The sequence below is a fragment of the Rossellomorea arthrocnemi genome, assembly GCF_904424705.1.
GTDB classification, from domain to species: Bacteria; Bacillota; Bacilli; order Bacillales; family Bacillaceae_B; genus Rossellomorea; species Rossellomorea arthrocnemi.
The window spans coordinates 1-101145 of record NZ_CAJGBF010000015.1 but is presented as its reverse complement, the minus strand read 5'-3'; the positions used below and the strand labels follow the sequence as shown (position 1 = coordinate 101145).

The 101145-nt window shown below is 43.3% G+C and carries 94 protein-coding genes, 1 pseudogene and 4 riboswitches; of the genes and pseudogenes, 15 read left to right on the top strand and 80 right to left on the bottom strand.

All coding sequences use genetic code 11. The features are described from left to right. Positions 1 to 97 (top strand): IS3 family transposase (locus BAA9072_RS17800; protein WP_201714309.1); only part of this gene is annotated, 97 nt, incomplete at its 5' end. Between the two features lie 63 nt (positions 98 to 160). Here BAA9072_RS17800 and BAA9072_RS17795 read toward each other — a convergent pair. From BAA9072_RS17795 to BAA9072_RS17770, 6 genes are all read right to left on the bottom strand, one after another. Next, positions 161 to 391, bottom strand: coding sequence for a CsbA family protein (locus BAA9072_RS17795; protein WP_034764322.1), 231 nt, complete (start codon positions 389 to 391; stop codon positions 161 to 163). Between the two features lie 72 nt (positions 392 to 463). Further along, positions 464 to 1105: an HD domain-containing protein gene (locus tag BAA9072_RS17790; protein WP_201716031.1), complete on the bottom strand. Its 642-nt coding sequence runs from the start codon at positions 1103 to 1105 to the stop codon at positions 464 to 466. Positions 1106 to 1320: 215 nt separating this feature from the next. After that, positions 1321 to 2496, bottom strand: coding sequence for a phosphoglycerate dehydrogenase (locus BAA9072_RS17785; RefSeq protein ID WP_201716030.1), 1176 nt, complete (start codon positions 2494 to 2496; stop codon positions 1321 to 1323). Further along, the gene (gene serC, locus BAA9072_RS17780) at positions 2496 to 3578 is read right to left on the bottom strand and encodes a 3-phosphoserine/phosphohydroxythreonine transaminase (protein WP_201716029.1); all 1083 of its coding nucleotides are present in this window, start codon (positions 3576 to 3578) and stop codon (positions 2496 to 2498) included. The genes BAA9072_RS17785 and serC overlap by 1 nt, the downstream gene beginning before the upstream one ends. 207 nt (positions 3579 to 3785) lie before the next feature. Then, on the bottom strand, positions 3786 to 5108 hold the full coding sequence (locus BAA9072_RS17775) for a TrkH family potassium uptake protein (RefSeq protein ID WP_201716028.1): 1323 nt from the start codon (positions 5106 to 5108) through the stop codon (positions 3786 to 3788). 2 nt (positions 5109 to 5110) lie between these two features. Then, on the bottom strand, positions 5111 to 5767 hold the full coding sequence (locus BAA9072_RS17770) for a potassium channel family protein (protein ID WP_201716027.1): 657 nt from the start codon (positions 5765 to 5767) through the stop codon (positions 5111 to 5113). A gap of 127 nt (positions 5768 to 5894) precedes the next feature. Then, positions 5895 to 6034, bottom strand: a riboswitch (cyclic di-AMP (ydaO/yuaA leader). A gap of 202 nt (positions 6035 to 6236) precedes the next feature. On the opposite strand from BAA9072_RS17770, the gene BAA9072_RS17765 reads away from it, so the two are divergent. Further along, a complete protein-coding gene (locus BAA9072_RS17765; RefSeq protein WP_201716026.1) occupies positions 6237 to 7100 on the top strand; it encodes a DUF1206 domain-containing protein in 864 nt (287 codons plus the stop codon). Between the two features lie 205 nt (positions 7101 to 7305). Then, positions 7306 to 8541, top strand: a complete 1236-nt coding sequence (locus BAA9072_RS17760; RefSeq protein ID WP_201716025.1) for a dicarboxylate/amino acid:cation symporter — start codon at positions 7306 to 7308, stop codon at positions 8539 to 8541. A 122-nt stretch (positions 8542 to 8663) separates the two neighbouring features. Here BAA9072_RS17760 and BAA9072_RS17755 read toward each other — a convergent pair whose 3' ends face one another. From BAA9072_RS17755 to flaG, 41 genes are all read right to left on the bottom strand, one after another. Continuing rightward, positions 8664 to 9197 carry a chromate transporter gene (locus tag BAA9072_RS17755; protein WP_201716024.1) on the bottom strand — a complete coding sequence of 178 codons (534 nt, stop codon included), beginning with the start codon at positions 9195 to 9197 and terminating at the stop codon, positions 8664 to 8666. Next, a complete protein-coding gene (locus BAA9072_RS17750; RefSeq protein ID WP_201716023.1) occupies positions 9194 to 9754 on the bottom strand; it encodes a chromate transporter in 561 nt (186 codons plus the stop codon). The genes BAA9072_RS17755 and BAA9072_RS17750 overlap by 4 nt, the downstream gene beginning before the upstream one ends. Positions 9755 to 9792: 38 nt before the next feature. Further along, complete coding sequence (locus tag BAA9072_RS17745) at positions 9793 to 11406, bottom strand: gamma-glutamyltransferase family protein (protein ID WP_201716022.1); 1614 nt, start codon at positions 11404 to 11406, stop codon at positions 9793 to 9795. Beyond that, positions 11403 to 12410, bottom strand: a complete 1008-nt coding sequence (locus BAA9072_RS17740; RefSeq protein ID WP_201716021.1) for an ABC transporter ATP-binding protein — start codon at positions 12408 to 12410, stop codon at positions 11403 to 11405. The genes BAA9072_RS17745 and BAA9072_RS17740 overlap by 4 nt, the downstream gene beginning before the upstream one ends. Then, positions 12370 to 13377 carry an ABC transporter ATP-binding protein gene (locus BAA9072_RS17735; protein ID WP_201716020.1) on the bottom strand — a complete coding sequence of 336 codons (1008 nt, stop codon included), beginning with the start codon at positions 13375 to 13377 and terminating at the stop codon, positions 12370 to 12372. Before BAA9072_RS17735 ends, BAA9072_RS17740 begins: the two co-directional genes overlap by 41 nt. 8 nt (positions 13378 to 13385) lie before the next feature. Continuing rightward, positions 13386 to 14918 carry a glutathione ABC transporter substrate-binding protein gene (locus tag BAA9072_RS17730; RefSeq protein ID WP_201716019.1) on the bottom strand — a complete coding sequence of 511 codons (1533 nt, stop codon included), beginning with the start codon at positions 14916 to 14918 and terminating at the stop codon, positions 13386 to 13388. Positions 14919 to 14938: 20 nt separating this feature from the next. Beyond that, on the bottom strand, positions 14939 to 15844 hold the full coding sequence (locus tag BAA9072_RS17725) for an ABC transporter permease (protein WP_201716018.1): 906 nt from the start codon (positions 15842 to 15844) through the stop codon (positions 14939 to 14941). A 23-nt stretch (positions 15845 to 15867) separates the two neighbouring features. Further along, on the bottom strand, positions 15868 to 16809 hold the full coding sequence (gene nikB / locus BAA9072_RS17720) for a nickel ABC transporter permease (protein WP_201716017.1): 942 nt from the start codon (positions 16807 to 16809) through the stop codon (positions 15868 to 15870). 251 nt (positions 16810 to 17060) lie between these two features. Further along, the gene (locus BAA9072_RS17715; RefSeq protein WP_201716016.1) at positions 17061 to 17510 is read right to left on the bottom strand and encodes an Lrp/AsnC family transcriptional regulator; all 450 of its coding nucleotides are present in this window, start codon (positions 17508 to 17510) and stop codon (positions 17061 to 17063) included. 504 nt (positions 17511 to 18014) lie between these two features. After that, on the bottom strand, positions 18015 to 19211 hold the full coding sequence (locus BAA9072_RS17710) for a PDZ domain-containing protein (protein WP_201716015.1): 1197 nt from the start codon (positions 19209 to 19211) through the stop codon (positions 18015 to 18017). Between the two features lie 330 nt (positions 19212 to 19541). Continuing rightward, entirely contained in the window at positions 19542 to 20570 is a 1029-nt protein-coding gene (locus BAA9072_RS17705) for an alpha/beta fold hydrolase (RefSeq protein ID WP_201716014.1), read from the bottom strand. A gap of 17 nt (positions 20571 to 20587) precedes the next feature. Beyond that, the gene (locus BAA9072_RS17700; RefSeq protein WP_201716013.1) at positions 20588 to 20782 is read right to left on the bottom strand and encodes a hypothetical protein; all 195 of its coding nucleotides are present in this window, start codon (positions 20780 to 20782) and stop codon (positions 20588 to 20590) included. Positions 20783 to 20794: 12 nt separating this feature from the next. Next, on the bottom strand, positions 20795 to 21556 hold the full coding sequence (locus BAA9072_RS17695; protein WP_201716012.1) for a glucose 1-dehydrogenase: 762 nt from the start codon (positions 21554 to 21556) through the stop codon (positions 20795 to 20797). 149 nt (positions 21557 to 21705) lie between these two features. After that, positions 21706 to 23157, bottom strand: coding sequence for a S41 family peptidase (locus BAA9072_RS17690; RefSeq protein WP_201716011.1), 1452 nt, complete (start codon positions 23155 to 23157; stop codon positions 21706 to 21708). 174 nt (positions 23158 to 23331) lie between these two features. Next, complete coding sequence (metX, locus tag BAA9072_RS17685; protein ID WP_201716010.1) at positions 23332 to 24405, bottom strand: homoserine O-acetyltransferase MetX; 1074 nt, start codon at positions 24403 to 24405, stop codon at positions 23332 to 23334. A gap of 275 nt (positions 24406 to 24680) precedes the next feature. Beyond that, positions 24681 to 25976: an O-acetylhomoserine aminocarboxypropyltransferase/cysteine synthase family protein gene (locus BAA9072_RS17680; protein ID WP_201716009.1), complete on the bottom strand. Its 1296-nt coding sequence runs from the start codon at positions 25974 to 25976 to the stop codon at positions 24681 to 24683. 181 nt (positions 25977 to 26157) lie between these two features. Next, positions 26158 to 26277, bottom strand: a riboswitch (SAM riboswitch). 88 nt (positions 26278 to 26365) lie between these two features. Then, a complete protein-coding gene (locus BAA9072_RS17675) occupies positions 26366 to 27505 on the bottom strand; it encodes a trans-sulfuration enzyme family protein (protein WP_201716008.1) in 1140 nt (379 codons plus the stop codon). 128 nt (positions 27506 to 27633) lie between these two features. Next, positions 27634 to 28014 carry a DUF302 domain-containing protein gene (locus tag BAA9072_RS17670; protein WP_201716007.1) on the bottom strand — a complete coding sequence of 127 codons (381 nt, stop codon included), beginning with the start codon at positions 28012 to 28014 and terminating at the stop codon, positions 27634 to 27636. A gap of 84 nt (positions 28015 to 28098) precedes the next feature. Next, positions 28099 to 28680: a peroxiredoxin family protein gene (locus tag BAA9072_RS17665; RefSeq protein WP_201716006.1), complete on the bottom strand. Its 582-nt coding sequence runs from the start codon at positions 28678 to 28680 to the stop codon at positions 28099 to 28101. Then, positions 28673 to 29287: a hypothetical protein gene (locus BAA9072_RS17660; RefSeq protein WP_201716005.1), complete on the bottom strand. Its 615-nt coding sequence runs from the start codon at positions 29285 to 29287 to the stop codon at positions 28673 to 28675. Before BAA9072_RS17660 ends, BAA9072_RS17665 begins: the two co-directional genes overlap by 8 nt. Next, positions 29284 to 29466: a hypothetical protein gene (locus BAA9072_RS17655; protein ID WP_201716004.1), complete on the bottom strand. Its 183-nt coding sequence runs from the start codon at positions 29464 to 29466 to the stop codon at positions 29284 to 29286. Before BAA9072_RS17655 ends, BAA9072_RS17660 begins: the two co-directional genes overlap by 4 nt. Positions 29467 to 29709: 243 nt before the next feature. Further along, positions 29710 to 29946, bottom strand: a complete 237-nt coding sequence (locus tag BAA9072_RS17650) for a hypothetical protein (RefSeq protein ID WP_201716003.1) — start codon at positions 29944 to 29946, stop codon at positions 29710 to 29712. A gap of 128 nt (positions 29947 to 30074) precedes the next feature. After that, a riboswitch (cyclic di-GMP riboswitch) is annotated at positions 30075 to 30163 on the bottom strand. 128 nt (positions 30164 to 30291) lie between these two features. Continuing rightward, a complete protein-coding gene (locus BAA9072_RS17645) occupies positions 30292 to 31644 on the bottom strand; it encodes a murein hydrolase activator EnvC family protein (RefSeq protein WP_201716002.1) in 1353 nt (450 codons plus the stop codon). Between the two features lie 39 nt (positions 31645 to 31683). Continuing rightward, entirely contained in the window at positions 31684 to 32568 is an 885-nt protein-coding gene (gene ftsX, locus BAA9072_RS17640; protein ID WP_201716001.1) for a permease-like cell division protein FtsX, read from the bottom strand. Next, positions 32558 to 33244 carry a cell division ATP-binding protein FtsE gene (gene ftsE / locus BAA9072_RS17635; protein WP_201716000.1) on the bottom strand — a complete coding sequence of 229 codons (687 nt, stop codon included), beginning with the start codon at positions 33242 to 33244 and terminating at the stop codon, positions 32558 to 32560. The genes ftsX and ftsE overlap by 11 nt, the downstream gene beginning before the upstream one ends. A 545-nt stretch (positions 33245 to 33789) precedes the next feature. Beyond that, a complete protein-coding gene (cccB, locus tag BAA9072_RS17630; RefSeq protein ID WP_201715999.1) occupies positions 33790 to 34104 on the bottom strand; it encodes a cytochrome c551 in 315 nt (104 codons plus the stop codon). A gap of 74 nt (positions 34105 to 34178) precedes the next feature. Then, on the bottom strand, positions 34179 to 35051 hold the full coding sequence (locus tag BAA9072_RS17625) for a YitT family protein (protein WP_201715998.1): 873 nt from the start codon (positions 35049 to 35051) through the stop codon (positions 34179 to 34181). Between the two features lie 439 nt (positions 35052 to 35490). After that, a protein-coding gene (prfB, locus tag BAA9072_RS17620) for a peptide chain release factor 2 (RefSeq protein ID WP_201715997.1) occupies positions 35491 to 36592 on the bottom strand; the annotation gives its coding sequence in 2 pieces (ribosomal slippage) (positions 35491 to 36519 and positions 36521 to 36592; 1101 coding nt in all). A 281-nt stretch (positions 36593 to 36873) separates the two neighbouring features. Next, positions 36874 to 39384, bottom strand: coding sequence for a preprotein translocase subunit SecA (gene secA, locus BAA9072_RS17615; protein ID WP_201715996.1), 2511 nt, complete (start codon positions 39382 to 39384; stop codon positions 36874 to 36876). A 381-nt stretch (positions 39385 to 39765) separates the two neighbouring features. Then, complete coding sequence (locus BAA9072_RS17610; RefSeq protein WP_201715995.1) at positions 39766 to 40896, bottom strand: YecA family protein; 1131 nt, start codon at positions 40894 to 40896, stop codon at positions 39766 to 39768. Positions 40897 to 41026: 130 nt separating this feature from the next. Further along, the gene (locus BAA9072_RS17605) at positions 41027 to 41863 is read right to left on the bottom strand and encodes a DUF1028 domain-containing protein (RefSeq protein ID WP_201715994.1); all 837 of its coding nucleotides are present in this window, start codon (positions 41861 to 41863) and stop codon (positions 41027 to 41029) included. 14 nt (positions 41864 to 41877) lie between these two features. Continuing rightward, positions 41878 to 42987: an aminopeptidase gene (locus tag BAA9072_RS17600; RefSeq protein WP_201715993.1), complete on the bottom strand. Its 1110-nt coding sequence runs from the start codon at positions 42985 to 42987 to the stop codon at positions 41878 to 41880. A gap of 115 nt (positions 42988 to 43102) precedes the next feature. Next, positions 43103 to 43681: a ribosome hibernation-promoting factor, HPF/YfiA family gene (gene hpf / locus BAA9072_RS17595; RefSeq protein WP_224944921.1), complete on the bottom strand. Its 579-nt coding sequence runs from the start codon at positions 43679 to 43681 to the stop codon at positions 43103 to 43105. Positions 43682 to 44146: 465 nt separating this feature from the next. Further along, the gene (locus tag BAA9072_RS17590; protein ID WP_201715992.1) at positions 44147 to 44710 is read right to left on the bottom strand and encodes an REP-associated tyrosine transposase; all 564 of its coding nucleotides are present in this window, start codon (positions 44708 to 44710) and stop codon (positions 44147 to 44149) included. A gap of 261 nt (positions 44711 to 44971) precedes the next feature. Further along, positions 44972 to 45727: an ABC transporter permease gene (locus BAA9072_RS17585; RefSeq protein ID WP_201715991.1), complete on the bottom strand. Its 756-nt coding sequence runs from the start codon at positions 45725 to 45727 to the stop codon at positions 44972 to 44974. 6 nt (positions 45728 to 45733) lie between these two features. After that, complete coding sequence (locus tag BAA9072_RS17580; RefSeq protein ID WP_201715990.1) at positions 45734 to 46066, bottom strand: MmcQ/YjbR family DNA-binding protein; 333 nt, start codon at positions 46064 to 46066, stop codon at positions 45734 to 45736. Then, on the bottom strand, positions 46063 to 46533 hold the full coding sequence (locus BAA9072_RS17575; protein ID WP_201715989.1) for a hypothetical protein: 471 nt from the start codon (positions 46531 to 46533) through the stop codon (positions 46063 to 46065). Before BAA9072_RS17575 ends, BAA9072_RS17580 begins: the two co-directional genes overlap by 4 nt. A gap of 8 nt (positions 46534 to 46541) precedes the next feature. Next, positions 46542 to 46889: a flagellar protein FliT gene (locus tag BAA9072_RS17570; RefSeq protein ID WP_201715988.1), complete on the bottom strand. Its 348-nt coding sequence runs from the start codon at positions 46887 to 46889 to the stop codon at positions 46542 to 46544. Further along, complete coding sequence (fliS, locus tag BAA9072_RS17565; RefSeq protein WP_201715987.1) at positions 46889 to 47293, bottom strand: flagellar export chaperone FliS; 405 nt, start codon at positions 47291 to 47293, stop codon at positions 46889 to 46891. The genes BAA9072_RS17570 and fliS overlap by 1 nt, the downstream gene beginning before the upstream one ends. A gap of 22 nt (positions 47294 to 47315) precedes the next feature. Then, positions 47316 to 48818: a flagellar hook-associated protein 2 gene (locus BAA9072_RS17560; protein WP_201715986.1), complete on the bottom strand. Its 1503-nt coding sequence runs from the start codon at positions 48816 to 48818 to the stop codon at positions 47316 to 47318. Between the two features lie 15 nt (positions 48819 to 48833). Next, positions 48834 to 49193: a flagellar protein FlaG gene (flaG, locus tag BAA9072_RS17555; protein ID WP_201715985.1), complete on the bottom strand. Its 360-nt coding sequence runs from the start codon at positions 49191 to 49193 to the stop codon at positions 48834 to 48836. A gap of 158 nt (positions 49194 to 49351) precedes the next feature. On the opposite strand from flaG, the gene BAA9072_RS17550 reads away from it, so the two are divergent. Beyond that, positions 49352 to 50287: an endonuclease gene (locus BAA9072_RS17550; RefSeq protein WP_201715984.1), complete on the top strand. Its 936-nt coding sequence runs from the start codon at positions 49352 to 49354 to the stop codon at positions 50285 to 50287. Positions 50288 to 50332: 45 nt separating this feature from the next. Here the strand turns inward: BAA9072_RS17550 and BAA9072_RS17545 are convergent. The 15 genes and pseudogenes from BAA9072_RS17545 to BAA9072_RS17475 all read right to left on the bottom strand — a co-directional run. After that, positions 50333 to 50449, bottom strand: a pseudogene (locus BAA9072_RS17545) (flagellin); the annotation flags it as partial. Between the two features lie 341 nt (positions 50450 to 50790). Then, positions 50791 to 51939: a flagellin N-terminal helical domain-containing protein gene (locus tag BAA9072_RS17540; protein WP_201715983.1), complete on the bottom strand. Its 1149-nt coding sequence runs from the start codon at positions 51937 to 51939 to the stop codon at positions 50791 to 50793. Positions 51940 to 52094: 155 nt separating this feature from the next. After that, complete coding sequence (gene csrA / locus BAA9072_RS17535; protein ID WP_034764426.1) at positions 52095 to 52316, bottom strand: carbon storage regulator CsrA; 222 nt, start codon at positions 52314 to 52316, stop codon at positions 52095 to 52097. Between the two features lie 4 nt (positions 52317 to 52320). Then, entirely contained in the window at positions 52321 to 52764 is a 444-nt protein-coding gene (fliW, locus tag BAA9072_RS17530) for a flagellar assembly protein FliW (RefSeq protein WP_201715982.1), read from the bottom strand. Between the two features lie 18 nt (positions 52765 to 52782). After that, on the bottom strand, positions 52783 to 53373 hold the full coding sequence (locus BAA9072_RS17525; RefSeq protein ID WP_201715981.1) for a DUF6470 family protein: 591 nt from the start codon (positions 53371 to 53373) through the stop codon (positions 52783 to 52785). A gap of 74 nt (positions 53374 to 53447) precedes the next feature. Beyond that, a complete protein-coding gene (gene flgL, locus BAA9072_RS17520; RefSeq protein WP_201715980.1) occupies positions 53448 to 54353 on the bottom strand; it encodes a flagellar hook-associated protein FlgL in 906 nt (301 codons plus the stop codon). A gap of 14 nt (positions 54354 to 54367) precedes the next feature. After that, positions 54368 to 55945 (bottom strand): flagellar hook-associated protein FlgK, encoded by a 1578-nt coding sequence (flgK, locus tag BAA9072_RS17515; RefSeq protein WP_201715979.1) that lies wholly within the window; start codon positions 55943 to 55945, stop codon positions 54368 to 54370. A 29-nt stretch (positions 55946 to 55974) separates the two neighbouring features. Continuing rightward, positions 55975 to 56469: a flagellar protein FlgN gene (locus tag BAA9072_RS17510; RefSeq protein ID WP_201715978.1), complete on the bottom strand. Its 495-nt coding sequence runs from the start codon at positions 56467 to 56469 to the stop codon at positions 55975 to 55977. A 17-nt stretch (positions 56470 to 56486) separates the two neighbouring features. Next, on the bottom strand, positions 56487 to 56756 hold the full coding sequence (gene flgM, locus BAA9072_RS17505) for a flagellar biosynthesis anti-sigma factor FlgM (protein ID WP_330999309.1): 270 nt from the start codon (positions 56754 to 56756) through the stop codon (positions 56487 to 56489). A gap of 116 nt (positions 56757 to 56872) precedes the next feature. Beyond that, complete coding sequence (locus BAA9072_RS17500; protein WP_201715977.1) at positions 56873 to 57283, bottom strand: TIGR03826 family flagellar region protein; 411 nt, start codon at positions 57281 to 57283, stop codon at positions 56873 to 56875. Positions 57284 to 57343: 60 nt separating this feature from the next. Continuing rightward, positions 57344 to 58045, bottom strand: a complete 702-nt coding sequence (locus BAA9072_RS17495; protein WP_201715976.1) for a ComF family protein — start codon at positions 58043 to 58045, stop codon at positions 57344 to 57346. Beyond that, positions 58035 to 59525 carry a DEAD/DEAH box helicase gene (locus BAA9072_RS17490; RefSeq protein WP_230980926.1) on the bottom strand — a complete coding sequence of 497 codons (1491 nt, stop codon included), beginning with the start codon at positions 59523 to 59525 and terminating at the stop codon, positions 58035 to 58037. Before BAA9072_RS17490 ends, BAA9072_RS17495 begins: the two co-directional genes overlap by 11 nt. Positions 59526 to 59667: 142 nt before the next feature. Then, positions 59668 to 60519 (bottom strand): DegV family protein, encoded by an 852-nt coding sequence (locus BAA9072_RS17485; RefSeq protein WP_201715975.1) that lies wholly within the window; start codon positions 60517 to 60519, stop codon positions 59668 to 59670. Positions 60520 to 60750: 231 nt separating this feature from the next. Beyond that, complete coding sequence (locus BAA9072_RS17480) at positions 60751 to 61113, bottom strand: PilZ domain-containing protein (RefSeq protein ID WP_201715974.1); 363 nt, start codon at positions 61111 to 61113, stop codon at positions 60751 to 60753. A gap of 195 nt (positions 61114 to 61308) precedes the next feature. Next, on the bottom strand, positions 61309 to 62211 hold the full coding sequence (locus BAA9072_RS17475; RefSeq protein ID WP_201715973.1) for a DMT family transporter: 903 nt from the start codon (positions 62209 to 62211) through the stop codon (positions 61309 to 61311). 248 nt (positions 62212 to 62459) lie between these two features. On the opposite strand from BAA9072_RS17475, the gene BAA9072_RS17470 reads away from it, so the two are divergent. Further along, positions 62460 to 64529, top strand: coding sequence for a bifunctional 2',3'-cyclic-nucleotide 2'-phosphodiesterase/3'-nucleotidase (locus BAA9072_RS17470; protein WP_201715972.1), 2070 nt, complete (start codon positions 62460 to 62462; stop codon positions 64527 to 64529). Positions 64530 to 64715: 186 nt separating this feature from the next. Continuing rightward, positions 64716 to 65636: a UDP-N-acetylmuramate dehydrogenase gene (gene murB, locus BAA9072_RS17465; protein ID WP_201715971.1), complete on the top strand. Its 921-nt coding sequence runs from the start codon at positions 64716 to 64718 to the stop codon at positions 65634 to 65636. 359 nt (positions 65637 to 65995) lie between these two features. On the opposite strand, the gene BAA9072_RS17460 is transcribed toward murB, so the two are convergent. The 5 genes from BAA9072_RS17460 to BAA9072_RS17440 form a co-directional block, all read right to left on the bottom strand. Then, positions 65996 to 66457: a hypothetical protein gene (locus BAA9072_RS17460; RefSeq protein WP_201715970.1), complete on the bottom strand. Its 462-nt coding sequence runs from the start codon at positions 66455 to 66457 to the stop codon at positions 65996 to 65998. 114 nt (positions 66458 to 66571) lie between these two features. Then, on the bottom strand, positions 66572 to 67465 hold the full coding sequence (locus BAA9072_RS17455; protein ID WP_201715969.1) for a helix-turn-helix domain-containing protein: 894 nt from the start codon (positions 67463 to 67465) through the stop codon (positions 66572 to 66574). A 175-nt stretch (positions 67466 to 67640) separates the two neighbouring features. Further along, a complete protein-coding gene (locus BAA9072_RS17450; RefSeq protein WP_201715968.1) occupies positions 67641 to 68558 on the bottom strand; it encodes a tetratricopeptide repeat protein in 918 nt (305 codons plus the stop codon). Between the two features lie 220 nt (positions 68559 to 68778). Next, on the bottom strand, positions 68779 to 69165 hold the full coding sequence (gloA2, locus tag BAA9072_RS17445) for an SMU1112c/YaeR family gloxylase I-like metalloprotein (RefSeq protein ID WP_201715967.1): 387 nt from the start codon (positions 69163 to 69165) through the stop codon (positions 68779 to 68781). Positions 69166 to 69251: 86 nt separating this feature from the next. Then, positions 69252 to 70181, bottom strand: coding sequence for a manganese-dependent inorganic pyrophosphatase (locus tag BAA9072_RS17440; protein WP_201715966.1), 930 nt, complete (start codon positions 70179 to 70181; stop codon positions 69252 to 69254). Positions 70182 to 70358: 177 nt separating this feature from the next. Between BAA9072_RS17440 and BAA9072_RS17435 the strand changes: the two genes are divergently transcribed. Next, positions 70359 to 70661 carry a hypothetical protein gene (locus BAA9072_RS17435; protein ID WP_201715965.1) on the top strand — a complete coding sequence of 101 codons (303 nt, stop codon included), beginning with the start codon at positions 70359 to 70361 and terminating at the stop codon, positions 70659 to 70661. Positions 70662 to 70778: 117 nt separating this feature from the next. Here the strand turns inward: BAA9072_RS17435 and BAA9072_RS17430 are convergent, their stop codons facing one another. Further along, positions 70779 to 71834: a DctP family TRAP transporter solute-binding subunit gene (locus tag BAA9072_RS17430; RefSeq protein ID WP_201715964.1), complete on the bottom strand. Its 1056-nt coding sequence runs from the start codon at positions 71832 to 71834 to the stop codon at positions 70779 to 70781. Between the two features lie 75 nt (positions 71835 to 71909). On the opposite strand from BAA9072_RS17430, the gene BAA9072_RS17425 reads away from it, so the two are divergent. The 6 genes from BAA9072_RS17425 to BAA9072_RS17400 all read left to right on the top strand — a co-directional run bounded on the left by BAA9072_RS17425 (position 71910) and on the right by BAA9072_RS17400 (position 78834). Beyond that, positions 71910 to 73535 carry an ATP-binding protein gene (locus tag BAA9072_RS17425; protein ID WP_201715963.1) on the top strand — a complete coding sequence of 542 codons (1626 nt, stop codon included), beginning with the start codon at positions 71910 to 71912 and terminating at the stop codon, positions 73533 to 73535. Next, entirely contained in the window at positions 73504 to 74199 is a 696-nt protein-coding gene (locus BAA9072_RS17420; protein WP_201715962.1) for a response regulator, read from the top strand. The genes BAA9072_RS17425 and BAA9072_RS17420 overlap by 32 nt, the downstream gene beginning before the upstream one ends. 133 nt (positions 74200 to 74332) lie before the next feature. Next, positions 74333 to 75334 carry a TAXI family TRAP transporter solute-binding subunit gene (locus BAA9072_RS17415; RefSeq protein WP_201715961.1) on the top strand — a complete coding sequence of 334 codons (1002 nt, stop codon included), beginning with the start codon at positions 74333 to 74335 and terminating at the stop codon, positions 75332 to 75334. Positions 75335 to 75376: 42 nt separating this feature from the next. Then, positions 75377 to 75850 (top strand): DUF1850 domain-containing protein, encoded by a 474-nt coding sequence (locus BAA9072_RS17410; RefSeq protein ID WP_201715960.1) that lies wholly within the window; start codon positions 75377 to 75379, stop codon positions 75848 to 75850. A 12-nt stretch (positions 75851 to 75862) separates the two neighbouring features. Next, positions 75863 to 78028 (top strand): TRAP transporter permease, encoded by a 2166-nt coding sequence (locus tag BAA9072_RS17405; RefSeq protein WP_230980925.1) that lies wholly within the window; start codon positions 75863 to 75865, stop codon positions 78026 to 78028. 14 nt (positions 78029 to 78042) lie between these two features. Further along, on the top strand, positions 78043 to 78834 hold the full coding sequence (locus tag BAA9072_RS17400; protein ID WP_201715959.1) for an SDR family oxidoreductase: 792 nt from the start codon (positions 78043 to 78045) through the stop codon (positions 78832 to 78834). 334 nt (positions 78835 to 79168) lie between these two features. On the opposite strand, the gene BAA9072_RS17395 is transcribed toward BAA9072_RS17400, so the two are convergent. The 7 genes from BAA9072_RS17395 to BAA9072_RS17365 all read right to left on the bottom strand — a co-directional run bounded on the left by BAA9072_RS17395 (position 79169) and on the right by BAA9072_RS17365 (position 89329). Further along, positions 79169 to 80239 carry an SDR family oxidoreductase gene (locus BAA9072_RS17395; protein ID WP_201715958.1) on the bottom strand — a complete coding sequence of 357 codons (1071 nt, stop codon included), beginning with the start codon at positions 80237 to 80239 and terminating at the stop codon, positions 79169 to 79171. 136 nt (positions 80240 to 80375) lie between these two features. Next, positions 80376 to 82382, bottom strand: a complete 2007-nt coding sequence (locus BAA9072_RS17390; RefSeq protein ID WP_201715957.1) for a penicillin-binding transpeptidase domain-containing protein — start codon at positions 82380 to 82382, stop codon at positions 80376 to 80378. Positions 82383 to 82554: 172 nt separating this feature from the next. Next, on the bottom strand, positions 82555 to 84084 hold the full coding sequence (locus BAA9072_RS17385) for an AbgT family transporter (protein WP_201715956.1): 1530 nt from the start codon (positions 84082 to 84084) through the stop codon (positions 82555 to 82557). A gap of 186 nt (positions 84085 to 84270) precedes the next feature. Next, on the bottom strand, positions 84271 to 85578 hold the full coding sequence (locus tag BAA9072_RS17380; protein WP_201715955.1) for a hypothetical protein: 1308 nt from the start codon (positions 85576 to 85578) through the stop codon (positions 84271 to 84273). Between the two features lie 3 nt (positions 85579 to 85581). Beyond that, positions 85582 to 86814 (bottom strand): M20 family metallo-hydrolase, encoded by a 1233-nt coding sequence (locus BAA9072_RS17375; protein ID WP_201715954.1) that lies wholly within the window; start codon positions 86812 to 86814, stop codon positions 85582 to 85584. After that, positions 86811 to 88130 carry an amidohydrolase gene (locus BAA9072_RS17370; protein WP_201715953.1) on the bottom strand — a complete coding sequence of 440 codons (1320 nt, stop codon included), beginning with the start codon at positions 88128 to 88130 and terminating at the stop codon, positions 86811 to 86813. The genes BAA9072_RS17375 and BAA9072_RS17370 overlap by 4 nt, the downstream gene beginning before the upstream one ends. Further along, positions 88127 to 89329 carry a M20 metallopeptidase family protein gene (locus BAA9072_RS17365; RefSeq protein ID WP_201715952.1) on the bottom strand — a complete coding sequence of 401 codons (1203 nt, stop codon included), beginning with the start codon at positions 89327 to 89329 and terminating at the stop codon, positions 88127 to 88129. Before BAA9072_RS17365 ends, BAA9072_RS17370 begins: the two co-directional genes overlap by 4 nt. Positions 89330 to 89674: 345 nt before the next feature. On the opposite strand from BAA9072_RS17365, the gene trhO reads away from it, so the two are divergent. Next, positions 89675 to 90640, top strand: a complete 966-nt coding sequence (gene trhO / locus BAA9072_RS17360; RefSeq protein ID WP_201715951.1) for an oxygen-dependent tRNA uridine(34) hydroxylase TrhO — start codon at positions 89675 to 89677, stop codon at positions 90638 to 90640. A 70-nt stretch (positions 90641 to 90710) separates the two neighbouring features. Here trhO and BAA9072_RS17355 read toward each other — a convergent pair whose 3' ends face one another. Then, positions 90711 to 95960: a 5'-nucleotidase C-terminal domain-containing protein gene (locus tag BAA9072_RS17355; protein WP_230980928.1), complete on the bottom strand. Its 5250-nt coding sequence runs from the start codon at positions 95958 to 95960 to the stop codon at positions 90711 to 90713. A gap of 656 nt (positions 95961 to 96616) precedes the next feature. Between BAA9072_RS17355 and BAA9072_RS24725 the strand changes: the two genes are divergently transcribed. Next, a complete protein-coding gene (locus BAA9072_RS24725; RefSeq protein ID WP_408015247.1) occupies positions 96617 to 97795 on the top strand; it encodes an SEC-C metal-binding domain-containing protein in 1179 nt (392 codons plus the stop codon). A gap of 118 nt (positions 97796 to 97913) precedes the next feature. On the opposite strand, the gene BAA9072_RS17345 is transcribed toward BAA9072_RS24725, so the two are convergent. The 4 genes from BAA9072_RS17345 to BAA9072_RS24720 form a co-directional block, all read right to left on the bottom strand. Beyond that, positions 97914 to 98735, bottom strand: coding sequence for a MetQ/NlpA family ABC transporter substrate-binding protein (locus BAA9072_RS17345; protein WP_230980924.1), 822 nt, complete (start codon positions 98733 to 98735; stop codon positions 97914 to 97916). 21 nt (positions 98736 to 98756) lie between these two features. Beyond that, a complete protein-coding gene (locus tag BAA9072_RS17340; protein ID WP_201715949.1) occupies positions 98757 to 99422 on the bottom strand; it encodes a methionine ABC transporter permease in 666 nt (221 codons plus the stop codon). Then, positions 99412 to 100425 (bottom strand): methionine ABC transporter ATP-binding protein, encoded by a 1014-nt coding sequence (locus BAA9072_RS17335; RefSeq protein ID WP_201715948.1) that lies wholly within the window; start codon positions 100423 to 100425, stop codon positions 99412 to 99414. Before BAA9072_RS17335 ends, BAA9072_RS17340 begins: the two co-directional genes overlap by 11 nt. Positions 100426 to 100494: 69 nt before the next feature. Continuing rightward, positions 100495 to 100600, bottom strand: a riboswitch (SAM riboswitch). 459 nt (positions 100601 to 101059) lie between these two features. Beyond that, positions 101060 to 101140, bottom strand: a complete 81-nt coding sequence (locus BAA9072_RS24720) for a hypothetical protein (protein ID WP_408015236.1) — start codon at positions 101138 to 101140, stop codon at positions 101060 to 101062. Positions 101141 to 101145 lie beyond the last annotated feature (5 nt).

Below are 101145 nucleotides of genomic sequence, written 5' to 3'. Positions count from 1 at the left end.
ATATATCCACTGGTACAATCATGAACGTTCAAAAGAAAAATTGGATGGACTAAGTCCAGTCGAATACCGAACTCAGTCCATCCAATCAGCTGCATAACAAAACTCTAACTTTTGGGGTTAGCCACCGGGAGGGCCTTCTTTATTGAAGTGCCTTCATTCGTTATGCACTTCTCTTAGCTTTTTTCATCATCCGGTCACTATACCAGAATCCGGCGGTCAACGATGCCGCGTCTATGACTATGAGTAACCACGAATCCGTATATCCCTTTGACACCGAAGCCGCAATAAGGGCAACGGTCAAGATCAAACCGACATAATGATTATACGTCACCCTTGTGAACAAAACGACAAGCAATCCTGGTAAAAATAAGCCTAATATAATTTTGGACACGTTCAACTCTCCTCGAAAATAAGGGAATACCACATATTCTACCGAAGTTTCCCCATTCTGGAAAGGGGGGTCTTATTCGTCACCCTCCCGGATCAGTTTCCGGGTCCGTTCTTTCAGCTCGCTGTGGGGGATGAATTTTTCGGACAGCATATCGGGAAGGACGTATTCGAGGAAATATTGTACACATTCCAGATCTTTATACTGCACGATTGTAGACAGGGCCTCCTGATATATTTCAATAAACAACGGTTCAGGATTTCCTTTTTGAATTTCCCCGAAGGATTCGTACAAAAGGTCAATTTTATCTGCCACGGATAAAATCCTTCCTTCAAGGGTCTCGTCCTTTCCTTCTTTGAAACGTTCACGGTATACTTCCTGGAATTGGGGTGGAAATTCCGTTGAGATGAATTTATTCACCATCTGATCTTCCACCTGGCTGAAGAGTTCCCGCAGCTTTCCTGAAGCATATTTCACAGGCGTTTTGATATCACCTGTAAACAGTTCTGCATAATCATGGTTCAATGCTTTTTCGTAGAGCGCCTTCCAATCGAGTTCTTTCCCGTTCTGTTCTTCCACTGTACCAAGAAATTGAGCGATTTTCGTTACTTTAAACGAATGACTTGCCACATTGTGTTCATGGTATTTGAATCGACCCGGACAACGGATGAGGGTCTCAAGATCTGATAAACTTTTGAAATAATGATGAATTCCCATGGTATTCTCCTCTCACTGATTATCTTTATTTTATGAAAATAGTATCAAGGAGAGTCGGCCGATGCAAAGATTCGTGGCTTATCCTTTTCTACTTCTCTATACTAATATGGTATTTTACGGGGGAATGATACGTGACGATAGCCTGTCCATATTTTTTCAGGATAGCAAGTAGTGATAAAAACACTCCCTCATCAAATAAGGGAGTGTTTGTCACATTATATAAGACGTACAGAGACGACGCCGGTAATCTTTTTCAATTTTTGTTTGACATCCACTTGTTCATCTTCCGTTACCTTTTGATCAAGATCGATCATCGTGTAGGCCCACGTATGCTTACTGCGATTGATCATATCAGCGATGTTGACGGCATATCCGGAAAGGACCGTGGCGATCTGTCCCACCATGTTTGGGATATTTTGATGCATGACCGTTACTCTCATTTTCCCACTGTACGGCAGCTCTACGTCCGGGAGGTTGACAGCATGCTTGATATTCCCTGTTTCAAGATACGTCTTCAGCTGCTTGGTAGCCATGATGGCGCAGTTTTCTTCCGATTCGACCGTAGAAGCACCAAGATGGGGAACAGGCACGACGTTCTTCATGGCAAGGACCTTTTGATTCGGGAAGTCCGTTACATATTTTCGAACAACACCTGAGTCCAATGCACCGGCCATGGCATCTTCTTCTACAAGCTCACCTCTTGAAAAATTCAAGATGGTCATTCCTTTTTTCATTTTCTTAAAGGCCTCTCCGCTTACGAAGCTTGCTGTTTTATCTGTCAGCGGGATGTGCAAAGTGACAAAATCACACTCTGCCCACACTTCTTCGATCTGATGGGCACGCTTCACATCCTGGGATAAACGCCATGCAGCGTCGACGGAGATAAATGGGTCGTATGCCACCACATCCATCCCAAGGGCAAGTGCATCGTTGGCAACCAGGACACCGATCGCACCTAAACCTACGACACCAAGCTTCTTCCCTTTGATTTCACTTCCTACGAACTCCTTTTTCTTCGCTTCCACAACACCGGGAACATCCTCTTCCGACTCCTTTAACGAGTTTGTCCAGCCAACGGCAGAGTACAGGTTACGGGAGGAGGCAATCAAATTGGCGAGGACCAGCTCCTTTACAGCGTTAGCATTGGCTCCAGGTGTATTAAAGACGACAATCCCCTTTTCCGTGCAGAGGTCGATGGGAATATTATTGACTCCCGCCCCTGCACGTGCAATAGCTTTAACGGAAGCCGGGAAATCATAATCGTGTAAATTCTTAGATCTGACGAGAATTCCATCGGGATCTCCATTCCCATTCAAATGGTAGTTGATGTCATCCTCGATGAGGGATAAACCGCTTTGACTGATGGCATTGTACGTATTGATTGAAATCATTATGATACTCCTCCTTGATCAGCTTCAAATGTTTTCATGAAATCGACAAGTGCTTCTACGCCTTCTCGGGGCATGGCATTGTACAGACTTGCCCTCATTCCACCTACGGAACGATGACCTTTCAGAAACTCAAACCCTTTCAATTTGGCTTCTTTTAAAAATTGAGCATTAAGATCTTCATTGTCCGTCGAGAAAGGAATGTTCATCAGGGAACGATTTTTTTCAGGAACAGGATTATGAAATAACGATGATTCATCGATACAATTGTAAAGAAGAGCCGCTTTTTCCTCATTACGCGCCTGCATCCCTTCCACTCCACCGTTCTTCTTCACCCATTCCAATACAAGCTTCAAGACATAGATGGAAAAGGTCGGTGGCGTATTGAAGAGGGATTCATGCTTCACATACGTTTCGTAATTCAGCATGGTCGGGCAGTGATCCGATGCCCGACCGACCAGACTGTCGTGAATGATGGCAACCGTCACCCCGGATGGACCTAAATTCTTTTGGGCGCCGGCATAAATGAGACCGAAAGAAGAAACATCCATTTTCTCAGAAAGGATTTGAGATGACATGTCTGCTACAAGAGGAATTCCGCCTGTATCAGGATACTCATGGTATCGGGTTCCCTCGATCGTATTATTGGATGTGATATGTACATAACTCGATTGCGGTGAAAAATCTTCTGGTGTGTAGACAGGAATTTCAAATTTCTCATGAGGTGATACCGTCCGAACCTTACCTACCCTCTCTGCTTCTTTAACAGCTTTCTTTGACCAGCTTCCTGTCAGAATATAGTCGGCTTCCTGTCCCTCACCAAGAAGATTAAGGGGAATCATGGAAAATTGCAGGGAAGCTCCCCCCTGCAGGAAGATCACTTGATAGTCATCAGGTATCGAAAGCAATTCACGCAATATGCTTCGAGCTTCTTCTATTATATTTTGGAATGGGACAGACCGGTGACTTAATTCCATCACCGACATACCCGTATCCCCATAATCCAATAACTCTTCCTGAACCTTCCTCAACACAGGTTCAGGTAACACAGCAGGACCAGCAGAAAAATTATACACACGCTTCAACAACAGCACCACCAAAAGTTCAGAATTTTTCAACAGTATAATCCCGGTCAAGGCTTTAGTCAATATCAAAAACCTGTGATGAAAACGCTTAACAATCGTGTTTTTAGACTTATGCGAGGTCATGAGTTGATTCTTGCTTGATTTATAAAAAAATCGACTTCCCCGCTCACCCGGGAAAGGCAAGCACGAAAGCCGATTTCATTCCTATTAACCTGTTAATATGTCTTCTTTAGGATAACGGATCTTCTCTTTATCAGGACGGGATAAAGAGAACGCCAGTGTGAGAGGCCCGAGTTTCCCTACAAACATCACAACGATAATGATCCATTTTCCTATTACAGAAAGAGACCCCGTGATCCCCATGGACAGTCCTACCGTCCCAAATGCCGATACCACTTCGAAAACGAGAGACAGGAATGAAACGTCCTTTTCCGTCATTTCCAGGAAAAAAAGAGCCGTAAAAACAAGAAGCACACTGATCATGGATACAGCCAATGCTTTAAAGATATAGGTTTGATCAATGGTACGCCTGAAAATACGAATGTCTTTCTTCTCTTTTAAAAATGCAAACACACTCAAAGAAATGACAACAAAAGTGGTCAACTTTATCCCTCCACCCGTGGAAGCACTTCCTGCTCCGATAAACATAAGGAGAATCGTCAGGAGCAGGGTGGACCTTTCCATACTTCCGTAATCAAGGGAGTTAAACCCTGCCGTACGGGGGGTGACTGCTTGAAAATAGGAAGCGAATAGTTTATCAAGAAAGGGCAATTGAGCCAGTGTATTGGGATTATTATATTCCAGGATAAAAATCATCAAAAACGCAAAGACGTTGATGATAAAGGTTCCCAACACCATGATTTTCGTATGGAGAGACAGTTTCCGGATGGTTTTCGACTTCCAGAGATCCACCAGGACGGTGAACCCGATTCCTCCCAGGATGAAGAGAAAGGAAATGGTTAAATTAACGACAGGACTTCCCACGTAGCCCATCAAACTGTCTGACCAGAGGGAGAATCCTGCATTGTTAAAAGCAGAAATCGAATGAAATAAACTGACGTACAACCCTCTCCTCCAACCATACTCAGGTACCCATTCCGCCGCCAACAGGATGACGGCGATACCCTCCACTATAAAGGAAAAAACAAATAAATATTTCACAAGCTTGATGACACCGCCAACAGAGGTTTGATTCAGTGCCTGTTGCAGGAGCAATCGTTCTTTAAATCCGATTTTCTTCCCAAGCATCATAAAGATCAAGACGGCGAAGGACATGATGCCCAGTCCCCCGATCTGGATCAAGCTCATGACGACAATCTCTCCAAATAGAGTGTAGACGCTCCCTGTATCGACGACAGCAAGACCTGTAACCGTCATGGCCGACGTAGTCGTGAACAAGGCATCCAGCCAGGAGATATGTTCAGTGGTGGCAAATGGAAACTTCAACAGCCCCATTCCCAAAATGATAAAAAATAGAAAGGTCACAACCAGCAGTTGAGGCGGACTTAAGTGAATGACCTTTTGTTTCATCCTTATACACCTTCTTTTTCAAATCGGTTGATATCCCGATTATGTCCTATGACGATCAGAAGATCCTCTATTTCTACCACTTCATCGGCAGAAGGAGATACAATGACTTCTTCCCCCCGATGGATGGCGATGATATTACAGCCGAATTTGGCCCGGACATCGAGATCATTCAAGGTTTTATTGGCTACTTTCTTAGACGCATATACCTCTACAATGCTGTGCTCTTTCGACAGCTCGATATAATCGATGATCTTTTCAGACGTGATATGATGGGCGATCCTTCTTGCCATATCCCGTTCCGGATGAATGACTTTATCCGCCCCGATCCGGTCCAGTACCTTCTGATGATATGAATTTGATGCTTTCACCCACACTTCCTTCACACCTAATTCCTTAAGGAGGAGCGTCGTGAGTATACTTGCTTCTATATTATCCCCGAAGGAAACAATGACGTGATCAAAATTTCGTAAACCAAGTGACTTCAAAACCGACTCATCCATGGCATTCGCCTGCACAGCATGGGTGGCAATATCGATATATTTCTGTACCACATCATGATGAATATCAATGGCTAACACTTCAACATCCAAATCGGCCAGCTCTTGAACCAAATTCCCCCCAAATCTTCCTAATCCAATAACGGCAAACTGCTTTTTCATGATGAAATCCTCCAAAACCTTTTTTATAGCTTAACCATTTACTGATTGTTCATGTTCACAAATAGACAACGCAAAAAGACCACCAGGAACTAAGCCTGTGGTCATTATCCATAATAGATCACAAGTATCATCCTCTCCCACTACGCTTACGAGGTTAGCTGCCGGATTCGGGACATGGAAGTAGCCCTACCTTTCATGAGAAAGGATTCACCCCTATAGTACTAATGGTTCCCCCGCTTCAAATAATGAATTAAGCGATAAAGAATATTCATTTGATGATAGATATATTACTCCTCTCCACAAGGGTTGTAAATAGCTTATTTACAAAAAAAAATGTTAAAGAAAAACAGGCAAATTCATCTCAATTACTCCAACATTTACTGTTCGTTAAATAGGTTTGTTTTTTCGTTATCCAGGGAATAGCATACATTAGTCATACGAAAATGGAATTAGAAAGGAAGAAACGTTTATGGCAGGGATTTCATCCATTACGCCCTCAAGTGACAGCACGGGGCATTCAACCGTTTCATCTAATGATATAAAACCTTGGATTAAAGGATTTGCACGAATCGGTTATATCTCCAGAGGAATCGTTTATATGTTGATCGGAGCACTAGCCTTTATGGCTGCCTTTGGAATAGGGGGGAGTATGTCAGACTCGAGTGGAGCTTTTGCTGCTGTGGCAAGCAAACCGTTCGGTGAAGTCCTTCTTTGGCTCCTCGGAATAGGGCTGACCGGAATCGTCCTATGGTGCCTCATTCTAGTGATCAATGATCCAGAACACGTGAAAAACGGCGGCAAATCCATGTTCAGAAGACTGGCTAATCTGATTACCGGACTTGCTTATGGTTCCTTGACGTATAACGCAATCGCCATAGCCATGCACGCTAAAGGCTCAGGATCCGGTTCAGGTTCCAAGCAGACCCTGTCAGCCAAACTGTTGGCACAGCCTTTCGGTCAATGGATCGTCGGAATTGTCGGAATAGCCATTATCGGGTTCGCCCTCTATGAGATTCATCAAGCTTATTCAGAGAAATACACCAACCAATTTAAACGCCATGAAATGACAAATAAAGAATGGGAACTTGGAAGGAAAACAGGGAAACTCGGTCTGTATTCACGTGGGATTGTCTTTTTACTGATCGGGTATTTCTTTATTCAAACGGCCATTACGGCAGATCCCGATAAGACGAAAGGACTGGATGGAGCATTATCCAAAATCGCACAGCAGCCTTTCGGACAGTGGCTGCTCGGAATCGTCGCAGTCGGCTTGTTTTTATATGGAGTTTTCCAAATACTACAAGGAAAGAACCGTCATATGTCGATTTATTAAAATTGAAAGGAGCTGTCGAATTGGCAGCTCCTTCTTTCTATCTTTTTCTTGGATACAGACACGAATCCATGAAAGGCACGTATTTTGACACTTCCTCTGATCTGTTGTATCTTATGACAATGAATCCTCACTAAACCTATCAGATTTATATAATTGTTATGTATTCGCTTTGGGGGGAAATCTATTATTAAGGAGGGCGTAAAACATGAAATCTCTGTGGAGAGGTTATCTTAATACATCCCTAATTATGAAAATAACCGTGGCTCTCGTACTGGGGATCGCTGTTGGGTTGATTTTCGGAAAGGATGCATCCGTGCTTTCACCGCTGGGCGATATCTTGATCCGATTGCTCAAGTTCCTGATCATCCCTCTTATCCTGTTTACACTTATAGTAGGAGTGAACCAGACGAATATAAGTAAACTCGGCCGAATGGGTGGAAAGACGTTCTTATATTATTCATTCTCATCCGCTTTAGCCATTATTGTCGGGATTGCCGTTGCAAGTATCTTTAAACCGGGAACAGGGATGACACTTGATACGACGGAGAAATTCAAGGTGCCGGAGAATCCTGGTGTCACGAATGTCCTCCTGAATATCATACCGGATAATATTGTTTCGGCATTCACAGATATGAACCTGCTCGGGATCATCTTTACTGCCATCGTGTTCGGGATTGCGATTTCGTATTTACGATCTACAACGGAATATCATGAACTTGGTGAACATGTATATAAAGTCGTGAGCGGCTTAAGCGAAGCCACCATGATGATTATGAAGGTGATCCTACAGTACGTTCCGATCGGTATTTTTGCCATCATGGCAAATACGGTGGGGAATCAGGGAATAGACACTTTATTATCTCTAGGGAATATGATTCTCGTTCTTTACATTGCTCTGTTTGTCCAGCTTGCCCTATATATGATAGCCCTCGTTGGATTTAAAATTAATGCCGGCAAGTTCTTTGCTCAGGTTCGTACTCCTATGGTTACAGCATTTGTGACCCAAAGCAGCTCGGGAACACTGCCTTTGACCTTGAATGCAGCGAAAAACCTCGATATGCCGAAAAGTTTATACGGCTTCAGCCTTCCACTCGGTGCCACGATCAATATGGATGGTGCTGCCATTCGAATCGCAGTATCCGCAGTGTTTGCTGCCAACGTCGTTGGCAATCCATTAAGTCTGACTGACATGCTGGTCGTCGTTCTCGTGGGGACGCTTGCTTCCATTGGAACCGCTGGCGTTCCAGGAGCAGGGATCATCATGATTGCAACGGTATTCGCACAAATTGGCCTGCCAATGGAAACCGTTGCACTATTAACAGCGATCGATGCTCTTGTCGGCATGGGGTGCACCGCCCTGAATGTGACAGGGGATTTGGTCGGTACGGCGATTATTCATAAAACGGAGAAGGATGGCGAGACCACTTCCGATGCCTTATAATAAAAAAAACAAGCCTCGAGTCTATCTTAAGGCTTGTTTTTTTAAACATTTTTATGGACATATTTGTAGTTCTCCATAGACCTACTCTTGACAGGATACTTCCTTGTGCGGTGCGGTAAGTTCTAAACACCTAGGAAGCATGCCCCGTATAGTAAGGCTCCTCCTATTACGTAAGCAGGACTCACTTTCATTCTTTGCAGCAGAATGTAACTGCAGACTGCAATCAAACTGGTTTGCACAATTCCAATCCCCTCATATGCATTCATAAAAAATCCAAGCGTCATGATCCCTAACAAAACGGCAATCGTTGGGCGAACTAAACTTGTCATCCGTTTTACCTTTGGTGAATCCTTGTATTTCATTAATAATCCAAGAAGCATGATCATTAATATCAAGGATGGGGCAACAGTCGCAAACACCCCGATACCTGCGCCAAGAATCCCCCCTTGCTGATAGCCGATATATCCGGCCATTTTAGTGGCTATAGGTCCAGGCAGTGCATTTCCAAGCGCAAGGACTTCACTGAATTCGTTAACAGTCAGCCATTCGTAGCGATCGACTACCTCATTTTCCACAAGCGGTATAGAGGCTGGTCCCCCTCCATACCCCAATATCCCGGGAATGAAAAAGGCTAAGAAAATATGAATATAAATCATGATGCTTTCACCTGCTTTTCCTTACTTGGATTTCGGGCAAGTAGGGCAAACCCCAGTAGTGAACCAATCACGATAGCCGGGTGAACTCCTAAAACAGAAAGTAAGAGTACACTTCCCGCCAATAGAACGATGGTCACTTTCCACCCCATATTTTTTTGGGATTTTTTCACAAAGTCCCATGTCAGTACTCCAAGCATCACACCTACTACTGGTACCACTGCGCTTGCCATTCCCTGCACCCAGTTCTTGTCTTTATAGGTGTTTAGAACCGTAAGGAGTAATACCATCAGTACAATGGTGGGAATGATCGTAGCTAACACGGCATTCATCATCCCCAGGTAACCACCGACCCGAAATCCGATATACCCCGCCATCTTGGTTGCGATCGGACCCGGCAGGGCATTCCCCAGTGCCAGAACATCAGAGAATTCATCATCATTCATCCATTTGTACTTCTCTACTACTTCTTTGTGTACAAGAGGAATGGAGGAAGGTCCCCCTCCGAATCCCAACATTCCCACCCGAAAAAAGGCAAGAAATATATGCAATTGCTTCATGATGCCACCCCCTCTTCCACTCAATCAATAAATATTCATCACCAAGCTGAAACCGCTCCATCTGTTCTCGACTCGGTACCACCCATCAGAACCCCTGAAACGGGATTTCGCCAAATGATTTGCCCCCTGCCGAAAGCCCCTGAATCTGTCGCCACTTTAATGTGGTGTCCCTTCCTCGCTAATGCCTGCGCAATGTGATTGGGAAAATCCGGTTCAACGAGCACTTCCTTATCCTTTATCCATTGCCACCTCGGTGCATCCAGTGCAGCTTGCGGATTTAAGTGGAAATCGATCGTATTCATCACTACTTGGAAATGTCCTTGAGGCTGCATATATCCACCCATTACGCCGAATGGACCTATCGCCTCCTCTCCTTTCGTCAGAAATCCTGGAATGATCGTGTGATATGTTTTCTTACCGGATTTGAGCGCATTGGGATGATCAGGATCTAAAGAGAAATCATGGCCCCTGTTCTGCATGGAAATACCGGTACCTGGAATCACAATGCCTGAACCAAATCCCATATAATTACTTTGAATGAAGGAAACCATATTCCCCTCGTCGTCAGCAGCAGCCAGATAGACCGTTCCACCTTTTTGGGGCTGATATTCTTTTGGAGTGATCGCGTCTTCTTCAATCATTTCCCGTCTGGAGCGTGCGTATCCTTCAGATAATAAGTGTTCCACAGAAACCGGCATTTCTTTTTCTTCTGTGATAAATGCTTTTCCATCGGTAAAGGCAAGCTTCATGGATTCGATTTGTTTATGATATGTATCAACTGCGTCTTTTTCTGATAAATGGAAGCCCTGCACGATATTTAATCCCATCAAAGTAACAAGCCCTTGACCGTTAGGAGGAATCTCCCAAACATCGTAGCCTTTGTAGTTTGTTGATATCGGAGTCACCCATTCCGCTTTATATTCAGAAAGATCTTCCTTGGATAAGTAACCGCCACACCTCTCGACATAGGAAGAAATTTTTTCTGCGAGTTCCCCCCTATAGAAACTCTCTCCATTTGACTCTGCAATCAACCTGAGAGTGGCGGCGTGACCTGGCGATGACCATATCTCCCCAATAAGTGGAGCTCTCTTATTAGGGGCAAACGTATCGAACCAGGGCTGGAATTTTTTATCATCCTTAAATAATTCCCGGAACTTCTTGTAGGCCAACCCCCAATACTTCCCCAGTACAGGGCTGATTGGATACCCTTCTTCCGCATATCGAATCGCAGGTGCCAACACCTTATTTAATGGAAGCTTTCCAAATTTGTTTGACAGCTCTGCCCATGCTGACGGAGCACCTGGAACGGTTATCGGAATACCTCCATGCACAGGCATTCCTTTATGCCCTTTCCTCTTAACATCTTCAATGGAAATACTTTTTGGAGAAGGTCCGCTTGCATTTAAACCATGAAGTTTCCCCTTTACCCAAACCAGGGCGAAGGCATCACCACCAATTCCATTGGAGGTAGGTTCAACTACTGTCAGTGCTGCCGCAGTCGCAATCGCAGCATCTATCGCATTTCCGCCCATTTGCAGGATCTCCAAACCAGCCTGAGATGCAAGTGGCTGAGAAGTAGCCACCATTCCTTTCTTTGCAAAAACGGTATTACGTATTGAAGAATACGGTTGATATAAATGATCCATCTTCATAATCGTTCACTTCCTTTTTCCACATGATGACATGCTACATAATGTTGATCTCCCATATCACGCCAAACCGGCTTCTTTTGCTTGCATATCTCTGTAGCAATCGGACAGCGTGTATGGAATGTACATCCCGAAGGAGGATTTGCAGGATTTGGAATTTCTCCTACCAACCGGATCCTCTTCCGATTCCTCTCAATCGATGGACGGGGGATGGCTGACAAGAGTGCTTTCGTATAAGGGTGCAATGGGTTTTCGTAAAGCTGTTTGGCAGATGCCAATTCTGCTGTGTTGCCTAAGTACATCACCATTACCCGATCACAGAAATAACGCACCACCCCGAGATCATGAGAGATGAATAAATAGGTTAACCCGTATTTTGACTGGAGCGTCTTTAATAGTTTCAGAACTTGCGCCTGCACAGACACATCCAGGGCAGAAACAGCTTCATCACAAATAACGACAGAAGGATTCAATGCTATGGCACGGGCGATTCCTATCCTTTGGCGCTGTCCCCCACTGAACTCATGGGGGTATCGATCATAATGTTCTTCCTTCAGCCCGACCTCTTTAAGCAGTTCGTATACTTTTTCTTTACGATTTTTGCTGGACAGCTTTGTATGCATAATAAATACCTCTTCAAGAGCATCCCCTATACGCTGCCTTGGATTAAGAGAAGCATATGGGTCCTGAAAAATCATTTGCATTTGCTTCTTGAAGGGCAGGCGGTTGCGTTCAGATAAATGCTGAAGCTCCTGTTCCCGAAAGATCACCTTCCCTTCCGTCACAGGTTCCAATCCCAGAACAGCTCTGCCTAATGTAGATTTTCCACAGCCAGATTCTCCGACTACACCTAAACTTTCACCCTCAAACATTTCTAAACTGACATCTTCTACTGCTTTTACATGGCCTTGAACTCTTTTGAGTAATCCACCTTTGATCGGGTAATATTTTTTTACACTTTCTAATTTAAGTATGGACGATTTTTTGACGGTTGTCGGCACCTTCATCTACCTCCTGCAGCCAGCATTTTACACTGTGGTCTCCTGGCAATTCAAAATCATCTGGAGCTGTAACGGAACACTTTTCCATTGCATAAGGACATCTGGGATGAAAACGGCATCCACTGATTTCTTCATTAATGTTTGGTAGTGAACCGGGAATGGCCTCAAGTTCAAACTCAGGTTCATCCAAATTGGGTACAGAATGCAATAATCCCTTTGTATAAGGATGTTGCGGATTTTCAAAGATGGATTCTACTGATCCCTCCTCTACTTTTTCCCCTGCATACATGACCATCACCCGGTCCGCTACTTCTGCGACTACCCCCATATCATGGGTAATCATCATGACGCCCATCCCAAGCTTTTCTTTCAAATCCTGTATCAAGTCCAGAATTTGAGCTTGAATGGTAACGTCCAGCGCAGTAGTAGGTTCATCCGCAATGAGTAACTGTGGGTGACAAGCGAGTGAAATGGCAATCATGACTCTCTGCCTCATCCCCCCGCTTAGCTCATGGGGATATTGTTTCATTCTCTTTTCAGGATAAGGAATCCCTACTTGTTTCAACAATTCAATACCCTGTGTATGAGCCTTTGATTTATTTAGCTTATGATGTAAAATGAGCGGTTCTCTCAATTGGTATCCGATTGTCAATACGGGATTGAGCGCTGTCATCGGCTCCTGGAAAATCATTGATATATCCTTCCCCCGTACTTTTCGTAACTCCTCTGAAGACAACCGGTTTAAATGTCGATCCTTAAATTCAATGCTCCCTTCCTTAATGAACCCATTGCTTGGCAGAAGACCCATTACAGAAAGTGAGGTAATGCTTTTTCCGCAACCCGACTCCCCCACGACACAGAGGGTCTCCCCTTTTTTAATCGAAAATGATATCCCCCGAACAGCTGATACTTCACCATCTGCTGTTCGAAAAGTTGTGACCAGGTTCTTTACAGATAATAGATCTTTTGTCATCTTTACCCCTACTCTCTGTAAACGTTGTATAACGACCATTGACCAGTCGGATCTAATGTAAGACCTTTTACAGATTGATCCGTTGCTGCCGTTACCACTCCATGATTCATGACAATGACCGGTGCATCCTTAACGATTAGTTTATTCGCTTCGTCCAGTTTCTCGGCACGTACATTTTGATCAACATTTTCTCTCGATTCATTTACAAGTTTATCGAACTCAGGATTACTGTATCGGACTCGGTTGGACGAACCTACATTATCTGAATGGAAGTTTGGATACAATAGCTCACTTCCATCTGACGTTGTATTAGACCAGCCAAGGAACGTCATATCATATTTCCCATCGCGGGCTGTGTCTAAGAATGTTCCCCATTCCATCGTCTCTATGGATACTTTTAAACCAGCTTCCTGCAGCTGGGATTGAGCAATTTCTGCCATTAACATATAACTATCACGATTCGCTACTAATATCGTAAGCTCTTTATCTCCAAAGTTATTCTCCTTCACGAGCTCTTTCGCCTTTTCCAAATCATGTTGATACCCTTCTTCGTTTGCTGACTCATCATATCCGAATACCTTTGGACCGATTACACTGTTTCCTTCAATGCCAAGTCCATTCAACTTTTTCACATAGGCTTCACGATCGAGTGCATAAGCCACCGCTTGGCGGAACTCGGGATTGTTCATCGGCTCTTTTTCCATATTGAATCCCATGTAGTAAACAGGTGTCCCTTCCTGCTTCGAGACCTCAACATTCTTTAAAGACTCCACACGTTGCAATTGTTCCGTAGGAATGGCATCAATAAATTGAACCTTTCCTGTTTGGAGCATAGAAATCGCCGTCGTCACTTCCGGTACCACTTTAAAAACGACTTTCTCTAACTTTGGTGCATCCTGCCAATAATCCTCATTCTTCTCGATGACAACCTGATCCCCCGGTGTCCAACTTACAAATTTAAAGGGGCCGGTTCCGACAGGTTCCTTCATTAAATCTTGTGATTCATCAGCTGCCGGACTGACAATGGATGAATTTGTATGTGACAATGCTGCCAATAATGGCCCATATGGATATTTAGTCTTAATTTCAACCGTATAGTCATCCACAACATTCACTGACTCAATGGGCTCCAATAGTGACGCACGGGGTGCAGCTGTTTCAGGGTCCATAAATTTATCGAATGTATATTTAACTGCTTCTGCATTAAAGTCCGTTCCATCATGGAATTTAATATTTTCTTTTAGCTTAATCACCCACGTTTTATCGTCTGGTGTTTCATATGATTCAGCCAACAGTGGCTCCATTTCCATTGTCTCTGGATTTCTTGTAAAAAGAGTTTCATAGACTTGTTCAATGACGTTGGAGGAAACCGAGTCGTTTGTTAATATTGGCGAAAGTCCCACCACATCAGAGGTTGTTGCATACGTTAACTCCTGAGAGACTTCTCCACTATTTTTGTCCCCACTTCCACTTGAACTGCTTGAACATGCCGTCGTAAAAACAACTAATAATCCTACCAATGCAATAAGCCACTTCTTCATTTTATTTCCCCCTCTATTTTTTATTGATTTATATTCATGTTTGGATCAAGTGCATCTCTTAAACCGTCTCCGACCACATTAAATGCGAATACGATCAGCATGATGGCAATCCCCGGTACAATCGTCATATGTGGTGACGTCCACATGAAATTCTGTCCTTGGGCAATCATTGCTCCCCATTCGGGTGTCGGCGGCTGTGCCCCTAATCCCAGATAGCTGAGGGCAGCCGTTGATAAGATGGCCGTTGCCATTCTCATGGTCGCGAAAACAATGATGGGGGCTATACAGTTAGGCAGAATATGCTTCACCATGATGCGGAGATCGCTCGCCCCGAGTGATTTCATCGCTAGAATATACTCTTGCTTCTTCACCGATAATACTGATCCCCTTACGATACGGGCACATGTCGGTATGGACCAAATACTGATCGCAATCGCCACATTCACCAGACTCGTTCCGAGAACGGCGATGATCAGCATAGCTAAGAGGATTCCAGGAAAAGCAAAGAGTAAATCCACAATCCTCATGATGAACCCATCCAGCCTACGGTAATAACCCGAGAGAAGACCAAGGGTTACCCCTCCAATCAGACCCAGACTTACAGCGGTGATCCCTACGACAAGGGAGATTCTTGCTCCATACACGATCCTGCTCCACATATCACGGCCGTAGTTATCCGTTCCCAACCAGTGTCCCTCTGAGAATAACGGTAATTCACTTGCTGCCAGATCTTGTTTAAGCGGTCCGTGGATCGTAATAAGTGGTGCTGCTATAGCCAGGAATATTTGTAGAGTGATAATGATCAATCCCATTACAGCCAATTTATTTCTCAGCAAACGCTTTGCGGTTGTTAACAGGTATTTTTCCTTTTTCTTTAATGGAACAGACCTTTTCACAGAGTTCGTTGTCACTACTTCAGCAGCCATTTCCCTCTCATTCCTCCCTTCTATTAATCGTAGCTAATGCGTGGATCGATAAAGACATAAATAATATCAACTAACAAATTCACAAGAACAAAGAGCGTGGCCACTAATAATACGGAACCTTGAACCATCGGGAAATCCCTCGCGGCTATCGCATCGATCATTAACCTTCCCACCCCATTGATGGCAAATACCTGCTCCGTAATAATGGTCCCGCCAAGGAGGAATCCAAAATTTAATCCGATGACGGTAATCACGGGGATCATCGAATTCTTTAGGGCATGGATCCAAATGATTGTTTTCTCTTTCAATCCTTTTGCCCTGGCTGTACGTATGTAGTCTGCCCGAATGACTTCAAGCATCGATGAACGACTCATCCTGGCAATCATTGCGGCTGAACCCGTGCCCAATGTGATCGCAGGAAGAATCAACTGCTTCATCCCTTCTATCGTCCAAAAGGGAGAATCAAGACCTCCCACGGGCAAGACTTGTAGGTTCACTGCAAATACGAGTATCAGGATGGTGCCCAACCAGAAATTCGGTATGGAAATACCTGCTAATGCCACGACGGTACTGGAAACATCCAGCCACGAATTTTGTTTAAGGGCTGAAATAATCCCGGCAGTGAGGCCGATCACGATTGCGACAATCATGCTTGCAATGGCGAGATTCAGCGTATTCGGAAACCTGACGGCGATTGCTTCGGATACGGACTGCTTCGTTTGATAGGAATAACCAAAATCACCTTGAAATACTCCTTTCAGATAATCCCAATATTGAACCAGAAATGGGTCATTCAAACCAAGATTATCGCGAATGGCGGCAATATCAGAATCTGTTGCCGTCGGACCCCCGATAATGGATGCCGGATCTCCAGGGGCAATATGCATACTGCCAAATACCAGGAATGAAATACCGATGAGTAAAAGTAATAGTTCAAAAAATCTTCGTGCGATAAGTGCTGCCAAAATGTCCAACCTCCTTTTCCGGATCGTATTATTCCACTTAAAATAAGCTTTCGTTTGTTAGGTCAAATGAAACATTAACCTAACAAACGTAGCTGTTTTTATGTTATTGACGATTATATCGGATACCGAAAGGAAAATCTACACATTTTTCTAAAAAGTTTATTTATTTTGAATACTCAACTTATCGTGGTGTATTTCAAAAACAAAAACAAAAAAAAGAGCTTACCAAATGGATGGTTAAGCCCTTTATCCTATAATTTAAGTCCACTTCTACTTTTGAATCTTCTGAGTAGAATGTGACTTTCTACTCTGGAAATGCCCTCCAGAGAATACAGTTCATTATTCACAAATTTCTCTAACGCTGTAAAATCTTCGACAAGCACGTGCATATGTAATGTGCTTGGCCCTGTCATTTGATAGCAACTCGCTACACTTGGATTATCAGCTAAGGTTTGCGCGACCTCCACTAAATAAGCCGGCTCACAATCTACTTCGAAGAAAGCCGATACCTGCTTTCCTACTTTTTCAGAATTGATCACTACGCTAAAACGCTCAATTATCCCATTTTCCATCAATTGATGTACTCTTTCCCGGACAGAGGTACGGGAAAGAGTCAATTCTTTCCCAATATCAGCGTAAGAAAGGCGTCCATTTTCTGTTAACAACTGTAATATTTTTCGATCAATGTCATCAAGCTTCATCCCATCACCTCATAAATCTAACAGATAATTTTTTAACAAAGTAAATTCATTATAACGATAAACCTGTTTGGGGAAAAGACTGTATCAGAATTTTCTAAAGATAAAGAAGTAATATATTCACATGCCATTAGTCCTGACATTCTACTAACAGGGAAGGTGATTATAATTAGTTGTTTTCGCAAAGATTGTGGTTATGATTACCAGTTGATTGGAGCTGATATCATCCACTACACGCTTCTTCAAAAACAACAATGAGCTTCGACTAAACTTTCCGCAGGTAGCCCGTGAGCCTGCGGGGGTCTCCCATATGCTAGTTTTCCTCAGGTGTCTTCGTCTTGCACTCCAATCAACCGCTGAAAAAAGCCAGAATCAGTACCGAAAATAACGAATAAACCCGAACAAGCCTACAAGGAAGCAGGCTTGTTCGGGTTTTACTTAGACTAAAGCAATTTTGTCCCAGTCACTGACTATAGGATCTTTAGTTCTTGGAGGTTCTTGTCATTCTTATGAAACATGATGATGCCCCCACCCCGAAGCCTCATCGGCAAATATGATCCCCAATTCGTGATGATCACCTTCATACAAAGCTCCTTGAGTGAAGCGGTTCTCGCCATTTGCCCCAAGGACCTCCAGCTTACAATAAGCTCCGTTCTTTTGAAGGGCTTCATAGAAGGCTCGTTCCGTATTCACGTCCACACCGTTCACCTTCAGGACGATTTCCCCCACTTCCAAGGTCAGCTTCCTTGCAGGTGAACCAGGAAGGATACCGAGAATCATGACTCCCTTGGACTGCCGTTTGAAGTAGTAAGGCTTTGAATCCTCGGTACTCCGGTAACGGTATGCGATCCATGCCCGACCAAAGATGGCCACAGCCGCTGCACCAATCGAAAACATAGGTGCCCAGAATCCAGTTACGGCTAAGGTCAATACAAATGCACCCATCCAGAAAACACGGGATCCCGTATGCTTGATCGCCATTTCCGGCAACGTGCTTTTCACTAATTGCTGAAACCCGAGAAGAAACGGTACACACAGTAAAGAATACGTTTCAGTTCCTAAAGTAAACACCGGCCACCATTCAAATGGAAGGGACAGTGTCCCGGTAGGTACCAGGACGAACATAGGGACAAGCCACAATTTCTTCCCGAGATGGGCTCCTACCTTCAAGCCACGGGCACTTTTAAGTAACCGGGGTGAAGTATCCTTCCAGCCATTCAATCGAATCAGGATTCCTTCTATCATTGTTAACACCCCAAGGAGCACCACAATAGAGCTCAGCAGACCTAAGTTCAAATTTTCCACATATGTATTTACGTAGGGGATGTCCCACTGAAAATAATCCACCACCACTAATATGAAGTAGGAAAAGCCTGCTGTCATGGTCGCTGACATAAGTTGAAAACGACCTGTCAACGCAAACAGAATCGACACGGCCCCAATGAGGATGATTCCGGCGAAAGGAATCACAACTCCCGCTCCAACCGTAACGACCGAAAACAGCAATCCAAGTACGATTCCATAGGAAAATAAAAGCCGCATATCATGATATCCATCCAGCAGTCTCGTATTGAAATCTCTCCGTTCCCTTTTCACACGATAATAGCCCGTCATGATAGCGAAAAACATAGACAGATATAAAACAGGATGAAGAAACAATTTCCCAAATCCTTTCAAAACCTCCAGCAACCACAGCTCAACCAATGATCCGTCACCACCTTTTGCAAGAAAATTTGCATTATCTACTATTTTATCAAAAGACTCTACTAAAACCTATTGCAATTTTATTGGATCGTTTTACGATTCGATATCATTTCCGACAGCATTCTTCATATTTTCCCGGGAAATGATGTCGATTGGATAGAAATGCGAGCAGCATTTGCAGAAAAAGAGACGGTGGAATACCGGATTCTACCGTCCCTCTGTATTATTGAAAATAGGAGCTGATCCATTCCTTGAAAACGAAATAGGCAAAACCTAAATACTCCAACGGGGTTTCAATTTCCCAATTCATCATCATATAAGTCCCTCCTTTTATTTAGAATGGACGTGCAACCACTCTTTTAATTCATTTGATATCCCATATTTAATGAGGCTGGCATGCCCTCCTGCCACCTCTGAGATTCGCTTATTCTTACTCGATACCAACTCCATCAAAGGAGTACTGATTGACGCAGGTACCAATTGGTCATATTGAGAGGATATCAGGTAGAGGTTCGACTGGATGTTTTGTAGATCTACGATTTCCCCGGAGAGTTTGAACTTTCCCTTCATAAGAACATTCTCTTTTATAAAATACGTCAGGATGTCACTTGCCATCGCACCGGTCAGGGAGAGATGATCGTTTGTCCACTGATTGAAACGAAACCAATATTGGGCATAATCTTGATCATAAGCTTTATTTAGCAGAGACAAATAGGGAGAAAAATAAATCGGGGAGGTGAGAGCCCTCATTCCATACCGAACGAGGGGTGCGGGAATAATATTGATTTGTTCCATTATTCCTGTCACATCTAACTCATCCTTTTTTAAAGCTTCCACCCAATTGTGGTAATCGGGAATCTGGTCAAAGTCGATCGGGGTGACAAAAAGCAATAGATTCCTGATGAATTGAGGATGTAACGCTGCATAGATGACCGCTAACGTCCCTCCCAGACAAAAACCGGATAGAGACAACTGGTCTTTTCCACTATGTCTCAGGGCATGTCTTATACAAGGGTCCACATATTGTGAAAGATACTCCGCCAATCCGATCCCGCTCTCTTCTGCATCAGGTTCAGCAAATTCGAGAAGATACACATCATATCCCTCTTGAAGAAATTTCCCTATGAGACTGTGTTCCTTTGTCAGATCCAAAATAGAGGGCTTATTGATATGGGAGTAAAGTAAAAATACAGGGATATGCCCATTTGTCTTTTCAGGAGCATAGAACCACAGCGTACTATTGTATTTATTCCATATTTTCTCCCTTGAAAAGTTCGGCTCCCACTCACTATCATTTTGTAAGGTGTTGATGAATCCTTTCCAGCGGGCCATTTCCTTTTGGTACTTCTCTTCTTTCATATTTTCACCACCATTCTTTATTCATGTAACGTGCGGATTGACTGTGCAAGAGAAAGGAGCTGAATATATCCGATAACGACTTGGAACCATTCAAGGCACAATGTAATAGACTCCACCAATCCAGGATCATCCAGCTTCTCTTTAATCGATTGATTCAGCTCATACTCTACACTCATCCACAACTTTTTCAATTCTTCATAAAATTGATCCATGTCTTTCCCTCCTTATACCTGTGCTCGTATGCCGCCATCCACGACTATTATATGTCCGTTGATATAATCGGAAGCAGATGAGGAAAGAAAGACGGCTACTCCATTCAGGTCCTCTGCTTGTCCAAACCGCCTTGCCGGTATAAGCTGCTTGATCATATTCCCCTGTTTTGCAAATAATTCCTTTGTGATTTTGGTTGGAAAGAACCCTGGAGCGATGGCATTCACCTGTATATTATGTGGAGCAAGCTTCACTGCAAGATCCTTTGTCAACGTCATGACCGCCCCTTTGCTCGTGTTATAAGGAACCGTATCCATAAGCATGGGATTCGTTCCGCCAAACCCCGTAACAGAAGCGATATTAATGATCTTTCCACGTTTCTGCTGTACCATTATTCGGGACACTTCCTGTGAAAACAAAAAAGCACCCTTCACATTGACATCCATCACCTTGTCCCATTTATCTTCGGGGATGTCTGCAAAAGGACCGGCCCAGGAAGTCCCGCTATTATTGATCAGAATATCGATTCTGCCAAACTCTTTCATGACCGTTTCGACCACGTTCAGGACATCCCCTTTCTGCGTAACATCGCAAGGAATGGCAAGTGACCTCACACCTAAACCAATGAGTGATTGTTTCACTTCTTCACACGCTGTTTGGTTTCTCGAACAGATTACAACATGCGCTCCCGCCCCTCCCAATGCCAGAGCCATTTCTTTCCCGAGACCCCGTCCACCGCCTGTGACGATGGCGACTTTGTCTTTAACTGCGAACATTCTATCATTCTCCTTTCTATTAATTTGAGGGTCATTATTATAATAGATAGATGAAAGAAATGAGTGCGCATTCTCCGCTTGAAAAAGCAGAAATGAATCATATGTCTCACAAAAAAAGAGACCTCTCCCTAAAGAGAGGTCCCAATACATTATTGATTCTTTTTCCCTGTGCGCTCAATATACTCCATGGCTGCCTGCAGCTGTAGATCATTCTTTTCATCCTGTACTGCCTCGAATATTTCTTCCTGCAGCCTCTCACCGGTCTTGGCATCGATGACACCCGTGACGTCCAGGCTTTCTTGTATTTGGAAATCCTTTACGGCTTTTGTCGTTTTCTTACTGAAATACCCATCGACCCGATCCAGGGAAAAGCCTAACCCTTGCAGCATTTCCTGGGCGTTTTGCACTTGTTCGTTGTTTGCGCCTTCTTTCAATGGTTTTTCTACCTGAAGTGGATGGGCATAGAAATAGGATGGTTGTCTGACCGGGATATCCGGTTTGATCCCTTTCTTATGAATCCAATTCCCGTTCGGTGTCAGCCATTTGAACATCGTCAGTTTAATATTGCTGCCGTCCCCCATCGGCACTGCCTGTTGCACGGTTCCTTTACCAAAGCTCTTCGTCCCGATCAGCGGATATCCCTCCGCCTCTTTCAGGGCACCGGCAAGGATTTCTGATGCGGATGCACTGCCCTCATCGATGAGAACCACCACCGGGTAGGCTTTTCTTTCTTTGCTATTGGAGAAGGATTTCAGCACCTCTCCACTTCGTTCCTGGATTTGGACATATGGTTTTTTCTCTGTGACGAACTGTTTAAGGATATCTTCCACACTGGAAAGGAGTCCGCCGGGATTACCCCTCACATCCAGAATCAACCCTTCTACCTTTTTCTTCTCCAGTTCGGCCAGCTGCTTTTTAAAATCGGCGGCGGTATTTTCAGAGAAAGTAGTGATCTGGATATAGCCTGTCTTTTTCCCATCTACTTCCTTCACATCCGAAATCACCGTTTCAACCGGAATATCATCCCGTTTTACAGACACTTCGATTGGATCAGAAAGCCCCTCTCTCGTAATTTCCAACTTAACCTCTGTACCCTTCTTACCTCTGATTTTCAACGTTGCTTCATAAAGATCAAGGCCGTCAATGCTGTTCCCATCCACCTTGATGATGCGGTCATTAGGTTTCAGCCCGGCTTTTTCAGCAGGTGAATTTTTAAAAGGCGCCACGATGACCAGTTTCCCGTCCATGATCGTGACCTCTGCCCCGATTCCTTCAAAGGATGAATCCAGAGCATCATTAAATTGAGACGCGGTCTCGGCGTTCATGTAGACAGAATACGGATCGTCCAAGGTTTTCAGCATCCCCTGGATCGCACCTTCGACCAACTGTCCTTTGTCTACATCCTGGAAGAACTTATCGCTGATCAGATCATAAGCGACTTCCACCTTGTGGAGCTTATCATTGACCTCCCCTTTGCCGTCAAACTGAGCAAGCTCGTCCCCTGCCCCGCCTGTCCACTCCAAGCCGCCATACATTCCTCCTGCACCAATCAGCATGCTAATGATGATGGTGATGATGAGCTTTCTGCCCGTCCACTCCATATATTCCCCTCCAGCTTGTCAATAGTCTATGGTATGGATTAAAGCAGCACGATGAAGACCCTCGCTGCTCCGTCCAACGAAAAAAGACATCACACAAAAACGCGCTAAGGCGGTGCGATGTCTTTGCTTACCTAACTATATGCCTGTAGGGGACGAGTTATGATTAGCAGAAGATTATTTAATACCCGAAACCATCCTTTTGACTTGATGGTTCTTTAGATGGGAAGAGATGATCCCCCCCCATTTTTCAAATTCCACAAGAAACCCGTCATGACCGAATGCTGTCGGGATATAGTAATGCTCACCCTTTAAAACTTGTTTGGTGAAATCTTTTAAATACTGAGGGGAATATATCAGGTCTCCCTCATAGCTGATGGAAATCAGTTCGCACGGATACGAATCAGCTACTTTCCTTACTCCTCCTCTATCTCTGCCGATATCGTGGGAATTCATGGCTTTAAGCAGGGTAAGGTAGCTGTTCGGATCAAATCGCTTTCCCAGTTTCTTTCCTTGATAATCTAGATAACTTTCTACATTGTATTGCTCATTTGTCCTCTCCCGCTGAAAACGCTGATCAAATAATTCCTGGGTCCGGTACGTCACCATCCCAACCATTCTGGCAATCTCTAACCCTTTTAAAGTGGCCCCTTTGGGATAGTGTCCCCCATGAAAGTCGGGATCCTCTTCAATCGCTGTGATGCCGATGTGATTAAAGGCAAGACCGTAATCGTTTAAGGCTGGTGAGACGGCAAGGGCGAATACCTTAGAAAGATAGGAAGGATACAGAGCCCCCCATTCAAGGGCCTGCATTCCTCCCAATGAACCTCCGATCACCGCTTCGATGTGATCGACGGAGAGCTGTTTGAGCGCTTCAAATTGGGCATGGACCATGTCCCTGATAGAAATGTGCGGAAAGTCAGGACCATATCGATCTCCCGTTTCCGGATTGGTAGACGCCGGCCCCGTACTGCCTTCGCATCCTCCTAATACATTAAAGGCGATCACGTTGAATACATCGGTATCTATATACGACCGGGTCCCGATCATCCCATCCCACCAGCCGCGGTCTTCACTCGTCCCCTTGACTATGTGGGTACCAGTGAGAGCATGACAAATGAGGATGACGGGTCCTTCCTTATTTCCTGTCCGTTCATACGCCAGATTTACATTTTGCAACGTGGTGCCTGACTCTAATGCGAGGGATGGGATGGTAATGGAGCTTACTTCGTACGAATATGAATTCTCCATTCCTCCACCTCCTTTTTTGGTGTTGTTATGGGTTTTAGAAACCCCATTATTTTGCATGCCGTTCTTGTACTATGCTTCACGAATACGTTCCTTTTAATTGGACGGGTCTGCAGCGGGTTCGCTGATAAACCCGAAATTCCGCTGTTAAAAGGGACGGTTTCGCTGATATATTGGAAATTCCGCTGATAAAATCAGATTTTCGCTCATATCTCTCTTTCACAGTCCCCGGAGGACCTATAGTTAGTTTTCGTACCGTTATCCCCAAAACATCTCCCTTATACCCGGGACGTTTCCAGTGCAACTTCGATGGCATGATCCAGATCCTCGATCAAATCCTTCGCAGATTCCAATCCAACAGAAAGCCTCACAAGATCCTCGGTTACACCGGTGGCACGGATTTCCTGATCGTTCAATTGCTGGTGAGTCGTGGAAGCAGGATGGATGATCAATGACTTCGCATCCCCTACGTTGGCTACATGTGACCAGAGGGAAATATTATCGACTACTTCCCGCCCTGAATCCCTTCCCCCTTTTATGCCAAACACAACGATAGAACCAGCTCCATTTTTTAAATATTTTTCCGCAAGTGCATGGGATGGGTGCTGTGGAAGACCCGGATACGACACCCACGCCACACCGCTGTGCTGATCCAAGTGCTCCGCAATCTTCAGCGCATTCTCTGTGTGACGTTCAATCCTGAGGTGCAGGGTTTCCAATCCCTGCAATAACAGAAATGCGTTCTGTGGACTTAAGCAAGCCCCGAGGTCGCGAAGCAGCTGCACTCTTAATTTTGTAATAAACGCGGCTGCTCCCACATCCTGTGCGTAGCGCAGTCCATTATAGCTTCTATCTTCTTCCGTGAATCCCGGGAATTTTTCATGATTCCAATCAAACTGACCACCGTCAATGACGACTCCCCCAATCGCCGTACCATGTCCGCCGATCCATTTTGTTGCAGAATGGATGACGATATCTGCCCCCCACTCAATCGGCTTACACACGTATGGAGTGGCAAATGTGTTATCGATGATGAGAGGGATATGGTTGTCATGGGCCACTTTCGCTACTGCCTCGATATCCAGCACGTGGAGGCTTGGGTTCCCGATCGTCTCGGCAAATACTGCTTTCGTTTTCGGGGTAATCGCCTTACGGAAATTCTCAGGGTCAGTCGGATCAACGAAATGAACCTTGATGCCGTATTTCGGCAGAGTGGTAGAGAATAAATTATACGTTCCACCATAGAGATTCGTGGCTGCCACGATTTCATCCCCTGCACCGGCTATATTTAAAATCGATAAGGAGATCGCCGCCATTCCGGATGAAACCCCAAGAGCTCCAATACCTCCTTCTAAAAGGGCAAGGCGCTTCTCCAGCACATCCACCGTCGGATTCATGATTCGGGTGTAAATATTCCCCGGTTCTTCAAGTGCGAATAGTTTCGCTGCATGGTCACTGTTGTCGAAAACATAGGATGTCGTTTGATAAATGGGTACCGCTCTTGATCCTGTGGATGGATCCGGCTCCTGGCCGCCGTGAAGAAGCAGAGTGTCGAAATCGAATGATTTTGTCATTGGTAATTCCTCCTGAAATGTTTTTTTGGATTTGGATTGGGTTTGTGTGACTTGCTGCGGTTGAGCAGAAGCTTTTTCAGCTCCTGACTGCAAAGGCATAACGAGTGTTTCTAGGAAGATAGAAGAGGTAAAAATAAAAAACCCTCTTCCTAAGAAGAGGGTCTAATTTAATAGGGTCCTCCTCTTATCTTTCAGGCTGATCGCCTGCAGGAATTAGCACCTTTTCATGTGACGCATAAATGCGTACATGAAGGTTGCCGGGTTTCATCGGGCCTAGTCCCTCCACCTCTCTGGATAAGAGCATGTAGTTGTCAATGTAAAAAATTTGTGCGTTGAGATGAATTATAAAGGGTAACCGGTCTTAACGTCAAGTGTATTTTCAGAATTTTTTATTTTTTCAGTGAAGCTGTTATCGCTTCGTTAAACTGAGCGACGATGTCTTCACCATCCTCGATACCTAACGATATGCGTACCACATGGGTGTTGATGCCAAGCTTCTCCTGTGCTTCTTTCGGAAGGGCCCGGTGAGAGGTCCCCAATGGATACGAAACCGTTGTTTCTACACCGGCAAGGGACGGAATGATCTTGATCCAACCCAGAGACTTAAAGAAGGCACTAATATTACATGCAGGCTCAAGTTCAATGGTGACGATCGCTCCATTCCCTTTATCGGATAAATCGGTTGGATAGTAAACCGACTTCACCTGTTCATTATCTCGCAGTTCGTCGGCAAGGGTCCTGGCGTTCCCCGCCTGGGTGCCCACCCGAAGTGCCATTGTTTTCGCCCCGCGGCATGTGAGCCAGGCTTCGAATGGACTTAAGTTCGAACCGATGTTGACGACCTTTTCTCTTGCTTTTTGTACCAGTTCTTCGTGTCCCACGACTACCCCCGCGGTGATGTCACTATGCCCCCCGATATATTTCGTTGCACTGTGAGCCACCAGATCGACCCCTTCCAGGAAAGGCTGCCGGAGAAATGGGGTGGCAAACGTGTTGTCGATCATCGTTTTTAGGTTATGCTTCTCAGCAACGGTCTTCATACTTGCAATATCTTCTACACGCATAAATGGGTTTGTGACTGTTTCGCTGTATAGAAGTTTCGTTTGCGGGGTAATCGCTGCCTCAATTTCTTCCTCACTCGTAAAGTCAACGAAAGTTGTCGAGATGCCGAATGATTTCAGCTCTTCTTTCAGCATATGGAAGGTCCCCCCGTATAAATCCTCTGCTGCAATGATATGATCCCCTGCCTGTACAACTGCCAGGATTCCGACCAGTATAGCTGATAACCCCGAAGACGTGGCGACACCTGCAGGAGCACCTTCCAAGTCTGCTATCATCTTCCCAAGCTCATCCGTGTTTGGATTACCCGTTCTTGTATAAAGATAAGGGGACTTGCCTTCATAAAAACCTTCAAGCTCCTCAAGTGACGTAAAAGAAAACGCAGACGTCTGGTAGATCGGTGTGGTCTTACTTCGGATTTCTTCTGTCCCTTTCAGCTGACTATGTACGACTTTGGTGGTGAATTTCATATTCCCGTCATCCTTCCTGAATCTATGTATTTTTAAAAGTGTACCATATTCAGAAGATTGTGAGGAGTAGGAGGTATTGGATGACATAAAAAAGAACCCGCCGCTCTTTCGCAACAGGTTCCCATCTGTCATACGTTTTCTAAACACCCTATCAAACGATTTTCAATATCCAATGCCAACCGTTTTAATGCATCATTGTCCACCATCTCAATCAGCTTGCTCGGTTTCGCCATACCGATCTTCGTTGTTCCGCCTTCCGTGTATACCGTTACTTTACAAGGCAGGAAATAACTTACGAGCATACTTTCTTCCAGTACCTTTTTCGCTTCGTTGGGGTTGCACACTTCCAGTACGACTACTTCTTCGTGGAAATCGAGTCCTTTATCGTGAAGCTTCCCGGCAAGATCAAGATTCCACAGGACGCCAAAGCTTTCCTCTTTCAAAGCCGTCTCTACTGCAGCTACCGCCTCGTTCACATTCATCGAAACCTCTTTTGTGTAGTGGAACATATTCTATCTCCCCCTTTTCATCCTCGTTACCTATACCTCATAGCGTATGTAATGAAACATCCTTCTCAAGGTCCGTCCCTCCCATTATTCCATTTGTTGGATCATTTTACCCATCATGTCTTCGTTCATGGGGCCGAGGATTTTGTGTTGGATGATGCCGTTGGTGTCGATCATATAGGTGGTGGGAATCGTGAATGCACGATATTGGTCACCGACATCACCTTTTTCATCCATTAGAATCGGGAAAGTGAGTTTATAACCATCGACAAATTGCTCGACAGCCTTCTTCCCGTCATCCTGTGAAGTCAGATTGACCGCCAGGATTTCGACATTTTCCTTTTTTGAATTTTTTTCATAGTACTTCTCCATATGCGGCATTTCCGCCTTACATGGCGGGCACCAGGTTGCCCAGAAATTCACGATCACCTTCTTTCCTCGATAGTCGGAGAGATTGACTTCTTCCCCGTCTAAAGTAGTTAATGCAAAATCCGGGGCGCGATCCCCCCTCGTAAGCCCTTGCTTCGCATCAGAAAGGTCCATGGACTCTTTAGCTAATTGGGCAGCCTCTTCCTTCGCCTTCTTTTCCTGTTGATCCTGAAACATGTTCACCAGGAAGATCCCAATCAGCAGGGCGACGATAGCCAGGGCAAAATTCCTTTTATTCAATGTAGTTCCTCCTTCGATTGAAAAAGATAAGATATATCATTACCATTAAATACGACCAAGTGATCGTTGTATACGCAAATCCTTCATTTATGGAATGGAAAAGGAGTTGAAGGAGGGTGAAAACTGTCACCAATTGTACAGCCCACTTATCTTGGAGAGGTCCCTTACTTTTTTTCAATAGAAATACAAACAGAAACCCGTTAGTAATCAACTGAATGGTTCCTATCAATATTTCACCATCCAATAAATGACATGCGAATTCATAGAAAACAACTGTGCTGATCCAAGCTATGGTCAGATCTGTAGGATCAACCCTTTTTTTGAACGACACGTACACAAGTGCTCCGATTAAACCAAGCCAGAAGCCGATTCTGCCCCCATGAAAATAAACGGCCGTAAAAGGGTGATCGATGACCGTTTGAAAATCAACGATGATTACACTGAGCTTCCAGATGAGTACAAAATAAAAAATACTATTCGAATACCAGTCACTCGCTTTTTTATTCCAGAAGAAAAGCAGGAGAAAGGTTAAAATGAACGATGCCATGACGGCACCCCAGGAGGATGGGAACGTGAAAGAACCAATGGTGTACCATCTTTCAATCAAAAGGATCTACCCCCTTTAGAAAAGGAGATACTCACATCAATATGATACTTAACCATTGCCACACCATCATCATGATTCAATGGAAGCGATTCTAATACTTTGTACATTGCCACACGTTTTTGCCGTTTAGGATCCAGTATCTTTAAAGCTTTGTGATGTTCGAATAAATGTCCGGTCATTCGCAATCCCCCCATCCAGCAAATATACCCTATTATGTATTAGTATCTTAAATCTCAACCCCACAATCAAGTTATCTACTCATAGTGTTTCCCTCAATTGAATTATTACAGAAAGAGAGTAGAAATGTGTGTCCAATTGTTGAATGTCCAAATAAAAAAAGGATCCCTCTTTACAATGAAGGACCCTTGTATAAACTGAAATAATTGCGATGTACAACCGATCTCTGTAAGGAAATCGACATTTTATGCTGCTTTTAACCCTTCCAATATCAGCATAAAATATTTTACGCTGTCTCCACCGCGCTGATTGATTATTTCAATGTCATGTAAAACCCTTTTAATTTCTTCAGCACCGACACATTTGATTATCATGTCACTGACCTCTTCTGCTGAATAACTGCCTATATGGGTATACTTTAATGCAGTGCGGTTTCTTCTGCAAAAACTTCTTAATTGTCTCTTTATATCAGCTAACTCCAATACCATCATCCTTCGTACAGATTCAATTCTTACTGAAACGAACCTACCCAGATAAAAATAACCTACCAAAAAAGGCAGGTTAAATCATACTAGAGTAACGGTCGAATTAGTAGTCATTGCTCCATTATTTCGGTAACCCGGCGATCGTTATTTTTAATAAAATGGCAGACCCGTGGCTTTGCGTCCTAATCTTTCAATTAGTTTGCCTTTATCGAAAATCACTTGAATATACTGTCATTATACTAGAAGAATTATGATATGAAAACAGTATTCCGTATATTAATAGACTAATACGGGGCTAATAGTATAAAAAACCCCACTCCTTAAAAGAAGTGAGGCTTTACCTTAAAAGTTAATATATTGACGCGGGTTTACTGCATTTGCATGGGATGCACTCCATGAACCTCTGTAGAGCTCAAAGTGTAAATGCTGTCCGAAAGAGTAGCCGGTGTCACCCATGTAACCGATTTGGTCACCTTTATTTACTGCTTGTCCAGTACTCACCAATGAAGAAGACATGTGAGCATAAACCGTTGTGAAAGTTTGACCATTGATAGAATGTGTAATGTAAACTACATTACCATAGCTTGAGCTGTACTGGCTTTTAATGACATATCCATCAGCTGCTGCAGAGATTGGCACACTGCCACGTGCTGCAATATCTGTACCGTAATGGAAGCGTCGCTCACCATTTAAGATATCCCAACCAAAGTTTGTCGTGATAGTTCCACGAGCCGGAGCAGTCCATGTGCCAGCACTTACTGGTGTACTTGAGGCTATTTCAGCATGCCCTGAAGATGATGAACCACCGCTACTGCTTGAAGTAGCCTGTTGCTGTGCCTCGGCACGCTTAGCTGCTTCAGCTTCTGCCTGGCGTTTACGTTCGATTTCACGCTTGCGGGCAAGTTCTTGTAAACGAGCCTGTTCAGCCTGGATCTCACCTTCAAGCTGGTGCTCCATTTTAGAAAGCTCTTCCGATTCTTTTTCAAGACCGGCTTTTTCTACTTTTAACGATGCCTGTTGAGCTTCCAGTTGTTTAAATAGTTCTGCTTTTTTAGCTTTTTGGCTATCAAGATCTTTTTTCAAGGATTCAAGATTTTCTTTAGAGGATTTAAGATCCGCCAGTTCTTTTTCTACTTCAGCCTGTTTCTTCTCTAGTTCAGCCTGATCACGTTTTTGTTCATCCATGATTTTTTTATCGGCACTTACGATTGTATTCACTGCTGTAACACGGTTGATGAAGTCTCCGAAGCTATTCGCTCCAAGTAGTACGTCAAGATAATTGGCAGAGCCGCCTTTTTCCTGGATTGCACGTGCACGCTCTTTTAATAGCTCGTTACGTTCTTCAATCTTTTTCTTAAGGACTTCAATCTCTTCTTTAAGCTTATTGATTTTTGCCGTTGTTTCATCGATTTCTTTTGTTTTTTCTGCGATCTTTGTTTCTGTATCTTTTAATTTAGTACTGATTTCAGCAATCTGTGATTGGATATCTTTTTGTTTATTGATATTTTGGTCAATCTCTGATTTTTTCTCATCAATCTTGCCATTGATTTGTTCCTTTTTAGATGAGATGTCGTCCTGCTGTTTCTTTAAGTCCTCCACGGAGGAGTTAGCGCTAGCAGTGGTTGCTAACGTTGGTAGACTTCCGATTGTTAATGCTGCTGCAATAGATAATGATATGAAATACTTCTTGTTCAAGCGGCATGCTCCTTTCAGCTTCTATCAACCTATCAAATTTTACACTTTTAAGAATTTACGAACAGACATAAAGCTTCCCCATGCCCCGATCAAGCAACCCATTAATAGAATCAATCCGTTTACTTGATAGATAAAGGGGGTAAAATCTAATATCTGAATAAAATTGTTTTGTAGTTTCGGTTTAATAAATCCATAGGCATAGTAGTAACCTGTTGTGACAAGAGCGATCGGGATAATAGAACCTAAAATTCCAAGCCATAATCCTTCTAATATGAATGGCCAGCGTACGAACCAGTTGGTTGCACCCACGAGTTTCATTATCTCGATTTCCCTTCTTCTAGCGACAATGGTGATTTTAATTGTATTTGAGATGAGGAACATGGCGGTAAACAACAGACCGATAATTAATACAAGTCCAACGTTTCGACTCATTTCCAGCACATTAAATAATTTTTCAATCTTCGCTTCACCGTAAAGGGCTTCATTTACACCTTCATACTTACTGATTTGACCAGCAATCTTCCCAGTGTCTCGTGGATTCTTTGCTTTCACGATGAACACATCATACAATGGGTTATCCTGTTCAAATAATCTGAAATCGTCTCCCAGATCCTTAACAAGGTTCTGCAGTTCTTCTTCCTTTGAAGAGTACTCAACGGATTCGACTCCACTTATATTTTGAATCTTTTTCTCTATTTGATCAATTTGGGATTGTTCAGTACCAATTTCCAGTAAAACCCGAACTTCAACGTCTTTCTCAATATCGGTTGCTACCTTGTTCATGTTTAGCATTAGGACAATGAACACACCAACAAGTAACAGTGTTACGGTAACGGCACTTACCGATGCAAATGTCATCCAGCCGTTCCGCCCGATGCTTTTGAAGCTTTCTCTAAGATGTCGACCATACGTTCTAGCTTTCATAACCGTAATCACCTCGCTGTTCGTCCCGGACAATTCGGCCATTTTCAATGGCAATTACCCGATGCTTGATCGTATTTACGATTTCCCGGTTATGTGTAGCCATGATCACTGTAGTACCACGGTTGCTGATTTCTTCAAAGATATTCATGATATCCCATGATGTTTCGGGGTCAAGGTTTCCTGTAGGCTCGTCCGCAATCACAAGCTTCGGCGTATTCACAATGGATCGTGCAATGGATACACGCTGTTGTTCCCCACCGGAAAGCTCATTCGGCAACATTCTTGCTTTGTGCTTTAACCCTACCAGGTCCAGCACTTCCATGACTCTTTTCTTTATCTGTTTTGGATGTTCTTCTATTACTTCAAGTGCGAAGGCAATGTTTTCATAGATTGTCAGCGATGGTAGCAGCTTGAAATCCTGGAATACAACCCCCACGTTTCGTCGTAAGTATGGAACTCTACTATTTTTGATTTTGGCGAGATTGATACCATTTACAATGATATCTCCTTTGGAAGGACGTTCTTCGCGGTACATCATTTTAATAAAAGTAGACTTCCCGGCTCCGCTTGGCCCCACAACATACACAAACTCACCTTGCTTAATATGGACGTTAAAGCCATTCGCAGCCATCACACCATTGCTGTACTGCTTGTAGACGTCTTTCATTTCTATCATTTAAAATCACCTTATTTGTATTATGTAGTTACCCTCTTGGCTGTTATCGACATATGTACACGGGACATAACCAAAGTAATCTTTACCACCGTTAGACAAAAAATGGTGAAAAAACTCGAATTACGCTTCCGAAAATTATTATAACATCACTTTATACGAATTTAAGGAAAAAAATTATTACATTTTCATTTCAGAACATAAAAAAATGTGAATTTTTTACCTGTTTTGCTGTCGATTTTACCTATTTAGAGATAAAAAAGTAGTTCTTTTTATCTATTATCTGGTACTATTACCAGATAATAGATTTTTGTGGTGATTTAACGTAAAATACTCAGTTGATGCCGTTCTGATTAAGTTACTAGGTTATAATTGAGTAGGTTTAATAGATTCATGATTAAGTGGATCAATACGAAAAGCTTCTGTAACAAAGACTTAAAGAAGGATTAGTAAAAAGATGTGGATAATAAAAATCAATTGCACGTTGACCGGATCAAGTTAATTACTGACAAAAAAGAAGAACCCGTATTTGGATTCTTCTCATGTTCTTATTTCTTATTTGATAACCATTCAGCCACTGCGTCAGCTTCCTCACCATCAATGAGTCCAGGAGGCATTTGGCCTTTACCATTCTTGATGGTTTCACGGATTTGGTCTTTGCTTAGCTCAGCACCGATATTTTTCAGGGCAGGACCCATGCCGCCTTCAAGGTTTCCACCATGGCAGCTGGTGCACTTATTGTTTACGATTTTTTCAGGGTCTATTCCACCGGAGCTTGTTTCTGTACTGTCGCCGCCGTCTCCGCCACAGGCTGCAAGTACCAATGAAGCGCCAAAAAGAATTCCAAGTAGCTTTTTCTTCATTATTATCCCCCTAGGAAAACATTTTTGAGTCGCGGATGCAAGGTCCGTCCCTCTCTTACATAATTATACCAAGATTAAACACGTTTGAAACCTTCACCGAGAACTTCCGAAGCATCCATTGTAACGACGAATGCAGCGGGGTCAATGGTTTTGACCAGTTGTTTCAGTTTTGTGAATTCTGTCTGATCGACGACACACATGAGGATCGGACGCTCATCATCCGTATAACCACCGTATGCAGATAGTTTTGTCACCCCGCGGTCGATTTTATTCAAAATTCCTTCACGTACCTCTTCCTGACGATTCGTAATAATCAAGGCCATCTTGGACCGGCTTATTCCAACCTGGACCAGATCGATGGTTTTACTGGTTACATATAAACCGATAAGGGCATATAGTCCTCGCTCGATATCGTATACGATGGCTGCGGAAAGAACGATCATCCCGTCTATAAGGGCGACACATGTTCCCAAGGACAGTCCAGTGAACTTATTGACAATCTGAGCGGCAAGGTCCGTCCCTCCAGTTGATGCTCTTCCCCTGAACACGATTCCTAAACCAAGTCCTACACCGATCCCACCGAAAAGGGCACCAAGCAAGGGATCCTCTGTCCATGGTTTCCAATCTTCGGTCAAGAAAACGACAAGTGGTAAAAATATCGTACCGATGGCTGTCTTGACTCCGAATTGAAGCCCAAGAAAAATCAATCCAGCAATAAACAGCGGAATATTGAAAGCCCATTGTACGTAAGCAGGCTTCCAATCAAACAATCCATTCAGAATGGTCGATATCCCGCTCACCCCTCCCGAAGCTACTTCGTTCGGCAATAAGAATACATTAAACGCAATGGCCACAATCGTTGACCCAAACACAACAAACAAATACTCTAACAACTTTTCTTTCCGTGGATTAAAAACCTGCTCACGACGCCTTTCCTTCAAACCCATCCAGTACGACTCCTTTAACCTATGTATTAATAGTATGAGTACAAACCCTTCCTTTGATGCAATCCTCCTCAGGGACGGACCTCTAAATCGGGTCATCGCCTTGTGAAGAAGTATACATTTGCATCCAAAAAAGTCAGCACTTCCATTTTCCTAAATCCATGGTGATGAGGATGACAAGGAGATACAACCATTCCTTAAATCCCTCTGCATCAACCTTTGAGAGTATAGCATGGGTACATAGAGGTGTAAATAACAGTTCAATAACGTGTTAAAGCATTAATGGAGTGAGGTTCTCGTAATGGTGCGTACTAGGATGTATTCGAGGGACGGACCTTGAAGAGGAATAAAACAATGAAATAAATATGGTTTTTCAAGGTCCGTCCCTCAAAGGAATTAAAAAACTGACCTCTCCTATTTAGGAAAGGTCAGTTGGGTTGTTTTATTTGATTTTGGATCGCAGGTAGGCGTTGATGAATGGGTCGATGTCTCCGTCCATGACGCCTTGTACGTTTCCGGATTCTGTATTGGTTCTATGGTCTTTAACCATGGAGTATGGATGGAAGACGTAGGAACGGATTTGGCTTCCCCATCCGATTTCCTTTTGCTCCCCACGGATTTCAGCAAGCTCCTGCTCTTGTTCTTCGATCCGTTTTTGGTAGAGCTTCGCTTTCAGCATCTTCATCGCCGATTCACGGTTCTTGATTTGAGAACGTTCCGATTGACACGTTACCACGACATTGGTCGGTAAGTGAGTGATACGGACAGCTGAGTCGGTTGTATTGATGTGCTGTCCACCGGCTCCACTTGCACGGTACGTATCGATTTTCAGGTCTTCCGTACGGATATCGATTTCGATTTCTTCATTGAATTCAGGCATGACTTCACATGAGACAAAGGAAGTGTGACGACGGCCTGAAGAATCGAACGGTGAAATACGGACAAGACGATGTACACCTTTTTCAGCTTTTAAATAACCATATGCATTGTGACCTTTTATCGCTAGCGTTACGCTCTTAATTCCCGCTTCATCGCCAGGAAGATAATCAAGGGTTTCCACTTTGAATCCACGTTTCTCACCCCAACGCGTGTACATACGAAGAAGCATGGAACCCCAATCCTGAGACTCTGTTCCGCCTGCACCGGGATGCAGCTCAAGGATTGCATTGTTTTTATCGTGTTCTTCACTTAGTAGAAGCTGAAGCTCATAGTCATTTAATCGTTTCACCAAGTCACCAAGCTCTTCTTCCAAGTCCTTTTGAAGTTCTTCATCGGGCTCTTCTTTGACAAGTTCCAGGGTCAATTCCAGATTCTCTTGGGATTCAAGCAATGATTTGTATTCATTTACAAGATCTTTCAGACCGTTTCCTTCATTGATTAGCCCTTGCGCCTTTTGTTGGTCATCCCAGAAGTCGGGTTGGACCATGATTTCGTCAAGCTCCTGGATTCTTGCCTCTTTGTTTTCTAAGTCAAAGAGACCCCCTGAAGTCCGCTAATGTCTTAGCTGATTTTTCTAACTCTGCTCTGATTTCTGAAAGTTCCATGTGTGGTCACCTCTATAGTTATTTGGGTTGTTGAGATTATTTTATTGGGATTATACGAAGTAGAGTGGCTGGATTTACTTTAGATCGTAGTGGTTGATTTCCGCTGCAGGTGCTCGCTTTCCGCGGGGCGGGCACCTGCAGCGGAAATCAACAGTGCTTTTAAAAAGCCTGCTCACAAAATTATCCACTATTAATACCCTCTACTTCAGCTACCCATAAAAAACGGAAAAGTACCTGGCGCTTATTTTAACAAAATAAGTGCCAGGTATCATTTCTATTATTTATCCAGTTATGCCGTGGCAGTGTTTGTATTTTTTGCCGCTTCCGCATGGGCATGGGTCGTTGCGTCCAACGTCTGCCTGTTTGCGAACTGGTTGTTTCTTGGCTTTTCCGCCTTCTTCTTTCGGGTTCACCGCTTGGCCTTTGGCTACTTCCTGGCGTTCAAGATTGTTGCGGATTTCAGCTTTCATGACGTATTTCGCCACGTCTTCTTCAATGGCGAGTACCATGCTTTCAAACATGGCGAAACCTTCATGCTGGTATTCGCGCAGTGGATCATTCTGTCCGTATGCACGAAGGTGGATACCCTGACGAAGCTGATCCATGGCATCGATGTGATCGATCCATTTCGTATCAACGGCTCGAAGCAGGATGACTTTTTCAAACTCGCGCATCTGCTCCGGTGTCAGCTGCTCTTCTTTTTCATTATAGCGGTGCTGCACGTCTTCATAGATGAGAGCCATCATTTCATCGGCTTCTTTTCCACGAAGATCGTCAACTGTCACGTCATTTTCCGGAAGAAGATTGGCATTCACATAATCCACGATGCCCTGAAGATTCCAGTTCTCCATCTCTTCTTCCGCCGTATGCGCCGCTACCTGACGTTCGATGGTTGACTTGATCATGCCTTCAACGATCTCACGAAGGTTTTCAGAGTCGATGACTTCATTACGCTGTTTATAGATGATTTCACGCTGTTGACGCAGGACATCATCGTATTGAAGAAGCTGCTTACGAGCATCGAAGTTGTTACCCTCAACGCGTTTTTGAGCTGATTCTACAGCACGGCTGACCATTTTACTTTGGATTGGCTGGGTGTCATCCATTCCAAGTCGTTCCATCATGCTCTTCATATTGTCAGAACCGAATCGGCGCATTAACTCATCTTCCATTGAAAGATAGAACTGAGTCACACCGGGATCTCCCTGACGTCCTGAACGACCACGAAGCTGATTATCGATCCGGCGTGATTCATGACGCTCTGTACCGATAACCGCAAGACCACCACGTTCGATGACACCTTCTCCAAGCTTGATGTCCGTACCACGGCCGGCCATATTAGTGGCGATCGTGACGGCACCAGGCTGACCTGCTTCTAAAATGATTTCCGCTTCACGGCCATGATTTTTCGCATTCAAGACATTGTGGCGTACGCCTTTTTTTGTTAATAGTTGCGAGATAAGCTCAGACGTTTCAACGGCAACCGTACCGACTAGTACAGGCTGTCCATTTTCATTTCGTTCTTTAATATCATTTACTACCGCATTGAATTTCCCTTCAATAGAAGCGTATATCAAATCGGCACGATCATCACGTACGATCGGTTTATTCGTCGGGATGACGATGACATTCATATTGTAAATATTCCGGAACTCTTCTTCTTCCGTCTTCGCTGTACCAGTCATACCGGACAGCTTTTCATACATACGGAAATAGTTCTGGAATGTGATCGTTGCCATGGTCATACTTTCGTTTTGTATTTCAAGGCCTTCTTTGGCTTCAATCGATTGATGAAGACCATCACTGTAACGGCGACCTTTCATCAGACGACCCGTGAAGGAGTCAACGATGACAATTTCGCCTTCCTGTACCACATAATCCACATCACGGTGCATACTAACGTGGGCTTTCAATGCCTGGTTGATATGGTGGTTAAGGGTTACGTGTGAAATATCGAAAAGGTTATCAATATGGAAGGCTCTCTCCACCTTGCTGATCCCTTCCTCTGTTAATTGAACACCCTTCGTTTTTTCATCATAAGTGTAATCTTCTTCTTTTTTCAATGTACGTACCACTGCATTCGCCTGGATATAAAGCTGAGGCGTGCGCTGGGCGTTCCCTGAAATGATCAACGGTGTACGTGCTTCATCAATCAAGATGGAGTCGACCTCATCAATGACGGCAAAATGAAGACTGCGCTGCACCATTTGGTCTTTATACAGAACCATATTGTCCCGAAGGTAATCGAATCCGAATTCGTTATTCGTACCATATGTGATATCCGCCTTATAGGCTTCACGTTTTTCTTCTTTAGACATGGAGTTGAGATTCAGACCGACCGTCAGTCCCAAGAAATTGTACAGCTTGCCCATCTCTTCGGCATCACGGCTTGCCAGATATTCATTCACCGTGATAACGTGAACACCTTTACCTGTGATCGCATTCAAGTACACGGGCATTGTCGCCGTCAGGGTTTTACCTTCCCCGGTTTTCATCTCTGAAATGTTCCCGCCGTGGAGGGAAACACCACCCATCAACTGAACACGGTAAGGATATTGGCCAAGTACACGGCGAGCCGCTTCCCGTACGACAGCAAAGGCTTCTACGAGTATGTCCTCGAGATCCTCACCCTTTTGATACCGTTCCTTGAATCTCTCTGTTCTTTCACGGATTTCATCATCCGTCAAACGCTCCATATCGGGGCCTAATTCTTCTATTTGATCGGCTAATTTCTCAAGCCTCTTTAATTCTCTTTTATTCGCATCGAACACTTTGTTTAATAGACCAAGCATGTATAAACGCTCCTTTATCTGTGTTTATATGAGAGCCAATCGTCAACAGTATAACGAAAGGAAATGAGATTTGGATGAGAAATATATGAAATCCCTGAAAAAAACAGGAAATCACGATCACATCACTCTACTTAAAATTCGCTACAAAAACCAATTATCCTCCCACCAAAACACGATATATTCCCTATCAATCTTACCACTATCCCCTATCGGTTACAACTTAAGGCTTTGAGGGACGGACCTCCCTATTGCAGCCATTTCGAAGATTGAATGCTTTTATATCAAGCTTTCTTATCCTAAGCGGGGTGAATTGGGAGGTCCGTCCCTCAAAAAAAGCCGCCTTTATAAGACGACTTCCATACGGTGTGTATTTAGTTCAGGTTATGCGTTCGTTGCTTTCAGCAGTTCGTGGACGGTTTCCTGGTAGCTTTCCCAGATTTGTTTGCTTCGTCTTGAGATGCTGTTGGCAGAGACATCAAAGTATTCGGCCAGTTCCTTTTGAACGTGGCGGATGCTGATTTCGTCTATGTTTTTCACCATGTCCACCATTGCCCCGGAATAGATTTTCGGATTCCGGATCGTCGGGCGCTCTGTGTAGAAGTATTTTTCCAATACAGCTACGAGTATCTCACTTTCTTTTTTGTCTTCCCCTTTTTCAGAAAGGAACTTTTGAAGTGAGGTGATCGCTTCAATGTATTCCGGTGTCTTCCAGATTTCGACTCCTTCAATTGAATCATCGGATTCTTCAACGGATTCCTGCGTTATATCGTCTTCAGCAGATCCTTTATCTGGTACCGCTTTTTTTCCGGCCTTTTTCTTTTCAGCACTGTAAAGAACAAATCCTACATCCGCGATTTCCAGGTACTGACCGGATAAGTAATCGTGGAGAGTTTCAAACTCCCCCTGTTCATAGCGGATCTTCACTAATTCCATTGCCGCCTTTTCAATGGCAGGATAGATAAAGTATTGAGCAAACGGAAGATACTTCTCCCCATTCGGTAATAGTAACCCGAGAAAGAAGCTGTTATTCTCAAGCTTTCCGAATTTTTCTTTCACAATCAGGGTATCCCCCGTGATTGCTTCCCCGACACGCAATGTATTGTCATCAAGCTTTTCTACCGTTCCAGCTGTCACTCTTACATTCTTCCAAGACTCCAACACTTCGGCAGTCTGGGGACGAGTAACCGCACTCAATTGCTTATCTACAAATCGTTCGATTAAACGAACACCTTCAGCATCCTGTTGAGTTGCTCCGTACCAACTGACAAATGCCATTTCATATATATCAGGGTCCGCCTGCATCAAGTCCATTTTAGACAGATAGTGATGATAGGATTCTTCCATCTCGGCAGACTGGGCCGTAGCGATGAAATCATACAGCTGTGCCTGCAGCACGTCCAGCTCCTGACTCACAAGGGTATCTATATTCACAACATTTTCTTTTTCACAGCATTTCTTATATTTTTTCCCACTGCCACAAGGACATGGTTCATTTCTTCCGACTGTACTCATGTTTGTATTTACCTCCAACTTCTCTGAGTCCCGTACACAAATGTTCATTATATAACATTTCAAGCTAGCATTAAACTGTTTTAAAACAAGAAAAAAGAACCAATCATTTTCTGACTGGTTCTTTTTACAATTATCTTCCTTGATTTTTCATATAATCCAATACATCCAAATCGATATAATTTTCTTCCTGCTCACGCATTTCGAAGTTTTCCGTGTGCAGATAGTCTTTTAAATTATGATAAAGAGATTGCTTTTCTTTCGCATATCCAAGTCGTGTTAGTTCACGTTCTACTTCATCGTGAATATGGCCGTCCAACAATACCACCCTGCCGGCATCCGACTCTTTGAAATACAGCTGATGCAGAAGATAGATTCGCTTCAATTCCTTGATAGGAGAAGCGTGATCATCCACTCTCAGATCAATATAGCGATCGTTGAATCCGCCGTATCCCCCGCTTTCTTTCACAACTAAAAGGGCAGCGGACTGCATTCCCCTGGAATCGCCGCCAGCTTCCTGGCCAGCTTCCAGTGCATTTAGCAACCTTTCAGCCAACGATCCGGTGGTGGACTCAAAGGTATCCGCCATCGCTCTCACGGTTTGACCATCTACTAAAATATTCCCCTGAGCGGCAAAGTGCTTCCCTGTCTGTCCACCAGCCCAGTCATAGCACCCTTCTCCTGTAAAAGTAGCCGCATTTCCACCAGCATCAATCAATCCAACCTGGCGTAACGGACGCTCCGGATCATCCTGTGTGATGATGTCCATTGCCTCTTCCGCCGTCTTGCCTTCCTCCATTAGTTGAAGCGCAAGCGGTCCGTAAGAAGTATTGGCGTAAGACTGAGTCGCCACAGCCCCCACTCCTGCTTTCGCAAACGGAACAACCGATCCAACACCGAGAAATTTCGATTGGACCGCAATCCCCCATTCTTTCTCTTCCGGGTCATAGCCTACAATGGAATACGTCATGGTGATGCCCTCCTTTAGATTAAAGCTTCAGGATTTAATCCTTTTAGCTCTTCTACTACAAATAACCCATCTTTGCGAATTAAAACATCATCGAAGTAAATTTCCCCGCCGCCATATTCGGGACGCTGAATGCATACCATATCCCAATGTACGCTGGAACGATTTCCGTTGTCTGCCTGTTCATAGGCCTGTCCCGGTGTAAAATGAAAGCTTCCGTTAATTTTTTCATCAAATAAAATATCCATCATCGGTTCATTGATCTTCGGATTCACCCCAAGAGCAAACTCACCGATAAAGCGGGCACCTTCATCTGTATCCAGAATATCGTTCAGTTCCTTCGTTTTATCAGCCGTCGCTTTCACAATCTTCCCGTTCTCAAACGTCAAAGAGACATTGTTAAAAGAGAATCCGCGATAAAGTGTCGGTGTATTATACGTAATCGTTCCATTGACACTGTCCTTCACAGGAGCCGTATACACTTCTCCGTCAGGAATATTCCGCTCACCGAAACACATAACAGACGAAATATCTTTGATGGAAAATGTCAGGTCCGTCCCCTCACCGGTGATACGCACCTTGTCGGTTTTATCCATCAACTCTTTAAGGGGCTTCTGGGCTTCTTCCATCTGCTTATAATCAACCGTGCAGACTTCCAATAGATAATCGAAGAACGTGTCATAGCTCATCTTCGCTTTTTGAGCGAGGGAAAAGTTTGGATAGTTTAAAAGAACCCATTTCTTGTTTTGAATAAGATAGTCATTGGACTCTTTCATATGTGGCATGAGGAGCTGCCATTGCTCAGCAGGGACCTCGCTCATCTCTGCGTCGTTTGCCTCACTGGCAATATGGATAAAGGCATCCAAATCCTGATACTGCTGCATATTCCATTTATTTCGAAGTATCATCTGTTCAGGTTTTGCATGTGTAGCCATAATTCGATTTAATTCCAGATCGCCAAATTCAAAATAGGGGATTACCCCCATCTCATATGATTTTTTCAGCAGCTCCTTTATAAGAGGTTGCGTTGAATGCTCCCCCGTTATCATCACCTTTTCCCCTTCCTTCACTTTCAAGGAATGAGTCAAAAGCACTTCCGCCAACTTCTCTAACCGTGAATCTCTCATTTGGTTTCCCCCTCTTCTTTGTCTACCTTCAAACTTCGACAAAAAATGGTAAAATCCTCCTAAGAATGAAAAAATCCTGCAGTCAAAGCGACCGCAGGACCTCTTGGTTATGAAATTAGTTTGTTTCAATCAAGCCGTACTTGCCATCACGACGCTTGTACACAATGTTCGTTGCGTTAGTCTCTGCGTCTGTGAAGATGAAGAATGTGTGACCGAGCATATTCATCTGCAGAATCGCTTCTTCACTGTCCATCGGTTTAAGATTGAACTGCTTCGTTCTCACTACTTCCGTATCATCCTCTTCCTCCAGTTCAATGGCAGCTGCCCCGTTCGGAGAAACGTGATTCAGATCTTCCTGAGCCGCGAAAAACTCTTTAGGACTACCCTTTTCGCGCATTTTTCTGTTCACTCTTGTCTTATGTTTGCGAATTTGACGCTCCAATTTATCTACTATCAGATCAATGGCCGCATACATATCTGTGTTGCGTTCCTCTGCACGTAGCACTAAATGCGGCATTGGAATAGTCACTTCTGTTTTCGTATTTTTATCAGGATACACTTTTAAATTAACATGTACATTTGCATCAGGAGTTTCATTAAAGTAACGGTCTAACTTGCCAATCTTCTTCTCCACGTGTTCGCGAATCGCTGGAGTTACCTCAATGTTCTCGCCTCGAATGTTGTAGTTCAACATGTAAACTCCTCCTTTTAAAAATAAAGCTATGTTTATATATTCTCTATTCCCTTCTTTAATCCTTCTTAAACTTTCTAAATTTTTTGTCAACTTTCATGAATTTTGTTAAGTGGTGTCGAAAAGGTTGAGGTGGAAGGAGTAGAGAATGTTTAAGAGTGAATTGGTGGTTGCTGTGTATTGGGTTCACCTTCACTCTTTGTAGTATAATTATCTCACTTTTTTGTTGGGTTAGAGGGTGGGGATATGGAGTTTTTGTGGAGGTTTTGTGAGGAGTTTGGGGCGCTATTTGGGGTGGAATTGCGAAGGGGTTAGAGACCTTGAAGGTGCCAGGTACTATTAACATGTTTGGTGCCTGGTACCATTATCTTGTTTGGTGCCTGGCACTATTATCTTGTTTGGTGCCAGGTACCATTATCTTGTTTGGTGCCAGGCACTACTCCCCCTTTCTGTGCCTGGCACCTTCTATTATTTAATAAAGCCCCAATCTTTCGTATTCAATTTGGTTTCTACATAAAATTTGTACTTATCATTTGGATGATCACCAAGATTCTTTAGAATTTTGGTAGGATCTGCAAGGGTTTTATAGCCTGATATAATAAATGTTTTATAGCTACTCCAGTAATAATCTTCTGGATTTTTCACATACCTGGACCTCACCGGGTTTAAATGGATATAACTACTGGTATCCATTATCTGCTTCCAGTTTTTAATTAACTTTGCAAAATAGCGGTCTTGGAATACGTGACCAATGTAATCGTACTTTTTATTAAAATATTTTGCATAGTTAGAGTGAACGTAATGGATGATTTGAGAGAGTGGGTCTTCAATCGTTTCAATAATGAGGTGAATATGATTTGGCATGAGGCAATAAGAATGAAGAATAAAGGGGAGTTTCTCATTTGCTTTTTGTAACAGGGTTAAATAGAATTGATAATCTTTTCGATCACGGAATAGATTGTTCTTTCTATTTCCTCGGGCAGTCACATGATACATAGCTCCAGGATACCAAACTCTAGGCTTTCGCGGCATTGAATCTTCCTTTCTTCTTTCAGAATTATAGACAAATAACTACATTCGACATTTAGAAATAAAACCCTCTTTTTGTTACATTGAGAATTTGCCGGATTTATTGGTGGTGCCTGGCACTTTTCTTTTACTTAGTGCCCGGTACTCTCTTCCTCATCTGTGCCTGGCACTTTTCTTTCGGTTGGTGCCTGGCACCCTTCCCCTCATCTGTGCCTGGCACTTTTCTATTGGTCTGTGCCTGGCACCCTATCAACAACAGATCCCCTAAACCTCCACATCCCGCCGGCCAAAACTCCACCAGGCCAATCCACCAAACCCAACCAAATACACCAGAATCACCACAACGGAAAACCAAAATGTCATTCCTTCAAACGGAGGTGTCCCGAAGAAATACTGTTGCAAATCGGTATTGGCAAAAAATAGATATCTCCCCCACTCCAAGCCCCGTTCGTTCATGAGAATCAAAAACGTCCCGGCTGAAAAGGTGAGAAAAATAGTTGAACCAATCGCAAACGAACTGCTTCTCGTCAGGACAGAAAAGGTAAAGGCGATCGAGCAGATTACAATCAATTCTATAAATCTCAGTACATACGCACCTGCCACGATGAAAAAGTTCACGTTGAAGTCAAAGAAGCTATCATAAAACCAGAGTGAACCAAGTATGACCGAAAATAAGAAATGAGCGGCTGTTAAAACCATCGCGATGACTAAAATAGTTATGTATTTGGAAAGTAAAATGTTCACACGGCTAATCGGTCGTATGAGGAGAAGCTTTATAGTGCCCGTAGAGAATTCACTTGACACAATATCCCCAGCGATAATCAGACAGAAAATCTGAATGACGATAAGGAGGTTAGAACTGATCCGCATATATTCCCAGAATGAAAATTGGGCTCCGTCGAAGAGCAGATAGACAAAAAGGGATGCGATGGAATCGATGAGCACGATGATGCCCAGGGAAATCCCCATACGCGGACGGGTAATTTGTTTAATGAGTTCATTGGTGATTAAATTTATCATGTTTTTTCATCCATTTCGTATGTGATCGGCCAGTCTCTTTGGAGCTGCAATCAAAAAGCCCTCACGAATCAATCCTTCAATCGTTTGCCAGCCCACTTTCTCTATCTCAACCAGCACCCAACCATGCCTTCCTATGTATGGTGCTTTGATAAAGCCCGGCTGTTCGAGGAGAATTTCCTGGGTGGCAGGGAGGGTCTTAATCGATAAGGTCTCTCCGATAATGACAAATGGTTTGTCCTTTACGCGGAAAGATATGTGACCGAATCCGTCTACATGTTCATGAACCTCGGGATAAAATAGGCATAGTTTTCGAATTTCATCTATCACACTGGTTTTCATACCTGCTTCCTCCAGCTTTTTTCTATTATTATAGCATGAGAGTATTTGGAAAAAGAAAAAAGCCTCGTAGATTCGAGACTTAGTGTGATTAAATACGGTTTAAGTTGGCTTTCAATCGACGCTTTCCATGTAGAGAAGGCTGGTGATAGTTTTTCCTGTACAATGCTATGTTTAACTTCGTTGTTATCCAGCTGTCCTTCCAGTTTCCACGCCTGATCCGTCACCGAATCAAATCCGGTTAATGCTTTCTGAACGCCTTCCCCATCAAATATTTCTTTCAACAAAGGATTGCTTTCTGAAATCTGACCAATGGCCATGAAGACATCGGAAAGGACCTGGTCCCCCTCTGTTTTGCTGAAATCCGTGAAGCTTGCTTCCACATATTTCAGTGCTTCTTCGATTGTGTCGAGCATTCCGACGTATTGGCTGACCAATTCGTACTGTTTTTCGTCTAATTTTGTTGTCAAAGAATCACCTATTTCTTTTTATCGTAGAACATCCCATCATATTGTAAAGATTCGTATGGGTTGGAGTATTTTTGTACCGACGTTTTTTTCTTAGTCAAGCCGTTCATGTCCCGCTTGATTTGCAGACGCAACTGAGCCAGCTGTCGATCGATTTGCCCGTTCCAGGCAATCATCTGCTTGCCGAGTGCCTGCTCATCCTGCGTATAGGGAGGCTTAATGGTGCAAAGCAGGCTCTGTCTTTTTTCTAAAAGAGATTCCACTTCCTCAATCTTGGATTCCCTGTTTTCATCATTCACGTGTTCCAATGCTTCTTTCAATTGCTTCGTGATCGTATAGCAAAGAAGGACCGAGCTCATTACGCCTGTCCACCTTGACCGGCATGCTGCTTCTGGCGGTTTAGTTGAATGACTTCTTTCCATGTGTCACGGAAGTCTGTGATGAGGCTCTCTACTTCTTCTAAAATCACCGAGTCATTCTTAACATTGGCTTCTGTTAGGCGACGGTTGATGTAGTCGTATAAGGACATGAGGTTTTGTGAGACCTCAAGATCCGTATTCAAGGTAACCATCAGCTCATTCACGATGGCTTGGGTCTTCTGAATATTAGTGTTTTTCAGTTCAATATTTTTTTCTTCAATCGCTTTTTTCGCGATATGAATAAATTTCAGACTTCCGTTATAGAGCATAAGGGTGAGTTCACCTGGTGATGCGGTATTGACCGAGTTGTTCTTGTATGCTGCATACGGGTTGTTGATGGCCATAATGACCCTCCTTTAATGATGATTAGCCGCCGAATTGGTTCATGAGGAACATGGATTGTTCGTTGGAGCGCTGGATGGCTTTTTCCATGGCGGTGAATTGGCGCCAGTAGCGGTCTTCGACTTGGATCAACCGGTCCTCAAATCGGTCCATTTGGTTGTCCATGTTGTTTAGTAAACGGCCTAAAGTAAATGTATTATTGGTGCTCGATGCTTTCCCTGCTTTTTGCTCAATGCTGTCCATTGTATCTTTCAACGTATCACGTAAACGACGTGCGATCCCTTGTTCATTTGACGTCGCACCATCTTTAGCAAAAATCTCATAGATGGCATTCGGGTCTTTTGAAATCGCTTCTCTCAGTTTATTTTCATCGATAATAAGCTTTCCACGGTCAAGGTAGTTGCTTGATGTTTTGATTCCGATTTGGGCTAATTGGTCAAAGCCTGATGTTCCACCAGAGATTGGTGTGTACATGTCAGATCGCATTTTGTTGAGACCAGAAGTTAATACAGAGTCATTACGCAGTGTACCGCTTCGAGACTTTTCTTCCCATAGCTCAATTTCTTTTTCTTCCATTGACTCTTTTTGTTCAGCTGTCAATGGTTGAAAATCACGGTATTTTTTTTCGTTTACTTCGCCGTTTACTTTTTCTATGAGTTTGTTGTATTCGTCGACGAATTTGACGATTTTTTCTAGGATTTTGTCGGTGTCAGGTGCAGAAGTAAAGGTGACAGGACCTGTCGACTCGTTTTTCAACGTTAATTCAAATCCATTAATGGTAAAGGTATTTGAAGGTCTCGTCGTCGTAAGTCCATTATAGGTAAACGTTGCGTTTACCCCTTCCTGACGCACTCCACTGAAATTTGAATCCGTTAATTGCAGACTATCAAAAAAAGTACCTGTTTCATCCGAAAGAACGATATCATTCCCGGCAGCATCACCTGAGTTTTTGGCAGTGAAAGAAAATTGTTTTGTTTTTTCATCAAAGAAAACAGAAACCCCTGTTTGCTGATTGATCTTTGATATCAAACTATTTAACGTTTCCTTTTCAGGTTCAAATTCGATGGATGTTCCCTTAGGATCCAATGTTCCATCTTTAAGTATAGATTTTATGTTTATTTTTTGTGTGCCACTTAAGCCAGGCATTAGTTCTTTTAAAGTCTTGGATGAATCTGTGATGCCGGTAGCTCCACTAATGATCGTTGCTGATTTGGCTAGATTCCCAACTTCCAAGTTTCCAGAAAAATCGGTAGTAGAATTAATATTTTTCACAGATACAACAGAAGGATCAGACACACTAATCGTCTTCTGCGTATACGTCCCCTGCTTCATCACTCCGTCAAAAATAAGATTACTAAAATCAAACATCATCTTATTCATATCCCTGTAATCATCACGCTGCCATTCAAGGTATTGCTTCTTCTGTTCCAGTTTATCTAAAGGAATTCGTTCCGCCTTCATTAAATCTTTTATGATTTGATCCGTGTCCATACCACTGGCAAGGCCACCAATTCGCATATCAGCCATATGTATCTCCTTCCATTAAACTTTCTTATCGACCATTAACCCAACAAATTCCGTCATCGCGGCATGCATATCAAGGATTTTCTTTGCCGGTATTTCTTTCACTACTTCCTGCGTCCGATCATCGACGATCGTCACATAATATTCTTTCAATTTATCATGAAATTCAAATTTGAGGTGAGTATTCGAAGTGGACATAAACTCATTCATTCCATTCACGACATCTTCCATTTTCTCTTTGGTGACAGGTTCTCTTCTCGTGGTTTCTTCATGATGTCGTTCCTGCGCTTGAATTTGTTTCACTTCTTCACTTGTCTGATTCTCTAATCTAGTAAATGATTGTACTCCTGAAACTCCGCCTGTCACTTTATCAATCATCTTTTGATCCTCCTGAGGGTTATATGGATTATATCGGTGGTTGGTGGGGAAAGTTTAGGTTAGATTAGCAGAAAGAAGCGGGATTTAAAGTTATATAAGTTAACCAGAGGGTATAATTTAAAAAAGAACAAATGTTCTCTGATGAAAGGTGGGAGGAAATGTTGTCGTGTGAAGAATTCTTACCTATGGTTTGTGGGAAATTGCTAGGTGATGGATGCATTGTAAAACAAGAAGAAAGAAAACCTCGTTTTCAATTCATACATTCTATCAAGGACAAAGAATGGTGTTATGACTGTTACTTCAGGCTCAAAGACTACCTTCCATTAACAGGTCCACATTATAAAAGAAATGAAGATACCCGTGTTAAGGCAGGTTATACAGAATCATATTACGTACAATCGCGCACTCATGATCACATCACTAACTTAAGAACAGTCTGGTACAAGAATGGAAAGAAAGTTCTCCCTTTTGAGTTCTTAAAGAAGTATCTCACTCCTCTTGCACTCGTATGGTGGTATCAAGATGACGGCCATCTCAAGAAAGACTCTACTATTCCTCGAAAGATCATTCTTTCGACAGAAAGTTTTACACCTATTGAGAATAAAAAATTATGCCAGTTATTGAAAGGTAGATACTCATTACTTTTTTCAATAGACAAACAAAACCGGATCATTCTGTATAATCAGTTTCAGATTCAATACTTTCTCTATTTGATTAATCCTTACCTCCACCCATGCATGTTCAGAAAGACTATTACCTCATGTGAAATATATAATCGGATTTCAAATTCGAAGCGGACTACCATTTATTTACCGGACCACATAAATTTAATTTCTCCTACAAGAGAGATTAATGAAAAGCTATCAGCGCTTCCAGATATTTTCACGATCATTAAAGGTGATGACTTTTATACTAATGAGTTACTAACATTTATCGAGTCTACTAAAACATCTGTTACCAAGAAACCCTATCAAATTACCGTTTCTGAAGATAACCTTCAAAACCTTTCTATATTAAATAAAATGACCGGATTAACTGCTAGTATTTTGGCACATTTATGCTTTATAGATAGCCAACCGATATTCTTAAAATAAAAAGAGACCCTAGTAATACTAGAGTCTCTAATAAAGAAGTCAATATTAACGAAGAAGTTGTAAAACTCCTTGAGGCTGCTGGTTGGCTTGCGCTAGCATAGCTTGAGCAGCTTGAGAAAGAATAGAATTCTTCGTTTGGTTCATCATTTCTTTCGCCATCGTGCGAACATTTACTTTCATAAATGACCAGACTATATCTTCACCCTCTATAAAATAGTAGGGGTTGGGCACTTCGGATTCACAATGCTGATGACCATTGTTTCACCTACGGATTTCATCATCATAGCCTACGCCTTAGATGGTCTATCCTAGTCGTTGAACCTTCTCCACTCTTTCAAGCCAGGAGCTTGGCTGCTGATTGCCCAATCTCTTCTTTTGTTAAAGCCATCACGCTTGTCGTTTCCAACTACGTTGTGGCAAGAAAAGCTCTAAGGGGTTTCCAGCAATTCACCCAATTATGATCTCTGGCCGTTACCAGCCAGGACGACTGTGCTTGTTGCTACTTAGGCAGCTAAAGCATAATCTACGTCACGGATACGTGATTCCGCTGCAGTTAGGTTTTCGGAAGATGTGTTTAGGTTGTTGATTGTGTGTTCTAAACGGTTTTGAGTAGCACCAAGGTTTGAACGTTCAGCAGAAACTTTTGCAATTGCTTCATCAATTACTTTGATCGCTACATTAGCTTGACCTTGGTTACCAACTTTAAGATCTTTTACACCTAGAGCTGAAGAACCCATGTCTTTGATTGCTAGGTTGATGTTTTGACCAGTGTTTGCACCGATTTGGAATGTGGAAGAACCATCGGAATGAACATCAGTAGCTTGAGTGGTTTCAGAGAAACTAGAGAGTGAATTTGTTGCACCAGCTTTTACATTTCCAGATGCATCTTTAACAGTTACTGTGAAACCATGAATAGCTCCTGTTTCACCTGAAGTGGCTGCAGCAAACTCTACCCCACCTGTGGTATCAGCCATAGAAGCTAAGTTAGCATCTGCTGTTCCACCAACACCATCACTATTAGTTAAATCACCAAGTGTACCTGCACCTACTGCAAAAGTATTTGTAACTGTTGCACCGTCTTTTACATAAGAAACTTCAATTGTATCAGTAGCAGTGATACCTAAACTATTACCATCTTTGTCAGTAAGAGCGGTTAATGCAGTAGCAACTGCACCTGATGCCCCCAGATTAGTATTAGTAGTAGTATTAGCTACTGCTGCAGTGGTTTTATCCATTGAACCATCCAATAGGTTCTTTGTGTTGAATTGAGTTGTTTCTGCAATACGATCAATTTCTTTGCCTAATTGATCCATTTCATCTTGAATGTTCTTACGATCTTCTGCTGTGTTTGTATCATTAGCAGCTTGAGTTGCTAATTCACGTTGACGTTGAAGAATTGAGTGAGTTTCGTTTAAAGCACCTTCAGCTGTTTGAATTAAAGAAATTGCATCTTGAGAATTTGCTGAAGCTTGATCTAACCCACGAATTTGCCCACGCATTTTCTCAGAAATAGCGAGACCTGCAGCATCATCTCCAGCGCGATTAATACGCATACCTGAAGACAACTTCTCCATAGATTTTGATTGATTTGTAGAAGCACTATTCAACTGACGATAAGTATTCAAAGCCGCAATATTATGATTAATTCTCATTACAAAATTTCCTCCTTGAAAGTAAGCCCACATCCATGTGAACTATCTAATTTTTAGTTTGCAACGAGTACTAAAGGTCGGCCGCCCTTCTCCTCATTGCTTACACTACTATTATCGGTTGTTTCGACTGGTGTTTAATAGTTTCCGAAAAATAATTAATCATTTTTTGGCAAAAGATTAAACAGATTGTCGATTCCTTTCGAAGCTTCGGTGTTTTCCTCCTGAATAGAGAGGTAGACTTCTTTCCGATGGATGTCTACGTTCTTTGGGGCATTGATCCCGAGTTTCACTTGGTCACCTTTAACAGAAATGACCGTTAGCTCAATGTCATCCCCAATTTGAATGCTTTCTCCCGTTTTTCTTGTCAGTACTAGCATCCCCTCACCCCTTCTTTCCTGCAGGCTGTGCGAAGATCAGGTGCTTGGTTTGGTAGTCTGTGTTGGTTAGGATAACTTGTTTGCCTTTACGATTTGCCAGATTAAGAATGATCGGTGCCTGCAAATTCGCGGTAGATTCATTTAGCACTTCTCGTACGGTAAGAATAGAAAGCACCTGTATTTCTTTTTCAGAAGGATAATCCAGTAATTCTACACTAGCCTGATCCAATTCAAAATCATAATCCTTGAAGAACAAAAATGGATCCGTTACGACAAAACCAAGTTCAGGTGTTGTCACCGATTGCAATATATGAAACCACTCATTTTCCGGAAGTGGCAACAATACAAATTGCTTCTCCTCCCCAAACCCCGGAATCCCATGTTCAAATATCAGAACATCATCTGACTTCACTTCTATTTCTCCATGATATTTCGTATTGATTTTCATCCTCTTCACTCCTTCATTCTATATTTCTTGTTCGTAGTTAATCCCTACGTGTTTTAAGTTTGCAAAATCAATTTGTAAGTCTGCGTATCGTTTCAAACTGACATCCACCTGGGCTGGAGTATACTGTATATTGGGCTTTTGAGGACGAGAGTGATTCACCACTTTTTGCGGTTCGACGTTCACTTTGACATTTCCGGGGTCATAGCTGATTTTGACGCTTCCTGCAGTAGGGATCCATCCTATGTTAAACTCATACATCGGATCTTCACTGTTCCGTTTAGCCTGGGCGGCAATCGCATCTCCACCGTTCTCGATCATCATGAGTTCATCCCCGTCCTGGCTGACACGGGCAAGTCCCGACAGCCAGTCTTCATACCCTTGTTGAGAATATTCTTCTATCCTGCGACGAACCGATTTCAAGTCCATATCTGCCCTGGCCTCGGTTTGGTCGATGGTCAGTTTTGAAGGCGTTCGTTCAATCTCCATCTTTGCCTGGGGCTGCTGAATGTCTAACTCTGCCGGGGGCTGTTCAATGTCCATACGGCCAGGAGTCGTCCGGATGCTCAGGGCTGCTGACGTGGACTGCAATCTTATTTGTGGAACGTTCACACATACTCACCTCCATGTAAAAAGGGACTGACCCTAAGGTGACGAAACACCTTAAAGGGTCAGTCCCCTTGCTTTTATCGCAGAAAATCCATTAACGTCGGCTGAATGATTCTGGCCCCAACGCTGAGTGCCGCTCTGTGGACACTTTCCTGGGTTTTCAAATCCGTGATGACGCGTTCGATATCGGCATCCTCGTTATCTGAAAGAATTCGATTCGCTGTTACTTCCTGTTGACCCAGCCGGTCGTCTACCATTTCAAGACGATTGTAACGGGCACCGAGTTCAGAACGTTCTGCTGATAGTGTGTTCATTACACTATCCAGATTCTCAAGCTCTGTATCCAGGGCCGAATCATCTCCCGACTCCAATGCTTTTTGGATGTTGTGGACGGTGTCGAACAGTTTCTGATTAAAGACCTTATTAGGATTAACATTCGCTTTTAAGGAAACGCCTTGTGAAACTTCTACAGGATAAGCATCGATAGCACTGCTGCCTAAATTGTCCGCGACCTGTGGAGCACTTCCGTCTGCGGGTTTCCCATCTTTGATCGGTGAATTCCCAACATCTGTTCCATGAAAAATATATCTTCCTGCTACTTTCGTTTCAGCGACACTGACAAGGTCATTTTTAATCTGTTCAATTTCAACTGCTACTGCTTTTCGATCTTCCGGACTCAATGTTCCGTTTTTCCCTTCAAGGGTCAATTCCCGAACACGCTGCAAACCTTGATTTGCCTGTTCGATTCCTGACTCCGAGTTTTCCATCCATAAGTAAAGTTCCGATAGATTCCGTTTATACTGCTCAATCCCTGTCAGGTTCGAACGATAAAACATCCCTTTCATCGCAACAACGGGATCATCCGAAGGCTTCGTAATTTTCTTCCCTGTCGCCAGCTGGTCCTGCAGCTGACCCATTCGTCCATAAGAAGAACTTAAATTCCTCATCGAATTTGCAGTTAGCATACTTTGAGTAACACGCATATCATTTCACCTGCCTATCTTCCAACGGTACCCATGCCGTTGATGATTTTGTCGAGCATTTCATCCTGTAGTGTGATCATTCTGGCAGAGGCGTTGTAGGCATGCTGGAATTTGATCATGTCGGTCATTTCTTCGTCCAGGGACACACCGCTGACGGACATGCGGCGTTCGTCCACTGCTCCTCTTAGTACGCCAGAGTTGCTTGCGAGTCTTACAGATTCTTGTGATTCAACGGCCATTTTTCCGATCACGGATTCAAAGTGCCCTTGGAATGAGGCTTCTTTTTCTCCATAAGGCAGTTTAGTGGTTGTGATGATATCGGCTAGCGCCAGGACATTGGATGCGTCACCGAGGGTCGGATTATCTGCACCTGCTGTCGCGATATTATCGAGATTGCTCATTTCATCGGCTACCTGGATTCTTTGAGCGAAGCCTGCTTTTGGCACACCATCTAAATCGGCTGAAGCATTCTGAGAATCCTGGAAGAACTTCGGTGTATTTGGCGTGAAGTTATCCGGATCAAAGTTTGGATCATTCATCTGTTCAGGTGTGACCCCTTGTTGATGCTGGTCATTGAATGCTTTGGCGAATTCGTATGCCATGCTGTCCAGTTCATCGAGCATGCTGATGTAGGAGCCTTCTGCTTTACCGTCTTTATTTTTGAAGCCGTATGTATCGACAAGGGCTCTCAGCTTTCCTTCGCCTTGGGATAAAAAGTCTTTAATGTCGAGTGTCTGATTTCCGATCGTTACGGTATCCACTGTATTTTGTGGACCGTCGTAGGAAAGCGTAAGTTCATTCACTCCACTTTTTCCGACCAGGTTGACAGCCAGATTTCCGTCTTTTCCGACCAATGTGACGGTCACTGCTCCCTCTGCAATTGGAGATGACGCTCCTCCATTGGATTGGTAGCTAGTTTGGATGGAAACATGCTGTGAAAGTTCATCGATCAACCGGTCCCGTTCATCATATAAATCATTGGGAAGATAGCCATGTGGTTCTACATCGGCTATTTGTTTATTGATGTTATCGATTTGCTTGGACAGGGAATTGATTTGCTTTTCACTGACAGACAGCTCATTTTTCAGATCGCCCCGGACACTCGTCAGGGAGGATGATAAGTAGTTGAACGTTTCAGCAACGGCTTTTCCTCTCTCGACGACGACTGAACGTGCACCTGAGTTGGACGGGTTAACAGCTAAATCCTGAAGGGACTGCCAGAACATATCCATCGTTTTCGACAAGCCTGAGTCGGATGGTTCATTCATGACTTCTTCCATCTTCTTCATCGCTTCCATTTTTGTTTCCCAGTAGCCAAGCTTTTGGTTTTCACCTCTATACTGCATGTCCAGGAAGGAATCACGCACGCGCTGAATCGAACCGGCGTCGACGCCCGTTCCGATTTGACCCGGGATTTGCGGACGGTTCATAGAAGGGGCAGGATAGGGTGTCGTCTGTTCAAAATTGACTCGTTGACGGGTATATCCAGGGGTATTTGCGTTGGAGATGTTGTGGCCGGTTGTATAAAGGGCGCCCTGCTGGGTGTACATTCCTCGTTTCGCCGTTTCCAGGCCCATAAAAGTGGATCGCATGGTGTTGCCTCCGTTTCAATTAGTAAGTGCTATGCTTTCGAATCAAAGATGGAACGACTTACCGGTGATTTCTTTTCACCGTTAGGACGTGAATAGGTTGATTGATCCGGCTGTTGCTGCGTCATGGATAGATTCATATTCACGAATTGAAGAGATTGATAGACAAGCTTTTGATTCAGCTCATTTTGAACCTTCAATTCTCCGATAATACCGACCAGTTTTTGCTGCCAATGGGCGAGCGCTTCTTGCTCCTGGGGGGAGCTGTGCTCGATACACTGAGATATCGTTGGTGCCTCGTTGAAAGGCACTCCCTGTGATTGTAGGTAGTGGCTGGATTCCCGTTGTCGCTCAGCTTCCACCGTATTGATGGCGGCCAGGTGCTTCTGCTCATCCTTCAATACACGATCGAGTTCATTCATATCACCTTTTTTGATGACATTGGTTTTATCCACAGAAAGATCGAACAAACTTTTATGCAGCTTATATAGTTTTTCAAGTGTTGCCATCAATGCATTGGCTGACATGTTTGTTCGCTCCTTTGTTAGTTTCCGCTATAAAAATGTTTTAATCCTTTAGCAATGGCTTTCGGATCGATGGTGTAGTTTCCGCTCTGGACCTGATCTTTTAAAGACTCTACTCTGGCCTGACGCTCTTTGCCTAATTTTGAAACTTCCTGCATCTCTTTTGCAGCAGAAGAGATTTCAATTTTGTCGGAGGCCGTCTTTTCCGTTTTGCCTACCTGGTCCATTTTGTTAAGGTTGCGCTTATAAGGATTAATGTTCTGATTCCCGATATTGTTAATCTTCATCATTTTCCCTCGCTTTCATCACGTCCATTGTTTCTATCTAGTATATCGGATGTAAACGCGTTTTGTTTAGTAGAAGAGACTGGTTAGTTCTTCCTGATTTGTTTTACTGACAACTAGTTCTAATCTCTCATTGTATAATACGTTCTCTGACTGGATTCCTTTGATTTATTCTTCCATTCCTGCTCCGTTTCAAACTTTTTCAAATCACTGGCAAGTTCAAAGGAACAATCACTGCAAATCCTCCCCGTCACTATAATCTTCCCGCATTTATCACAAGGATATCCCATATTCGGAAACTGTCTCGTCTGGATTCGGCCTTTTTTCACCCATTTATAAAGGAGTTCCTCGTCTACACCCGTCACTTCAATGACACGATCCATAGAGGCGGCACGGTTATCCCGCTTTTTCAAAAATTGATAGACCGTTTCGTACATTTTTTCTTCTTCTTTAAAACATTTATCGCATACATCACGGAATTTATTTTGCATAAAAATGGCGTTACAGCGTGGACAGTTGATGATTTCTGACATAATGATTTCCTCCCGGTGAAGCTTCTCTTACCCATTATATCGGCAGAATGGAGGATAGCTTTAACCCCTGGCGAGAGTTAAGGAAGAAACCTTATCAGCCCCGGCATCCTTCAATCGTTTTGCTGCCTGTCTTAAGGTCGTTCCCGTCGTATAAATATCATCAAATAACAGGATGGATTTACCCGTAAGATCCGATTTTTCAAGCTGAAATACCTGCTTCTGTTGAAGGCGTTCCTTCCGCGTCTTCTTCGACTGTTTTTCCGTATGCAATCGTGTGAGGATAGGTGAGGGACGGACCTCTGCTTCTTCCAGGAGAGCAATAGATTGATTGAACCCTCTTTCATAGAGGCGTTCATCGCTGAGTGGGATCGGGATGATGAGGTCATATTCGGTTTTAGCAAGATACGTCTTGATTGTATGAGAGAATGCTCTTGCCAAGGCGTAGTCACCACGATACTTGTATCTGGCCAGGAATTCTTTCAAAAAATCATTATAGTTATAAACTGAATTATTTTTATGAAGGATTCCCTTCCATTCAGGGTCCAGATTCCACCGATGACAGTCCAGACAGGTATCACCTTTTACGAGATTAGAAGGCAGATCATCCATTGACCGGGAACATCCTATACAACGTTTCCCTTCTATTTTCTCCAGTTTCCCCTGACATGCCTGACAAAGAAAGTGAGGCTCTCTGTTAAATAATGCCCTCCAAGACATCGCCTCCACCCATTCTCCTTCACAATTCAAACAGTTACTTTCCATGAATCAATCCCCGTTTCCTGGCTTCATTATTCATACGGTCAATATGAAGCAATGCCTTAATCATCCCCCTTGTTCGCCCGTAATGAAAATAAATGATGTCCCCCGTTGGATATTCAGAACTTCTCCCCACCCTTCCGGCAATCTGGACAAGTGCGCTCTCCGTAAAGATCTTTTCTTCTGCACCAAGAACGGCGACATCAATGTTCGGAATCGTCACTCCCCGTTCTAAAATGGTGGTCGTAAGTAAAATAGGAATTTCTCCTTTCCTCATCTTCATCACCTTTTCTTTGCGTTGAGGATCTTCAGCGTGAACCGATTTGATGAGGGGGTCCAATTCTTGAAAAAGAGGCAGGGATTTTTTCATGAGTTCGACTGTTGGAAAGAAGATAAGGGCTTGTTTCGATTGCTGAAGCTTTAATGAGGTCCATTTTTTCAAAACAGAGGGAATGCGATTTTTCTCCAGGGATTTTTTCCAAAGGCCACACCAGACAAACCTGGGATGTGGGATTGGATATCGGTGAAAGCGGGCTGGGATTTGGGTGAAGTTTCTTGTTCCCTTCGTACATTCCTGTTGTGTTTTGGAATCTGGAGTTGCTGTCAGATAAATAAGTGAAGAATCGGATTTCCGAGCCTTTTCTACAGCCCATTGCAGGGAATGGTCGAAGGAATACGGGAAAGCGTCGACTTCATCTATGATCATGACATCAAAGGCTTCCTTGTAACGATACAGTTGATGGGTAGTCGAGAGAACGAGGTGACCATATGTATGACGTTCTTCTGTGCCACCATACAGGGTGGTAATTGGTGTGTTTGGGAAAACGGCTTTGAGACGGGGAGACAGTTCAAGAATGACGTCTGTACGTGGGGCGGCAATGCAGACGCGTTTATGTTGCTGAAGGGCTTCAGCTATTCCTTCAAAAAGCACCTCGGTCTTGCCGGCTCCGCATACAGCCCAGATGAGGAGATCGTTATATGATTGAATGTCGGATTTCAATTGCTCGGAGGCTGCCTTCTGCGCTTCCGAAAGGGTTCCGGACCAGTCATATGTTACCGGTGGAGGCTTCGGTTCAGACCCAGTCCATCTTAACAGCGGTGTACATTCCGACACTCTGCCCATCATGATGCATTTCCGGCAGTAGGTGCATTTCGTTCGGCATCTCGAGCAATTGAAAGCAGCAAATAAATGGGGTCTGTCATTCCCGCATCGGCGACATTGGCCATTAAATACACCTTTCCCATATGAAACATAGCCATTCACATAATGCTCAAAGAGGGTATCCATTGAAAATGGAATCTCGTCTACTAATAAAGATCTTCCACTTAAATAAGATTGAAGCTCTGATGAAAAATGAAAGGATGGATTAAGTGGTTGAGGTGGAAAGGAAGTGAATTCTGAGATCTTTTGGAGAAGGGGGGCAGGCTCTTTCACAAGGGGTTCAGGGGTTAATCGATGTTCCATTATAGCAAAACGCACATACATCACTCCTTTTTGGATAATAATGTATTCTACATCAGGGTAGGAAAATCCTGCAAAAACAAAAACAGTGCCAGGCACGAAATAATCGTTTTGTGCCTGGCACCTTTGGGAGTAGGGAATGCAGCATGTACCTGGTACACTTCTCCTACCGACTCATCTTCCGTGCCCATCCCATCCCCATCGACCCCTCACCTAAATGAGTCCCAATGACTGGACCGAAATAACTTACATTGAATTCCACGTTGGGATACTTCTCTTGTAGTTCATTTCTCCACTGAATCGCATCTTCTTCCCGATTCGCATGGATGATGGATGCTTGAAACTCCTCCCCGGAACTTACAGCTTCTCCAAGGAGGTCTTCTACCCGTTTCAGGGCTTTTTTGCGTGTGCGGATCTTCTCGAACGGAACAATCACTTTATCAACAAAATGCAGTAAAGGTTTCACCTGCAACAGGCTCCCAATGATCGCCTGGGCTTGTGATAGCCTGCCGCCGCGCTGCAGATGAGCAAGATCATCGACCATGAAGTAGGCGTGAACCGATTGCTTCATTTCATCCAATAACGAAATGATTTCTTCAGCACCTTTCCCCTCACGGACAAGTTTCGCACCTTCAATGGCATAAAAGCCTTGGATCATGCAGCTGATCTCCGAATCATAGGGATAAACGTCAATACCTTTCACCATTTCCCCTGCCTGAACGGCTCCTTGGTACGTCCCGCTGATTCCACTGGATAAGTGAATGGAAATGACTGCATCATAGTCTTTAGAAAGCTCCTCGAATAGCTCGACGAACTTTCCTACCGGGGGCTGTGATGTCGTGGGAAGCTTATCTTGTATGCTGACCTCTTCGTAAAATTCGCTTGCCGTAATATCAACTTCTTCTTGATAGGTTTCTCCTCCGAAAATGACGCTGAGAGGAATCATATGTATGTTGAGTTGATCACGCAATTCTTTCGGGATGTAGGCAGTACTATCCGTTACAATTGCCGTTTTCATAGAATTACCATCCTTATTTTTTATTTTATCAAATGATGAAGCAAGTTCGAATGGTTCACCACATTAACTTGTCTGTACTAAGCTATGTATCCTAACCATTTTATATGAATATGTCATTTTTTGCATCAGATTCAGAGGAAAAACTCAAACCTCTTGAAATCAACAACGGAAAAAGGATCCACTCAGTCGGTCAGTGGATCCCAATTATCAGTTTCAGGCAGGCGCTTCGAATTACTTTCTCACATATTTCTTCAAGTCATCTGTAATTTTATTTTTCAAAACATCGTCCTTTACAAACCGGATTCCATACTGATAGTGAGAAATTCCTTTTCGTTTCTTCCACTGTATGACCCCTACGGCAAGGATTCCAGCAAACTCTTCATCAAGCTTGAATTCTACCTGAAGCCTGACTTCCTTTTCTAAATGAATATCTAACAACGACTGAAGTTTGCAACCCTGGGGGCTAAGATCCATAATCTCCCCTTTGGCGACCTTGGATTGAATCGTTTGTTCCCCAACTCCAACAATGGTGAAGGAACAGGAAATGGGCTCCGAGAAAGTAAAGCGATAGGATTCATCTCTTTTATATTTCATAACCATTCACCTCCATTTAAATTGAGAAATTTACATAACCAGATACAGGGTACATATTCTCATCATCGATTATAGCAAATAAAACTTTTAGGCAGATATTATGATTTAAATAAATTAAACAAACGTTTGATTAGTCTGCTAAACCCCTTCTATAAAAGGGTTCCAACATGTTAATCAAACGTTTGTTTAAAGGTCTTACCTCGTCCCTGCAGGCAGGGACGTCATGATTTTTTTCGATTTTCTGGAGGATAGGAATACCCCAGCGAATATGATCAACAATCCTACTATCAGATTATGGGTAACGGGCTCCCTTAGAAGCACGAACCCCCAGATCATCGCAGTCCCCGGTATCAAATACGTCACAGTCGACGCAAATTCAGGACTTCCGTTGGTCATGATGTAGAAATAAAGGAGTGTCGCCACTCCGGACCCAAGGCAGCCTAGTCCTAAAATCCCCAGAATGACCTCACCTGATACTAAATCCCCGACAGAGATTGGATCTGTGATCATCATCCCCACAAACCCTACCGCGGCCCCGATCAACAGCTGAAAAGTGGAAATCACGACCACACTTGTTCCTGCAAGGTGTTTTTTAGTGAACTGGGAAGCAAGCGCATAGCTCATCGTTGCCAGTACCATCGTTCCCACCCCTACAAAATCAGACGAAAGGATGCCGCTCACTTCAAAGTTCATCAGCACGAGGATACCGATGAATCCGACGCCGATGCCGATCCATTGAAACCCCGTCAACACAACGGAAAAGAATAAAAATCCAACCAGCCCAGTCCAAATCGGTGTAGTCGCGTTCAGGATAGAAGCAGTGTTGCTGTTGATTTGCGTTTCACTTAAGGCGATCAGGGTCCAAGGCAGCGCGGCATTCCCTATTCCCACAACAAACAGTTTCCAAAAAGGAAGTGGTTTCTTTCCTTCCTTTCTCCTCTGCAGGAAGAAAATCGGAAGAAGTATGAGGGCCCCAGCCAGACACCGTAAAAACACCGTCCCCCACACTCCCGCAGGTTCAACCAACCATTTAATGAAAACGAAAGACATACCCCAGATCAGGCTTAAACCAATTAATGCGGTGTATAATCGAGCCAACTTGCTTCCTCCTCTCTTTTTATTTAATTGTATATTTTAGTGGATGAATAGATGTTATAGCATATTTTTTATACGTTCTATCCTATCTTATAAAACTGCTAAAAGTAAACAAGCAAATCGGAGCTGGGGACTCTCAACAAAACTTTTACATTTTTCTAATAAACCATACTTTTTAATCATTTTCCTTTCAGATGGATGTGCTAGCATGTAATTGTTTGGCAGTAAATACATATATAGGGGAGATTCCGTTGAAAAAAACCGCTAAAAAGAAAAAAGTCATTGTTGGTACTGCTTTAGTCCTTGGCCTTCTGATTCCACAAGCCACTCCTTCGATTACATATGCTGATGTCATGGACAAAGATATTGTAAAACTCCGTATACTTGAAACAACTGACATCCACGTGAACCTCGTAAACTATGATTACTATCAGGATACAGCAACAGATAAATATGGACTAGCCAAAACGGCGACCTTGATTAAGCAAGCCCGTGCTGAATCTCAGAACTCTTTATTGTTCGATAACGGAGATCTGATCCAGGGAAATCCCCTTGGTGATTATGTAGCGAAAGAGGATCCTCTGCAAGATGGGGAAACACATCCGGTTTACAAAGCGATGAATCTATTAAACTATGATGCCGGAAACATCGGAAACCATGAATTCAATTATGGACTTGATTTCCTGGGCACATCACTGAAAGGTTCAAACTTCCCATATGTGAACGCCAATGTGTACGTAGACGATAAAGACGGGAATCCCGATAATGATAAAAACTTCTTTAAACCTTATGAAATTCTTGATCGAACTGTTGTCGATGAAGATGGTGAATCACATTCCATTAAAGTAGGAGTTATTGGATTTGTCCCTCCTCAGATCATGCAGTGGGACAAAGCAAATCTTGAAGGAAAAGTGGTCGTAAAAGATATCATAGAAACAGCTAACAAATACGTTCCTCAAATGAAAGCTGAAGGAGCCGACGTGATCGTTGCCATACCTCACTCCGGTATCGGGAATGTGACCCAAGAGGGCATGGAGGAAAACGCAACATATGACCTTTCTAAAGTAGAGGGAGTCAACGCGATTTTGTTTGGCCATTCACATGGGGTCTTCCCTTCTGATTCGTATAGTGGGATTGAAGGGGTAGACGTGAAGAAAGGAACGATCAATGGTGTCGGATCGGTTATGCCTGGTTCCTGGGGAGATCATCTCGGACTGGTTGACCTTGAACTTGAATTAAAAGACGGGAAATGGAATGTGACGAATACGCAGGCTTCCACCCGCTCTATTCTAAATCCAGACGGAACACCAGCTGTTGAGGCAGACCAAAGCATCCTCGACGCAGTGAAAGAAGAGCACGAGGCGACGATTGAATGGGTCCGCAGTGCAGTTGGTGAGACGACATCCCCAATCAACAGTTACTTTGCATTAGTGAGTGATGATCCATCTGTACAGATCGTGACGAATGCCCAGAAATGGTATATCGAAAAGTATATTAAAGGGACAGAATATGATGGTATCCCGGTTCTATCTGCAGGAGCCCCTTTCAAAGCGGGTACACGTGCGAATCCTGATTATTATACAGACATCCCTGCGGGTGAAATCGCGATTAAGAACGTATCTGACCTGTACCTCTATCCAAACACACTACAAGCCGTGCTGCTTACAGGTGCTGACGTGAAAGAATGGCTGGAAATGTCTTCTGGACAATTCAATCAAATCGATCCTTCTAAATCAGAGGAACAAAACCTTGTGAACGGTGACTACCGCTCCTATAACTTTGATGTGATTGACGGCGTCACCTATGAAATCGATGTAACCCAACCTTCTAAGTACGATGCTGAAGGCGTTCTGGTGAACAAAGACTCAAGCCGCATCAAGAATCTCAAGTTTAATGGAAAAGCCATAGATCCGAACCAAAAATTCATTGTGGCAACCAATAACTATCGTGCGAGCGGAAATTTCCCCGGCGTGAAGAACTCAGAAATCATTGTTCAATCACCGGATGAGAATCGTAATGTGATCATTGATTACATCATGGAGAAAAAGACCATCGATCCAGAAGCGGATGGGAACTGGTCCTTTACACCTGTGAAAGGTCATACGAATATTGTTTTCGAAACGTCTCTGAAAGCTCAGAATTACATTAAGGATGCCAGAAAATATAAGTTCCTCGGAGAACAGGACAGTGGATTTGGTAAGTACTCAATCAAACTTAAAAAGAACGATGGAACGAATCCTGGACAGGGGAAGAAAGAAAACCGGGCTTTCATTACAAACCTCATCTCGAATGTAGCTAAGTCATTTAGTTTCTTAAAATAGCCGGCAAACCCAGGAACCTCCAATTTGGGGGTTCTTTTTCTTATTTATAGAGAAGTATATTCCCCCAATAGACTGATATTAACCACTCCCCACGGAAACCATTTAACTTTCATGGGTTTTCGTCATATAATGGTTGGGTAGGATTGATTAATGGAGTCGAAAATTACTATTTAGGACTGATATAAAATGTATAATAAAGAAACAGTGTTTGAAGAATTATCAAAAGTCATGCACTCCGATAATATTAAGCGTGACGAATTGTTAAGGGATCATTTGTATACGAAGTTGGGGGGAAGAGCTGACTTCTTCTTGACTCCAACCACTTATGAAGAAGTTCAAAACATAGTGAAGCTTTCCAATAAAGTCGATGTACCGTTTACGTTATTGGGAAACGGATCGAATTTGATCGTAAAGGATGGGGGAATTAGAGGAATTGTCCTTCATTTAAAGAATTTCAAGGAAATGAAAGCAACCGATCAGCTGATTGTTGCTCAAAGTGGCGCCGCAATCATTGATGTGTCAAGACGCGCTTTGGCCGAGAAACTGTCAGGCCTCGAGTTTGCCTGCGGAATCCCAGGTACAGTAGGCGGTGCACTGTTCATGAACGCTGGTGCGTACGGTGGAGAGATCAAGGATGTACTTGATTATTGCTATGTCGTCGATCGTGAAGGGAATCTGGTGAAACGCACAGCTGCAGAATTAGAGCTTGATTACCGTCACAGTAATATTTCTGAAAAAGGGGATATTGTATTAGAAGCCACTTTCAGTCTTCAGCCGGGGGCCTATGAAGACATCAAAGCCATTATGGATGATTTAACGTACAAACGGGAATCCAAGCAGCCACTTGAATATCCATCCTGTGGAAGTGTCTTCAAACGTCCGCCGGGATACTTTGCCGGAAAGCTTATCCAGGACAGTGAGCTTCAGGGTACGAACTTCGGAGGTGCAGAAGTATCCACCAAGCATGCCGGCTTCATCGTAAATAAAGATAACGCAACAGCATCTGATTATATTTCACTGATTGAACATGTTCAAAAAACAGTGAAGGAAAAGTTTGAAGTAGAGCTTGAACGGGAAGTCCGTATCATTGGGGAAGATCTCGATTAAAAAAGTCAGGAATCAGTTGATTCCTGACTTTTTTCGAACTTCACACCCTTAACCAAGCCCACTTAAACAAAAAAAACAGTCTAAAAAATAGTTTAGACTGAACGTGGCTTTTTGTCATTCATTATCCTCTCAAGGAACCATTAGCTATCTCTTTTTGACAACAGGAGCGGGCTTTGTTCTGCGAAATTTTCTCAATCTTGTCACTTGGGATTGAGAAACCTTTGCATCCAGTTCATAGGCTTCCCTAGCCTTATAATAGAGCAGCGACACAGCTAATGACCTCCTTTGTAAAAATATTAGTTTCTTTTTACCCGAAAATTTCCGGATAAAACCAAATTAGTTCATTTTTTAATCATTTTTCAGAAATTATAATTCCACAATATTCTCCATTCCCCTTCTTCAATGGCAACATAACAAGTTTGAGTTATCATTAACTCACCAAATTGACTATCAAAAGACATGTGCACCTCAGCTTTTCTGACATTTTTAAACTGAACCCCTTCGTCATTAAACGTAAACTCCTTCACCTTTTCAATGTTTCCCACTTCTACATCAAACTCATCTACCCCCATATGCCCCATGAATACATGGTTCTTAGTTTGGATATAAGAAGATTTTGGAAACTTGTTTTGCATCTCCGAGTGAAATAGCTCCCACGCATTGCCGAAGTCACCATCTTTTTCAAAGTTATAAAACTCTTCGATCACTTCTTCAGGTGTATCAGGGTCCTGGCTTTTTCCGATAAATGTGAATAGAGCCACCAATAGGATGATTGCCCCCACTGCAGCGATCATTAGAGGAACCGGGCTTTTTCTTCTCATACATCCAACACTCCTCCTCTACATTTATCTTTATGAAGGACATGCAAGATGTATGAAATAAAAAAGCTTCACGAACCCATTAAGGTATCATGAAGCTCCAATGAGGAGGTTATTTCATAAGATTCCTATTTTTTTTGAAATATCATCTTGCTTTTTTTGAAGATACTGACGGTAGCGATTATCTTTATACATATCAAATATCAATATGGCTTTATCGATGTAAGATAAAGCTTTTTTATATTCTCCCTCTAGTTCATAATTGTACCCAGTATGATAATAAAGCTCACCAAGGCCAAATAAATGTTCCTCTTCCAAACACCATTTAATCGCCTGATCGCAGTAGGAATTCGACTCTTTATACTTTCCTAACCTGGTTAAAGTACGGGCAATATTATAAAGTAATCTCGTTTTTATGGATTTATCATGAAGTTGCGCACTAAATTGCAGGGCTGAGCTAACTTCCTCATATAACTCCAAAGACTTCTCTAAATTTCCCCTTCCGAATTCGAAAGCCCCCAGTGTCATATGTATTTCTATTTCTCTCTCTGTCAGTGCCCGCTTTTCATTCATAGTGAGTGAAAGTGCCTTTTCTAAAAGAGCTAATCCTGCCTCCTGGTCCTTTTCCACTTCAAATATGTGAATACTTTTATGCCAGTATAACAGTTGCAGATTGGCTTCATTTCGAAAAAAGAGGGGATTCTTCTCTTCTGTCCTTACCATTTCAATCATTTCATCGTACATTAACCTCACTCTGAAGTATCTCAATTGGCGCTCGACTTCCTTCACATAGTCCAGTCGTGGGGTTGTTCCGATTTCAAAGAAGTAGTTTACATCTACCCCAAGTTTTTCAGAAATTTGATAAAGAGCCGTGGCACTTGGATAAATGTCTCCTTTTTCCATGCGGCTGACCAGAGCTTGTGTACAAATCCCTTCAGCTAAATCACCTTGCGTTAACCCAACAGCCTTCCTTAACTCCTTTATCTTTTTACCAATGATTGAGTAATCCAAACCCCCACCTCCTCAATATATTAATATCTTTATATTTTTCCAGAGAACATGTCGATTAAGCAGAGAAAACCGATTCTGTCTCAGCTCACTGACCGAGGATGCTTTTACATGGAATTCCTCATTATGGTTAAATATAGTTAACGACAAATTACAATACCTTTTGATGGCACTTCTCCTAGTGGGAAGTGCTCTTTTTTTGGGAAGATGTTTTTCCTGCTTCAATCCTAAGTTGTTCTATTTTCCCTCTAATAAATCGGACAAATTCTAAATTATTTTGAATTTCAAAAAAAGTGGCTGCTTTTTCAAAATAGGGAAGAGCTTCTTCATACTCACCTTTAAGCTCAAAGTTATATCCTAAATGGTAATGGAGTTGAGCAAACCCATACATATGCTCTTCTTTAATAATCCATTTTATTGCCTTTTTACAATATTGAATGGATTCCTCGTAATCTCCAAGTCTTGTGTGTACTCTTGCAATGTTATATAGGAGTCTGGTTTTGATAGATTTATCCTGCAGCCAATCTCCAGTAGATAATGCAGTCTTTACTTCAGAATAATAACAGAGGGACTTTTGATAATTTTCATTACTGAAATGAAAAGCACCTAGTGTGAGAAGGATTTCCATTTCTCTCTCTGAAAATGCTTTTTTACTGTCAGCTGTCAGTTGAAATGCCTTCTGTAAAAGGTCAAAGGCAGTATCTTGATCTTTTATAACTTCAAATTGATAGATTCCCTTGTGCCAACAAAGTAGTTGAGCATTTGCATTGTCCTTGAATAATGGATTATTCTCTTCGTTTTTTACCATTTCCATCATTTCAATATATTGATGTTTAATCCGTAATTTACGAAGTTGTCTTTCCACTTCTTGAATGTAATCAAGACGGGGAGTCATTCCGATTTCAAAAAAGTAGTTTACATCCACCCCGAGTTTTGTTGAAATCTGATAGAGGGAGGTAGCACTGGGATAAATATCTCCTTTCTCCATTCTGCTAATCAAAGCCTGAGTGCAGATTCCATCGGCTAATTCACCTTGAGTTAACCCGATAGCCTTCCTCACTTCCCTTATCTTGGTCCCAATAATCGAATAATTCACTATCAATCCCCCTATCCTGCAAAATATTAATATATTTATATATTATCAGAATCCAAGCAATTTTCTTAGGTAAAATACCTTAATTTTGCTCAAATAGACTCTGGTCGTCAATACATACATTTCAAATCTATGTTTTAATAATCTTAACGACAAATTACAATACCTTTGGAAAGCACTTCTCTTAATGGGAAGTGCTCTTTTTTTGAGGGACGGACCTCTGTCAGTTTTCATATACCTCCAATGGCAGTCCATCCGGATCTTCAAAAAACGTGAACTGTTTATGGGTATACGGATCTAACCTTATTTCTTCCGTTTCAATTCCTTTTTGATTTAACTCCTTTACGGACTCTTCTATATCTTCCACTTCAAACGCTAAATGGCGAAGCCCTTGAGCTTCCGGATAACTCGGCCGTATAGGTGCTCCGGGGAACGAAAAGAGTTCGATTATATATTCACCGTTTAGTGTTAGATCTAGCTTATAGGAAGCTCTTTCTTCTCTGTAAACCTCTTCCTTTACACCAAACCCAAGTTTATTGACATAAAAGTCTTTAGACCTGGCATAATCCGAGCAAATAATAGCAATGTGATGGATTTTTTTGAATTTCATCTAAAACGACTCCCTTTGAATAAAAGATTATCTCGCTAACACCCTTATAATAAAAAAGAAGCAGCCCAAAGACTGCTCCTTCCCCTTTATGATTTCATCGCATCCGTCAACACAGGCACGATCTGCTTCTTACGAGATACAACACCTTTTAACAATGCCGTATTATTTTGAAGCGTCACGTTGAATGCTTTCTCAACTTCAGCCGCTTTGCTTCCAAGTGCCAACGCCGTAGAGTCGTTTTCTAAAATGTCCGTAACCACAAGAAGGAATAGATCCAGTCCTTTTTCCGTGATCATCGTTTCCATGGCTGCTTCCACTTCAGACTGTCGTCCGAATACATCATTCGTATCGACAACGTTGATTTGAGCCACTTCCACCTTTGCATTACCCATGGAGAATTCTTTCGCATCAAGGGTCACAAGTTCAGCCACTGATTTTGTGCTCATGTTCGCGCCTGCTTTCAGCATTTCCAAACCGTACACTTGCGGGTCAACTCCTGCAATGTCAGCCAGTTCATTGGCTGCTGCTACATCTTCGTCCGTGCATGTCGGAGATTTAAATAGTAGAGAATCAGAGATAATCGCTGAAAGCATCAGTCCAGCCATTTCCTTCGTAACCTCTACTCCTTTTTCCTTATAGATCTTGTTTAAGATCGTTGCCGTACAACCAACCGGCTCAGCACGGTAGTATAGAGGATCTGCTGTTTCAAAATTTGCGATACGGTGGTGGTCGATGACTTCAAGAACGCGTACTTCCTCGATGTCTTCTGCGCTTTGCTGACGCTCGTTGTGATCCACAAGGATGACTGTATCCGTCTCAGCCGCAACCTTCTCGACTAAGCGCGGTGCATCGACCTTAAAGTAATCAAGGGCATATTGGGTTTCACCGTTCACTTCACCTAAACGTACAGGCTCAACATCCATGCCGATCTTTGATTTCAAATCAGCATAAACGAGTGCAGATGTAATTGTATCTGTGTCCGGGTTTTTGTGTCCGAAAATTAATGTTTTACTCATTGTTCATTCTCCTAACTCTATGTAATGTGTTACGTGATTTTTCACTCTTTACATTTTCTTATATTACCATATTTATTAGCAAAACCGTATGTTTGGGGAAGATTTTTTCCAGTGATTGTGAAGGTAATATTCCCAGATTCTGTGTTATACTGGATAGACAAGGAGATGACAACTACTATGGATCAGATTCTACAAGCCATAAGAGAATTACAGGATCAAATGACTCGTTTTGAATCAAATGTGAATACCAGCTTTGAAAGATTGGAGAACCGCATGGATGGTCTGGAGACACGCATGGACGGGTTAGAAAATCGTATGGACAAGCTCGAAAACCGCATGGACAAATTCGAATCCAGAATGACAGTACTCGAAGAAAACCAGCAGGACACCCAAGATAACATCACGATTTTAGTGAAAGAAAACTGGGATCACAAGAAAGATCTTCATAAAGTAAAGCGGCGGGTGGGGATGGAGCAATAATCTTATACATCTTACCCACTCTTTCCCCTTTAACGAACAATTCCTCAAGTTGTATCCCCCTACTCATGGACAAAAGGATCCTAATTTCATATCCCTTTAAATGAAGAACGGCAGACGTTACTTTGGTCTCCCGTTTATTTCACTAATTTCCCCCATCAATTCCTCACCAAAGACATCTTCATATTCCTCATACAAAGGAGAAAGCTCCTCCTTCCACTCTTCTTTCTCTGAATTCAGCAGAATATGAATATCCAAATCGGTGTTTCTCTTTAGTTCACGCATTTGCTCGTCATTCATTTCTATAGAATGACGGCGGATCCAGTCTGTAGTTTGACCCATAGCCTCATTAATTTCTTTCTGGTACTCTTCAGGTAATTCACTCCAAAATTCTTCATTCATTAACACGACATATCCCAAGTACGAGTGGTTACTGACGGTAAGATAGGATTGATGATCATAGAGTTTCTTAGAGTATATATTGGAGATCGTATTTTCCTGTCCATCAATAAAGCCTACATCCAGATTTTCATAGGTTTTATTAAATGGGAGATCACTTACAGCCGCCCCCATCATTTGGTATTGTTTCTTTATGACTTCACTTGGCATTGTTCGAAAGTGTAACCGATTAAAGTCAGTGGGAGTTATTAAAGGACGTTTGCTATTCGTCATTTGTTTAAATCCGTTATACCAAAAGGTGACACCCTTGATATGTTCACGTTTTTCTGCTTTTTCGAGTAAATACTCTCCAATTTCCCCTTCAAAAGCTTGTTGAACCTGGCTATAACTAGTAAAAGCAAAGGGTAAATCAAATAGTCCAAACTCAGGAACGTACTGAGAAACTTTGGATGTGGCCGGAATGATCATTTGAACATTATTATTCTTAAGGGCATTCCATTCACTGATATCCGTATAAAGTGATCCGTTCGGATAGATTTCCACTTTCACTTTTCCCCTCGTATTCTCTTCTACAAGAGCTTTAAACCGCCTGACTGCTTTTCCTTTAGGGGTATTTTCCGACACGACATGACTCACCTTGATGACAATTTGATCCCTCATCTTTTCTTGATCATCGTCATACTCTGCGGAAAATCCATCCCGTGATTGAAACCCAACCACATAGGCGGTCACAATCCCTGTCAGGATAAACAAACCGATGAACAAAAAGGTTCTCATCAGCGGAACCCTCCTCTTTCAGATTCTAGTAAAAATGGTACAATAACTTTGAATAAAGAGGAAGGAATATTCAGAATGAATCGAAAACAAATGCCTATTCGCTGGAAAATGACAATATTATCCTTCGGAGTTGTCTTATTTGCCCTATTGATCGGATTTATTATTTTTGTCGGAAAAGCGATTGAGATGAAAAAAGAGGAATTAGGGAACCAGGCCCTTATTACTGCCAGAACAGTAGCCAACCTTCCTACCGTTCAAAGCCACCTGGAAGATTCCCAGGGATGGAAGGAAATTCAGCCGGTGGTGGAAAACATCAGGACCGTAAATGGATCGGACTATATCCTTGTGCTCAACATGAATCGCATTCGTTACTCCCATCCGTCCGAAGAACAGCTCGGCACCATATCCGCCGGGAAAGATGAAGGTCCCGCCTTTGCCGAACATAGTTATGTCTCAACGGCTAAAGGAGAGATCGGCATAGCCGTGAGAGGATTCGTGCCTGTCATGAACCCTGATCATCAACAAATCGGTGTAGTCATTGTAGGTATTGTTCTCCCTTCCACCGTTGATATTATGAGCAATCTAAAAAATGAATTGATGATTATAGGAGCGATCACCCTTCTATTCGGAATGATGGGTTCCTGGTTGCTGGCGAGACAAATCAAAAAAGACACCTTTCAGCTCGAGCCCCATGAAATCGGCAAACTTCTTGTGGAACGTACGGCTGCGTTTCAAGCCATGAATGAAGGAATCATCGCAATTGATAATCAGCAGAAAATTACCGTCTTCAATGAAAAGGCGAAAGAAATATTATTCATTAAAGGGAATTCGGCCGGAAAGTCCATCCATGAAGTACTCCCATCCTTTAAACTACCTGACGTTCTGAGAACCAGGGAACCTGTGTATCATGAAGAGATGACTTTAAACAACAGAATTATCCTTAGTTCAAGGGTTCCCATATTGGTAAATGAAAATATGGTGGGGGCCGTTGCCGTGTTTCAGGATCGAACAGAGATGACCAAGCTTGCAGAAGAGCTGACCGGTGTCAAAGAATTCGTCGAGGCATTAAGAGTACAAAACCATGAACATCAGAATACATTACATACCGTCGCCGGCCTGATACAACTTGAAGAAAATGAGAAAGCTCTTGATTATATTTTCCACTCTTCCCGGGAAGAAGAGGATCTCTCGGTATTCTTAGCCGAACGAATCAAGCTTGATCGATTAACAGGTTTGCTTTTGGGTAAAATCAGGCGCGGACGGGAATTGGGAATAGGGGTGCAAATTGATCCCGATAGTTATCTTACCTCCCTCCCTTCCCTCCTGGATGAACATGATTTTGTGATTCTCTTAGGAAATCTGATTGAAAATAGTTTATATGCCTTAAAAGAAGTAAAGGAAGACTCAAAGACTGTCCATGTCTATTTAAAAGAAGATCCGGAAACATTCCATATCGAAATAGAGGATAATGGAATCGGGATATCCGAGGAACAGACACCCCAGTTATTTAAAAATGGATTTACGACCAAAGGAACAGATGGATCGGGGATCGGACTCTACTTAATTCACAGCATTGTGAAGAAATCGAACGGCCATATTAAAGTAAAATCAACACCTGGGGAAGGAACACTTTTTCATCTTACCTTTCCCATGAATGGAGGGAACACTTATGACGAAACCAATAAACGTGCTCCTCATTGAGGATGACCCGATGGTTCAGGAGGTAAATCGGATGTTCATTGAACGGGTACCGGGATTTACGGTGTGTGCCATTGCCGGAAACGGACAAGAAGGCGCAGAAAAGGTCTCTTCTCACCAACCTGATCTTGTACTTCTGGATAATTTCATGCCCAGACAAACCGGAATTGAAACCTTACAGGCTTTTCGGCATCAGGGCACTGACGTGGATGTCATTGTCATATCAGCAGCACAAGACAAAGAAACCATCCGGGATATGATGCGATTGGGAGTGGTTGATTACATCATCAAACCGTTCAAGTTTGAACGGTTAAAACAGGCTCTCGAAAAGTATCGGGCATTTAAACATCAAATATCAGGGGAAGGAATGATTGGACAGCGTGAGATAGATCAACTCCTGGGAGGCATTGCTACTTCCAGAGTTGACAAACATAATGTGGAACTGCCGAAAGGACTGAACGCACAAACCCTTCAGCAAATCATTCAATTTCTATCCGATCAATCCACCCCCCTGTCTGCTGAAGAGACGGCGGAAGGAATCGGAATTGCCAGGGTAACCGCCCGGAGATACTTAGACTACCTCCTGAAATCAGACCGGGTCCTTATATTAATTGAATATGGCGGTATCGGGAGACCGGTCAATCGCTATCAGTGGAAAAACGGATAAGGTATTTTTGCCTTATCCATTTTTCATTTTCAAACTAAGACCAAAAAGACCAAAACGTCCTTTAAGTTCTAAATATTCTAATTTTAATATGTAAGCGTTACCATATTATACAGGTAAACCAAAGGAGGACGAAATGATGAAAAAATTCAAATGGATTTCAATAATAGCCATCGTCTCCATCCTATTGGCTGCTTGTGGCAGTGATGGAGCAAGTGGAGACGATTCGGGCAGCGGTGGTGATTCTTCCAGCCAATCAGTCGTATTTGGGACAGGTGGAACATCCGGTGCTTATTATGCGATTGGTGGATCGTTAAAACCTATTTTTGAAGAAAGTGATTCCATCGGAAATGTAACAGTAGAATCGACTGGAGCTTCTGTTGCCAATATCCAGAACATTACAGACGGTTTAAATCAAATGGCCATCGTCATGAGTGATGTGGCATATGATGCCGTTGAAGGAAAAGGACAATTCGAAGGCAGTAAAGTAGACGTTCAAGCACTGGCAGGCATGTATCAAAACGTGGTTCAGGTAGTGGCGATGTCTGATAGCGGAATTAAAAGTATTGAAGATTTAAAGGGTAAGAAAGTAGGCGTCGGTCAAGTAGGTTCCGGTGTGGAACAAAGTGCGAAGAAAGTTTTGGAAGCTGCCGGCTTAACGTATGATGACCTTGAAAAAGTCACCCATACAGGGTACGCGGATTCAGTACAGGAAATGAAGAATGGTACGCTTGATGCTGCATTCTTCACATCAGGAGTACCAAACAGTAATATTACAGATCTTATGCAGCAAAATGAGGTATCGTTTGTTGAAATCAAAGGAGATCTTGCTGAAAAGCTAATGGAGAAGTATCCATTCTACAAAACGTTCACCATTGATTCAGGTGACGAAGCGAAATACAACCTGGATTCAAAAGTCGAAACCGTCGGGATTCAAAATATGCTGATCGTATCAAAAGATCTAAGCGAAGACACCGTATACGACCTGACAAAGCGTTACTATGATTACTTAGGAACGGATGCAGTGGCAGTCGCTCCCCTTAAAGAAGTTGACCGGGACGAGATGGCGAAGGGCCTCATAGCACCTCTTCACCCGGGAGCCAAAAAGTTTTATAAAGAAAAAGGATTACTGGAATAATACGGAAAGGGCATCCATTCTGATGCCCTCTTCTTTCTATCTATGAAAAGAAGAATAGTCGGTGTCCTTATTTTCCTCCTTTTTTCACTGTCGTCCTTTATCCCGCTAAACACAATGCTCTTATCCTATCAAAATCAAACGATAGTCGTTCATCCCTTTTTAAAACAAAAAGAATTTTCCATACGCTGGACCCATTCTGTTGAAAAAGAAGATTGGGAAGAATTCTTTCATATTCAGGGTGAAACCATTCTGTTGACTTCGACCCGATTCAAAACGTTCGGAGCAGGCGTCCCGGATCATGCCGGAGATACTACGTATATAAAAGATGGCTGGGTGTATATGACGGGGATCCATCAAACGATCGGGAGCTCATTACGGTTTCAAACAGGCAAGGGGACGAATCACCGAATTCGTGTGAACGGACGAACCATTGCCCTTGATTCACAAGTTTCCTACGAATTATCGGTGAGGTCCGTCCCTCTGTATAAAGTGATTTATATGATTGTTAAAGATTAAGCGAGGTGACTCATGATGAAAAATCAGAAGAATACATCAGTGGAAGAGTTGGACCGGGAAGGAAATACGAGGAACAAGTATCCTAAAATGATCGGTCTAGTCCTTTTAGTATTGGCAGCCGGGATTGCCCTCTTCCATTTATACACGTCCTACGCAGGAGCATTGGTGGATGTGAAACAGCGAAGCATTCATTTATATGGACTGATGGCGATAGGATTTATCCTTTACCCCTTTGTTAGTAAAAAGAAAGATCAATCGGTTCCGTTATATGATTATATCTTTAGCGGATTATCTTTGTTTGTTGGCATTTATATGTTATTCAGTGCCGAACGCATCATCCGGACAGGCGGGCAGATCAATGATATGGACTACTACGTGGGGATCCTTGTCATCGTCCTTCTTCTCGAATTGACCAGACGTGTGACCGGCTGGGGTTTGACGCTTCTGGCACTGGGGTTCTTACTTTATGGTCTCTACGTGAAGCTGTCGATTTATCCGGAACTGAATTCTCAAATCACCTTGACCGTAACGAAAAAGATGATTTCACAGCTTGTATACATTACGGAAGGGATTCTCGGTACCGCAATAGGTGTATCCGCAAGCTACATCATTCTCTTTATCCTCTTCGGAGCGTTCTTAAGCCGCTCAGGGATGGGGAAATTGTTTAATGATTTAGCTTTGGCAGTAGCCGGGCATACAAAAGGCGGTCCTGCTAAAGTTGCTGTTATTGCCAGCGGGTTTCTCGGTTCCATTAACGGATCAGCTGTTGCCAATGTCGTGACGACCGGTGCCTTCACCATTCCCTTGATGAAAAAGATCGGCTATAAGAAAGAATTTGCAGGAGCCGTCGAATCAGCAGCCAGTGTGGGAGGACAAATACTTCCGCCCATCATGGGTGCCGCTGCTTTCATCATGGCTGAGAATCTTAATATTCCTTATACTAAGGTAATATTGGCAGGTATCATCCCTGCCCTGCTTTTCTACATTGGTATTCTGCTTCAGGTGCACTTCAGAGCATCCAAACGAGGGTTGAATGGTGTACCGAAATCTGAACTTCCCTCCGTGAAAGCTGTTTTGGCAGAACGTGGACATTTAATCATTCCAATGGTGATTCTCCTTTACTTATTATTCTCAGGAAAGACACCATTCTACGCTGCCTTCTGGTCGATTTTAGCCACGATCATCATTTCAGGATCGAAGCAGGTCCTAACTCTTTCAACTCTGCTGGGAGTATTCTTTGTGTTTCAACCACAAGTGAATGGCCTTTTATCCGGCGAAGGGATGCCTCCTTTGAAAACCGGATGGTGGGAGCTACTGTTGGTTGTTGTGATTCCCCTACTGATCAACCTGTTCAGAAAATCCAAAAACTTGGAAGCCGAAGAAATCGGATTGAAGGATTGTGTACAGGCATTGGAAGAAGGGGCAAAAACGACGATTCCGGTTGCGGTAGCCTGTGGTGCAGTAGGAATTGTGGTAGGAGTCGCTTCACTTACGGGAGTGGCCCTTGAATTAGCCAACAGTATTGTCGGCATCGGTGAAATGATCGACAGCCCGCTTCTACAGCTCGTGATTACATTATTACTGACCATGGTGACGTCTATTGTGTTGGGGATGGGACTTCCAAGTATCCCCACCTATATCATTACAAGTACGATGGCGGCACCTATTCTTTTACAATTACCCCTCTTCCGTGAACTGGCCGGCTCAACGGAAACGGCCGTGTTTGTCGCTCATATGTTTGTATTCTACTTTGGAATCTTTGCAAATATCACACCACCTGTCGCATTGGCAGCATTTGCCGGAGCGGGAATCAGCGGCGGTGACCCGACGAAGACGGGGTTCCAGGCGATGAGGCTCGCCATAGCCGGATTCATTGTTCCATTTATGTTTGTGTTTTCCCATGAGATGCTGATGGTGGACGCTACGGTTACAAGTATCATCACGCTCACCATCACATCTGTAATCGGAGTATTTCTTTTATCCGTGTCCATTGAAGGCTATTTCATGAAGAAATTCCCTATAAACCTACGACTTATCAGTGCGGTTGCTGCCTTTCTTCTGATTTACCCCGGGTGGATTACAGACATCATCGGTTTTGCGGTATTCCTATTTGTTCTGTTTTGGAACTACCAGGGAAAGGGTAAACCGATGAACGAAGAAATCAATATTACCAATTAAATGAGGTGAAAGAAATGGAATTCGGTATAAAAAATAAAGCAGTCATCGTGACCGCTTCAAGTAAAGGATTAGGAAAAGCAACGGCACTGGAGCTGGCAAAAGAAGGAGCCCGTGTACTCATTTCCAGTAGAAATGAAGAAGAACTTCAAAAGACAGCAAGTGAAATCATTGAACTGTCAGGTAATCAGCATGTTTATTACACGACTTGTGATATGACGAAACCTGAAGATATCCGCTCCCTCGTTAAAACAGCGGTTACAAAACTTGGAGGTGTGGATATTCTCGTCAACAATACGGGTGGTCCACCTGCAGGGGGGTTCCAGCAATTCGACGATGACGACTGGCAATATGCTTTTGAATTAAATCTGCTCAGCTATATTCGTACGATCAGAGAGGTCATTCCTCATATGAGAAACAGGAATGGTGGACGTATCGTGAATATTGCTTCATCTTCTATAAAGCAATCCATTGACGGCCTGATTCTATCCAACACCTTCAGGACAGGAATGGTCGGGTTATCAAAAAGCTTATCAAGGGAACTTGCCGGAGAACATATTCTTATCAACACGGTTGGCCCCGGAAGAATAGCAACAGAACGGGTTGCCCAGCTGGATCAGATAAACGCTGAGAAACAGAACCTATCTGTTGAAGAGTTAAAGAGTATGAGTGAAAAGTCGATTCCTATAGGACGATATGGTGAACCCAATGAATTTGCCCGGGTGATTGCCTTCCTTGTTTCAGATGCAAATACCTATTTAACGGGACAATCCCTAGTTGTTGATGGTGGAATGGTAACAGCATTATAAAAACTTTTAGAAGCTGGGACAAAAGGTTTCAGATAAAGAAAAATCCGAACAAGTGATTTGATAAAAATCTAACTCGTTCGGATTTTAATTTTTTGGTCTAAAGCTTAATCCATATATTAAGCAGGTTCTAGCTGTTGATTGGAGTGCAAGACGAAGACTCCTGCGGGAAAAGCGGAATAGGTGAGACCCCGCAGGAACGTCAGAGACGAGGAGGCTCACCTTCCGCCCGAGGAAAGCGAAGTCTTGCATGGAAATCAATAGCGGTGTAACACGTGATCTTATTGTTCGTCTTCAGAATGTATAGATTTAGTTATGTCCCGGCATCTTTTTACTATTAAATGATGATCTTTCCGCCGTTGGAATCACAGCCTGCCTGAATAATCATATCAATCGTTTCATCACGCAGCTCCAAATGAGCAACCTCCGTACCTCCAATCAACTCTTGTGTATTCCGATCCTCAAACGTCAACGCACCCGCAAGATACACCTTGAACACATCAATCAAGCCATTAAGCATTATCTCTTCTTCATCTAATTCATACTCACCAGTGGTTTCAACGACCTCTAAATGTTCAAATTGAAGAGCCTCTTTTATTACCTTCAGAAGTTCAATGTTTTCAGGCGGATTAGGATTGGTAATATGATAGATTTTATCAGGATGGGCTTTGTCAGGAGCAAGGCTTAGGATGTCAGCCACATAATCGACCGGGACGAGATTGGATGTCCCATTCTTGGCAGCAACCAGTCTGTAGTTCCGCTCTTCACCTTGACGTCTCGCTGTCTTACGCTTGAACACTCCCAGTGCACGCATAAATCCGTAAAGGGTAAACTGAGAATCCGCTTCACCGGTTTTTGAATCCCCCACAATGATGGCCGGTCGGAAAATGGACACGTCCATCTTGTCACGGTAGGAAAATACTAGATGTTCCGATTTCACTTTACTTTCTTCATAAGGATTATTGAACTCTCCTTCAGGGGGATAGAGCTCTTCCACACCCACACTCAGCTTTCCTACTGTGTAAGCCGTACTCACATAATAAAACTTTTTCACTTGAAGATGTGCTGCCAGTTCAAGTATATGCATCGTCCCGTTGTAATTGGCGGCAAACAGTTCATCACGTAAATCCAGGTCAAACTTTACAAGAGCTGCAAGATGATAAACGGCATCTATTTTGCCGGTTAGCCATTCCACGTCATCCTTACTCAGACCAGCATCTGGTATGGTGATATCCCCTTGAAAAATATGAATTCTCCCTTGCTCTTCTAATTGAAAAGAATCTCTTAATCTCTCAGCCTTCTCTACATTCCTTACTAATATATAAACTTCATTTCGTTCATTCTGTAAAAGGTTCTTGATCAGCTTTCCTCCAAGAAACCCTGTCGATCCCGTTAAAAATATGTTCACATTGATCACTCCTGTTGAATTTCAACCACGCTGGTCATTCCGTTTATCATATCACAGATTGAAAGCGGAATCGTCGGTAAAAGAGCGATGGAACATGATGACAAAAAGAGAGGGGCATTTGCCCCTCTCTCCCTTGTTATTTCCAACTATCATAAAACTTCTTTGCGACTTGGACTGTATGGGTACTTCCACCAGCGTCCTGTACATCTTCAAAGAGCATAGCGAGAACCATGGACGGGTCATTTTGATCATAGGAAACAAATAATCCATTTTCAGTCCCTGTCGTTCCCTGTTCTGCCTTGATTTCTGCCGTTCCGGTCTTCCCGGCGATGGCTTTTCCTTCTACACTCGCTTTTCCGGCAATTCCTTCTGTGACCACTTTTCGTAAATTCGTTTTCATCATCTCTGCCTGTTCTTTCGATAGCAGGTCTTTCTTCCACACTTTCTGTTCTTTGTCCTTCAGAAGTCTTGGTTCCATCATGGTTCCATCATTGATGATACCGCCATATGCACTTGCCAGATGAACGATGCTCATCAGTACCTCACCTTGACCGAATGCAGAATCGGCTAGCTGGACTTCTTTGGAAATCTTCCCGTTGTTCGAAACCTGTGATTTGTAAATCGGGTAAGACATGGGGATTTCTTCGCCAAAGCCGAAATCCTTCAAACCAGCAATAAAGGTCTCGGCTCCCATCTCTAATCCCACACGGGCAAAATAGATGTTATCCGAGAATTTAAGGGCGCTTTCTAAGTCCACTTTGCTCTCATTATCAAAGACCCGGACAACTTTATATTTCCCCCATGATTCATCCTTTTTCCACGTCTTCCCTTTGATATCATATATTTTCGTTGGATCCAGCTTACCTGATTTCAGCCCGACAGAAGACGTGATACCTTTCATTGTCGAACCTGGTGAATACGCAAGGGGGAAGCGATTTCGCAATGGCTTTTTCGGATCGTCCGCCAATTTCTTATACTTTTCTGAGCTCATCCCTAACACAAACTCATTGGGATCATAGGCCGGAGTGCTGACAAGAGCCAGCGCTTCTCCTGTTTGCGGATTCATGGCAGCTGCGGTTCCTGCCTCATCCTTCATTTGGGCATAAATCTTCTTTTGCATTTCGGCATCAATCGTCAAGGTGATGTTCTTCCCGTCTTGAACAGGTTGCTCGACCACGGTTAAGACGTCTTCTGAATCTTTTTTCTTCAAATAAATACGCTGCCCGTCTTTGCCCCGCAATTGTTCTTCATAAACTTCCTCCGCTCCGCTTAAGCCCATTAGAGACTGAGCGGTATAGCCTTTGTCTTTCAGCTTCTCCAATTTCTCTGCCGTAAGCTTTCCGATATAACCGGTCAGATGGGCAGTGGCTTCTCCATATGGATATTCCCTCGCCGGTACACGTTTGGAGTAAAGCCCTCCGAGTTCAATCACATCTAAGGCTAAAGGTCGTTCAGATAAGGCGATCTTTTTGATAGGGACAAAAAATTCCGGCTTTACCCAGCTCTGATCCAGCTTACTTTGAATGGATTCGGATGACATATCCAGCAATTGGGCCAGCTTGTCTAAATCACTGTCATTGAACTCTTTCGGGACAATTCCAAGCTCAAATGCTTCCCCGTTGATGGCAAGGGGCTGCTGATTCCGATCAAGAATTTCCCCGCGGTTGGCCGAGATACTTTCCACGCCGACTTTATCCCCTTTTTCCATCTCAGGAAGGATGAACGAAGGGTCCCAATCCACGAACCAGTTTTCCTCGTCGTCCTTCTTTTCTTTTGTCAGCGTAACATCTTTTTTATATGAAACCTCACCGGCCAGGGTGTTAAATGAAATGGTCAAGGGAAATTCCGCTTTTGTTTCTTTGTCCCATTCCACTTCTTTGTCCGGCTTTTTAAAAGATACTTTGACATCCTTCACTTCTAAATCTTTATAGATATCATTGTATCTCGTAACGAAATCTTCTTTTTTGAACGTTTCTTTAGTGGAGGAATTTACATAATCTTTGAACATATTATCAAATTTCTCTTTATTCCATAGATCTACGTATTCTTTCAGCCGATCATCTGGCTGAGCCTTCTCCTGACAACCTGCGATCAGTAAACTGAAAACAACAAAAAGACAAAGCAACATGATTTTTTTGACCATATGTAGTGACAACCCCTTGATTATTTTTCTTGTTATTTTCATTGTTTCAAATCGTATCCATTTTTACAAATTTAATGTATTCATTTCCGAGGTTTTCTGAAGAACTTACTTCATTCGAGATTCATGGAACAATAGGAAAAGCCCAGCTCTTAAAGGCTGGACTTTCTCCGTTCTATAGGTAAACTCCCACTCCCGGTCCAAACGGTATCCCCAACAAAGCAAATGCCAGAAGCAGTACGATCCAAACTGATAAGAATGCAATCGTATAAGGCAGCATGAGGGAAATCAGGGTTCCGAGCCCTGCTTTCTTATCGTATTCCTTCATAAAGGCAAGGATGACGATAATATATGGGTTCATGGGCGTAATGATATTCGTGGATGAATCTGCAATCCTGTAAGCGGCTTGAACGAACGCCGGGTTATATCCAAGGGTGGCAAACATCGGGATGAAGATCGGAGCTTCGAGTGCCCATTGTGCCGACCCACTGAAGATTAATAGATTCAACAGTGCCGTCAACAGGACAAATCCAATAATGCCGGCGAGCCCTGTCATATTGATCGATTCCAGGAAGTTTGCACCACTCACCGCTACCCACGTTCCGAGGTTCGTCCAATCAAAGTAGGAGATGAATTGTGCAGCGGCAAAGATTAAGACGATATAACCGCCCATATCCTTCATAGCTTCTGTCATATACTTCGGGATATCTCTTGTTGATTGAATTTTCTTCACTGTCACTCCGTATACGACGCCGATAATAATGAAGAATAGTAGAGTGATGGGAATAATACCTGACAAGAAGGTAGACGGGATGAGACCGCCATCCTCATTTCGCATTGGTGAGCTCGGCCATACAATGGAAACGACCAATAGCAGAATAAATGCCAATCCTGCCAATGTGGCATTTCTCAATGCTTTTCCTTCCAAGGGGCTTTCTTCTTCCAACACTTTATCGACTTTCCCTTTGTACGTTCCGAGTCGCGGCTCCACGACCTTTTCCGTTACGAATGCTCCGACGACCGTCAGGAACACAACAGATGTGATCATGAAATACCAGTTGTCCACCGGCGTAACGGTGACTTCGAAGGCTTTTGCCGCTTCCGTGGAAATACCTGCAAGTAACGCATCAGTACCAGTAATGATGAAGTTTGCAGTAAATCCTGCACCAACCCCGGAGAATCCTGCAGCAAGACCTGCCAACGGATGCCTGCCCACTGTATAGAAGATCATGGCAGCTAAAGGCGGGATAATGACAAACGCTGCATCAGACGCCAGGTTCCCCATGATACCTACCATAATGACGGCGTATGTAATCAATCCTTTGGGAGCGTTTAAAACCGTTTTCTTGATCGCTGTTTCAAGCAGTCCCACTTTTTCGGCTAATCCAATACCTAGCATCATGGCGAGTACGAGGCCGAGGGGTGCAAATCCGGTGAAATTATCAAGCATAGAGGTAAGTATGTATTGGAGACCTTCTCCGGATACAAGACTTTTGATGGCCAGCTCTTCCCCATTTTTCGGGTGTATGACCGTGACGCCTAAGCTGGAAATAAACCATGAGAATAATACAATAAATACAGATAAGTACACAAACAACATAAATGGGTCCGGGAGCTTATTCCCTACCTTTTCGATTCCGCCTAAAAATCGAAGAAATCCTTTCTCCTTTTGAGGTGGATTCGGTTCTATATTCGGGTTTGTCATGTGGTCACTCCTTCGTCTAATGTTTTAAGGAATAATTCCTTTTTACTTCCGTTAATAAGTATTTCGATATTGATTGCTTAATTCCTCTTTCATTTTTAAAATTTATTAGAAAATTTTCAATTTACGAATTATGGTTGATTTCATAAAAAGACCTCATTCCTGGTCGAATGAGGTCTTTCTATATTTTTATAGTTGAAAGCGATATAGTTTACGTGGTCTTCCCCTGCCCCCGCTTTGTTCTTCTCCGCTGATTTTCATCGCACCGATCCGTTCCATTTCAGTCAGGATTCTCCGTCCGTTCCGCTCGGTGCTCTTCAGCCAACGGGAAAGGTCCTGGGACGTAATCTCCTCTTTGTCATAGTGACGGGAAAGGGAGAGAATTTTTGAAACAATGGCAGAGCTGACCGATGCTTCTTTGAAGGCTGCCTTCCATTCATCCCCCAAGTGGTCCAGGGAATACGTGATAGTCTTCGAAGATGGAAGGATTTCGGTGACGGTCTTATCTTCATTCACGCTTACGACAATGGAAGACTCATGCTTTCTCGCATGTTGAAATGCAAGGCGGACATGGTGTTCAGCTTCCAAAACCGTCACGCCGAATCCTAATCCCACGCGAATATCCAAATCCGTATGAGCTTTTACTTCCTGCGTCAGGGTAGAGAAAATCGACTCCTTTTCATGAAGGTCAAGTTCCCCTCTCGTTGTGTACACAAAGAATAATCCATCTCCCAATTGAACCATGGATCCATTGATCTTCTGGGCGATATCAAGGAGGTTCCGCTTCAAATCCAGCTCCTGATGCTTCATTTTATAAGAAAAATGAGACTCGTCCAATGTTTGGGTGGAATAGATCACTTCTATCCCGACGATGGCGATCTGGGATTTGCGGTATTTTCTGGAATGCGCTCTTTCTAATAAATATTGCAGGATCATCCGGATGGATAAATTCGTCGGCACGACACGGTAGCATGGAATGCCCATTTCAGTCAGGCTTTTTTGTACACTTTGAATACATGTAATCGCCGTTTCAATTTCCCCTTTTTCATAAAGGGAACGGTGATAATCGACTAGTTCAGCTGCACTTCGATACCCTTCATAGGGATAGCTTGCAATTTCAAGTTGTTCAAAGGCGTGGAATTGAACGGCCGTTTCAATTTCCTGTTTTGAAATGGTGTCGATGCTGATTTTAGTAAAAAGCATTTGTTCTTTCATTTGCGCCTCTAATAATGCCCCGAAAAAGCTTGATCCGTGCAAAGGGGGGAAGCTCCCTTCCTTTTCGGTGATCCATCCTTTTTCAAGTGCGTAATAAAAAGGGGACTGTCCGGAAAAGAACCATTGATCGACGAGACCACGATTCTTTCTTAGGATATGTTCTATCTCATCCACCTTGTGATAGGGGAAATTAACGAGTTCAATACTCTCAAAATACGTTGCTACATGATTGATCCGTTTGATTGAATCATCTGGACCGATGACACCAATTTTAATCAACAATGACTATTCACCTGCTTCTTGCTGTATTACTTCAGCTAGAATCTTTACTCCTGCATATAAGTCATCCAGCGTGCTATGTTCCATCGGATGGTGGCTGATCCCTTTTTCACAAGGAATGAAGACTAAAGCGGAAGGCCATTTCGCTGCCATATTCATGACATCATGCCCTGCCCCGCTGTCCATTTCATAAGTTTTGTAACCGAGTCTTTCCCCGGCCGCCTTCACTTTGGCTGTCAGCTCTTCATCCAATAGAATAGAAGAATTATCTACAAGAGTTTCCAGTTTGATTGTAACATTAAATTCATTCTCTAAGTTTCGGCATTGTTCAATTATTTTATTTGCCATGGATTTCTTCAAGACATCGTCGACGGAGCGAATATCGATGCCTGCTTCTGCGTATCCCGGGATGACGTTCATGACGTTTGGTTTCATATCCAACGTGCTGACGGTCGCTACAAGTGGTTTCGTGGATTCATTGGACAGCCTTTCTGCCTCCTTGGAAACGAATGTGATAAGGGGGGCAAGAGCCACAAGGGCGTCGGTTCGTTTCCCCATTGGAGTGGTGCCCGTATGCCCTGCCATCCCTTCCACTTTCACTTTCAACCGGATGGGGCAGGCCACGCCGCGGACAATTCCGAACCCGGCACCATGATCTTCGATTTGGGTTCCTTGTTCTATATGAAGTTCAATGAAAGAAAGGATTTCGTCTTGGGGTCGTTCAGCTTGTCCGATAGATGACCATTCTAAACCTGTTGATTCCACAGCTTCTCTAATGCTTGTCCCGTGTCGGTCTCTTACGTTTTCTACTGATTTATCAAAAATTCCTGCTACACTCTTACTTCCAATGGTAGAAACACCGAATCGCGCCGATTCTTCAGAAGCAAAGCACACTACTTCAATGGAATGATGAGGTTTAAACCCACTCTCTTTCAAAGCTTTCACAGCTCCGAGACTGCACAGGACACCCGCCACACCGTCATATCCTCCTCCGTTTTCAACCGTGTCGAGATGAGACCCCGTCAAAACGACTTGATTGGTTTCCCCTTCCCATCTGGCCATAAGGTTTCCTGCATGATCTTTCCGGACAGATAACCCCAGCTCTTCTGCCACCTCACGAAAGACATCCATCGAAGCCAATTCTTCCTTTGAATATCCCAACCTCGTGAATCCGTTCGGCTGCTCCATCGTATCAACAAGATTTAATGCTTTTAAAGTTGTATCCAGCCATGCTTTCAATTTATTCCCTCCTCTATTAAATGCGCCTGCTTCAGGATCAGGCGGGCGAAGGCATCCACTGCGACCTGCAGGACCTCTTCATCAAAATCGAATTCGTTATGATGATGACCGTTTTTTAATGGGGTGCCAAATACCATGAACGTTGCGCTCCCCCCCTGCTTCTGCACTTCGTCGATCATGTATGTAACATCCTCTGATGCCTTTAAAGGCAAAGCATCAAGAACGTCTGATAAATAAGGACTTTCCTTGCCAACTTCCGCTAACCAATGAATCCACTCCTGATTGCACTCGGCTTCCATCGTCTCGCCTACCACATCGATTTCCGTTTCCACACCATAAAGGTCGCCAGATGATTGAAGAATGCGCAAGGCTTCTTTTAGCATATATTGATTAATTGCCGTCGTTTCTCCCCGGGTTTCCACTTCAAGATGTGCCTCGTCCGCAATGATGTTCCGTCCTGTTCCGGCTTGGAGCTTCCCAACATTGATCCTGGTTGCCCCGTCTGAATGACGTGGAATAGTATAGAGGTGAAGACTTGCAGCAGCCGCAGCCAGTAAAGCATTCTTCCCTTTCTCAGGTTCAAGACCGGCGTGGGCAGCTTTTCCTTTATAGATGACGTTGATTTTGGAGGAAGCTAAAAAAGAGTGCGTTGTTGCATAGATGTGTCCGACCTTTGTATCCCGGATGCCGATATGACCGCTTGCAAAATAATCAACGTTATCAAGCCAGCCTTTTTTCACCATAGCTTTTGCTCCCCGACCTCCCTCCTCCGCTGGTTGAAATAGGAGGGTGAACTTTCCTTTGAGCTGATTTTTGTATTTTGATAAAAAAGTCGCTACACCGAGGCCAATCGCAGCATGACCGTCATGTCCGCAGGCATGCATGACGTCATCATAAGTGGACGCAAACTCCTCCTTGGCAGGAAAGTGTTCATACTCATTCGATTCCTTAATCGGCAAAGCATCAATATCAAACCGGAAGGCCATATGAGGACCCGGCTGACCGGTATCCAAAATGGCCACTGCCCCTGTATACCCCCCTTTCATTTTATTCAGCCAACTGTCCTCCACCCCTTCTTTTCTGGCACGCTCCTCTTGATGGTGCAGGTATTCCGTTGCCGGGACCCCCATCCGGTGATTTGCTTCCAGAGCATCCGTTCCAATGTGGATCGTGAAGCCGAGATCCACCAGTTCCTTCCCTATAAGATAGGTGGTGACATATTCTGTAAAGCCGAGTTCAGGCTTTTGATGAAAGTTTCTCCTGTAAGCAGTGAGGCTCGGGGCTAATTCTTCAATAAACTGTTCGAGTGAACTCATAAGGCAGACTCCTCTTTCTTCAGTTTCGACAAGGCATTCAATGCAAGCTGAACCATTACTTCAACCCCTTTACCTAAAGCAAGTTCATTCAATTTAAAGCGGGGATCATGGAGTGGATATTGAGGCTCTGTATCCTTTACAGATGTTCCAAGCCAGTAGAAAGCGCCGGGATATTTATGAAGGAAACGGGAGAAATCTTCTCCTCCAAGTGACGGCGAAACAACCGGCGTGGCGCCTTCTCCGAGAACCTTTTGCGCAGCATTTCTTACTTCATCAGCCCACTCAGGGGAGTTGACCGTTGCCGGATATCCGTCAAAATAGTCAATGCCCATGGAAGCATTGAAGCTTTTCCCCACTCCTTCTACAATCGAATAAAATCGTCCCTTCACCATCTCTTTTACTTCCGGTTTGAAGGTTCGGATCGTTCCTTCCATGGTCACTTCATCGGCGATGACATTATAGCGGTATCCACCTTCGATTTTCCCGATAGTGAGGACGGCGGAGTCAACGGGATCGGTGTTCCTGCTCACAATGGTCTGGAGCTGGGTTATGAGGTTATTGGCAATGATGATGGCGTCATTGGATTGGTGCGGCATACTGGCATGCCCCCCTGAACCTTTGACCGTAATCTTAAAACGGTCTGAAGCACCCATGATTTCGTTATGAACAACCCCGACTTCCCCGACAGGTAAATCCGGCCACACGTGCTGTCCGAAAATGACGTCAGGAGTATATTCATCAAATACACCATCGTCCATCATCCTCCGGGATCCCCCTATAGGGGCATTCTCTTCCGCAGGCTGAAAAACAAGGAGGACAGTCCCTGCTATCTCCGATTTCAGTTGATTCAGCACTTTCCCTGTTCCAATGAGCATGGACGTATGAGCATCATGACCGCAGGCATGCATTTTATTTGGTTGGATAGATTTGTATGGAAGCTCATTTTCTTCCTGGATTGGAAGAGCATCGATATCCGCTCTAAGTGCTACCGTCCCTCCAGGCTTTTCCCCTTTGATCACACCCAATATTCCCGTCCCCGCATATCCAGTTTTATACTGGATGCCGGCTTCTGAGAGCTTTCCTTGAATCATTTTGGATGTTTCAAACTCTTCCCCACTCACCTCTGGATACTGGTGAAGATGTCGACGTATGGCAATGACTTCTTTCTCAATTGATTGGACAAGCTGCTTTAATTCCATGGAAAAACTCCTTTTTCGGTCGATTGATTATTTAAGGAAAAGTTCCTTAATAATACCGTTAATATATACATTCGCCGGAAAACTGGAAACTCCTGTGTAGGATGGGAAGTTTTTTTATAAGCCATGTTTAGAATGAAAAACGTACAGAAATATCCCTCTTAGCCATCGACACTCCGCACCCCCATACCCAATATCCACCACCATTTCCTCTCAATCCCCAGTATTTATCACCCATACATAATGCATTTCTTTAAAAATTTGTTATAATAGTACATCGTAAGAGTAATAAGGAACAGAATCCTAAGATTATATCTTGCAAATATATATCGATAGGTGGAAATAAACATGAAAAATTATCGAGTACTACTGTATTACAACTATGTAACCATTGAGAATCCTGAAGAGGTTACGGCTCAGCACAAACAACTGTGTTCGGATCTTGGCCTTATGGGACGGATTCTGATTTCATCTGAAGGAATTAACGGTACATGTTCCGGGACCATCGAGCAGACAGATGCTTACATGGAAGCGATGAGAAAGGATCCTCATTTCGCTGACACTGTATTCAAGATTGATGAAGCAGACGGTCATGCATTCAAGAAATTGAAAGTGAAGCACCGTACAGAGCTTGTGACTCTTCGTCTTGAAGATGATGTGAACCCGAACGAACTTACCGGTAAATACCTTGAGCCAAAGGATTTCTTCGAACAAATTCAGCAGGAAGATACGATTCTTCTTGATGCACGTAACGACTATGAATATGAACTTGGACACTTCAGGGGAGCCGTGAAGCCAGATATTAAAAACTTCCGTGATCTCCCGAATTGGGTCCGTGACAATAAAGATAAACTGGAAGGCAAAAAAATCATCACGTATTGTACAGGTGGTATCCGATGTGAGAAATTCTCAGGCTGGTTAGTGAAAGAAGGCTTTGAGGATGTTGCTCAGTTGCACGGAGGAATCGTCACCTATGGTCAGGACCCGGAAGTGAAAGGTCAGCTATGGGACGGTCAGCTTTATGTATTCGACGAGCGTATCGGTGTTCCTGTCAATCAGACAGAGCATGTCGTGGTGGGGAAAGACTACTACACAGGCGAACCTTGTGAACGTTACGTAAACTGCGCCCACCCGCCTTGTAACCGAAAAATCCTTTGCTCGGAAGAAAATGAGCATAAATACATGAGAAGCTGCTCAGATGAGTGCCGCAAGAGCCCTGAAAACCGATACATTATTGAACATGGTTTGACGGAGGAAGAAGTGGCAGAGCGTTTAGCGGTGATCGAACGGGATAAGGAAACGACGACGATCTAAATAGCGAAAAAAAGCACTGGCTTAACGATAAGCCAGTGCTTTTTTATGTCTAATTCCGGAATAATGAATACTATGGTCTACCGCATAATCCGAATAGTGTACATAACCAATTCTTTAACTTTTTAATAAAGTCGAAGAAATCATCTTGCCAGCCACCATCATCCGGTTCATCTTGTTGTTCTTCTTGAATGATTCTGCCTTCAACTTTTGGAGAGACATTTTTATGTTTAGATAAATAGTCAGTGAATACTTCATAATCCACTTGGAATAACTCTGTCATCCGACCTTCATCTTTAGCTGCTTTAAACATGCTGTGACCGTCTCCGCCATCTGCTGTAAAGGCATTGGTTGCAACTGTGTACATCTTTGCAGGGTCAATTTCTTTGAACCCTTTATCGGTTTTCACTTCAACAGACCATACTCGTTCCCCAACCGGTTTGTTGATGTCGTACTTGAAGTTGATTCCAGATACTTGAAGGAAACGTCCTTCTCCGGTTTCAACTCCACTTACACTGTGCTCAAGAGCATCCAGAAGCTCTTGGCCTGTTAAGTCGAGGGTCACCAGATTGTTCCCGAACGGCATCGTTGTTAATACTTCACCCAACGTAATTTTGCCTTTATCGATGGATGCACGGATACCGCCGCCATTTTGAAGTCCAATATGTGTCTTAACCGATTCATTCGCCTTTTCTACCATGGCATCTGCAATCAGATTCCCTAAATTGGTTTCTTTCGTTCGGACGTCTGCTCGTTCACCGTTTAAAGCTACCTTCGTTTTACCAACGACTTCGTTTTTAATTTCTTCCAACGGTGCCTTGAATTCATTTACTTTTGCAAGAGCATCAGCGTCTTCTTCGTATTGCCCGAGATCCAGTACCTCGCCTTCATGGCCCGTTACAACACCTTCAGCATCAAATGTGACGTCCAACAATCCAAGAAGATTTAAATACTCACCTGCTTGAACAATGAGAGTCGGTTCTTCTTTATCGATGACTACCGGCTCTTCCAATACTGTATGGGAATGCCCACCGACAATAACGTCAATTCCATCAACTGCTTCAGCAAGTTCCAGGTCATGTGAGTAGCCAAGATGAGAAAGAACGATGATCTTGTTTACACCTTCATCTTTTAACATGTCGATTGTAGCAGCTGATTTTTCGGCTGCATCTTCAAACACAATATGATCTCCTGGACTAGAGAGAAATTCAGTTTCAGGAGTTGTCAGTCCGAAGATCCCTACTTTTTCTCCGTCTACTTCTTTGATGATGGCAGGATAGATATTTCCGCCTTCACCGGGAGTTCCAACCTCATTTTTCTTCAATGGCTCAAGGTCAGCATCACCTGTCACTTGGACATTAGAAGAAACCATCGGAAAATTCATTTCCTTAATGAAGTTTGCCAGTGTTTTAGAATCTTTATCGAATTCATGGTTTCCTAGAGTCATAGCATCATAACCCAATTCATTCATGAACCATAAATCTGCAAGACCTGAGTATTGGCGGAAGTAGAGTGTACCGGAGAACACATCCCCTGCATCCAATAAGAGAGAGTTTTCTTTTTCTGCACGAACTTCCTTAACCGCTGTGAACAAGCGTGGATAACCTTCCACGTGGGCATGAGTATCGTTCGTATGCATAATGGATAAATTAAAATCTGTATTTTCTTCAGGTGCTGCTTCTTGAACGATACGTCCTTCCACAACTGGTGAAACGGGATTGTTCTTTTCAAGATATGAAGTGAACACTTCAAAGTCTGCTACAAACAATTCCGTTTGACGGCCTTCTTCTTTCGCTTCTTTAAACATCGTATATCCGTCTCCACCATTTGCCGTGAATGCGTTGGTGGCAACAGAGTACATTTTTTTAGTATCGATTTTTTCAAATCCGTTACTTGTTTTCACTTCTAAGAACCATACCCGTTCCCCGGCAGGCTTATTTACGTCGTACTTGTATTTGATTCCTGATACTTGAAGGAATTCCCCTGGTGCATCCTGGCCTTCTACTCTTGAAACACTGTGTTCAAGGGCGTCTTTAATTTCCTGACCAGTCAAATCCAGTGTTACAAGTTGATTTCCGAATGGCATTGTCGTTAATACTTCTCCTAGAGTGATGTCCCCTGCATCGATTGAAGCACGGATTCCACCACCATTTTGAAGGCCGATGTACGTTTCGACAGACTCATTGGCCCTTGCAACCATTCCATCTGCGATTAAATTACCTAAGTTCGTTTCTTTTCTGCGGACATCGGCACGTTCTCCATTCAGAGCTACTTCTGTGCGGCCGACCACTTCACTCTTCAACTCTTCCAGAGGAGCTTTGAACTCTTCCACTTTTGCAAGAGCATCTGCATCTGCTTCATAATTCCCAAGGTCAAGCACTTCGCCTGAATGGTTCGTGACTACACCGTCATTATTGAATGTGACATCCAACAAACCAAGCAGGTTCAAATACTCCCCAGCCTGTACGATTACAGTCGGTTCTTCTTTATCGATGACGACAGGTTCTTCCAATACAGTATGGGAGTGACCGCCAACGATCACATCAATACCATCTACGGCTTCAGCCAGTTCTAAGTCTTGAGCATAACCCAGGTGTGATAGGGCGATGACCTTATTGACTCCTTCATTTTTCAGCATATCAATTGTCGATGCTGCTTTTTCAGCAGGGTTTTCAAAAGAAATATTTTCTCCTGGATTAGAAATGAATGCAGTATCCGGAGTGGTTAATCCAAAGATCCCTACTTTTTCCCCATCCACTTCCTTGATCATGGCAGGGTAGATGTTTCCACCTTCACCTGGTGTACCGATTTCATTTTTCACAAGTGGTTCTAAATCTGTATCACCAGTAACCGATACATTCGATGATACCATTGGGAAATTCATTTCTTTAATGAAGTCTGCCAGCGTTTTAGAGTCTTTGTCAAATTCGTGATTACCAAATGTCATGGCGTCATAACCAAGTTCATTCATGAACCAAAGATCAGCAAGACCCTTATATTGACGGAAGTAAAGTGTTCCTGAGAATACGTCACCAGCGTCTAATAATAGAGCGTTTTCCCTTTCGGCACGAACCTCATTCACTGCTGTAAAGAGCTTAGGATAACCTTCCACATGGGCGTGCGTGTCGTTTGTGTGCATGATGGAGAGGTCGAACTCTTCGTTGCTTTCAGCTGTTAAATCGAATTGACCGATATAGGCATCATGATCGCTTGCTCGCCCGTGTTCTTCCATGTATGGAGAGTTAAAGTTGACAATATCATATTCCGCACCTGCAGCAAGACGGTTGGAAACCAGCATATGATCCAATACCTGCGCATTCCCCTGGTACGTATACGTGTATCGTTCACTTGCAGGAAGAGTTTCAACAAGATTCGTTAACTCTTCACCTTTCAGCTTTTGTAAAGGGGCGGAGAATTCAAAGTCGTTTAAGTCTCCCATTACGACTACGTTAGCGTCTTCATTCTTGTCTTCAATATCAGATACGAATGAATTGACAATTTCAGCTATTTTCAATCGTTGTTCCTCACTTCCCAGGAGAGGTGGCTGATTTTTACCGAATACGGGTTGATCTCCACCTTTAGAGTTAAAGTGATTGTTCACGACAATAACATCTTCGCCTTTAAAGTTGAACTGTGCCGCCAATGGCTTGCGGCTGTCATCGAATGCAGGGTTCGTCGGATCGATTCTTCCCGGATTCAATGTCAAGGAGCCGTTTTCATATGCTACAGCTGTTGTTTCGTCACCTTTTGTACCTTCCGTCAAAGACACACGGTCTGGATTATAGAGGAATCCTACTCGGATGTTCCCTCCAGGCACCCCACCATCTTGTTTATCTTGAGGAGCAATTTCTGTCCATGAATAGGCAGGTCCACCGAAACCGGAAATGGCGTCACTTAATGCTTTATAGTTTGCATCTGCCTTCACTACACCATCATCTGTGGTACCACTTTCGTCCAATACTTCCACTAAACCGATGATGTCAGGAGATTTCAGATTTTCAACCATCGATTTTGCAAGCTTATCCCGTTTCGCTGTATCAGATGCTGCAAAGTTTTCAATGTTGTAGCCTGCTACCGTTAATTGATCATCTGCTTTTTCAATCGTTGTCACTTCCGGAGTATATTCACGCTCTGTTAATTCCGGGAGACTTTCTTCATTTACAAGAATTTTAAAATTACTAAAACTATAACTGACGACCCCTGTTACTGTTCCATTGAATTGGTCCCCTGTTTTCGTAACAAAATCCCGGTTATCTAACAACAAGAACATTCTTTCAGGATTTTGGTTCTCTTTTGTTAATAGAGGTGCTCCTTCTTTCGTATAGGCTTTACCTTCTACCTGGTCAGTGATGACTGGAACTTCCCCATATTTCTGAGGGCCTGTCACAGTAGGATTATCAAGTGAAACACGCATTCCTTCAAGGCTTTCGTAAAAATCGATTCCGTCCTGTTCAGGATCGAATTCCCCGAATTGATCGTTATCGACGACTTCGGTAGGAGGAATTACATCTTCCCCAACCACCAGCGCTGCCGGAAGGTCATTGTTACCTGAATCAACGATCACATTCCCATACTGTGCGTTAAGTTCGGTCATCGCAAGGTCTGTTTGTAATTTCTCATCATAACCATCCAGTACCCATTCTTTTACCTGTCCATCGACAGCCACTTTATCACCAAGCTTCACTCCATGAGCCGGCTTATAGACAAGGATTGCTTCAGATGTCTTATCGTTATCATCCGCTTGGGCATCTTGCATGTAGAAATTGCTGGCATCCACAACGTGAGTGACGATCCCCTCTACACCTTTTACTTTTTCTGAATTATACGGTGAGGTATGTACTTCCCCTTGTATATCGTGGATTCGCAAGCCTTCAATGCCTTCATAAGGTGTTGGCTCGTCCGGATCTTCACCTTCAAAGGACATGGCGGTGGGGGATTTTAGTCCCGGAACGGTAAAGTAAGCTTCCAGACTTCCTGTAATGATTACTTTTTCCCCTATGATTTCCGGGTTTGTTAGAAGTCCGAATTCAGCCCTGAAAGCAGATGGCAGTTGAACCGGAAGAATCTTTGATGGATCCGTCTCATCCGGACTGTCTGCAATGGCGAAATTAGTATCTCCTGTGAAAGGAGCTTCAAAATCATAACTGTTAGTAGCTTTTGTATGAGCTACAATATACCCTGTAACGGTACCTGTACCACTGTTGTTCGCGATCGCTTCCTGGACCGTTAAATACTCTGATGCAGAAGCCGTTGAACCCATCGGAACAATATAACTTACAAGCATGGCCAAAATCGTTGTTAATATGAACAACTGTTTCTTCATTACCTTCAACCTGGTTCCTCCTCAAATTGTTGTTCGACCTTTGAAATAAGCCTATGTATCTATTCATTCGCCTATTTCAAAATACTCTCCCAGTCCATTTGTCTATGGCACCAATACCTTCTAAGGTTTTGTAAGCGCTTACTTAATGGTATATTTGTTTCCCCCGGAAAGTCTTGATTCATGCCAAAAATACGTAGATTTACGAAATATATTGATTAAAATCTACCTATTTCCTAACACCTCCGCTACTTTATTACACTTAGTTCATATTCTGTTGAAATATGTAAACCAAGCACTCTTTAAATATATCACTATTTTGTCGAGGATTAAGGAATTATAAAAAAATTTACAAAAATGGGACAATTGATTCATATTTTGTTAACGTTCGTGTCGAATTCGTTTTGAAATTCAAGAGGGACGGGTGAAATCCATAATTTCCATGATGTATTCGACTGTAAGTCTGGTCTAGTGTTCCTTCTAATATTGCCACGAGTGAATAGGATTAAAATGTTTCTTCTAAACTCCTCCCTTCTAACTCTGTTCATTTATCAACTGCATAAAATTCAAAGCAGTTTTCTTGTCGAGGTCCGTCCCTCTTCCCTTTTCCCTACCTACCCCTTACACTTAAGGAAAATATCATAATAAAGGATGGTTGGATGAACCGTTTTGTTGAAAGAGTAGAGCCTTATTTTTTGAGTGAGGATCCGTTTGTGCAGAGATATTCCATTGAAATGTTGGAGGACACGTATTTACCTGAAGAGGATATGTTTTTGACCGGTTTGCAAGCCGTTGACCGCGGACCTGTATCGGAGTACTCTTCGCCCATCCTGCCTTACTTAATGTACCTGCCTCTGAATGAGGAAGGGTTGGCAGAGGTTGTCGATCGATTAAAGAGCCTGGGGAAAAAGGATCACGATCGCCTATTTTATACTCAATTACTATTAAATGCTCATACTGATTTGTTAATTGCACACAAGAAGGAAGTAAAACGATTTGTAACTGAAAGCCAATTAGCAGAAATCGTGAAGCTTCCGCAGTTGACGATAGAGGAGCTTTACCAGGAGCTCGCAGGTGTCACAAATTATTTAGATGATTATGATTATAGCCAAGCTCAATATGATCATGGAAAGAGGGTCATCAAGGAGTTAATTAATAAAGACGGTATTGAAAACTGGGAAGTTCATAATGGATTGAGAGAAAATGAAGAAACGGAAGACGGGTTTGGCTTTCACGGAATATATATCGTTTATATGGCGGGTGAACTTCGTGAAGAGAGTGTCGTCCCTCAGTTAGTGAACCTCTTTAAAAAGGAAGATGAAAGTGATTTATTATTCGAGGAATTGGCCAATACCCTGGTGAAGATAGGGACAGAGCAGGTGGTCCGTGAGGTTGAGAAAGTAGCACTTTACGGTAATACCTATTTCTATACCCTTGATGTACTGGGAAGGATCAAAACCAGAGAAGCCGAACAGGCACTATCCACACTATTTGATCGTACAGATGATATCACAGCTAAAACACTGATCGCAGATTATTTATGTCAGCAGTTATCAACTGCCGCAATTCCAAAAATCGAAGCATTCATCGAAGAAGGCTACGATGAAGGAATGCTGTGCCTGGAAGAATCCATATACGTCAACTGCATCATGAACGGGATCGATCACCCAAAACTCCCACAATGGAGAAAGTTGATTGAAAAAGTAGAACACCAATCAATGGATGAACAATCGCTTCCCGTGCCGCAGCCTCACCCCATCCAAATCGAAGAAAAAGTTGGCCGCAACGACCCCTGCCCATGCGGCAGCGGTAAGAAATATAAGAAGTGCTGCCTATAAAATGAGGGACGGACCTCCGCATTTTCATGCGGAAGCCCGTCCCTATCACGTTTTTCATTTCAATTACGTCGTATTTTGAGGTCCGTCCCTCTACTCCATCCCCTCTACTCCATCCCCTCTACTCCATCCACTCCGGTTTGCCGAAGCCTTTGAATTCGTTGTCGATGGTTTTTTCGAATTGGTCTGCTTCGACAACTGCTTTGATGTCTTTGGCAAGTTGTGATTCAACGTCTTTTGTGTTCACTACTACGCGGTTTCTGTATTGGTCGGGCATGTCCTCAAGCTGAAGGGCATCCAGCAGGTCCATATCGGCTGCGAGTGCGTAGTTCCCTGGTACCGCTGATAGGTCCACACTGTCCACTGCTCTTGGGAGTTGTGCTGCTTCAATCGGTTTGAATTGCAGGTTTTTCACATTTTCATCAATGTCTTTTTCTGATACCGTCAATGGATCTGTGTCCGGTTTTAACGTAATCAGCTTGGCATCCTCCAGGATTTGAAATGCCCGTGCTGCATTGGTAGGATCGTTCGGAATGGCGATGGCACTGCCTTCTTTAATGTCCTCAATCGAATGAAACTTCTGTGAATAGATCCCCATTGGGGCCGTCGGTACGACAATCACTTCGGAAAGGTCCATGTTATGCTGCTTCGCGAAGGTTTCCATATAGATTTTATGTTGGAAGAGGTTCGCATCCAGGTCTCCTTCAGCTAGTGCGTTGTTCGGCTGAATGTAGTCACTGAATTCCTTCACTTCCACCGTGTATCCTTTTTCTTCAAGACCGGGTTTGATCGCCTTGGTCACCATATCACTGTAAGGACCGGAGGTTGCTCCGATGGTCACTTCTTTTTTGTCTCCCGAGCCCGAGCCGGCTTCGTCTCCTCCACAGGCTGCAAGCACGCTCATGATGAACCCTACTGCTGCTACTAAAATCCACTTTTTCACTTGTTGTTCCTCCTATAATCGTTATCGTTTATCCACTAATCGTGCAAACACATCACCCGTATACTGGATGAGTTGAACCAAACAAATCAAAATGACGACGGTCGTGATCATCACCGTGTTGTCATATCGGTAGTACCCGAAGCGAATCGCAAGGTCCCCGACTCCACCCCCGCCGACGATGCCGGCCATGGCGGAATAGGCGACTAAACTGATCGTTGTAATTGTAATTGCCTGTATGACGGCCGGACGTGCTTCCGGTAACAGCACATCCTTAATGATCATCCATGGACTTGCCCCCACTGAAACCGAGGCTTCAATGACACCCTTGTCTATTTCACGCAATGACGTTTCTACCATTCTCGCAAAAAAAGGAATGCCAGCCACTGAAAGGGATACGGAAGCCGCCGTCGGTCCGATGGTGGTACCTGTTAAAAACTTGGTTAATGGTAAAAGGGCTACTAATAAAATAATGAACGGAACCGAGCGGACCATGTTCACGACAAATCCAACGACCTTTTTTATTACACTATTTTGCAAGAACAACCCTTTGTCTGTCACAAAAAGCAAAATTCCCAATGGCAATCCCACTACAATCGCAACGGCTAATGAAATCCCCACCATATACACCGTTTCAAAAAAGGCTTTATTCAATTCCGGCAGTATAGCAGTCAATGAATCAGGCAGCATCCTCCAGCACCTCCAAACTTTGCGTCTTCGCCGTAATATAACGGATCGCCGCTTCAATTTCTTCAGATGATCCAATCAGTTCCATAATGAAAATCCCGAGTGGGACATCCTGGATATATTCGATCTTGCCGTGCAGGATATTTCCCCGGACCTGGTACCGCTGGAACACCTCTGATACGACACTTTCCTCGGCGATGGACCCTTTGAATTGGATTTTGATGAGTTTCCCTTTTCTCGACTCCACCAGGTGAGGCGGAAGTTCGAATTGAAGGATCGTTTCGATGAACTGCTTCGTTAAAGGCTGTTTCGGTTCTGCAAACAATTCATACACAGGACCTTCCTCCACAATCTTCCCGTCCTGCATCACGGCCATCCGGTCACAGATTTCCTTCACCACTTCCATTTCGTGTGTGATGAGCACAATCGTCAATCCCAGTTCTTTGTTGATTTTTTTTAACAGTCTCAGAATCGATTTCGTTGTATTCGGATCCAGGGCTGATGTTGCTTCATCGCACAGTAATACGGATGGATCATTCGCAAGGGCCCTCGCAATCCCGACTCTCTGCTTTTGACCACCGCTGAGCTGGGCCGGGTACGCGTCGGCTTTGTCTAAAAGACCGACCATCTCCAGGAGCTCGACGACTCTCGGCTTGATTTTGGCTTTCGGTACACTAGCCGCTTTCAGTGCAAAAGCAAGATTGTCAAACACCGTTTTGGATTTGATCAGGTGAAAATGTTGAAAGATCATGCTCGTTTTCTGACGGGCAAGCCGCAGCCCTTTTGATGAGAGTTTCGTAAAATCCTGACCATCAATGATGATCTCACCTGATGTCGGGGTCTCAAGCAGATTCAGACAGCGAATCAGAGAACTCTTACCCGCTCCGCTGTATCCTACGATCCCGAAGATCTCACCCTTTTCAATGCTGACGGAAACGTTGTCGACACCGACCACCGTTTGCTTTTTCGTTTTATACGTTTTCACCAAATTTCGAATCTCGATCAATGTGTACACCCCTTTTTCTCCAATAAAAAATGCCTCTTTCAACTGAAAGAAGCATCGCCTGTTTATCTCGACTTATCTCTCAGAATGAAAACATTCTGCAGGAATTGGCACCGTTCCACTAATGGAGGTTGCCGGACGTCATAGGGCCTGATCCCTCGGTCACTCTGGATAATTGAATGTATGAAATTTTCAAAAATTTAATCTTATAGAGGATAATACTGGGTATCTGAAGGGAAGTCAATAGGGATTTAAGGGGCACTTTCTATGTAAGCGTTATCTTCATTGATTTATCAACGAATTTTTTTGATTTATACTTTTTAAAGGCTGTTTTCGTAAACATTGTTGCTTTTGAAGAAGCGTGTAGTGGTTGATTTCCGCTCCAGGTGCCCGTTTTCCGCGGTGCTGACGGTGAGCCTCGGGGGTCTCACTGCCCAGCTCCAGGGCTTAGAGGCTCGAGGTCATAAGCAAAATGGTCCAAGGAGGCAAAGAACGCTTTCTTTGTCCCATCCATCTTTCTTGTGGGCTGAGCAAGCTGCTGGAGTTTTCTGACTGTCCAAGCGTACGTTTTCACTACAACAAAAAAATGTCATGATTAGACTGACATAGCGATTTGAGACACATATAAAACACCTCTTTAGGCTGCTTGCGCCCCAAATTCTTTGGGCGTCAGGTAGCCTAATTTTTCTAGGATACGGTCTTGGTTGTAATAGCGCACGTATT

Excerpts from the sequence above, each read along its gene's own strand:
- BAA9072_RS17390 (WP_201715957.1), bottom strand. The coding sequence starts at position 82,382 with ATGGTCAAAAAAATCATGTTGCTTTGTCTTTTTGTTGTTTTCAGTTTA.
- csrA (WP_034764426.1), bottom strand. The coding sequence starts at position 52,316 with ATGCTAGTACTGACAAGAAAAACGGGAGAAAGCATTCAAATTGGGGAT.
- BAA9072_RS17410 (WP_201715960.1), top strand. The coding sequence starts at position 75,377 with ATGAAAAGAAGAATAGTCGGTGTCCTTATTTTCCTCCTTTTTTCACTG.
- BAA9072_RS17480 (WP_201715974.1), bottom strand. The coding sequence starts at position 61,113 with ATGAAATATAAAAGAGATGAATCCTATCGCTTTACTTTCTCGGAGCCC.
- fliW (WP_201715982.1), bottom strand. The coding sequence starts at position 52,764 with ATGAAAATCAATACGAAATATCATGGAGAAATAGAAGTGAAGTCAGAT.
- BAA9072_RS17655 (WP_201716004.1), bottom strand. The coding sequence starts at position 29,466 with ATGACCGGACATTTATTCGAACATCACAAAGCTTTAAAGATACTGGAT.
- BAA9072_RS17370 (WP_201715953.1), bottom strand. The coding sequence starts at position 88,130 with ATGAGTTCACTCGAACAGTTTATTGAAGAATTAGCCCCGAGCCTCACT.
- BAA9072_RS17510 (WP_201715978.1), bottom strand. The coding sequence starts at position 56,469 with ATGTCAGCCAATGCATTGATGGCAACACTTGAAAAACTATATAAGCTG.
- BAA9072_RS17770 (WP_201716027.1), bottom strand. The coding sequence starts at position 5,767 with ATGAAAAAGCAGTTTGCCGTTATTGGATTAGGAAGATTTGGGGGGAAT.
- BAA9072_RS17610 (WP_201715995.1), bottom strand. The coding sequence starts at position 40,896 with ATGAGTACAGTCGGAAGAAATGAACCATGTCCTTGTGGCAGTGGGAAA.
- BAA9072_RS17405 (WP_230980925.1), top strand. The coding sequence starts at position 75,863 with ATGATGAAAAATCAGAAGAATACATCAGTGGAAGAGTTGGACCGGGAA.
- BAA9072_RS17460 (WP_201715970.1), bottom strand. The coding sequence starts at position 66,457 with ATGAGAAGAAAAAGCCCGGTTCCTCTAATGATCGCTGCAGTGGGGGCA.
- BAA9072_RS17790 (WP_201716031.1), bottom strand. The coding sequence starts at position 1,105 with ATGGGAATTCATCATTATTTCAAAAGTTTATCAGATCTTGAGACCCTC.
- BAA9072_RS17425 (WP_201715963.1), top strand. The coding sequence starts at position 71,910 with ATGAATCGAAAACAAATGCCTATTCGCTGGAAAATGACAATATTATCC.
- BAA9072_RS17625 (WP_201715998.1), bottom strand. The coding sequence starts at position 35,051 with ATGGGTTTGAAGGAAAGGCGTCGTGAGCAGGTTTTTAATCCACGGAAA.
- BAA9072_RS17365 (WP_201715952.1), bottom strand. The coding sequence starts at position 89,329 with ATGGAATTAAAGCAGCTTGTCCAATCAATTGAGAAAGAAGTCATTGCC.
- BAA9072_RS17680 (WP_201716009.1), bottom strand. The coding sequence starts at position 25,976 with ATGACAAAATCATTCGATTTCGACACTCTGCTTCTTCACGGCGGCCAG.
- flgK (WP_201715979.1), bottom strand. The coding sequence starts at position 55,945 with ATGCGATCCACTTTTATGGGCCTGGAAACGGCGAAACGAGGAATGTAC.
- BAA9072_RS17690 (WP_201716011.1), bottom strand. The coding sequence starts at position 23,157 with ATGGAGTGGACGGGCAGAAAGCTCATCATCACCATCATCATTAGCATG.
- metX (WP_201716010.1), bottom strand. The coding sequence starts at position 24,405 with ATGGAGAATTCATATTCGTACGAAGTAAGCTCCATTACCATCCCATCC.
- BAA9072_RS17695 (WP_201716012.1), bottom strand. The coding sequence starts at position 21,556 with ATGTTCGCAGTTAAAGACAAAGTCGCCATCGTCACAGGCGGTGGACGG.
- BAA9072_RS17765 (WP_201716026.1), top strand. The coding sequence starts at position 6,237 with ATGGCAGGGATTTCATCCATTACGCCCTCAAGTGACAGCACGGGGCAT.
- BAA9072_RS17775 (WP_201716028.1), bottom strand. The coding sequence starts at position 5,108 with ATGAAACAAAAGGTCATTCACTTAAGTCCGCCTCAACTGCTGGTTGTG.
- hpf (WP_224944921.1), bottom strand. The coding sequence starts at position 43,681 with ATGTTGAACTACAACATTCGAGGCGAGAACATTGAGGTAACTCCAGCG.
- BAA9072_RS17500 (WP_201715977.1), bottom strand. The coding sequence starts at position 57,283 with ATGTCAGAAATCATCAACTGTCCACGCTGTAACGCCATTTTTATGCAA.
- BAA9072_RS17540 (WP_201715983.1), bottom strand. The coding sequence starts at position 51,939 with ATGAGAATTAATCATAATATTGCGGCTTTGAATACTTATCGTCAGTTG.
- BAA9072_RS17430 (WP_201715964.1), bottom strand. The coding sequence starts at position 71,834 with ATGAGAACCTTTTTGTTCATCGGTTTGTTTATCCTGACAGGGATTGTG.
- BAA9072_RS17415 (WP_201715961.1), top strand. The coding sequence starts at position 74,333 with ATGATGAAAAAATTCAAATGGATTTCAATAATAGCCATCGTCTCCATC.
- gloA2 (WP_201715967.1), bottom strand. The coding sequence starts at position 69,165 with ATGAAATTCAAAAAAATCCATCACATTGCTATTATTTGCTCGGATTAT.
- ftsX (WP_201716001.1), bottom strand. The coding sequence starts at position 32,568 with ATGAAAGCTAGAACGTATGGTCGACATCTTAGAGAAAGCTTCAAAAGC.
- BAA9072_RS17485 (WP_201715975.1), bottom strand. The coding sequence starts at position 60,519 with ATGAAAACGGCAATTGTAACGGATAGTACTGCCTACATCCCGAAAGAA.
- BAA9072_RS17495 (WP_201715976.1), bottom strand. The coding sequence starts at position 58,045 with ATGGAAAGTAACTGTTTGAATTGTGAAGGAGAATGGGTGGAGGCGATG.
- BAA9072_RS17785 (WP_201716030.1), bottom strand. The coding sequence starts at position 2,496 with ATGATTTCAATCAATACGTACAATGCCATCAGTCAAAGCGGTTTATCC.
- cccB (WP_201715999.1), bottom strand. The coding sequence starts at position 34,104 with ATGAAGAAAAAGCTACTTGGAATTCTTTTTGGCGCTTCATTGGTACTT.
- BAA9072_RS17550 (WP_201715984.1), top strand. The coding sequence starts at position 49,352 with ATGTTGTCGTGTGAAGAATTCTTACCTATGGTTTGTGGGAAATTGCTA.
- ftsE (WP_201716000.1), bottom strand. The coding sequence starts at position 33,244 with ATGATAGAAATGAAAGACGTCTACAAGCAGTACAGCAATGGTGTGATG.
- BAA9072_RS17600 (WP_201715993.1), bottom strand. The coding sequence starts at position 42,987 with ATGAGAGATTCACGGTTAGAGAAGTTGGCGGAAGTGCTTTTGACTCAT.
- BAA9072_RS17725 (WP_201716018.1), bottom strand. The coding sequence starts at position 15,844 with ATGGCTGCTGAAGTAGTGACAACGAACTCTGTGAAAAGGTCTGTTCCA.
- BAA9072_RS17580 (WP_201715990.1), bottom strand. The coding sequence starts at position 46,066 with ATGAAAACCAGTGTGATAGATGAAATTCGAAAACTATGCCTATTTTAT.
- BAA9072_RS17590 (WP_201715992.1), bottom strand. The coding sequence starts at position 44,710 with ATGCCGCGAAAGCCTAGAGTTTGGTATCCTGGAGCTATGTATCATGTG.
- BAA9072_RS17570 (WP_201715988.1), bottom strand. The coding sequence starts at position 46,889 with ATGAGCTCGGTCCTTCTTTGCTATACGATCACGAAGCAATTGAAAGAA.
- BAA9072_RS17490 (WP_230980926.1), bottom strand. The coding sequence starts at position 59,525 with ATGTATGTGCGTTTTGCTATAATGGAACATCGATTAACCCCTGAACCC.
- flaG (WP_201715985.1), bottom strand. The coding sequence starts at position 49,193 with ATGATTGATAAAGTGACAGGCGGAGTTTCAGGAGTACAATCATTTACT.
- fliS (WP_201715987.1), bottom strand. The coding sequence starts at position 47,293 with ATGGCCATCAACAACCCGTATGCAGCATACAAGAACAACTCGGTCAAT.
- BAA9072_RS17755 (WP_201716024.1), bottom strand. The coding sequence starts at position 9,197 with ATGATTTATATTCATATTTTCTTAGCCTTTTTCATTCCCGGGATATTG.
- BAA9072_RS17700 (WP_201716013.1), bottom strand. The coding sequence starts at position 20,782 with ATGGATCAATTTTATGAAGAATTGAAAAAGTTGTGGATGAGTGTAGAG.
- BAA9072_RS17435 (WP_201715965.1), top strand. The coding sequence starts at position 70,359 with ATGGATCAGATTCTACAAGCCATAAGAGAATTACAGGATCAAATGACT.
- BAA9072_RS17760 (WP_201716025.1), top strand. The coding sequence starts at position 7,306 with ATGAAATCTCTGTGGAGAGGTTATCTTAATACATCCCTAATTATGAAA.
- flgM (WP_330999309.1), bottom strand. The coding sequence starts at position 56,756 with ATGATGAAGATTAACAATATCGGGAATCAGAACATTAATCCTTATAAG.
- BAA9072_RS17340 (WP_201715949.1), bottom strand. The coding sequence starts at position 99,422 with ATGCTGCCTGATTCATTGACTGCTATACTGCCGGAATTGAATAAAGCC.
- BAA9072_RS24725 (WP_408015247.1), top strand. The coding sequence starts at position 96,617 with ATGAACCGTTTTGTTGAAAGAGTAGAGCCTTATTTTTTGAGTGAGGAT.
- BAA9072_RS17440 (WP_201715966.1), bottom strand. The coding sequence starts at position 70,181 with ATGAGTAAAACATTAATTTTCGGACACAAAAACCCGGACACAGATACA.
- flgL (WP_201715980.1), bottom strand. The coding sequence starts at position 54,353 with ATGCGTGTTACTCAAAGTATGCTAACTGCAAATTCGATGAGGAATTTA.
- BAA9072_RS17400 (WP_201715959.1), top strand. The coding sequence starts at position 78,043 with ATGGAATTCGGTATAAAAAATAAAGCAGTCATCGTGACCGCTTCAAGT.
- BAA9072_RS17675 (WP_201716008.1), bottom strand. The coding sequence starts at position 27,505 with ATGAAATTCACCACCAAAGTCGTACATAGTCAGCTGAAAGGGACAGAA.
- BAA9072_RS17745 (WP_201716022.1), bottom strand. The coding sequence starts at position 11,406 with ATGAAGATGGATCATTTATATCAACCGTATTCTTCAATACGTAATACC.
- BAA9072_RS17585 (WP_201715991.1), bottom strand. The coding sequence starts at position 45,727 with ATGATAAATTTAATCACCAATGAACTCATTAAACAAATTACCCGTCCG.
- BAA9072_RS17730 (WP_201716019.1), bottom strand. The coding sequence starts at position 14,918 with ATGAAGAAGTGGCTTATTGCATTGGTAGGATTATTAGTTGTTTTTACG.
- BAA9072_RS17560 (WP_201715986.1), bottom strand. The coding sequence starts at position 48,818 with ATGGCTGATATGCGAATTGGTGGCCTTGCCAGTGGTATGGACACGGAT.
- BAA9072_RS17750 (WP_201716023.1), bottom strand. The coding sequence starts at position 9,754 with ATGAAGCAATTGCATATATTTCTTGCCTTTTTTCGGGTGGGAATGTTG.
- BAA9072_RS17670 (WP_201716007.1), bottom strand. The coding sequence starts at position 28,014 with ATGTTCCACTACACAAAAGAGGTTTCGATGAATGTGAACGAGGCGGTA.
- secA (WP_201715996.1), bottom strand. The coding sequence starts at position 39,384 with ATGCTTGGTCTATTAAACAAAGTGTTCGATGCGAATAAAAGAGAATTA.
- BAA9072_RS17705 (WP_201716014.1), bottom strand. The coding sequence starts at position 20,570 with ATGAAAGAAGAGAAGTACCAAAAGGAAATGGCCCGCTGGAAAGGATTC.
- BAA9072_RS17385 (WP_201715956.1), bottom strand. The coding sequence starts at position 84,084 with ATGACAAACCCGAATATAGAACCGAATCCACCTCAAAAGGAGAAAGGA.
- BAA9072_RS17740 (WP_201716021.1), bottom strand. The coding sequence starts at position 12,410 with ATGAAGGTGCCGACAACCGTCAAAAAATCGTCCATACTTAAATTAGAA.
- BAA9072_RS17715 (WP_201716016.1), bottom strand. The coding sequence starts at position 17,510 with ATGAAGCTTGATGACATTGATCGAAAAATATTACAGTTGTTAACAGAA.
- trhO (WP_201715951.1), top strand. The coding sequence starts at position 89,675 with ATGAAAAATTATCGAGTACTACTGTATTACAACTATGTAACCATTGAG.
- BAA9072_RS17735 (WP_201716020.1), bottom strand. The coding sequence starts at position 13,377 with ATGACAAAAGATCTATTATCTGTAAAGAACCTGGTCACAACTTTTCGA.
- BAA9072_RS17355 (WP_230980928.1), bottom strand. The coding sequence starts at position 95,960 with ATGAAGAAACAGTTGTTCATATTAACAACGATTTTGGCCATGCTTGTA.
- murB (WP_201715971.1), top strand. The coding sequence starts at position 64,716 with ATGTATAATAAAGAAACAGTGTTTGAAGAATTATCAAAAGTCATGCAC.
- BAA9072_RS17605 (WP_201715994.1), bottom strand. The coding sequence starts at position 41,863 with ATGACGTATTCCATTGTAGGCTATGACCCGGAAGAGAAAGAATGGGGG.
- BAA9072_RS17420 (WP_201715962.1), top strand. The coding sequence starts at position 73,504 with ATGACGAAACCAATAAACGTGCTCCTCATTGAGGATGACCCGATGGTT.